The following is an 85,814-nucleotide window of genomic DNA, read 5'->3' on the forward strand; positions in this document are numbered from 1 at the left end:
TCCGCCCCGCCCCGCCGCTTCCTTCCGTCCGCGGCGCAAGGAGATATATTACGCGCACCCCCTCCCGCGGTCAAGGGGGAATCGCGTCTTTTTCCCGGGAGGGGGCGCCTCGGAGGGCTACATTCCCCATATGACCTGGGGCGACGCGCTTCTATTGCCCTTCGGGCCGTGTTCACATTCCCTCCATAAGTCCAGGAAGGGCGCTGGTAGACAGTGCGGGGCATCTCGACGCGCGAGGACGGGGGCCGACCAAATGTTCCCGAGCCCGACTAGCCAAGCGAGCCCGGTCCCTGGGCACTCCGAACAACTGTCGGGCAGAATCATTCGAAGCGAAATCCGCCGAAGGGGTCGACGCATCACTATATATAGTAGCGTTATGCCACTCAGAGATATTTCCCGCTTCATAGTGGCACCCTTACTATTAGAAGAGGCCGAGCGCTTCTCGAGCACTCGGCCTCTTGAATGGATGAGGCGATCGCCTATGGCATTCGCCCCGTGGTTCTCTTCCCTCTCGGCTCTACTCAGACTCAGCGAGCGCTTCGCCCATCTGCTCCGGCGTGAGGACGGCGCCCTCGCTGGAGAACTTCGCAAGGATTGCCTTCATCGCAGCAAGGTCGACCAGACGCTCCGCGTGCGACGTCATATTGCGCACCTTCACCTTGCCCTCGGAGAGCTCATCGGGACCAAGGATGGCGACCATCGATGCGTTCAGTTTGTCGGCAAGCTTGAACTGACTTTTCAGGCTGCGCTTCTGATGGTCCATATCGGCAGACTGCCCCGCATCGCGGAACGCCTGCACAAGGGAAAACGCCTCAGCGTGAACCGAGTCGTCAACGCATGCGACGAACAGGTCGCAATGTTGAGCGCGGGGGAACTCCACGCCCGTTGCCTGCAGTGCAAGCGCACAGCGCTCGTATCCAAGCGCGAACCCAAGACCCGGCGTCGGGCGTCCGCCCACTTCCTCGACGAGCTTGTCGTAGCGGCCACCGCCGCCGATCGCGTTCTGGCTTCCCATGCCGTTGTCCACCTGGACCTCGAACACGGTGCGCGTGTAATAGTCCAGGCCGCGCACCAACTTATAGTCCTCCTCGTAGGCGACGCCAGCAGCATCAAGATAGGCCTTCACCGCTTCGTAATGCTCACGGCAGTCCGGGCAGAGATGGTCGGAGATCTTCGGAGCGTTCTCCATCACATGAGCGCAAGCCTCGTTCTTGCAGTCGAATGCGCGCAGCGGATTGATCTCAGCGCGCGTCATGCACGTCTCGCACAGTTCATCGGCATGCTCGTTCATGTAGGAGCGGACGAGCTCGCGATAGGCGGGACGGCACTTCTCGCACCCCATCGAGTTGATGAGCAGGCGCATCGATTCGCGCGGGATGCCGATTGTCTCGTAGAAGCGCATGAGCATGATGATGGCCTCAGCGTCGATCGTCGGCTCCTCGGCGCCCAGGCACTCCACGCCCACCTGGTTAAACTGGCGCTGACGTCCCTTTTGCGGACGCTCCGCGCGAAACATAGGGCCCGCGTACATCAATTTCGCGGGCGCACCGCCCTGGGGAACGAGGTCATGCTGGGCCACCGCGCGCACGACGCCTGCCGTGCCTTCGGGACGAAGCGACAGGCGGCTTTTGCTCTTGATGGTGCCACCGTCGATGAGGCGCTTCAGGTTCTCGCCCGACACGGCGGTGAACATCTCCTTGGACACCACGTCGGTCGCTTCGCCGATGCCGCGGACGAACAGGTCGGTCTGCTCGAATATCGGGGTTTCGATGGGCACGTACCCGTAACGGGCGAAAACGGAGAATGCCGTCTCCTTAAAATGCAGCCAAAACGCCGCCTCGTCAGGTAGAAAGTCCCTCGTGCCTTCAGCAGCCTGCATTGCCATTGCGCCCACCTTTTCCTTCGTTTAGCTTGATTGCGATTTGCATTGTAACGTAAATGAAGCGCGGGCTCCGATTGCCCGCGCTTCAACATATTCCATCGGAGAGTGGCGACCACGCTGGAATCGGTCGCCGCCCGCCACTTACTTGAAGTACTCCACACCGCCTTCGATGAGCGGCTGATACGTGAAGTCCGGGATATTGCGATAGAGCCCGGCGCCCGAACGCTCAGTGTGGCCCATCTTGCCGAGAACGCGACCATCGGGACTCGTGATGCCCTCGATGGACAACACGCTGCCGTTGGGATTGACCGAAAGGTCCATCGACGGCTTGCCCTCCGCATCGACGTACTGCGTCGCCACCTGGCCGTTCGCGATGAGCTTCTCGATCAGCTCGGGGCTTGCCACAAAGCGACCCTCACCATGGCTGATGGCAACGGTGTGAGTGTCCCCCACCTTGCACTCGGAAAGCCACGGGGAAAGCGACGACGCCACGCGCGTGCGGACGAGGCGGCTTTGATGGCGGCCGATCGTGTTGAAGGTAAGCGTCGGGCATTCATCGGTCATGGGAACGATGTCGCCATAAGGCACAAGGCCGAGCTTGACGAGCGCCTGAAAACCGTTGCAGATGCCGAGCATGAGGCCGTCGCGGTTCTGCAGCAGGTCGCGCACCGCCTCGGTCACCTCGGGAGCGCGGAAGAACGCCGTGATGAACTTCGCCGAGCCGTCGGGCTCGTCGCCGCCGGAGAAGCCGCCGGGAATCATGACGATCTGGCTTTCGCGGATGGCGGCAGCGAGGGCGGCGATGCTCTCGGCGACCGCATCGGGCGTAAGGTTGTTCACAATGAGCGTGGTCGGCAGGGCGCCGGCGCGCTCAAACGCGTGCGCCGTGTCGTACTCGCAGTTCGTCCCCGGGAACACGGGGATGATGACGCGCGGCTTCGCAATCGAGCCGCTGTACACGAGCGGCAACTTGTCGTCGCAGGTGATGGGCGCAACGTCGGTGGCGCTGGATTCCGACTGGGCAGCAGCGCTACGATACGGGAACACCGACTCGATCGCGCCTTCCCACCTATCCTGCAAGCGAGCCAAATCGACCGCCTCGCCCGCAACCGAGAGCACGTAGTCCTCGGTCGTCGTGCCGAGAAGGGCAACGTCGAGGCACTCGGTCGCCTCGGGAAGCACCGCATCGTCGGAGAGTTCGACGATGAAGCTGCCGTATGCGGGGGTGAAGAGCGCATCGGCGTCGGCGTCTTCGAACGCCACACCGATTCCGTTGCCGACGCACATCTTGAACAGCGACTCCGCCGCGCAACCGTAACCAGGCGTCGACACGGCAAGGGCTGCACCTTCGCCGATAAGGCCCTCGACCGCGGCGATCGCCGCAAGCTCGTCCTCGGCAGCGGGCGCCACATCATCGGCGTCGTAACAGCGCGGAGCGATGAGCGCGACCCTGTGGCCAGCACCCTTGAACTCAGGGCTCGTCACGCGATCGACCTTGCCGACCGCAGTGGCGAAGGACACGAGCGTCGGGGGAACATCGAGGTCCTCGAACGAGCCCGACATGGAGTCTTTTCCTCCGATCGAGCCCAGCCCCAGATCGAGCTGCGCCTGAAGCGCACCGAGAACAGCAGCCGCGGGCTTGCCCCAGCGAGCAGGCTCGTTGCGCAGACGCTCGAAGTATTCCTGGAACGTAAGGTACATGTCCTCGCGCTTGAAGCCCGTGGCCACCAGGCGCGAAACGCTCTCGACGACGGCAATGTAGGAGCCGACGAACTGATTCTTCTCGGTGAGATAGGGGTTGAAGCCCCACGCCATGCCGGAGCACGTCGTGGTCTCGCCGTCGACCGGCAGCTTCGCCACCATGGCGAGCGCGGGCGTGAGCTGGTATTTTCCACCGAACGGCATGAGCACGGTAGCCGCGCCGATCGTGGAATCGAAGCGCTCGGAGAGACCCTTGTTGGAGCAGACGTTCAAGTCGCTCACGAGCGATTCCATGCGCTCGGCGAACGTGTCGCCCGCCCAGGTGCGCTTATAGGCGCCGCCCGCCTCGATGTGAACGTCCTGATGCTTCGGGGCACCGTTCGATGCCAAAAACTCGCGGCTCACGTCGACGATGGCCTCGTCGTTCCAGAAGATGCGCACGCGCGGCTCGGCGACGACCTCGGCGATCACCGTAGCTTCGAGGTTCTCCTCCTTGGCATACCCGAGGAACTCTTCCACATCAGCGGCGGCGATGGCGCAAGCCATGCGCTCCTGACTCTCCGAGATGGCGAGCTCAGTGCCGTCAAGGCCGTCGTATTTCTTCGGGACCTTATTGAGATTGATGCTCAGGCCGTCGGCGATCTCGCCCAGGGCAACCGACACGCCACCCGCGCCGAAGTCGTTGCAGCGCTTGATGAGGCGGCAGGCCTCGCCGCGGCGGAACAGCCTTTGAAGCTTTCGCTCGACGGGGGCGTTGCCCTTCTGCACCTCGGCACCGCAATGCTCGAGGCTTTCCAGGTTGTGCGCCTTCGACGACCCGGTTGCGCCGCCGATGCCATCGCGGCCGGTGCGCCCGCCTAAAAGAACGATGACGTCGCCCGGCTCGGGCTTCTCGCGACGTACATGATCGGCCGGGGTCGCCGCGACGACGGCACCGATCTCCATGCGCTTGGCGACGTAGCCCGGATGATATAACTCGTGGACAGAGCCTGTGGCCAGGCCGATTTGGTTGCCGTAGGACGAGTAGCCGGCGGCAGCCGTCGTCACGAGTTTGCGCTGCGGAAGCTTACCTTCAAGCGTTTCCGACACGGGAACCGTGGGGTCGCCCGCGCCGGTGACGCGCATGGCCTGGTACACGTAGCTGCGTCCCGAAAGCGGGTCGCGGATAGCGCCTCCCAGGCACGTGGCCGCGCCGCCGAACGGCTCGATTTCGGTGGGATGGTTGTGCGTCTCGTTCTTGAAGAGGTAGAGCCAATCCTCGTCCTTGCCGTCGACGTCGACCGTGCACTTCACCGTGCAGGCGTTGATCTCCTCGGACTCGTCGAGACCGGTCAGGATGCCTTGGGATTTCAGCCACTTCGCGCCGATGGTGCCCATGTCCATAAGGCAGATGGGCTTCTCATCGCGACCGAGCTCATGGCGCAGCTCAAGGTAGCGCTCGTAGGTCTCGCGCACCTGCTCGTCGTCGATCACGACGTTGGTGAGCTCGGTGCCGAACGTGGTATGGCGGCAGTGATCCGACCAGTAGGTGTCGATCATCTTGATTTCGGTGATGGTCGGACAGCGCTTCTCGCCCGCGAAATATTGCTGGCAAAACGCGATGTCCGCAAGGTCCATCGCCAAACCGCGCTCCTCGATGAACTGGGAAAGACCTGCCTCGTCCAAATCGAGGAAACCCTCGATGACCTCGACGGGCTTGGGCGTCGGGTGGGCGATCTGGAGCGTTTCGCGCGCAACGAGGCACGCCTCGCGCGTCTCGACCGGGTTGATGACGTAGTGCTTCACCGCAGCGAGCGCATCGTCAGTGCACTCGCCCTCGATGACGTAGACCTGCGTGAAGGCGACGTCGGGACGCTCACCCTGGCTGATGAACTGGATGCACTGCGACGCGGAGTCGGCGCGCTGGTCGAACTGGCCGGGCAGCGCTTCGACGGCGAACACGTGCACATTGGCGGGAGCTGCGGCGATTCCGGAGATGTCCGCCCCCTCCGCGGCGAGCTGCTTGGCGGTCTTGTCCGAGAACTCGACGCCCGCAACGGGAAACTTGCGCGAGGCGTCGTCGACCTGCGGCTCGGAGAACACCGTGGGGATGCAGCGCTCGAAAAGCTCCTCGTCGATACCCTCGACGTCGTAGCAGTTGATCAGGCGCAGGCGAGCTGTCTTCGCAAGCCCCTCGGGGACGGCGGTGTGCAGCTCGGCGAGCAGCTGTTGCGCTTCGACATCGAAGCCAGGCTTCTTCTCCACGTATACACGCGAAACCATGATGATCCTTTCCAGGGTGGCAGGCGATTACTTGTCGGCAGGCTTTGCAGCAGAAGCGGCATCGGCGGGTTTCGCAGCTTCGGCGGCGTCGACCTTCTTGCGGCCGAACAGGCCGCGCTTAGGCTTGATCTGCTCCTCGGCAACCTCCGCAGCGGCCTCTTCCTTCTGCTTTTCCGCCTCGCGCTCGGCTGCGCGCTTCGCCTTCTCGGCGCGTCGGCTTTCCTTGGTGTTCTGGGATTCCATTTCCATCTGGTACTTGCGGCGACACTTGCGGATCTTCGAGAAGTCGAGGTAGAACGCAAGGATGATGAGCACGTAGGACAAACCGAGCGTGACGTAGCTGATCCACGCAGGCTCCCACGAGCGGGCGAACCACGACAGCGCGACCATGATCACCGCGGCGATCAGGACGACCCACCAAAGGCGGCGCAGGCGCTTGTATTCCGCCGTGGGCGGATTGTAGTACTTGCGGTCGAGCTCGTTTTGCTTGGCGCGCTCGGCCTTGCGGCGAGCCTTCTGCTCCGCTTTTCTCTCCTGAGGGGTCTTCGTCGAGGACTGGATATGCACCGAGGAGGCAGCTTTCGACTTCGGCTTCGCCGAGGCCGCACTCTTGCGCGTCGTACCCTTAGGTCCCTCGTCCTGGTAGCGGTCGTTCATGTAGTTACGTTGTGACATGCGATGGTTCTTTCTCGTGGACACTTATTTCAAAAGCGGGAAGGCCCCTTAAGGCAGCGCGCTCGGCCGGGAATGCCCGCCTGCCGGCGCGGACCGGGGAGGCTCCCTATGCGAACGGGAACTTCTCGCCCGTGATCTTCTCGTAAGCCTCGATGTACTTCTCGCTCGTGCGCTTGATGACGTCCTCGGGAAGACGGGGCGGCTTGGTGCCGGACTCCTTGTCCCAATGGGCGGTGAGCCAATCGCGGACGTACTGCTTGTCGAAGCTCGACTGGCTTTTACCGGGCTCGTATTCGTCGCCTGGCCAGAAGCGCGAGGAGTCGGGGGTGAGGACTTCGTCGGCCAAGATGAGGCGACCGTCGACGCGGCCGAACTCGAACTTGGTGTCGGCGATGATGATGCCGTGGTCGGCTGCGTGGTCGCGCGCGGCGGTGTACACCTTGATGGCCGCATCGCGCAGCTCGGCCGCCGCCTCGTCGCCGATGATCTCGGCGCAGCGCTCGAAGCTGATGTTCTCGTCATGGTCGCCGATTTCGGCCTTGGTGGAAGGCGTGAAGATGGGCGTCTCGAGCTTGGAGGAGTTCACAAGGCCGCCGGGCAGCTCGATGCCGCAGACCGTGCCCTGCGCCTGGTACTCCTTAAGGCCGCTGCCCGCGAGGTACCCGCGCACGATGCACTCGATGGGATACATGTCGGCCTTCTTGACCAGCATGAACCGCCCTTCCAGCGCATCAGCATAGGGCTTGAAGCGCTCCGGCAGGTCGGCAACGTCGGCGGAGATGAGATGGTTCTCGATCACACCGTCGAGCAGTTTGAACCAGAAGCACGAAAGCTGCGTAAGCACCTGGCCCTTATGGGGAATCTCGTCCTCGAGAATGTAGTCGAACGCGGAGATGCGATCGGAAGCGACGACCAGAAGACGGTCGCCCAGATCGTAGAGGTCGCGAACTTTGCCTTGCGCATCGGGTTCGATGTCGATCACGCTCATGATTTCAGGTCCTTTCAAAACCTCGTTGCGAATATGCGGCGTACGAGCAAGTGCCCCGTGCGCCGACAAGCGATAATGAGTCGCGACCCATTATCGCGCACTGCCTTACTTTTTGCGATTGGAAGCGGATTTTCCTTCGGCCGAGCGTTGCTGGCGGGCGCCCGAGAGCAACTGCTGGCGGTGCTGCTGCTTTTGCTGCTGGCGCTGCCTTTGCTGCTCGCGCTTGTCGTTGGTGCGCGTGCGCTGCTCGTCGTAGAGGGGGAAATGGAGCGTGAAGCAGGCGCCTTTGCCCTTCTCGCCCTCGACCTGCACCCAACCGCCGTGGCGATCGACGATCTCCTTCACGACCGCAAGCCCGATACCTAAGCCGCCACTCGCGCGGTTACGCCCGGCGTCCGCCCTCCAGAAGCGCGAGAAGACCATCTTCGCCTCCTCGGGGGAAAGCCCGATGCCGGTATCGCGCACGGCGATCGAGGCCATGATGTCGCCCTTCGACACAGTGACCGACACATGCCCGCCTTCGGGGGTGTAGCGCACCGCGTTCGAGATGAGGTTGGCTGTGGCCTGGCGAATCATGTCGGGATCGCCCACGACGAGCACGCCTTTCTCGGCGCGGTACTCGAACGTGAGCCCCGAGTCGGCAACGAACGCCTCGTGCGTGGAGACGATGCTCTGGATGAGCTCGCCCACATCGACCACTTCCTCTTTCATGGGGGTGGCGCGGTTTTCCAGGCGGGAGAGCTTCAAGAGCGCATCAACCAGGCGACTTAAGCGCTGCACCTCGGAGTTCACGGTCTCGAGGCGCTCGGCATCGGCCTCGAACACGCCGTCGACCATCGCCTCGACGGTGGACTGGATGGCCATAAGCGGCGTGCGCAACTCGTGGGCGACGTCGGTTGTGAGACGGCGCTCCAGCTCGCGGTCCTTCTCGACCGACTCCGCCATCTCGTCGAAGGTCTCGCCCAGACGGGCGATCTCGTCCTCGCCGTGAAGATCGGTGCGCGCTGAGAGGTCGCCTTCCTTGATGGCGCGGGCCGTCTTCGTCATGCGGTTGATGGGGGCCACCAGATTGCGCGCGAACAAAAAGCCGATGCACGACGCGAGCACGATGGCCACGAGCGACGCGAAGAGCATAGCCTGGTAGGAATTCTCGCGGAACTCCTGGTCGGGGCCGCGCATAAGCGTATCCGACCCGTAGACCCAGATGCGTACGGAGCCGACGACCTTGTCGTCGACCACGATCTTGGCGAGCGCGACCTTCGAGGCGTCCTTCGGCTCGAAGGAGCTCGTGGCGTTCGGGATGCCGTTGATGCGGTTCGAGGAATCGAAGACGGTGACGTCGTTCTCGTCGACGACCTTGATGGCGATGCCCGGCGTAACCTCGAGCGCGGCCTCGACGGGCATGAGTGCCGCAGAGCTCTTGATGGTGAGCGCGCTGTCGGCCTCCATGCGCTCCTCGATGCGGCTGGCGGTCGTCTCCGCGAGGGTCTCCATGTTGGACGCGGTGTAGGTTTGGAAATGCTGCTCCCACACAAACGAGATGACGCCGATGGCGACAAGACCGGTCATCGCGGCGATGAGCGCGAACGCCAAGGTGACGCGCGCGGTGTAGGAAAGGCTCGTCCAGCCGAACTTGCGGCGGCGCTCCTTTCGCGCGAGCTTTCCCTGATGGGGCTCGCCCGTTGAAGCCCGCTCCTCGGAAGAGTCGGGCATGACGCGAATGCGGGCAGCCCCGCCGCCCGCATTCGCAGAGGGGCTCGACGTCTCTTCGGACGCCGAGCCGTTATGTGCTCGGTTCGTTTCGCTCACGGGTCACCCGCAGGCTATTTGCCGGATTTCGTGGGATCCTCGAAGCGATACCCCACGCCGTGGACAGTGTGCAGCCACTTCGGGTTGCGCGGATTGTCGCCGATCTTCGCGCGCAGGTTCTTCACGTGCGAGTCGATGGTGCGCTCGTAGCCCTCGAAGTCGTAACCGAGCACCTTTTCCACCAGCTCCATGCGAGAGTACACGCGGCCCGGATAACGGGAAAGCGTGGTGAGCAGCTTGAACTCGGAGGCCGTGAGGTCGACTTCCTCGCCCTTCACGAGAACCTTGTGACCGGAAACGTCGATCGTGAGGTCGCCGAACTCGAGCACTTCGCGCTGCGGCTCGGAGTCGGCGTGCACGCGGCGGAGCAGGGCGCGCACGCGCGCGACGAGCTCGCGGGGGCTGAAGGGCTTCACCAGGTAATCGTCGGCGCCCAGCTCAAGCCCGATGATGCGGTCTTCCACCTCGCCCTTCGCAGTGAGCATGATGATGGGCACATCGGAGTTGTCGCGGATGGCGCGGCAGACGCGCTCGCCGGGAACGCGTGGGAGCATAAGGTCGAGAACGACCAGGTCGAAATGATGCTTCTGGAATTCCTCAAGCGCCTCCTGGCCGTCGCCCACGGCGGTTACCCAGTAGTTTTCGCGCTCGAGATAAGCAGCGACCGCATCGCGGATCGCCTTTTCGTCTTCTACAAGAAGAATGCGTCGGGTTTCGTTGTTCATTGACGTCTCCTAACATGGGATTTTCCTGCGCGCATGGTTCATGCACGAGGCCGGCGGAGCGCGCAAGGCTTAAAGCCCACGGCGGACCGTCAGATTCGTCTTTGGGTTTATTGTAGCAATTGGGCGTATTCTCGCGCGAGGCGTAGGCGAAATGACACAATTACCACCATGCCAACGAAAAGACCCACTCCAGGAAAAAACAGCGCGCACGCGCAAAGAAGCCCTCGCCAAAGCACGCGGCGGGGCACTTCTGCGAGCTATCGCCCGCGTGCGGCGCATGCAACGCACGCGCCGACGGTCCGCGTCGCCGAAGGGCGCTCAGAGCAGGGCATCAAGGTTCCCGCCCCAGGCGGTGGGCAGGTCCTCCTCACCCGACGGCACTTCCTTTACGGCGCGATCGGCATCGGAGCCCTTGCCGTTGTCGGCGGGGGCATCGGCGTGGGAGTAAACGCCGCCTCGAAGGCGAACGAGCCCACCTTCAACACGCTGACCGTCTCTAAGGACGCCGTCACGTCGTGCTCCGCCGCGACGCCGGGCGACTTCACCGAAATCGAGGATTCAAGCACCGCGCTCGGGCTTTCAGGAACCTACGAGCTCCCCTACGGAACGCTCGTCTGGGCAAGCGACGATTCCCTCGCGGCGTGCCTCGTGCCCACCGACGGCTCGAAGCCACTTACGAAGGTGGTGTTGCTCTCCCTTTCGTCGGGCAACCAGACCACGGCGATTTCCCAGGCGAAAGGCCAAGAAGAAGGCTTCGAGATCTACGACGTGCGCGCGTGCGCGACCGGCATCGTGTGGACCGAGGCAAACATCCTCGACGGCACCTGGCGCATCTACAGCGCAGCGCTTTCGAATGGGGAACTCGGGACGGCGGCGCTGGCTGAAGAAGGCAGCGCCGATTGGGAGACCCCGACGCTCGCCGCATCGAGCGGATACGCCTTCTGGCAGGTTCTCCCTAAGAAGAACGGATCGGCGAGCAAGGAAGCGTCACGCCTGATGAGAGCACGTTTCGGCTCGAGCGACACCGAGGAGGCCTACACCTCGAAAGGCCGTATGTGCACACCGCCCTATGCGACGGGCGACTCCGTCGTCATCACCCCGCGCGCCGCGGCATCCTCGTCTCGCTACCAGCTCACGCGCATCGACGCGCAATCCGCAAGCGTGGTCGACTCCCTCGTGCTTCCCTCTTCGATGAAGCCACTCGAGGCGGGTTACGGCGACACGGGGTTCATGTTCTCGTTCGAAGCAATCTACAATTTCGGCGAAGGCATCGCCAACCTGGGAACATACATTCCCGCAAGCACCGTGCAGCCCGACACCGACGCGCAGGGCAACGCCTCGTACAGCCTGGTTCCGTGGTTCCGTCATGGCGTGACCCCCACCGCCCCGCCCGCATGGTGCGGTGGGTGGATCATCGCGAAGGACTCGTACAACGTGTGCGGGTTCAGCCCCGAGAGCAAGCAGTATTTCATGCTGGAGGTGAAGTCGGGCGCGCCGAGCTTCGGCGACTACCTGGCGTCGACCGGCTCGGTCAAGCGAGTCGTCACGTACTCGAACATCGACAACACCACGCTTCAGGGCGAATCGCAGCAGTACTGCTGCGTGCGCGTCTGGGAACCGGCTTAGCAGCCCTCCAGCCGCGCACGAGACCGGCATCCGCTGGGCGCTCAGACTACGAAGCCATCGCCCGCCTCCCAAGCCCTCACGCAAGGCGGGCATCGCAACCTTCACTTGGAGCCTGACTTCGCACGAGGCGACAATCCGCAAACCTACGACCCTGCAGCCCGACCTCGCGGAGCGGCAATCAACTCTACCGAAGCAGCAGCGATGAAGTTCGGGTCCTTGCTGTACAAAAACGACGATAAGTTATGAAGAAACAGTGAAGATAAGCGTTTTCGAGCTTCACTTATCCCGAAAACGTCCCAATCTATACACTTTCAAAACGAGTTATTCCCCATTTTCTTTAATTATGGGGTGCGGTACATATTTACTTCATAACTTATCGTCGTTTTTGTACAGGGGTGGCTCACCGAGGGCGTTAAAGACAAGATAAGGCCCTGAAACCCGAGCGGGCTTCAGGGCCTCGAAAAGCAGACGACGAAGAAAACCCGCCGCAAGGCGATCCCCGAGCCGAGACTCAAGCAGCCAGAATCCCAAACTCAAACGAGGGGCTTAGACCCGACCCTCGACTCAGGCTCCGAACCAAAACCCAGGCACCGAACCGGAACCCGAGCTCAAACCAAGCACGAGCCCTCAAGTCGAAGCAGTTAGAACTCCAGACCTTCGAGGCGCTTGAAGACCTCGTCTTTGCGCGTGAGGAAATCCCACGGATCGAAGATCTCGTCGAGCGTTTCCTTCGTAAGCTTCGCCTCGGGGTCGGCCTCCAGGCGCTCGCGATACGTCGGTCCCTCGACGGCGTTCTGGATATCCTCCCACACCTTCATGGCGTTGCGCTGCACGATGACGTACGCCTCTTCGCGCGTGATGCCCGTCTGCACGAGCGCGAGCAGCACCTTCGAGGAGAAGATGAGCCCGCGGGTGCGCCACAGGTTGTGCTCCATCTTGTCGGGGTAGGTCTGCAAGCCGTCCAAGATCCACTGCATCTTGCCGAACATGTAATCGAGCGCCGTGAAGGAGTCGGCCAGCGCGACGCGCTCGGTGCCGGAGTGGGAAATATCACGCTCGTACCAAAGCGCCACGTTGTCAAGCGCCACCTGGTCGTTCGCCTTCACCACGCGCGCGAGGCCGCAAACGCGCTCGGCGGTGATGGGGTTGCGCTTGTGGGGCATCGCCGACGAGCCCTTCTGGCCCTTCTTGAACGGCTCCTCCGCCTCGATCACGTCGGACTGCTGAAGCAGGCGCACCTGCATCGCGATCGACTCGAGCGTCGCCGCGGCGCATGCGAGCGCGCACATGACCTGCGCGTGGCGGTCGCGCGCGAGCACCTGGGTCGAAAGCGGGTCAGGCGTAAGTCCCAGTTTCTCGCATACGTACTGCTCGACGAAGGGGTCGATAGAAGAATACGTGCCCACCGCGCCCGAGATGGCGCCCGTCGCGGCAACTTCGCGTGCCTGCTCGAGACGCGTCTGAGCGCGCTTCAGAGCCCAAGCCCAGCTGCCGAACTTCATGCCGAAGGTCATCGGCTCGGCATGGATGCCGTGAGTGCGGCCCACGCACAGCGTGTTCTGGAACTCGAAGGCGCGGCGCTTGCACGTCTCACCAAGCTGCTTCACGTCGGCCAAGATGATGTCGATCGCCTGGGTGATCTGGTAGGAAAGCGCCGTGTCTCCCAGGTCGCTGCTGGTCATGCCGTAGTGCACCCAGCGCGAGGGCTTCTCCTCGCCCTCCGGCACATCGGCATCGATGTACTCGGCCATGTTGGTGGTGAAGGCGATGACGTCGTGGTTGGTGACCTTCTCGATCTCGTCGATGCGCTCGACGGTGAAGTCGGCATGGTCGCGAATCCACTTCGCCTCCTCTTTCGTAATGCCGGCTTTCCCCAGCTCAGCCTGCGCCTCGCACGCCAGGATCTCGATTTCCTTCCAAATGGAGAACTTGTTTTGAAGCTCCCAGATTGCGCCCATCTCAGGACGCGTGTAGCGGTTGATCATTGCGCTTGCTCGCCTTTCCCGTGTCGATCGTTCCCGTTTTGCTTGTCGCTAGCATACTATACGCCCGCGCGCGCCGGCTAAAGCCCCTTGAACAAAGCGCGTACGCGGTCGAGCGCTTCGGTGTCGGCGACGACGACCGCCTTGTCCCCGGGGTGCAGCACGGTGTCGTGGCGCACCACCTCGACGTCGTCGGCGGTGTCGACGGCAACGATCAGACTGCCGTCGGGCATGGGGATGTCGCGCGCGAGCACGCCGTCGGCGTTCGAGTGGTAGCGCATGCGCGGCACCGTGACCTCGGAAAGCGCAACGTTGCCGTGCGTGAGCGAGGACACGACGCTCACCGAGCCCATAAGCGCTTCCTCTTCGATCATGTTCGCGATGAGCGTGGTGGAAGAGACGCTCTCGATGCCGACCTCGTGGAAGATGCGCATGTTCTTCGGGCTGTTCACGCGCGCGATGCATCGGGGCACGCTGAACACGCGCTGCGCGATCTCGCACGACACGAGGTTGCTGTCGTCCTGGCCGGTCGTGGCGACGAACACGTCGGCGTGGCGGATGCCTGCGTCCTCTTGGAATTTCGAGTCGCAGCCGTCGCCGTGGATGATGAGGTAGCGGCCCGTGAGCTCCACCGACAGACGGTCGGCGGTGCGTCGGTTCTGCTCGATGACGGCGACTTCGTTGCCGCTCTTCAGAAGCACGTTCGCAAGATAGGCGCCGATCTTTCCGCCGCCGTTGATCACTACATACATGAATGCCCTTTCGCGGAAGAGGCGCGGCGCCCGCAAGGCACGGCGTGCGATGCGGACAGACGAGCCCCTACTCCTGGATGTATTTGCTGAACAGGGGGATAAGCTCGTGGCGCACGCACGCGAGCACCGAATCCCCCTGGTAGAGAACGCTTTCCTTGTTGGGAATGGAACTCGCCGACCCATCACCGCGCTCGAAAGCGATGATGCGGATGTCGTGATCGCGCTCGAGCTCGCCCACGCGGATCGTGCGCTTCCCCTCGCGGGAGCTCAGATCGAGGGAGAATCGCAGCACCTCGAATTCCCCGAAGGTGTCGATATGCGCGCCGTGGCCCGACACCACCTTCGAGAACACGTCCTCGGCGACGAGCGATGTGCCGCACACGTAGTCGATGCCAAGCTGCATGTAGGCGCGCTCGTGGTCGGGGTTGTACAGGCGCGCGATCACATGGGGAACGCCGAACAGACGGCTTGCGACCTCCGCGACCATGAGGTTCGTGTTGTCGAGCTGCGTGACGGCCGCGACGACATCGCAGTCGTCCACACCCGCCTTCACGAGGGTGTCCTCGTCGAAGCCGACGCCCTGCAGCGTGGAGCCGTTGAAGTTGCGGCCGAGGTTCGCGAATGCGTCGGCGCTCCTGTCGATCACGCAGACGTTGCTCCCGTTGTCGGAAAGCATGTTGGCGAGCTGTGAGCCCACGCGCCCGCACCCTACCACAATGACATTGCTCATAAATCGCCTTTCGCCGCGACGCCGTTTAGGTGCTTAGCATAGCGCATGCGGAAAAGAAAAGGCCGGACTCGCGCCCGGCCTTCAACCTTACGTTAGATTTTCGACATTTCCCGAAGCGTGTCATGGAACCAGTTGTCGTAGTTCGGCGGACAATACTTCTGGGCGTTCGAGTAGCTGATGGTGTAGCCATACCCCTTCGCAAGGCCTGCGACATGGGCGTTGATGGCTTCTTCCCACGAGCTCCAACCAGTAGAGCCCCAGCCCCACGCGTTGTGCAGCAGGAAGCAGTTCGTGCCCTTGGTGGACTCGGTGTTGGAAATAGCCGGCGACCAGCGAGGGTCGACGCCGTTTTCCCATGCAGCGGTGGCGAAGGTTTCGCCTTGGCCGGCAAGCGGAGAACCCGCAAGGTAATTGTTGATGCGGTTTGTCCACTCGGAGATGAAGGCGTCCTTGCCGCAGCTCCAATCCACTTCGGTGAGCTGGGACATCGCAGAAGAGGCATCAGTGGTGCGCGCCTTGGCGAGCGCCTGCTCGGCAGCCTGGATGCGAGCCTGCTCCTCGGCGAGAGCAGCTTGCTCGGCGGCGATGCGCTCGGCTTCCTTCTCGGCCTCGACGGCCTGAACACCTTGGGTGATGTCGCGCGATGCGGGCTGCGACAAGACGCTGCCGACCGATGCGTCGGACACGTTGGAGACAAGCACCTCGGCAGCAGGCGCCGAAGAGGCCGTGCCACCGAACGGAGACGACGAGCCGCCTGCCGCGGCAAGGCCGTAGCCGAAGCAGCCGACCGCCACGACGGAGGCGCACCCGATCGCGGCGATTTTCGCGACCAAACCCGTCTTCTTCATATTATTTCGACGTGTTACCACGCAGTGTCAACCTTTCTCGAACAGCACGAGAACTAACCGCCGAAGCGGTGACAGCGTATTGAATTGTGGGTGGGATTGCTGCCAAGAGAAGAACTTATGCTGTTGTTTGCAAGGCAAGATTTTACCTTATGCGAGGGTTTCAACGCAAAAACTTGTGAAGAACGCTCCACTGTTTGTTCGATATTACGCAGCAGATTCTTTATCGTCCCTGGTAGTTATTATTTTCAATTTTGGATTGAACAAGAACGAATTTCACACTCAGCGGAACGAGCACGGCGGTTTCGGGGGCAAATGGCCGACCCCCACATAGGTTTGCCGCTCGCTTTCGGAAGACGGCGCGGCGCAATCGATGGGCCCGAATTTCTCGGAGGACGCCGACTCGGGACGGACGTCGAACACGTCCCCGGAAACCGACGATTTCGGCAAGACGAAGATGAGCGCCACATAGGCCACGGCGAGAAGGCCGCCCGTGAGCAACGTGCCCGCGACGACGAGGATGCGCACGACGATCGGGTCGATGCCGAAGTAACGCGCAACGCCCGCGCACACGCCTCCGAGCCGCGCGTTCGCATCTCGCGTGAGCTTCCTTCCGACCACGGTGCCGTCCCTTTCGTCCTAGTGCGTCTTTTCCTACTGGCCTTCCCCCTCTTCGGCGACGTCGGCCCCACCGGCCAGACGCTCCACGCGAATGGTGGAAATGCGCGAACGGCGCATACGCTCGATCTTGAACGAATAACCGCCCACCGTGAACTCATCGCCCATCTCCGGCACGAAATCGAGCGTGTCGATCAGCCAGCCGGCGATGGTCTCGTAGTCCTCCGACTCGGAGGCCGGCCAGCCGAGCGCCGCCGCGTCCTCGACCGGGAAGCGTCCATCGACGCGCCATACGCCGTCGGAGAGCTTGGTGATTTCCTTGCCCTCCATGTCGTACTCGTCGACGATTTCGCCTACGATTTCCTCGATGATGTCCTCAACGGTAATTAAACCATCGGTCCCACCGTATTCGTCCACCACGATGGCCATCTGTTGCCGATTCGTTTGCATTTCCTTGAGCAGCGGGAAGATGTCCTTGGTCTCGGGGACGAACAGGGGCTCGAAAGCGTACTTCGCGGCAAGGTCGTCCTCGCGGCCGTCGATGAGCGGCCCAACGAGATTTTTGTAATGCACGATGCCGATGATGTGGTCGGCGTCCTCGTGGAAGATGGGAAGGCGCGAGTAGCCCGTGCCGTGCATGCGCTCGACCGCCGTGCGCACCGTCTCGGTGTCCTCGACCATAATCATGTCGACGCGTGGCTGCATGATTTCATGTACCGACATGTCGCCCAAGTCGATGATGTCGTGGATCATGCGCTTCTCGTCGTCGGCGAGCTCATCGTTATCGGCGACGATGTCTTTGATTTCCTCCTCGGAGACCGTTTGCTTCTTCGCCGATCCGAAACGTGAGAAGAAGCCGGTCAGGCCCTTCTGCTCCTCGTCGCTCATCGTAATCATCCACTCCTCGCGCTCTTAGGGGACGTCAACCCCGAAAATCCATCCGCTGCGCCCGCGACAGTGCGGACGCGCACCTCGCCGCTACATCACATACAGCGCCACGGCCAGAAACTGCAGCACGCTCGCCGCTACGACCATCACGTGGAACACCGAATGCATGTAGGGAATCTTCTTCAACACGTAGAATACGCAGCCGACCGTATAGACCAGACCGCCCGCGACCAGGAGCGCAAGACCCTCCATGGGAAGGTTCGCCACGAGAGCCGGCAGATACGCAACGACGCACCACCCCAGAAGAAGGTAGAGCAACGCCGAGATCCAGCGCGGGCGAAATACCCAGAACGCCTCGCAGGCAATGCCCGCAAGCGCTACGGCCCACACGAACACAGCCAGGTAGATTCCCCCGTCGTTTCCAAGCGTGACCAGGCAAAACGGCGTATACGTTCCCGCGATAAACAGGTAGATCCCACTGTGGTCGAGCACCTTGAACACACGCTTGGCGCGGTCTACCGCAATAGCGTGGTACAGCGTCGACATGAGGTATTCCACCAGCATGGTGATGGTGTAGACGAGCGCCGCCGCAAGCTTCACGCCGCCGCCTGCGCGCACCGCGATCACCACGAGAATGGGGATCGCCGCAATGGAAAGAAGCGCGCCGATGCCGTGCGTCACGGAGTTGGCGATTTCCTCGCCGAGCGTGTACTCGCGCACGTTGCGGCGGGCGCGGTCGGCGTTCGCAGACGTGTTGGCGGGCTCGTTTCTATGCTCGCGCGCCTCGGAAAGGGTGCGCGGCTTGAACTGGGAAGGGGTCCACGCCCGAGGCGCGGAGGGACGATCTTGCGCGCACGAAGGCGACGCGGCGGGCAGAGGGGCGTCTTTGCGGGCGGCAGGCCCAGGCGCTGAAGGGTCAGGCGCCGAACTTCGGCCGCCTTTCGAATCGGATGTCGCATGTGTGTCCATACATTTCACTCTATCACATTTCCCCCAGGGACAAGCCACGCCAGCCATGCGGCAGCATCTTCTTCACATGCGTCGATCAGCCTGGTCGAGGTGCCCTGCAAACCCGCAGCTGTCCACGCGGTGACAGTCGCCACCTTCGCACGGCGCTGGAAGGGGTTCGACTTCGAGAAGCCGAACTGGATCTTCTCGCGAGGCAGGCAAACCGAAACTGTGCCGAGGCCGCCGTTTCTCACCTGCATAAAGCGCCTGTTGAACGAAAACCACGACGAGCGCGCCCAAAGCACCGCGCTCACGGCGGCGAGCACCTCGGCAACCGCACACGCAACGTAGCCTAAAAGCGCGATCCGGTCGAACCAGAAGAGTTCCCCCGCCGACATGAAATCGTCGCCATAAGCGCTTACGCCGAACATCACGCCCACGTGGAGAAGAGCAAGAGCCACGGCGCACCAAAGCCCCCATCCTTGGATGACCGTGCGCCTGACCAGCGCACGGCGAAGAGCCACCTTAGGAACGCGACGGCGCTCGGTCGGCATGTCGGCGAACTCGGGAATGAGCCCCGCGACGATCTCGGGCACGCGATCGACCTTCACGAAGGGATGCACGACGAGCGCACCCTCGGAAAGGGAGTCCTCCATGCCACCCGACCCGCTCGACGCGTCCACCTTCCCGAGCGACAGCTCGCAGAAGCCGAAGATGCGTCTGACGAAAGTCTGCTTCACGATAACCGACTGCACGCGATCAACCGACACACCGTGGAACCTGTGCTGGAGAAGGCCGCGCTCGACCTCAATGCGGTCGCCGCGGCGGCGCGCCTTGAAGCCTCCGAAGGAGATGCAGGTGCCGAGCGCCGACATCACCCACACGAACAGGGACAACGCGATGAAGCCGACAGCGATAAGGGCGATGATGCTATTGCCGAAAAGCGCGAGGCCCGCGTCGGCGAGCACTTCCGCGACGGCTCCGCCCGCCTCGCCCACCATCTGCGAGACGAAATCGGCGACCTGCGAGAACACGCCGATGATGCCGACGACGACGAGAATCAGCGTCGTGCTGTTCGAAAGCCCGGTGAGAATGAGCTCGCTGTTGGTTATGCCGTACTGGAAGGAGATGTGCCCCGTGTCGACCTCGCTCCCGGCGAATACGCCGCGCACGTCGTCCCACACCTCAGCGGGCGCATCGAGCACGTTGCCGAAGCTGCTCGGGGCGTCGGCTTCCCGAAAAGGCGCCCCGACGGCCGCCGACTTGCGAGCGAACAGGTCGGCCCGCAGCGCCTCCGCGTCGGCCTTGCGCAAAAACGGCACCGACACAGCCTTGTTCGACGCGCCGCCCGCCGTGTCGATCTGCACCGTGCACACGCCGAACACGCGCTGGAGAAGCGAGGCTGTCTGGTCGACCGACTGGATGCGCCGGTAGGGCACATGCACACGCTTTTTGTTGAAGATGCCCGAATAGAAGCTGAATTCCTCGTCGCCGAACTCGTACCAGATGTGCTTGTAGGACACGAGGCGGTAGATGAGGCTCGTGGCGAGCGAAACGACCACCGTGCCAAGGAAAAGCAGGACGATGACAATCGTCGCAAACCCGCCGTTCACGAACTGCCCGAGGCTGTCGGGGTTGAACAACTCGGGGATGATCTGGGGAAGCGCGCCGACAAGAAGCGCCGCGAACACCGCAGCGGCACCCTGAAGACCGCCAAGCCAGATGTAGCTGGAATGGACCGCGTGCCTCTCGCGATTCCCACGCATCCCGCGCCTCTCGCGATTCTCGCGGTTTTGGACCCCGTCCATCACATGTCCTCGCGCGCGATGCGGGCAAGCTCGGCCGCGCGGTCACGCACCTGGTCGGCGACGTCGTTCGCAAGCCCGGGAATTACGTGCTCGCCAGCGGCCGTGGCGACGGTGACGCTCGAGAGACCGAAGGCGCGTAGAATCGGCCCCTGGCGTGCGTCGGTGTTCTGGACGCGGATGAAGGGGATGATGTAGCGCTTGCGCCAGATAATTCCCTTGGCGATGTCGAGGTAGTCGTCGTGAAGCTCGTAGCGCCAGCGAACGTAGCGGATGGGCGGCAGCACGACGAGGAACGCCACAAGCAGCACCGCAGCAATGGCCGAGAGCACGGCGATGAGGGCGAACGCCCAAGGCGCCGGTTCGACTGCGGCGCAAATGGCGAAGGGGACAGCGCAGCAGAGGTAGCCGAGCACGATCCAGATGGTGTCGTTTACCCGCCACACATTCTTCACCCGAGGATCGAGCTTGCTTTGAGGGGTCCCGTTCATGAGGAAAGCCTTTCTCGAACGCGCCCGCGATGCGAACGCTTCACCATGATAGCAAGTGTCGGCAAACTTTTTGTAAAGCGAACGAGAAAGCCCAACGCCGCCAAGAGTGATGTCGCCATCGAACCTGTTCACGGCATCGATGGCATTTGTCGCCTTTTTGCAGAAGGCCGCATGCGCCAGCCAAATTGTGTACGATGGAAAGGCTGAATCGATTGCGCAGCAGAAAAGAGGGAATCATGAAATACCAGGAGCTGCAAGACGAAGTGAAGGCCGCGCTGAAAGCGCACGACAAGCCGCGCGTGTCCATCCTGCGCCAGGTGCACGGCGAGGTGAAGAACATCGAGGTGAACGAGCGCCGCGAGATCACGGACGCCGACGTCGACGCCATGCTCAAGCGCGTGATCAAGCAGACGAAGGAGACGCTTGAAGGCTCCATCAAGGCGGGGAACAACCAGGAGCGCACCGACCTTCTCGCCGCGCAGGTGGAAATTCTTGAGTCGTATCTTCCCAAGCAGGTTTCGGGCGACGAGCTTATCGCGCTCATCGAGAAGACGCTCACCGAGACCGGTGCCACCTCGAAGAAGGAGATGGGGAAGGTGATGGGCGCGCTCACGAAGGCGACCGGCGGAAACTTCGACAAGGCCGCGGCCGCGGCCGAGCTCGGCAAGCGTCTCGCCTAGCACAGGACCCACGCGACCCGCTGCGACGTTTTGGAGACAGCGCCCGACCGTTTCGATGCCCGCAAGGACTTCAAAGCGGTCGGGCGCTTTTTTGCGGGCAATCGGCTTGCGTTGTGCGAGATGACGGGCTGAACCGTTGTACGTGGGACAACAAAAAACGCCCGCAGGCGTTTCGTTTCGAGGAGAGGAGGCCGGTGAGGGCGAGGGGGGGGTAGGCCCTCACCGGCTTGTGATGGATGGCCAGACGAGAGGAGCCTCCACCACCGGGTCAGCATTAAGAAGTGTGCTGGTCAGCGGGTTCGTTTTCTTGAGAGAGAGGGGGGGTTCGAACCCTCGCTGCTGACATTTGTTATCTTAGGTTAACCTTGCTGGCGCGTCAACAGGGTTAACCATGGTTTACAATTCCTCCACAAATGTCTTGCAAGTTGGTGGGAGAATCCGCCACCACCGCAAGCGGCCTCGCCAGAAGATTGCCCGCATGAAGGAAAAACTGTGCAAAGTCAACGCGCTTTCATCGACAGCCGCGTGAGGGCAGCAAGTGAGAAGCAAATGACAGGCAAATGAAAAGTTGCGGCTAACTTTTCACGAATCCGCAGGTTATCGCATTGCTGAGGCAAAATCAAACCCGCGATAAGCTTTCCCCGCGGCCAGAAAAGCAAGTGACGAGCAAGTGAAAAACACGCAGGGAAGACACACGTTGTCGTTTATGCCCATTGAGGAATGTATCTCATATATCTCGGCGACGTCGACGGATCGACGGGCTTAATCAGCCCTTGTTCAACGCATGTTTTAAGCAACCGGGAAATCTGCGCCGAGTTGGAGTCTTTCAATCCGAAGCGCTCGCGAAGAGACTGATTACTCGCATAATCACGCGCCGCATAGCGCACGCACACATGCCAATAGCATGCGTCCCGCTTTTCCTCGATAGTTAAATCTTTAAAGGGACGCCGACCATAAAGCACCACCCTCGTGCTGTCGCCGTACAGCTCAATGCGCGGAGCAGGAAGATGGAGCAGCTCGCACGAATAGATGATTTTATCCCAACCCGTCCCCGCCTCCTCGCATATGCCCATACGCCGCATAACGCCCGCAAGATGCTCATTGCGCGAGCACGGCGGGTCATTCACGATTCGAGATACGTCAACCAAAGGCTGACCTGGGTTGGTGAATTCAATACGCCCGTCGAAAACCTCGACCATGGGTCCCGCGCCGCCAACCTGGAAGTCCTGATGGATCAGCGAGTTCCCCATAAGCTCGCGTAAGGCTATTTGAGGATACTCCCCTTCCGTTCTTCTTACCGCACCTTCGATGCGCTCTTCAGAAGGCAGAAGCGCCATAAGATAACGAAAAGCATCTTCGAACGACTGGGCATAGCCAGATGAAAGCGTCTCTTCTTTTTGCATGAGAATTCGAGAGGAACCATCGTAGCGGATCACCCGCAGCGCCTTCCTGGCAACGGGAGGAAACGCCGACATATCGCGCGCGATGGTTAAGGCACCTAAGTTCGTAATCGCATAGGAACCATCCACGTCTTTCGCAACGAAACGATCGACCTCGAGGGCGTGTAGCGCAGATTCCGTCTGAGCGGGCATCGGCTCGTCAAGTTTCTCGTAATAAAGGGGAATATCAAGAAGCGACACAACCTCGTCAAGCGTCAAGCGATCGAGCGCCACTTGCGTCTCAAACGCCGCCCGCCCAACCTTCGCCCATAGCTCCGATTCTCGACGAGAACCTGGAACGAGCTTCTGGGTACTGCTCCCCGTTCGAATGTAGGCTTCGTTTTTAAATCGAGCAATCTGGTACGCAGCGGGCATTATCTTCGCGACAACGACGTGCTTCCCGAACGCTTCCCCTTCCTCGAATTCGAAATGCACGTTGCTGCTCAACATGCTCCGAAGCCAAATCTCCAGATCTTGGTTGCCGTGTTTTTGCCTACGCGGATAAAAGGACGTGCCCACGACCTCGTGCGATTTATCGGTAACTCCCCATACCTTGTAGGCGAATCGGACGTCATGTAACGTCGCCGAATTGGCCAGAGCGCAAATGTCCTTCCCCTCTTTCTCGAACTCGACGAAGTTCTCTTTGAATTCGAGGTATTCGGTTTCTTCGGGATATGCGCTTAGCTCTTGAATGAGCAGTTTCATATCTTTCACGGCGAGCTCCTTGCTTCCTTAGGTTTTCATTATAAAGAAAAGCAAGTGACGAGCAAGTGAGAAGCAAATGACAGGCAAATGAAAAGTTGCGGCTAACTTTTCACGAATCCGCAGCTTATCGAGCTGTTGGGGCAGAATCAACCCCGCAAAAGGCCTTCCCTGCGGCCAGAAAAGCAAGTGACGAGCAAGAGAAAAGCTAGTGAGAATCCGCCCAAGCAACAAGTCCCGTAGGGCACTTTCTCACGCGCCATTTCGTGCAAACGGAGTCCTCCCCGAACGCAAGAAGGCCGGGCACTTTCGCGTCCGGCCTTCCCGTTGAATCATAAGAAAACGTGCTATCTGAGCGCCTTGCCCATGTCGGCTACCATGCACTCGACCGCTCCGCAGCCGGAACAGCCATGGCAGCTTCCACATCCGCTTCGAGGGCTATCGCTATCCCCGCAGTGGTCGTGGCAATCGCACAGGCCGCGCGTCGCAATGCGGCGCACCGCCAGCACAGCAAGCACGGCGATGACGAGCGCGACGACGATCGTCGACGGCGTCCAAACCAAACCCATCATAGGTGCGCCTCCTTTCTTGCGGTTTGATATCGGGGACGCGCCCGAAAACGCATCCCCGAAAGTTACTCTCAGTATACTTTACGCCGCTTCATTCTCGGTTTCAAGCTTGCGAGCAACCTTTTCGTCCTTCTTGTCGTAATTCGGCATCGGACGGAAGATTTGGAAGAGCATGAGCGCCGCGATGATGATGGCAACCACGGTCCAGATACCGAAGCTCACTTCTCCCAAGGCCAGGCCAACGAACTGGTAGAGCATGCATCCCACGCACCAGGCAAAACCGCACATGTAGCCGATGGTGATCCAGAACCACTTAGCCGAGCGCTGCTGCTGGCGAATGGTGCCCATTGCCGCGAAGCACGGCGCGCACAGCAGGTTGAAGGCGCAGAAGGCGACGATCGCAGCGGTCGATCCGCTAAGCATCTGGGCAAAGCCGTACCACAGCTGCGGGTCCGCCTCGCCGAAGTCGCCGAGCTGGGTGATGATGCCGACGGTCGCGACGACGTTTTCCTTCGCAACGAGGCCGGTGACGGCAGTTGCAGTGGCCTGCCAGTTCGCGAAGCCGAGCGGCGCGAAGATCCAGGCCAGCAGGTTACCAAGGCCCGCCATGAGGCTGTACTCCATGTAGTCGGGCGCCTCGGAATCAAGCAGGCCGAAGCCTTCGCCCGCATCGCCGAAGTTCATGAGGAACCAGATGACGATCGTGGACAGGAAGATGATGGTACCTGCTTTGATGATGTAGCCCTTCACGCGCTCCCACATCGAGAGCAGGATGTTCTTCACGCCCGGCATGTGGTACTGCGGAAGCTCCATGATAAACGGCGTGGTCTCGCCGGCGAAGAGCTTGGTCTTTTTCAGCATGATGCCGGAGAGGATGATCGCAATGACGCCCATGAAGTAGAACATCGGGGCGACATACCAGGTGGCGTCGGAATTGCCGGACGCGATCGCGCCGAACACGAGGGCGATGATCGGCATCTTCGCGCCGCAGGGGATCATGGTGGTGGTCATGATCGTCATGCGGCGATCCTTCTCGTTCTCGATCGTCTTGGTTGCCATGACGGCGGGCACGCCGCAGCCGGAGGCGATGAGCATCGGGATGAAGGATTTGCCAGACAGGCCGAACTTGCGGAAGATGCGGTCCATGATGAACGCGACGCGGGACATGTAGCCGCACAGCTCCAGGAAGCCAAGGAGCAAGAAGAGGATGACCATCTGCGGAATGAAGCCGATAACGGCGCCAACACCTGCGACGATGCCGTCCATGACGAGCGACTGGAGCCACGGGGCGACTTCGGCTGCCTCAAGGGCATTGCCAATGATAGCACCAAGACCCGGGATCCACAGGCCCCAAGAACCATCGGAGGGGTCGGGCTCTTCGACTTCGAGAGCAGCCCGGTAATCGGCGAAGGTGATCGCCTGCTCCTCGACCTCGCCGTCGTCGCCTTCGACCTCCATCGTGGCAACAGCGTGCTTGGCCTGGGCCTCTTCGTCGAACGCCGCAATCGTTGCCTGAGCATCGTCGTACTCGGCAACGGCGTCTTCGTACTCGGCCATAGCGTCGGCGTCGGTGGCGTCTTCGGGAGCCTCGGGCTCGGCCAAAACCAGCGCGTCGATCACTTCTTGGGAGTCATCGGAGGGAAGGCCGGACACCTCGTCCTCGCCGAGGATGTTCTCGACGTAGGCGGTAATCTGCGCCTGGGCGTCTTCGTACTCGGCCGTGGCCTCGTCGAACGCCTCGCCGCCGGTGTAGAGCCAGCCGTCGCCGGAGATGCCGTCGTTGGCCCAGTCGGTCACAACGCCGCCGCCGACAGAGACGGCCAGCCAGTACACGAAGAACATGATGACGATGAAGATCGGCAGGCCGAGGAATCGGTTCGTGACGACGCGGTCGATCTTCTGGGTGGTGGACATGCCCTTGGTCGACTTCTTCACCGTGTCGTCGACGACGCTGGCGATCTCATCGTAGCGGGCAGAGGTCACGATAGACTCTGCGTCATCGTCGAGCTCGGCCTCAAGCGCGTCACGGATGGCGTCGACCGTTTTCTTGTCGGCGTCCGTCAGCTTGAGCTGGGAAATCGTGCGCTCCTCGCCCTCGAGCACCTTGATGGCGAACCAACGGGCCGTCGCGGAGGAAACCCGCGAGCCGAGAACGTCAATAATCTTCGCGAGCGCCGTCTCGATCTCGTCGGAGAAGCGGATCTGCGGCGCAGCGGGAACGCCCTTCTTGCCGAGCTCGATCGCAGTCTTCACAAGCTCGTCCATGCCGCGGCCCTTGAGCGCCGAGGTGGGAACAATCGGGCATCCAAGCTCGCGAGAGAGCTTGTCGACGTCGATCTTGTCGCCGTTCTTCTCGACGAGGTCCATCATGTTGAGGGCGATGACCACAGGCAGGCCCAACTCGAGGATCTGCGTGGTCAAATACAGGTTGCGCTCCAGGTTGGTCGCGTCGATCAGGTTGATGACGACGTCCGGGTCGCCATCGAGAAGATAGTCGCGCGCGACGATTTCTTCGGGCGAATACGGCGAGAGCGAATAGATGCCGGGAAGGTCGGTAACCGTGACGTCCTTGTCCTTGGTGTACTTGCCTTCCTTCTTTTCAACAGTAACGCCAGGCCAGTTGCCAACATATTGGTTGGCGCCGGTCAGGTCGTTGAACATGGTCGTCTTGCCGCAGTTCGGGTTGCCGGCAAGCGCAATGCGAATTCCCATGATCTACCTTTCCAAAATCAACGATGCTTACCTTTGCTGCTTCGCCGAAACGGCGGCACCCTGAAGGGTCGGTGCGGTCGCTTCGATAAGTTAGATGACACTAACCGCCAAGCAAAGAAAAAGGCCTGCAAAGGCCCTGCTCGAACTAAAGAACGAGCACACTTTCGGCTTCGCTCTTGCGCAGCGAAAGCTCATAGCCGCGAACGGTGACCTCGATAGGATCGCCGAGCGGCGCCACCTTGCGAACGAAAACCTCGACGCCCTTGGTGATGCCCATGTCCATGATGTGGCGCTTGAGGGCACCTTCGCCCACAAGGCGGCGCACCGTGGCGGTCTCGCCGATGGCGACATCGCGCAGCGTCTTGTCCTGACCTGCTTCTGCCATAGCTTCTCCTCCTTTTCCTTCCTGTCTCAAAAGTCGTCCTGTCGCCGCAGCTTTCCGCGCAGTTGCGGAAACGGACGCAATGCGCCCTTTGCTGTGGCTTTAGCTTTTCACGGGGCTGCCGCACTCCCCTTTGCGGAAAGTGCGCCCGCCCACGAAAACTAACGGGTGATGATGCGCTGCGCGACCTGCTTGTTCAGTGCGACCTGCGCACCTTTGACCTCGACGATGAAGTTGCCCGCCTGCTCGGAGACGACCTTCACTTCAGCGCCGGCGACAAAGCCAAGATTCTCGAGATGATGGAGCACATCGCCCTTTTCGCGAACCTTGACGACGGTGCCCGTCTCGCCCGTCTTCATAAAGGTGAGCGGCATCTGCGCCATGGAAGGTCCCGCAACGGTTGCGGTGCTCATGCCTTTGTCCATCGCCATTGCTTCCTGCATCATAGCTACCTCGTCTTTCTTTGCTAACCGCGGTTAACATCTAGCTATCATATGCCATCTCTGGCTCGATTTGGAAGCCTTGGTGAACTTTTTTGTTTCCTTCGGCTAATCTCCATAATTCGCCGTGGTTAATTTTTCGTTACGAAACGCCTTAGAGCCAGACGCCAAAGCGAAGGTTGCGATAATGGTTGAATTGCAAAAATTGCGGATAATTTCCCTTTAAGATGTTTTCGCAGATAGTATAGTAAGCATGACTTATCTGAACGCGGAAGGTTGCAATATGAAAGACAGCTTCGCCCCGGCTGCAGGCGTAAACGAGAACTTCTATTCCGACACGCGCGGCCTCGTGAGCGACCCCGTCCCCTTCACAAAGGCGGTCATTGACGGCCTGGCCCATGGAGGCGGCCTCTACGTCCCTGCCCACGTGCCGGCACTTTCGATCGACGAGATTTGCAGCTTGGCGGGAATGCCCTACTCCAAGCGCGCCGCCACGGTTTACCGCGCCTTCGGCGTCGACCTGCCGACCGAGCGCATCGAAGCGCTTATGGAAAGCGCCTACGGCGACCAGTTCGACGACGAGCGCATCTGCCCGATCACCTCGCTCGATGAGAACACCCACGTGCTCGAGCTGTGGCATGGCCCCACGAGCGCGTTCAAGGACATGGCACTGCAATGCCTGCCCCGCTTCTTCTCCGCGAGCGCCGAGGTGCTTCGCGAACGCGGGGAACTCGACCACGACTTCCTCATCCTGGTGGCAACTTCGGGCGACACGGGCAAGGCCGCGCTCGAAGGCTTCAAGAACGCCGAGCACGTGCGCATCGGCGTGCTGTTCCCCGATGGCGGCGTGAGCGACATTCAGCGCAAGCAGATGGTCACGACCACCGGCGACAACGTGCAGGTCTGGGGCGTGCGCGGCAACTTCGACGACTGCCAGACCGGCGTGAAGAACGTCTTCGGCGACGAGGCGTACGCCGAGAAGCTGCTCTCTGAGCACAACGTGACCTTATCGAGCGCGAACTCCATCAACTGGGGGCGCCTCATGCCCCAGATCGTGTACTACATCTCGAGCTACGCCGAGCTGGTTGCCAAGGGCAAGGTCGAAGCTGGCAAGCCGATCGACGTCTGCGTCCCCACGGGCAATTTCGGGAACATCCTCGCCGCATGGTACGCCAAGCGCATGGGCACCCCGATCGAAATGCTCTTCTGCGCGAGCAACGAGAACCGCGTGCTCACCGACTTCATCAACACCGGCACCTACGACATCTCCGAGCGCGACTTTGCACTGACGCCGTCGCCGTCGATGGACATCCTGGTGTCCTCCAACCTGGAGCGCCAGCTGTTCGAGCTTTCCGGGCGCAACGCCGAGGCGGTTCGCAGCTGGATGTCCGACCTGCGCGAGAAGAAATGCTTCCGCGTGGATGCCGACACCTTCGCGGCCGTGCGCGCCGAGTTCGCGGCCGACTCCGTCGACAATGAGACCTGCCTTTCCACCATCAAGGAGGTCTTCGACGCCAACGGCTATCTCATCGACCCGCACACCGCGGTCGCCTACAAGGTCGCCGAGCAGCTGCGCGGCGAAAACCCCGTGCTCATCGCGAGCACGGCCCATTGGGCGAAGTTCGGCGACAACGTGTATCGCGCGCTTCACGGCATGGCGCCCGGAGAGCCGCTTCCCGAAGAGGCTGCTGCGCTTTCGGGATGCCAGCTCAACGAGCTGATCGCCGACGAGACCGGGCAGCACAACGTGCCCGCCAACCTGGCATCCCTCGACGCGGCGCACGTGCGCTTCGAAGAGGTTATCGATAACTCGACCGAGGACATCGAGCACGCAGCAGCGGCTTTTCTCGGCAAGACAAACTAACAATCAGGAAACCACAGGCAAACAGAAAACCGTCGAAAAAGGGGAACCCATGAGCAAGCTTACCAACCTCACTCCATCCATCAGGCTTTCCATCAAGAACCCGGACTCCGAGAGCGGATCGGTGTTCGGCCGCGGCATCGCCGATTTGTGCCTCGGCGTGCGTGAGAAGGGCTCGCTGAACGCCGCCGCGAAGAGCATCGGCATGGCGTACAGCAAGGCCTGGCGCATCATCAAGGAAACCGAAGCAGCCTTGGAAATCCAGCTGCTCAATCGCGATGGCGCCCACGGGAGCAGCCTTACCGATGAGGGTAACAAGCTTCTCGACTCCTATCTTGAAATCGCCAAGCGCGTTCAGGAAGCAGCCGAGAAGGAATTCCACCGTCTCGTCGACTAGGCATCGGCGGCTCTCGTCCGCCCAGCTGGGGCGCATCCCGCAAAATCGACGGCAACCCGCACGCCCGCGGCGCCTTCCGGCACCGCGATATGGAGTACGAGGTCCCGCGTAGCCGATTTCGCATCCGCTTTGCTTTCTTGGCGCACGTCCACAGGGCGTGCGTCTTTCTTTTTCTCCTCGGCTTCGACCGAATCGCGGGCTTTTCCCGAGCAATCCGACGGCTCCTCCGGTTCGAACACACCCCCATGCGCCTCTTCGGCATCGGGGGAATCGAATCGATGCAGGCATCCGTAGCAAGTATCCATATCGTCGAACACCCGCGCCTTGCACACAGGGCACACTTTCATCTTGTTGGTCCTTTCCGCTCTCTTTGCGCCGCATAGGCAACAAGCCCCACGCGGTCCCCTTCCGAAAACCATGCCCCGCATTCGGCAAAGCGCTCAATAGTCGCCACCGCACGAGGACATCGCAGACGCCTCATCGGACCCACTGCGCGATACGATTCGAGCACGACGCCGCAGCGATCGACGAACGCGATGTCGAGCTTTCGAACCATGCCGACGGTATGCACGTCGTTGCACGGCATGAGAATCAAAGGCTCGCTGCACCTGCGCCGCAAAAGCAGCCCGCGCGCCCTCGACGGGCCGTCCGTCGCCACCATGAGCCGCGACCAGGCGCGATCGCCCGACCTCAATCCTCGCTTATCGCGCACTGCACGACCACGCTTGAGCCCTCCCCCATAGGTACGCACGACACCATCGCCCACAGGCACACGCCCCCTTCCTTCACAAAGACCGAGCACCCCTCGATGCCCGTTTCCGATTCAACCCAACCTTTGCGCGCAAGCTCGCCCTCTATCTGCGAGAACTCGCTTTCCGCCGAATGTACGCACGAGAATCCGACGACCCCGCCCCCGCCTGAAACCCGCACCGACTTAGCCCCGCCGAGCGAGAAGAGCTCTTTCTCGAACCATGAGGGCACCGCCTCGATTCCCGTTTGCTCGCCCGCGAGCGACACCGCAGCATCGCCGTCGCTCGAATCAGGGCCGCCCCCGAGCGCGATTTTCGCCTGGTCTCCCGCGTCTTCAGCCCAAAGCGCGCGGCCCATCTTCGTCGCCGCACCCGCGACTTCGAGCCCGTCGTCGATCGCCATCGCGAGCACGATGACGACCGCGATCGAAAGCAAGGCGGCAAGCGCCCGATGCCCCTGCCCCATCAGAACAGCACCCCCGGCTTGTAGACATCCACCACCAACTCCGTCGAATGCTCCAACTGCGGAAGCGACACGCCGAAAACGGAGGACTTCAAGCCCATGCCGAAAAGCGTCGGAGTGAAGCGAAGGGTCGCACGGAAGCGCTTCTGCCCGAACGACTCGCTCGCCACCGAAACGCTTGCCTCCAGGTAGTCCTTGTCCGCAATGTCCATTCCCTCCTCGATCGCGCCAAGTGCAGCGGCGCAGCTTTGGTTCGAGTCCTCGCCATATGCCGGAGACGTCGCGAACACGCGCACCGCATTACGGGCAAGCCTGTCGAATGCGGCGCACTCCGAGAAGAAGAGCATCGCGTTCATCGCGATCACCGCAATAGCGACGAGCACCGGGATCATCACGGCGAGCTCGACGGTCATCTGCCCGCGCTCGTCGCGCGAGCAGCCGAACCTTTCTTTTTGCAGCCCGCCCATCAGTGCCACACCCTCGTGCCGGTAACGCTCGCAACAACCCCGCGGAGCGCATCCGCCGCCGCGCTCACCAACCCTCCCGTCGCCTGCCTCACCGAATCGGGTAGCGTGATGGTTATGGGAACCGAACCACCGCCAAGCGGAAACTCTACTTGGACGATCTCGATTGCGCCGTCCGCACCCTCAAGGGCTCGAAGCGCTTCGTCTTCTACCTTCCCGACAAGAGAGTCAAACAAGCTTGCCGACGAGCCCGAAGTCGAGAGCACCCCATTGCGAATCACCTGATAGTTGGCAGAAAACGTACCCGAATCAGACGCGGCAACGTACCCCGTGCTCACAAGAACGGGTTTGAGCGCATCCAGTTTCGCGGGCGCAAACCCCGCCGCTTCGACGATGCTCGCAAGCTTGTCTGCCGCCCATATGCCCAAACCGCTTGCGCTTGCGAGCGGCAACGAATCGAGCGAATGGCGAATCGCGTTGTCGATTGCTTCTTGCCCATCGCAGTAAGCGCGAAGGGCGCGCGACCACACGTCGAGTGCAAACCTTGCAGCACCAACAGCCGCTCCTCCGTCTTCGGCCAGGCTGTCGAGGAGCGAGGAGACGACCGTGCGCCCCTCTTCGCTGTCCTCCTCGAGCAACGTTGCACCGGAAACGGCGGCTCTCGTCCCGAGCGAGGACGAACCCTCAACAAACGAGCTCGCGAAGCCAGTATCCGCAGGCGCCGCAACGAGGTTCACAACCATCGAGATGGCCCCCTTGTATCCAGGAGGCTTCGCATCGATGCGCATTCCTCCAATTTCAGAGAGCGCCTCCTTGCACTTTTCGAGCAGGCCGCCGGCTTTGCCCTTCACCTCCTTCGCCGTTTCATCCTGCTTTTCGCGAGCTGCCGTGTAATCCGCTGCAGCTCGTGCCACGGCGCCGTAGTGGTACTCGAAGCCGTTCGAGATGGAGCTCGATGCGGCGGCTACCCTCCCAAGGCTCGAGGCGGTGAAGCGGCAGACGTCGCACACGGGGTAGTTTTCTGCCTCCATCTGGGCGATCGAAGCCGTGCCCATACTAGGAGACGCATTCGGGCAACCTTCCCACGCATGAAGCGTCGTCGCACCCGATGAGTCCTTCCCAAGCGGGAACACCAGGTCCGTATAGAGCCTTGTGGCCTTCATCTCCGCCGTATTCTTAGGGAGCAAAGGGAAGAAGGCGTCGAAGGAATCTCCCGTGTCGAGCACGAACCCGCGCGACACCTCGGCAAGCGCGAAGCGGTAGAACACCTTGCGCAAGGCGGACTCGGCCTGCTCCTCTGTCGCCGAAGACTGGGGAGCCTCGTCTTCAAGGCGCGCCGAGTAATAGGCCTTCGCACGATCGAGGGCGACGGAGAACGACCACGCATCAACCGAGCGGAACAGCGGATTCGATGTTGGGGAAATGTTCGAAAGGGCCTCGGCGCGCTCGTACATGCAATACGCAGGCGCATCGCCGCAATCGCGCTTGAAGCCTTCCTCCTTTGTCGAGAAGGCCTCTTTTGCAGCCTCTTCCGCCTCTTCAGAAGCTTGTTTGAGCGACTCGGTGTCCTCGGACACAGCGTCAGCGGCATCGGAGAGCGCCTTCGACGACCCCACCTCGATCCGCTCCCCCTCTGCGGGGACGAGCATCGCTATACCGAGATAGCTCGCAGCCATGACACCGCCCGAGTTTGAGCTCGCCGTCGCATACGCGCTCGCCGCCGCAAGAAACGGCAGGGCCTCCTGGAGGGCATTGAGCCCCGACGCGGCACGCTCGGCGAAGGCGTTCCTCGACTGAAGCACCTTCGTCCCCAGGTTCACCAGCTCGATCCCCAGATCTGCTGCAGGTGGAGCGCAGAGCGCAACGACGCCCAAGCCGAACATCGCGGCGCTCGTCAGCGAAAGGGAGAGCACGACGGCGTCGCACACGCGAACGGCGATCATGAACTCTGCAACCTCGCCCTCCGCCGCAAGAACGCACGCGTCGGCGACGTCCTGTATGTCCGCAGAGGCCGAAGAGACCCGATACACCTGGGCCGCCGAGAACACGAGGGACAACGTGACCAAGAGGGCAATCGCCATGCCAAGCGTCGAGAATCCCCCATCGTCATCCCAGAAGGCACCGCGCCCGCCCTTGAGCCTAAGCCTCATCAACCCACGCTCCAATCCATTCAGAGGGCGACCTTCCCGCCGCAGCATCAGCCACCCAAGTCGGCTGCACAGGCGCCGACGCCTCGACGGATACTTCGAAGTCCTCGCCATCGTTGACTACCCCCAAAAGACGGGCCCCCACCCCGATAAGCGGCAGCGGCCTTGCCTTCGTCGCAATGCGCACGCGAACCGTATCGCTCGCTTCGCCGCCCTCAAGCTCCACCTCCCACGTGCAACCTCCCTGGTGAACGTGAAAGCAATCCTGCTCAGGCACCGCGCCCAGCCGCCTGAGCGCGAACGCCCTGCACACCCCCGAAGGGTCCCCCTCAGGAGTCGTCGCAAGCAGACGACAGGTTTCCGCGGCGGCGTGCTGCATGACGATGCGGTCGTAGAGCAAGATGCCCGGCTGCACGAGCAGTATCACCAACGCCAGCGCGACAGGAAGCGCAAACGCCGCCTCCACGGTTGCCTGACCAGCATCTTCGCGAAATACCTTGCAAACTAGAACGCGAACACGTCCGCCACCGACCCTAAAGCCGCGAGCTGCAGGTGATGGGAAGCCGACATGAGCGCATGCTCCACGAACAGCCCTTCCCCCATCGCCTTGGCAAGCATGCCCAGCGCCATAATTGCGCACAGCACGCCGACGAGCACGACAGCGTATTCCACCGTGCCCTGCCCCCGCTCCGATCGCATCTTGTCGGCGAGGGGCGCGAGGTCGGCCCTCGCCCTCGGGGCCGTCACAGCCCGTTGATACCGTTTGCGATCGCATCCCAAAGCTCCTGGATTTTCGGCCGGAACAAGGTTATGGCGACTATCGCGATCACGACGAGCACGCCGACGAGAATCGCGTACTCGGTCGTCCCCTGCCCCTTCTCGCAGGCAAGCTTCGCCTTCGCCGCGCACCATGCGCCTATCGCACGTTGGCCGATTTCGGCGCGCACCCTTCTCATGAACATCATCCTGCATCCACCTTTCCTTTCTAAAACCCGCCGACCAGCTCAAGCAGCATCGGCCCTAACACCAAGATGAGCATCGCGGGGAGCATGAGCGTCCCCGTCAGGACCATCATCTTTACCGGCGCCTTCGCGACCTGCTCCTGCTTGAGCGCGCGATACGACGCCCTCGCTTCGCGCGCCGTCGCCTCAAGCCCCTCAGCAAGCGAGGAGCCGTAGCGCAAAGATCGGATCACGGACTCGATCGCCCGCGCGAAAAGCGCCGAATCGTAGGTTTCGGCGACACCGCGAAGCGCGTCGTCCCGGCGAGCCAGCCCTAAAGCCCATTGCTGATGAGCGGATGCCAAGGAGCGGGAAAGCAGCGTGTCGAAATGGTCCAGATACACGTCAAGGCTCCTATCGAACGACAAGCCGCTCCTCAAACCGAGCGAGACCACCTCGAGCATTTCGGGAAGATGCCGCTCAAGCTCTTCTGCCCGCGCCTTCCTTCTTTTCTCAAGCGCCCTTTTCGGGGCCGACCAGCCCCACAGCCCGCCCGCCGCCGCAAGCAGAACGGCAAGCTCCGAGGAAAGCGAACACCCGAGAAGAGCACCTGCGGCGGCTGCGTAGAGCGTCAAGCGAAGCCGCGCGTCACAAAACCCAGCGATCGATGCTGACGAGGCCAACCCCGCCTGTCGAATTACCTGGGCAAGGGCCTCTTCCCGTCGTGGGGAAACCGGGCGGGCAGACCGCTTCTTCGCAACGCGGCTTCGCGCCTCGACAAATGAGATCACCCCGTCCGAGATGCCCTTGCCCTCGCGAGAGGCAGCCGTCCCTTCCCCCGAGAGGGAAGCACGGCGCCTCGCTGCGGCTCGGCTTTTCTCGCGCGCTCGAACGGCCTCGACAGACGCGACGAGCCCCGCGCCGAAAGCCCCGACACCCGCAAGCACCGCGACGACACCGCTTTCCGCAACCATCACTCCACCTCGACTTTCAACATATGGCGCACGGACACGATGCCCGCGACTTGCATGGCAACGGCGATGCACAGAAGCGCCATCCCCGCGAAGCTCGAGAAGAAAGGGCCGAGGAAGTCTTCGCTCACCAGCGAGAACAACGCGACAAGGACAATCGGCATCACGCTGACGATGCGGGCCGAAAGCTTTGCCTGGGCGGTCTGGACGCGAAGCGAGCGTGTGAGCTCGAGCTCGCCCTCGACAGTCTCCCGCGCGGCGTCGAGCACGCGCTCCATGCTCCCCCCCGTTTGATGCTGCACGTCGAGCGCAACGGAAACGAAGGCGAGCTCGGGGACCGAGTTCCTCCCCTGGAAAACCGAGAGCGCCTCGCGCGTGCTGCCGCCCGTCTCGAGAAGGTGAGCTGCGCGCTGGAACAGTACCCCAACAGAGCCTTTCGTAGCAGCCCCGACCTGCTGCATCGTCTGGAGAAGCGACTGCCCCGACCGAAAGCACACCGCCATCGAGCGCAATGCGTCGGGAACGGCCTCGCGCATACGCTCGCGCCGCTTGTCCTCCGAGCTCTTCGCGCAAACCGCGCACGCCGCCGCAACGCAGAAGGCGAGGGCCACGCCGCATATCGGAGCTGCGGTGAGCGCAGCTCCGCCCACTCCGACGACGAGCATCGCGACGAGGACGAGCGACAGCACCGATTCCTCGGTTGCCGCAAACCCCCGCCCCTCTGCGGCAGCAAGAACGTTCTCGCCCGTCGCGCGCACCTTCGCGCTCCTTAGCGCAAGCCGCGCAGCAGGACGCATGATTCCCACCCCGTTGCGAACAAGCCACGAGAACCAACCCGATTTGCCCCTTTCGGACCCGATCGAGTATGCGGCGGCACGTGGCCTTTTGCCGAGCACTCCCAAAATGGCATGCATCAAGAAGAGAGCACAGCCAAACGCCGCCAAAACCGCTACAGAGCGCAAAGCGAGGCTTCCCTCCATGAGCACACCTCCTCGTCGGTTGCAATTCTCCTCTTCACCAAGTCACCCACCCACTCAGGCGCAGCGAGCCATGTGCCCTCCTCGCCGCAGATATCCCGCCGGTATATCGGCTCGACTGCGCAGCCCCTGCCGCCCTCTCCTGGGGAAATGACCGCAATTTGGGACACCATTCGCGAGCCATCGGCACCGCGGGCCGTCTGGACGATAAGGTCGAAAGCGCTCGCAACCTGCGACTCGATGACGTCGACGGGCAAATCGGCAACGAAGCGCACCATGGTCACCAAGCGAGAAATCGCCTCCTTCGGGGAGTTCGCATGAAGCGTTGTAAGCGACCCTTCATGCCCCGTGTTCATGGCGGAAAGCATGTCGAGCGCCTCGCCGCCGCGGCATTCGCCCACGATGATGCGGTCGGGGCGCATGCGCAGCGCGTTCGCGACCAGATCGCGGATAGTGACTTCCCCCACCCCTTCCGCATTGCGCGGACGAGCCTCTAAGCGCACGACATGAGGATGTTCCAAAAAGCGCAGCTCGGCGGAGTCTTCTATCGTGATAATCCTCTCATCAGGGGGAACATGGCAAGAAAGGGCATTAAGCAGCGTCGTCTTGCCACTTCCCGTTCCGCCGGAAACAGCGATGCTCTTGCGAGCTCGAACAGCCCAGATGAGCAAGCGCCGCACGCTCCGCTCCACAGAGCCGCTCTCCACCATGTCCTGCAAGGTGATGACCCTCGAGGAGAATGTTCGGATCGTGAGCATCGGGCCATCGAGCGCAAGAGGAGGCACGATGGCGTTCACGCGATGCCCCTGCGCAAGGCGGGCGTTCACCATAGGCGACGACTCGTCGATTCGCCTGCCGAGCGGGCCGATGATGCGGTCGATGAGCATCCTCACCTCGTCATCGCTTGCAAAGCAAAACTCGCTTCGATGCAAGACGCCTTCGCGCTCGTAGAACAGGGAGCGCGAACCGTTCACCATGATCTCGGTTATCGACTCGTCGGCAAGAAACGCCTCGAGAGGCCCGAAGCCCAGCATGGAATCAATCAGAGTGTCGGCGAGCGCTTCCTGCTCCGCAAGGCCAGTATCGAAGCGGCCGCTTCCCTCGAACGCTGCCCGGCAAACCGCTCGGATCTCGTTGCGCGCCCGCTCGGGATTGCCCTTGGCAAGCGAGGCGATATCGTCAGCGGGAAGCTGCTCGCGAACCCGCCCCTTCAACCACTCGAGCATTTCATCGCGAGTCGCCCGAGAAACGGCAGGAGTTTCATTTCCCGCCGCCCGAACGCGATCGAGGAGCGTCATGGGAGCACCCCCTCTCGGCGAGCACGTCTGAAGGAGAATAGCCCGCGCGATAGCGCCTCGGATTCTTCGGATGAAGCCAATGAGCCCGCAGCCTCCCCGGCCACCTCGCCCATAAGCTCCCTCACGCTTAGCGCGAAGGGATTGCGCGAGGAAACCAAATCGTAAGCAAGCCCTGTACCGAGCGCCTGCTCGACTTCCACTCCGCCATCTTTAAGTTCGGCAGCATGCGCACCCTGCATCGCGCACGACACATCGATTGACGAGAACAGCGAACGCTTCGAGCAGCGATTTGCGACGAATAGGAAGGGTCTTGCCGCAATTCCGCAACGAGCGCACAGCTCGACCGCATGCTTGCATGCCCGAAGAGACGATGCCCTCTGATCGACGAGGAACAGCGCCCGAGAAGATCGCTCGAGAAGCACCGCATGCTGCTCTCCCCAGTTTGCGCCCGTGTTTGCAACGATCGCGTCGAAGTGAGCCATTGCCGAATCGAGCAGCGCAGGCAATTCGTGCACTATCGTTTCGGATTGCTCGAGCCTTCTCGGTGCAGCGATAAGGCAGAGCCCTTGCTCGTCGCGCGGCAAATCGGACAGGGGAACAGCGCCGGAAAGCACCTCGTCAATCCCGTAAGCACGCTTGGCCCCGAGCAGTTCGCGCATATCCCCGAATTGGAAGTCGCAATCGAGAAGCAGCGTCTTGATTCCCGCCGAAGCTAACGTCGCCGCCGCAACCGCAGATACCGCACTCTTACCCGCGCCGCCGCTTCCACTGACGACGGTAATCAGAGTAGCTCGCTTTTCACCTGATGAAACGACAGGTTTTGGCAAAACCGAGCCCGTGCAGGGAACCGCGCAGGGACCAGTCTCCCTTTTGGAATCGCGCGAGCCCGAAGCTAGCGCACGGACCTGCCGCTTGCGCGCCGCATAACGTTCAGCAAGCACCTGGTGAGTCATTGTCTCATCTATTCCCGCCGCCTTCGTCCGACTATGAAGCGAGCCGGACGGCTGCGAACAGAGCATCGACACGCGACGCCTTGGATTGTCGCGCTTCACCGCCGCAGCCAAGTTAATCGGCTCGACGTCGGGGCAAGAGACCACCCATATTTCCTCAATCGAGGCGCTTTTCGCGGCCAAGTCCCGCGCTTCCCGAGCCGTCGTACGAACCGCAAGCCATGGCTGCTCGAGCAGATTCTCCTCCCGAAGGCCGATAAGCTCGGGGTGACGTGCGCTCTCCTCGTCGGCGCACAACAAAACCTTAGCGTTCATGGGAAGCCCCTTCTCCAGAGTCGAGGTCGGAAGCAGGCGCCGGCAAGGCGCCCTCAGCCTGTGATGCGTCAGCAGCCGCGGACCGATCGTCAGGTTGCGAAACCTGAGACGAACCCGAATCAAACGCCACATCCGACCTCCGTTGGACACTCGACCCTTTCTGACCCTCGTTCGCATCGAGAGACATCGACACCGTCGGCTCGGGAACGTCTTCGCCAGGAAGGGTGAAATACAGCTCCGATCCCTGCGCAACCGATACGATTTCCTGAACATTCGCAGGGTCGAGCGCAAGCGTTACCCATGAAACGGAATCGGCCCCCGATTTCGACGAAGAGCTCGCATTCGTTGCAAGCACCAAAACGCTATGGGCGATGAGCGTCGTTCCCGCCGAGCCCGTCGCGTACACGTCGACGAACATACCTGGGCGAAGCGCGCCCCCGACCGTTTGCACATCGCGCGCAGGAACGCTGACGGCGGTCAGCTCGCCGGGAACCTCGATGGAAGATGACGACTCCTCGAACCGCCTTGAGGTCAGCACCTCGCCTTTCAGCACCGTTGAGGTCACCTGCTTGCCAAGGACGTCGCCATCCTGCGTAAGGGGGTCTTCGGGCAGAAGCGCCGTGACCCACATCCGCTTCTCGAAAGAAGAGGCATCGACCACTTCGCCAGCTGCGATGTCCCTTTTCGCCACACACACCTCGACTTGCTCGCCGCCAAAACGCTCGAGCGCCTCGGCGCGCGCCGCATCGACCTGCGCACCCGCATCCTGCAGGTACATAAACACGCAGACGGCGCATAACACGCCGCATGCGATGCCGATGATCCACGATTTCGTTCGTCTCATGAGTCCTCCGCTCATCCAAGTGAAGGACATGCTAGCGAGCGATTCAGGCACAACTCGAGCAAATAGCTTCTCGAAAACCCACGCCTTATCCGCAGGGATTAGTCAGCTTTTCCGAAAATGCGCGCAAAAACCTGGCAGTAAGTCCCTGAATACGCGCCATTTCTCGGCAGAAACGAGACGCGAAATCGAAAAAACCTTGCAGAAACCCGGCAGGAACCTGGCACGACGTCGACGGAAAACAGGCAGGCCCGACGAGCCGTCAAGACGCGAACAATCCTCCGCCGAAAGAAAAAACGGGCCACGGAAAACCCGTGACCCGTCGAATACCTGGTGGTCGCTGAGGGATTTGAACCCCCGACCCAGTGCTTGTAAGGCACTTGCGCTCCCGCTGCGCCAAGCGACCATGATTGCACGAATGCGCCTCAGTATTGTCCCACACCTTCCTAGCGAGCGCAATATGGTGTGAACCCGAAGTGCTCTTGGAGCGCCGCCGAGACCGCAGCATCGTCTTCGAGCGGAGTCTTCTCGCTCACGCCGGATTCGCGCACGTTCAACACCCCGCGGCCGATGCTTTTGAAGCCGGAAGCCGTGCGGATATTCGCCATCACGGTATCGCGGAACACGGTCCCAGGCTGTGAACAGGCCAAACTCAACGCTGCAAAATCAATATCCTCGACAGCGGCAAGGCAGAACTCAAGCTCAGTCTGGCGCCTCGACGGACCCTCGTCGCCATACAGGTCGCGCTTCGCCTGCGAAATCCGGTCGATGGCCCACCAGTGCTCGTCGATACGGCGCGGAATGTACACCTCGCCGCGAACCGTCTGCTCACGCTCGTCGCAGATGACAAGCGAGCCCGCGGGAAGCGGTCCGCCGAACCCGACGTCGACTGAAAGCAGCTCCCCGTCGAGGGAAACAAGTGTGCCCCGGTGGTTGATCGGCATGCGCCCTTCCCTGCCGCGGACAGCTCGGCTGAGGCAGGGACGCACCTCGAAGCCCACCGAACGAAGCAGCAGCTCGAACATCTTGTTCAGCTCGAAGCAAAATCCACCATGCCGATCGACAACGATCTTTTGATAGAGGTCGCCCATCTCAAGAGAGGGCGCTTCCCCAAGCGCAACCAAATCGGCGGTTTCGAACGGGACGCTGCACTGATGCGCATACACCAGGCCGTCGAGCGTCTCTCTCGTCACCGGGGCGTCGCCTTCCCATCCGATTCTCGTCAAGTACGCCGAAGTCATAACGTCGTTGAGCATCTCCATCGCCATAGAGGGCCTCCTCCGCAAATCGCCGCGTTTCCCATCGGTTCCATATTACTAGAGCAAGCCGCATATATCAGCTACACTCCAATTGAGTGTTGACTTGCCCTTGTTGCAGCGTATCTTGCATAGCAGGAACGCGTATTGCCGAGCCGAAGGGGGACGCCATGGGATCCTACGAACGCGAACAGCAGATGATTGCCGACAAGACAGCCTCGCGAGGAGAAACCGCGCGACGGTATTTCGCGGAGCTCGATTCCCAGCTCAACGAGGAGACGTCGCATCTCTCCCATCGACCCGACTACTCGAAAACGCTCTTCGCTCCCGAAAACGACGACATCTACCGCGAGTTCTGTTCCTTCGTCGACCTTCCCGAGCCACGCCATTTCGACGATATCGAAGACCCGATCTCCGTCGATGGGCGCACTGCCGCCGACGTTTACTTCGCCATGAAATCGAAGAACGACCGCATCGTCGCCATCGACGGCGCGGCCGTCTATAACATGCTCGTGAAACTTCGCACGCAGCCCGAGATCGCCAACAAGGTGCTCAACTTCCGTCCCACCTGCTACCAGGGAGGATGCGGCTCAAAGGACGCTGGCTTCGACCTGGGGTATTACGACTAGGAAGGCACCCGAGCAAGCCGCACACCCGGTGGAAAACAGGCTCGCCTGCGAAGGGCGCGAGGTAGCTCACCCGCGCAAGGCTAGCTTTGCGCCCGTTCCATAACAAAGCCGCGCGATTCGTCCCATAATTCCCGCACCGCCCAAACGAACCCCCGCGCACCGCATACTGAAACGAAAGCACACGCCACCCTACCCGAGGAGTTCGCATGCAAACCAGCAATGCGCTTTTGCTCGATATCGTGGGCGCCTCCCGAACTCGATTCGTCATTCCCCCTTATCAGCGGGCGTATTCGTGGAAGCGCCGCCAATGCGAAGAGCTCTGGCTCGACATTTTCCGCGCCGCACGGTCCGCCTCGCAGCACTTCGTGGGAACGCTTCTCTACGCCCCCGAGAAAAGCGACGAGAACGGCAACGACCGTTTCTCCATCGTGGACGGCCAGCAGCGCACGACGACCATCTCGCTTATCCTGGTCGCGCTCGTTCGCCACCTGAGAAACACGGGCACCACCCTCGCCCATACTACGGCAGGCGAAATCGAGGCGCGCTACCTTTTACTCGACGGCGACTCGAACCTCCCTGGCAAGCTCGTGCTTTCCCGAGGAGACCGCACCTCCTACTTCGACGCGCTGCACGGGGCCGCTCCCGATGCGATCGCCTCGGAGTCCATCGCGCACAACCTCGCGTTCTTCAGCGAGAAAATGGCCGAGCCCGATTTCGACGCCGAAGCGCTCTGGCAGGGGCTCAACCTGCTTTCCGTCATCTTCGCCGAAGTCGAGAAAACGGAGAGCGCACAGCCGATCTTCGAGAGTTTGAACTCCAAAGGTGCACCTCTTACCACCGCTGACCTGGTACGAAACTATCTTCTGCTTGCCGAAACGCACACGCAGCAAACCTATCTCTACGACACGTATTGGAGCATCATCGAGAGCCTGTTCGTGCCCGACCCTGGTTCTCTTCGGCTCGATAACGCGATCCAAGGATGGCTTTCGATTAGGTTCCGAAAGGTTCGTGCGCACGGGCCCGGCGAGGTGTACAGCATCTTCAAGCGCTACGTCGAGGACGACTACACCGGCACGACCGAGGACCTTTTGCGGGAGCTGCGCAACTTCTGCTTCGTCTGGGCGGAAAACTACCGCTACCACGCGGTGAAGAAGTTCCGCACCATGGATTGGGCTGTTAACGGCGCACCCACATTGACCAGCGGGTTCACCCGCCAGAAAGCCCACAACGAAGCATATGCGCAACGCGTGCGCGCCGAGATGCGCAACACAGACGCGACGCTTTAGGAGAGATGGCATGAAAACGACGCAGCGCACCTTCCTCGATTACCTCGGGGCACCGCACACGCACTTCATCATTCCCGTCTACCAGCGCGTCTACACCTGGAGCGACAAGCAATGCGCGACGCTCTGGCGCGACTGCGCGCATGCGGGCGAGACGCAAAGCGAGCACTTCATCGGGACGGTGCTCTATTCGCCCGACCCGGAGCTCACAAGCGCGCAGACCCAAGCAATCGACATCATCGACGGGCAGCAGCGCACGGCAACGATTTCGCTGCTCATCGCCGCGTTGGCCGACTATCTGGAAGAACAGGGAATGACCCTCGAAGACGGAACCGACGCAGCCGAGCTTCGCACGCGGTTCCTCTTTGCGGACGAGCGCAATCCCGAGGAAGCTTCGCGCAAGGAGAAGCTGACCCTCTCGCGGCTCGACAGGGAGACCATGACCGCGGTGCTCAACCACACCGAGCCTCCCGAGGAGGACGACCTGTCGAAAAACGTCGTCTCCAACTACCAGCGCTTCAAAAGCTACCTGCAAGCCGAATCCGATGCGGAAACGATATGGCGAGGCCTCAAGCAACTGACCATCATCGCCGCCGAGGTCGAGGAAAGCGACCATCCCCAAACGGTGTTCGAGAGCCTGAACTCGAAGGGAATGCCGCTCACCACAGCGGACCTTGCGAGGAACCTCTTGTTCTCCGACGTCGAGTACGAGGAGCAGGAGCGGCTCTACGATCATTACTGGAAACCCATCGAGAACCTGTTCGCGGATGACGATGACGACGCCACGAGCATGAACGCCGCGTTGCGCGGATGGCTCGCCGTGAAGGCGCCGCGCCTGCGCAGCAGGGCGAGCGACGATGTCTACGACGCGCTCAAAGCGTTCTTGCAAACCGAGAACCACGCAGATACCGAATCGTTGCTGCGTGGATTCAAGGGCTTTTGCGAAACGTTCCGCGCCCGCTCCCAGTCGAAGGGAGCGCGAACCGCCGATATGCACACGACCTGGGGAATCGGCGGAAGAACAAAGGGGCTGCCCGTCGATCGAAGTCTCTTCGGGGAATGATCGCGCCAGCTTGCGGGCAGCATCGTGTCCGCAAGCAAACGCCCCGGCTGATGCCGCGGGTCCCGCCGAGAACCCCCGCCCACGCTACGCCGGGTCGGCGGAGTTCAGCCTGATGGCGCACGCCTGGAGCTCGTCGACCAGCTCCATCGTGAGAGGCTCCGCAAGCTCTTCGCCCGCCTCCAGCTCGGCGTCGAGCGCAAAGCAGCGCCTTACGAACGCCTCGTTTTCGGCATCGAACATCTTAAGCTCGCGCGCGGCGCGAAAGCCGTCTTCCACATCGGTCGACTTCGCGATGCGCCACAACAGCAGCGTCACCAGCCGAACCGACCCACGAAACCGCTTGTCAACAGGCACTTCAGCCATTGTTCCCCCTTTTTATGCGAAGGCGCCTGCCAAGCCGCAGCGGCCCGGCAGGCGCCTCACTCCCTCTGCAAGGCACGACGCCTAGCCGCAAAGTTTAGCGCTTCTTGCGAACGTAGAGAGACACGGCCGTGAACTTCACGTTTTCGTCTCCTGCCACCTTCGGCACGGTATGCCCCGCCTTGTAACCGCGATCTGCCTCAACCTCGAAGGACTCTTCGACAGAGGGCGTCTCGAAACCCGCAGCTTCAAGCCATGCGACGTTTTCCTGCTCGGTTCGCGCCGCCTGCACGCTGTTGCCGATGGAGCGAGCCTCATCCACGACCGAGTCGGTGCGCGGCCGGTCCGCGAAGATTGTTTCCAAAATCAGCAGTCCGCCCGGTTTCAGGACGCGGCCAAATTCCCGTATTGCCTGCTCCTGATCGTAGAAAAGCGTAATCACGTTATTCACGTAGATTGCATCGTAGACAGATGACCCAAGGCCTGCGCCGATCAGGTCTTCGGGGAAGGCGACGCGGAACTCCATGTTGTTGTGTGAAAGCCCGCTCTCGTGCCACGCGCGGCTCATGCCGTCTTTCGCCTCTTCGACATACGACGGGCTCCAATCGATGCCCATCACCTCGCCGCTATCGCCGACCAGGGAGCTGAGCTTGTATACGCCGCGCCCGCGCCTGCAGCATATGTCGAGCACCTTCTTGCCTTTGAGCTCCTCGCGCGGCAAGAGCATCTTGCACACGCTTGCGAAACCGTACTCGAACTGCTTCCCGCCATAGTGCCTTGCAAGCGCACCCGCAGGAATCTCCGCCGGCGTGCCCTGCGAGCCCCGTGCGCTCGCGGAGGCCGCAGAGGAAGGGGCGGAAGTCGCCGCGCCGCTATCGACCGCGCCGCCCGCAGGTGTTGAGACAGGCACCGCCGCGCCTCGCGAGCCCGCCGTCGCACCTGGCTCGCCCTTCGGCTTCGAGCCGACGCGCATCCCGACCGCGCCGGGCTCGCCCACCTCGCGCTCTTCTGCCAGCGAGGCGTCGATCTCGGCAAGCTTGCTCACCCGCTCGGTAAGTCCCATGCGGGCCGCGTCGACCTGAAGCTCCTGGTTGTGCTCGTAGTACTTCTCGTTCCCGTAATGGGAGATGAAGCGCGTAGTCGGCTTGCGCGTGGTGAGCTCGGCAAGAAACACGAGCATCTCGCGGCTGCTGAGCGTCTCGTCGATGAAGTCGAACGCGTTGCCCATGCGCTCGTCCGCCATAGCTACCAAAGGCGAAATCTTCGAGACCTCAGCTTTGTACGCACGCTCGATGGCATGGAACGCAACATCGCCCTCGGTCGCCTTCTCGAGCATACACCGCGCCGCAAAGCCCTTCAGCAAGTCGATGACCAGGCGCTCCTCACGAACGAACTTCCGCGAGGCGGTGCCAGACTCGATCTTTCTCGCCAGTTTGCGCTCTCGCTCGGCAATGCGGGGAGCGAGCTCCTCGTCAACGCTCGCACCTGCAAGGAACCCGGGCTTCGTCTCGCGCAGCAAGTCGCGAAGCGCCACAACGACGCCCTCCTGATCGAGAGCCTTCGAGCAATCCGCCGACAGCGTGTCGATCATCAGGCCCAGAAGCGCAATGCGCTCGTCGAAGGGCGCCGCTTTCGCGCGATCTTTGATGGACGGCGTCGCAGTACCGGAAAGAATCGACCCCACCTGATAATCGGAGCGATACTTCTCGAACAGCGAGTAGTACACGGTGAACTGGTCGGCAATTTCGTCGTCGCGCAGGAACTGCACGAACAAGTCGCGGTTCACCGGCTTGCCCATCTGCTCGTACAGCGAGATGACCTTGGCCAAATCCTCCCAGCCGCGAGCCGTCACGAACGACTTGCCGCCGCCCGGCCGCGACTCGACCTTGTAGAAGCAGTCCTTCTTCGCCTCGAGAAACGTGGTCACGGCGGGGTGGAGGCCCGCTTCGGAAGCGTAGGTCTTCCACGCGCCGTAGTCGGGCTCGACGTCGATTTCGCGCAAACGGTCAAGCGTCACGATGTCGAACTCGTGCACCGAGCGATTATACTCGGGCGGGTTGCCCGCGCACACGATGACCCATCCTTCAGGCACCCTATGTTTACCGAACGTCTTGAACTGCAGGAACTGGAGCATCGAGGGGTACAGCGTCTCCGAAACGCAGTTGATCTCGTCGAGGAACAGGATGCCCTCGCGCAACCCCGTGCGTTCCATGTAATCGTAAATCGCCGCGATGATCTCCGACATCGTGTACTCGGATGTATCGAATTCCTTCCCCTCGAATTCCCGATGCTCGATATGCGGAAGGCCGAGCGCGCTCTGGCGCGTATGATGCGTCATGGAGTACGACACGATGCCGATGCCCAGCTCGCGGGCGACCTGCTCCATGATTGCGGTCTTGCCGATTCCCGGCGCACCCACCAAGAAAATCGGTCGCTGGTGCACGGAGGCAATCGAGAGCAGCCCCGCGTCATCCCTCTTCAAGTATGCCTCAACAGTGTCTTTCACCTGCTGTTTCGCCGAGACGATATTCATAGTGTCCGTCCTTTCACGCGCCCGCGGTTAGCGGATGCCTTGGCTTTTGAACCGATTGATGCCCGCCTCGTCGATGACGACCTTCATCGCCCAGGGCGGCACTGGCGGAAGGTCGCGCCCCTCTTCGTCCATGAATACGAACGCTGTGTCGTAATCGGGCGGCTTTTCGGGAAAGCTCCCCAGACCGTCCGTGAAATAGATAAGCCCCTTCATCTCGGCCAACTCGCCGCGATCGCGCAGCGTCTCGACATAGTCGAACACTGGACGGAAGTCAGTCCCGCCGAACCCCCTGATGACGAAGTCCTCCATGAGCTTGTCGATCTCGCCGATATCGGTGATCCGCATATCGGACTGCACGCGCGCGTCGCATTGCACGATATGCACGTTGACCTCGGTCGTATAGGTTTCCGACTCCTTCAGGATGTCGAACGTGTGCTGGATGAATCGGCGGACCAGATCGCCCCGCACCGACCCCGACGTGTCGATCGCGATGACGAACTCGCGCACCCGATCGGTCTCCTTGTACTCGAGCGGCTCGACAAGGGGCATGTTCCCGTAGAGCTCCATGCCGTAGGTGTAGTAGATGTAGTCGAATTCGTCCTGGTTGAGCAGCATTTCCTCGTTCATCGTCATGAACTTGCGCAGAAACTCCGTGTAGTCGTACACCTTGCGGTTCGCCACCGACAGATGCTGCATCAGGCTGTCCGATTCGCGGCCCCATTCCTTCGAGAAGGTCTCGAGGTTCATCTCGATTTCCTTCGAGATTTCCTCCCATTCCCGCTCAGCCTCGTCGTCCTCGGAATGATCGCGTTCCTCATCCTCGCTGGTCAGCGGAACGGGCTCGGCGTTTTCACCTTCTCCATCCTCAGCATCATCGGTATCGTCCGCCGCATCTTCCGCCTGTTCGGTTTGCGAATCGTCCCTTTTATCGTCCGCGTCGGTTGGCTCGTCGGCACCGCCAGCAGATTCAAGCTCCATGTCGTCGGACTCGGGTGCTTCGCCGGAATCGCGCTCGCTCACCTCTTCCGGCTTCTGAGCCTCACGGCGTTCAGCAGGCGAATCCTCGTCAGCATTCGACGGCCATGCCGAATGATCGTCCCTCTCGAACAGGGCAACCCAATCGTTGAGCGTCGAGCGGCCCATCCCCAGGTACTGCTGCCCGGAAGGCGCGAGAACCATACCCTTCACCAGCGCATATACCTTATTGGGAAGAAGGCTTCCCGTGAGCATCTTTATCCTGTCGAGCGCTTCTGTTCGCTCGGCATCTTGCGGGGAGGGAAATCTCCCCGCGCACATGTCAAGCGCCACGCTTTCGGCGATGATATCGCACGTCAGGTTCCAAGCCTGGCGATTTCGGTGGTCCTTGTCGAACGGATGGCGGAAGATGCAGTGCATCACCATATGCAGGTAGTCGCGAATGAGCTCGTCGAAGCCCTCCTCGAACCGCGCGATCACACGCGGCGGATCGAACGCCACACGGCGCGCATCAGTGGTCAGCGGATACCGCGCCCCCGCACGAATCGGCAGGTTTTCCATGCGCCAAAGGGCCATGTCCAGGAAACGGAACTTCAGCATGAGCTGAACGCGACATTCGTCGAGGATGTCCCGAGCGAGCTCGTCTTCGCGCGCGCGTCGCGCAAGCTTCGTGTCAGCTATCGTCTCATGCTCCGACATGTCGCCCCCCTACAAATCGAAGTCCATCAACTGGCTGCCGAAGAATCGGCGCTTCACTTCAAGAAGGTATCCTGTCATCGCGGCATCCTGCACATCACCCGCGCGCTCTACCACGATATCGATATTATCTTTTGTGAGATAGCCCAAATCAAGCATGTCATCTACGACCTGCCGATCGTCATGACGCGCCGCCTGCACGATGATGTCGACGAGGTTGCTCCTCATCACGCGATCGCACATGCTCCTGTTCGAAGGCGTCATGAGAACAGGGTCTTTCAGCCGCGCGATGATCATCTTGCTCTGGTCGTATAGACCTATGCCGCCGTCTACCATCGCGTCATAGCTCGAGCCGCTCACTATCGAGCCGTCGTAATGGTCGAGAATCGCCTCGACGCTCACATGATCGGGGACGCTGAATGCAAGCTCAATCTGCTTGACGCTTCGGTCAATCTCGGGAAAGCGCACGTCGAAGCTGGTATGACCCTCAATCGGCTCTTCAAGGTCAATGTGGATCAGCTCGATAAAGCACTGGAAGGCAAGGCCGCGCATTCCCACCAGCTTGATACGGTCGGAAAGGTAGAGCTCGCGAATGTTCCTGTCGCCGTTGAAAGCGTAGGGCGCGATGGCGACAACCTCCTCGGGGATTCTCACGCATTCCCGAGAATCGGTGTTCACTACGACGCGGGCGTGGCCATTGCTCCATTTCTCGAGCAGCATGCCGCCCTTCTCCTCGTAGCGCGCATTGCCCTGCGCCACCGTTATCTCGCGAAGCGTCGGCTGGCGTTTCCCGTTGTGCGCGTTGTAAGTGACGAGCGCGTTCTCCTCGATTTTCTCGAGCGACGCGGGAATGTGAATCGATTCGAGCGCCGTGTCCATGAGCGCCTCAGCGCCCATCTCGGCAACGCCCTCCGGGATAACGACGCGCCGCAGCGCTCGGCAGCCCTTGCATGCGGCGGCACCGATAACGCGAACACCTTCGGGCAGCACCACCTCTTCGAGCGCCGCATGGTTGAGCAGCGCCCCCGAGGCTACCTCCGTCGTCCCCCTCGCAGCCTCAAATCGCTTCGCCTCGCCATCGAACAGGCACAACAGCTTCATGCCGTCGCCTTGAAGCTCATAAAGAGCGCCAGATTTATCGAGCACGAGCCGCTCGGAACCAGGCTCCATTGTAAACGTCGCACCCTCGCCCGCGTAAACCAGCTTCGTCCGCACAGCGATGGGGTAGCCGATTTCAACAATGCTGTTCGGAATCCTTAAGGTTGATATACCCGAATTGCTGAACGCATCCGCTCCGATGACCTGCAGCTTCTCGTTGAGCGAGACACCCTCAAGGGAGGCGCAGGCAAAGAATGCGCGCTCCCCGATTTCCCTCAAAGCAGAAGGCGCCTCGAAAGTTCGCACCCCAGTGCGAGCGAAAGCGTAGGGGCCTATTACTTCAACGCTGTTCGGCAAGTCGACCTTCGCAAGCTCGTCAAAGGAGCTGAACGCCTTCCGAGCAATCGTCGTACACGAGGGCGCAACGGCGTACGAAAACAGGGGGCACGCAAGCGCCACGAGCGTTTCGCCGTCTTTCGAATAGATTGCAACCCCGTCGGTTTGCAGCCAAGGATTTTCAGGGTCGATCGATATTCCAATCAGCCGACTCTTCTGGAACGTTCCCGGTTCAACGCGGGAAAGCGCCGCGCCGAACTCAACATACTCAAGGTGAGGGATATCGAAGAGGCTCGGACCGACCTCTTCCAAAAGCCCCGGCATGCGCAATCTCGAAAGAGAAGGGCATCCACGAAACCAGTCGGACTCGAAAGTCGCAAGGTTACACGGCAGCACAACGCATTCCAAACGCTTGCAGAAGCGGAAAGCGCAGCCCCCGACAAACTTCACTTCATCTGGTACGACGATCGACGTCACGTCTTCCAGACCTGAGCAGGCATCGGGTGCCAGCGAGCGAACCGGCAAACCCTCGATCGCATCGGGAACAACCAGCTCTCCCGCCGCACGAATACAACGATCGATGCGAACCGACGATTCCGACAGCACGACGTATTCCCAATCGGTTCCAGCTTCATCAATGAAATGACAAAGCTCAGAAGTGCATGCATCCTGAATCGCCTGCGCTCGCAGAGCAGCCTCGCGGCGCTCACGAATTCGCGCCTCCGTCGAGATGACCTGCTCCCTTGTCGCCTTTCCGTCGTTGAGCGGCATAGGGGTAAAGCCTCCAAAGCTCACATCGAGCTTGCTAACATCGAGCGACTTGTTACGATTCACCTGAGCCTTAGCGTAGGCGATATGAGGAATCCCTAATAGACCGTCTGCCATTCTCGCACCTCAAAGCAACTATCAACTAACGAACGCAATACGTCGCAAGGGGCAATCCAAGAATAACCCCCGTCCAATCCCATTGCATTCCCCAGAATAGACAAAACGGCCCGACGCGAGGGTGTCGGGCCGTTTTCGTAAAATGCGATTACTTTCGGGGAACGCCAGCAGGGTCGACCGGGCGACGAGAGGAAATCTCATCGCCAAACGTGATGCAATAGCGCATACCCTTGAGGGTTACGTACAAGCAGGCAATCTCATGCTTCCCGCCCTTGTTGAATACCTCGTAGGTCAGCATCTCGCGATCAATCATCGGTTGATAGATTTCGCTATCGACAACCTTCTCAAGCAACATGTTCGTCGCCTCGCGGCCAAGCTCGTCCTGCTTCAGAGCGATGTTGTACAGAATATCTTCTTGAGCTTCCGTAAGACGCCCGAGCTCTTCAACTTCAGCGCGAATTTCCTCTTCATTCGTCATAGCCATATCGAAAGCAATCCTCCTTGAGTAGGTAGCGCGAAAACGCATAACTCTGCTGATGGAAGTATCTTAGCATTGGAAAATCGCCATTTGAGCAGGTCGAAGCTAGTGGAACAGTATGGCTGAAATCGTTTCATCCGCATTTTCGGGACAAAAAAAGAACCCCTTCTTACGAAGAGGTTCTTAAGCGAGCTTAAATCAGGCCCCTAGAAAAACATCCCCTGGAGGGAACTAGATGCCGTTGTAGCCCTTCGAAGGATCGGAGTCGCCAACGCCATTAGCGGTGTCGCCAGCTTCATTGCCGGTACGCTTCGTAGAGGTGTATCCACCCCAAGCGCGAGCAATGAACTTGTCCTTCACGAAGAAGATCTGAGCCTTCATGAGGTCAGCCTGAGCAATGCCGTGCTCAGCGAGGACTTCGTCCTTGCTCTTGCCAGCCTCGAGGCCTGCGTTCAGCTCAGCAGCTGCAGCAGCAGCGTCGAGCTCAAAAAATTCATCGCGGGTCATGTTATCCCTCCTTATTGGTCTATCACACGATGCCGTGGTCGCCAGTCGCCTAGCGACCACAGACATCTTAACACACTAAAGAGTTACAGCTGGAAGAGAACCATCGGACGATCGAACTCTGCCATCTTGGCGATCATGTCCTCGAGGGTACCGTAGTACATCGAAGCGGACTCGTCGACCTGCACCGCGAGCGGACGCTGGCCGGCCTTGTCGCCATTGGTTCCCCAATGCTCGGAGAAGATGGACGTCGGGCAAGGAATGTAGAACCACTCCCAAGCGTCGCCGTCATTACCTTCGCCCTTCTTGAAGGGACCAACCTGAACTTCCTTGATACCGAACTGTTCGAGAGGAAGGCCAAGCTCTTCTTTGCAGCCGATCTCGGCGGCATGGTTACCGGAGTAGTACGTGTAGTCTACGAGCAGTGCGTACTTCTGATCTGCCATTTATGCCACTTCCTTTCTTAGTCGTCGGAGTTCAGGCTATGGACGCGGCGGATGTTGCACATAACACCCTTGTACGGAGCGCCAAAGCCAAGCTTACCAATGTTCTGATGCGGCACGAGGCTGTTGAAGTTGGACTTCCAAACGCCGAACAGGTTGGGCTCTTCGCCGTCCTGCTCAGGGAACCACCAGCCGTGAGCGCAGTTGAGGATACCAGGCTTCATGACCGGCGTGATCTCAGCCTTGAAGCGAGCCTCGCCGAACATGTTGTAAACCTCAATCCAGTCACCGTCGGTCACATCGTACTCTGCAGCGGTCTCCGGATTGATCTGGCACCACGGCCACGGATCGATCTGGCGCAGGGACGGAACCTGACGATGCTCAGAATGGAAGGAGCTGTAGCGACGGGAACCAGAGGTGGTGATCAGAGGATACTGACCAGCCAAGTCGGGCTTGCTGATCGGGCTGTAGTTCGGCTCCTCGTAGTACGGCAGCGGATCCTCGCCCCAGGATTCGTAAAGAATCGAGTAGGCTTCGATCTGGCCGGTAATGGTGTTGAAGCCGGGAGCACCGTCGAAGCGGAGCATGCCCTTCGCGTACTTCTCGTACTCGAAGCCATGAGCACCAGGCTGATAAAGGCCGAGCTCCTGGAAAGTCTTCCAGTCGAAGCCGAGCTCCTTGAGCTGATCGCTGAAGAAGTCTTCGACTGCCTGCTGAAGAGCAGCGAGGTCAAGCGACTTGCCGTCTGCAGGCTTGTACCACGGCCACCACTCGGGGTTGAGGCGCTGACCGAACATGAGGCAGATCTCGATGTCGGACTTGCACTCGCCAACCGTGAGAGCCTTGTTCATGGGGCCCATGAACACGGTGTTGCGGCCATAGTGGGTGAGGACGATGCCATCATGCTCAGCCCAGGTGGACATGGGCAGGAAGTAGTCACCGAGAGCCATGGAAGTCGGCGTCTGGGTGAGGTCCTGGATGACGACGAACTCGAGCTTCTGGAGAGCCTTGTGCCAACGCTTCGGCTGAGCGGAGCAGGTCGGCGTCAGGAAGTTGGAGCTGTTGAACCAGCCCATCTTCAGAGCGTACGGCTGATCCGTCTCCATGGTGTTCAGGGTCTCGTCAGGCTGGGTGGTAGCCATGCCGGTGGACAGGCCAGGCCACTGCGCAGCACCGATACGCTTCGACCAAACTTCGTCGGTCATAGCGCCGCGCTGCTCCATGCGCCACTTGCCGAGAAGTGCCGACGGAGGACCAAGGGTAAGTCCGCCAGGACGGTCGATAGAACCGCACATAGCAGCCAAGATGATGAAGGACTGGGACAGCTGAACGCCGTTCTTGTTCTGGTCGAATGCCAGACCCCAAGCCCAACCGATAGGACGCTCGGTGCCGATGATGTGAGCGACGCGCTTGATTTCCTCAGCGTCGACCGTGGTGATCTCGGCGACCTTGTCCACAGGATACTCAGCAGCGCGAGCCTTCAGCTCGTCAACGCCGTAGATCCAGTTCTCAACGAACTCATGATCGTACTCATCGTTCTCGAAGAGGAGGTTGATGAGGCCGAGTGCGAGAGCCGTGTCGGTCTGCGGGCGAACCTGCAGGTTGATGTTGCCATCATGAGCGCCGACCCAAGTGATGCGGGGGTCAACGGAGATGATGTGCGTGCCAAGCTTCATCATGTCGACGAGGCAGTGGCCGAAGAAACCGTCGCCGTTGGAGGGCAGCGGCTCCTTGCCCCAAACCACAACCCACTTGGACAGCGTGTAACGCGGGTCATGATAAGAACCGGGCAGGTGACCAGCGTAGTCGAGCTCAGGATAGCCTGCGCCGAGCACGTAGTCAGAGATGGAGCAACGAGGACCGTAGCAGGACCAGCCGGACTGCGTGTAGCAGCAGTTGGGGGACTGCAGAACGGAGAACGTCAGCGCGTAGTAGTAGATGCAAGCCTCACGACCCGTACCACCGAAGCAAACGATGGACTCGGGGCCGTAGGTGTTCTGGAAGTAACGGACCTTCTCGCAGATCGTGTCCATTGCCTCGTCCCAAGTGGTGCGCTCCCACTTGTCCTTGCCGCGATCTTCGAACGCGCGCTTCATCGGGTAGATGACGCGATTCGGAGAATGGGTGTACTCACGAAGAGCAAGGTTCATGGCGTTAACACGACCAGTGGTGATCGGGTTATCGTCGTCGCCTTCGACACGGATGAGCTGGTCGCCCTTCGTAACGACCTTGACACCGTATCCAACCGGGTGAGATCCCGGAGGAGACCAAGTGTTGCTACGAGTGACTACGGTACCGTCTTCAAGCTCGGTACGCCACTGCTTACCATATGCCATAGTCTTCTTCCTTCCTTTTCCCTCGCCAATTTCTTTCTCCACATTTACCAAGCGGGGTCGCTTGGAAGCCGCTGTCTTGCTTCCTTGCGTCACCGCCTCAAGGCACGTTTCATATTAGAGACATTACGGGGCTTGGAATCGAATCAGCGGGTTGTTTTTGGGTAGTTCAACCTCATCCTGTTAGGTTGATTTTCGTAATCCAACCCTCTATTTCCCCTGGTCATAAAAAATTCCGCGAACGGCATGCCCATTTTTCAACTTTTTGGCATTTCACGTCCCTCCCCTGAAATCGGGTAGGAAAAGGCGCGGAATCACGCGCTGCATGACACCATCCATTGGTACAATAAGAAGCGGTATTCATGCTGTCTGATACCAATTACGTATGAAGATATCCACGTCACGTCCCGGGCCTGATTCACGGCCCGGTTTTTTGGGGAGGAACGCACTATGGCCACTCAGCAATTCACCCTTACTTCTTACGATCCTGTCTACGCGATCGCCGAGGAAGTCCGCATTCCGGAGGACACGATCCGCGAGACCGCTGTCCGCTGGCTTGAGATCAACATCTGCAAGGAGGGCGAGAAGGCGAAGCTGACCGACGGCTGGGTCAACGCCCACTGCGAAGATTTCAAGTCGGTCGACGAGCTTTTGATTTTCATCCGCTACAACATGTACCGCGACAATCGCGAGGTTCAGGAGCTTGCCGACCAGGATGCTATCTGCAAGGAACTCTCCAAGCGCCTCGTCGAGGAACTTCCCGCCGATCTCGTGGAGAACTCCCTCTATGCGTCGACGATGCGCATGGAAGAGATGATCAGCCGCCAGGGCATGACGAAGGAAGAGTTCTGCGAGCAGCGCGGCATCACGCCCGAGCAGCTCGACACTGACGTTCGCGAGCGCACCATCCAGAGCCTGAAGGAGGATTCCGCTCTGGCTGCATACGCCGACCATGCCAATTACACGCTCGAGGCCGAGGACTTCTACGCCATCATTCCAGGCGACTCCATTCAGGACAAGGCTTACAAGCGCCGTCAGATCGAGCTCGATGGACGACTTCCCCAAATGGAGGAATACGCCCGCAAGACCAAGGCGCTGAAGGAAATCATGGAGAACGCCATGATCAAGCGCAAGGCAACCGACACCGAGTGGCTGCGCTACGGCGACACGAGCAAGGACGTGCTGAACGCGAACAAGCAGTTCCCCGAGAACTTCGTCACGCTGTAAGCGCCCCTGCATCACCTAACATGCGAAAGCCGCTGCAAAGCTGCAGCGGCTTTTCTTTCGCCTGAGCGAGGCTCTGTTTGGCTCGTATAGGCACAGCAAGGCCCCCGCATCTGCGAGGGCCTTTTGTTTCACTTGAAATGGATGTGTTGCTTCGGCGATGCGCTATCGGTAGGACTCGCCCTGGTCGCCGCCGAGGAGCTTCGACTGCTCCTTCATATGCTGGCGCTTCTCGTGTTCCGAGATGAAATTCTCAGGAGCCGCCTCGACGCTCTTGATCTCTACCTCGAAGGTGAGGTCCTTGCCTGCGAGCGGGTGGTTCAAGTCGAACTTGGCGTTGCCGCCCTCAATCTCGATGACGGTGCCGAGCGTCGGTTCACCCTCGTCGTTGGCCATCCACAAGCGAGAGCCCACTTTGATGTCGCGCTTGGGAATCTGGTGCGTCGGGATGACGACGACGTAATCATCGAGGTACTCGCCGTACGCCTCGTACTGGTCGACGGTGAACGTTTTCTTCTCGCCTTCGATGCCTTCCATGGCGAGGATTTCCTTCTCGAAACCGTCGATCGCCATGTCCATGCCTGTCTGGAAAACCATGGGGTTTTCCTCGGTAGCATAGCCGAAAACGGTACCATCTTCCAACTTGCCCGTGTACACGAGCGTTACGGTAGATCCAAGATCCATGTTTATCTCCCTTTTCCGGCGCCCGGCCAAGGTGCCGCAGCGCGCCTGAGCGTTTCTATGCTGGCTTAAGCCTCTTCGTCGACTACGGTCACTTCTGCGGTCTGTACAAGCCAGCGAGAAGCCTTCGAATGGCGGCAGACCTTGCGAAGCTCGGCCATGCGGTTCGCCTTTTCCCACTTCTCGCGCGTTGCGATGGCGTCGTCTTCCTGGGCAAGTTCCTTCTCGATGTCTTCCTCGGTGACGTCGATGCCCTTCTCGGCGATGAGGGCCTCGAGGGCGCAATCGATACGGGCGCGGCGAATTGCCTCTTGCGTCACGTTCTCCTTGATCTCATCGGCCTTGCCGTTGTTGTTGAGGAGCCATTCCTGCAAAGAGGTGCCCTGCTTCTCGAAGCTCTGCATCATCTCGCGGCCGACGTCCTGGCGAATGAAGTCCACATAGTATTGCGGAACGTCGCCCACAAGGCGATTAGCGAGCGCGTCAACCGCACGCTGCACCATAAGGCCCGGGAGCTCGGCTTCTTTATGTTGATTGATCTGGTGGCGCATCTGCTTGCGCATATCCTCGGCGTCCATGCAGCCCACCTTAGCCGCGAGCTCATCACCGATCTCGGGAACGATCTTGCGGCGGAATTCCTGAATCTCGACGTTGGCATGCAGCTGGCCATCACCGAACTGCGTGTTGCCCTCCTCGTCTTTCGCCTCGAAATCGAATTCGAGAGTATCGCCGAGCTTGCTGCCGACAAGATGCTCGTCAAAGGACGCGGGCATGGAACCAGAACCCAACTCGATCATGCGCGTCGCATAGCGAAGGCCGTTCACGGCGTTGCCGTCTTGCGTAACCGTCACGGCCGCCGAGACAACATCGCCCATTTCTGCAACGTGTTCAGGGTCGTCGATCTTTTCAAAGGAATGGTAGACATCCTGGAGATGCTTGAGCTGGCGCTCGACTTCCGCATCGGTAGCCTCGTCGGGCGGCATCTCGATGGAAACGCCGTCGTAGCTCGAAAGCTTCATCTGCGGCACCACGGCGCCGGAGACGGTGAACGTGAACGGCTGGCCCTCGACGACGTCGTTATCAACGTTGAAATCCGGTTCCCCTACGAAGATCACGTCTGCGTCGTCAAGTGCCTTGAAAGCGTTCTCGTTGATGAGCATCTCGGCGACGCCGCCCATGGCGTTCTTATGGCCGCCAACGTTCTGCTCGAGAACCGCGCGAGGGGCCTTGCCCTTGCGGAACCCGGGAATATCACGCTGGGCGATCTCGGCGAAGAACTTGTCTGCCGCTTCCTTCACCTCGTCGGCAGACGCAACCAGCGTGAGAACTAGCTCCTGCTTGTCCCCATCGTCTTCGCGAACTCTGTCTTTAACCTGCACAGCTCCTCCTTTATGCCGGCAATGATTTCTGCGTTGCTGAATTTACGCTGTTCCTGCAGTTCATTGTACCTTAGAGGGCATTTCAGGGAATAAAAAAGACTGGTCCAGATGCTTTCTGGACCAGTCTTCGAAAAATCGTACTACAACTTTTACGTTGCGGAACGAGCGGCTTCTTACATGCCAGGAGCCTTGGGAGCGCCAGGGGCAGCCGGGGCACCAGGAGCAGCCGGAGCGCCGGGAGCGCCAGGGGCAGCCGGGGCACCAGGAGCGCCGGGGGCAGCAGCCGTCAGATCACCTTTGCAGAAGGGGCAGTTCTTGAGAACCATGCCGCCCATAGCCTGGATGGCCTTGCCGCAGTGCGGGCACTTGCTCGGGCCAGCCGATGCGTCTGCAGGACGAAAACACATAACAATCCTCCTTTGTAGCTTCCCAAAGAATCAGCTTCATACCGAGCCTTCGGGCATCCTTTTTTCAAAACGCCATCCCCGCCGGATAGACGCTTCGATTACCTTCCGCTTTGTCCGAACGTAGCCATCGGCTGCTCTGGACCTTCCCAATCCGTAAATTGAGCAGTCTCCAACTAAGCTCTGTTATCAAAGCATCTTTAGTTTATAGGTCGAGCAGGGAAATGCATCATCACAATGGGATGTCTTTATATTTTCACCATCATCCTTCGAGGTTGAATTTCCTCGTCTTATCTGGGAAAACGTATAGGACATAATCCACTATATGGGGCATTCCTATGATAAAATCGAAAAGCAAGAATAACGGTAGCTTTTAAAGCTAAATCTATGAGATTGCCGACCCCTAAAGCGGCGAAATCACGTCTTGCACTATACTTTTAGTAACATTTTCGGCACTACCGAAGGAGCTCTATGCCCAAGTTCAACAAGATGTACTTCCCCGTCGACGCTATCGCGAAACACGAGGATTTCGATGTTTGGTATAGCGACGGAGAACGAGCTTTGCGCTTCGAGGGCCCTTGGGAGAAAGAGTCCGACCGCATCGCGATGATCGGGCGCATGGGCGGCCAAATCGGCCAAATCAGGCCCGACAACAAGGCACTCAACTACTATCTGCGCCACGATCGCTTCGAATACGAGTTCCAAACCCGCGTCATCAAGGAGCACTATTATGTCGAGGGCATGCTGTGGGATATCCACGGCAGCGTGAGCAAACCGCCGGTCGACTTCTTTCAGATCAAAAAGAAGAAAAACGAAGTCCACGTTCGCAAGACGCTGTTCAAGGACCACGGCGAGTGCTTCGAGGTAACCGCTCGCGACACGGCGACGCTGCGCATTGCCGTCGAGGCTACGGTGGCCATGTGCATCAAAGAGGAGTACAAGGGCTTGAGCGACCCTGATGAAGACGAGCGCGGCGGAAAGAAACGCGGTACCTTCGGCAAGTTCTTCGACTTCATCCAGCCCAAGGGCGTTCCCTACGAGAAGCTCTACGATGAGGAGGGCAATCCTCTCGGCTAGTAACTGCCGCTTTAGCTGGGCAAAAGCCAAGCAGCAACCCAAAACTAGAGATATAAGGAAGGCCTCGGGCATCGTGACCCGAGGCCTTCCTTATATCCTCCAAGCGCTTCTTCGGGAGCAGGTGGAACCTGACAGCGACACTCTAACGCCCGGAGGCTGTTAATGTCGCCCCTGCCCTGCCCGCACAACAAAAGAACCCCCGCCGAAGCGGGGGTTCTCGATGCAACCGAATGGGTTACTTTTCAAGCTTGCGCTATTCCGCGAAGTAAGCCTTGCGATGCGGGGTAGCGAAGATGAAGAAGTAGACGAACGGAAGCAGAACACCGACTGCCATGAGGGGCAGAGCGATCGGGAGCTTCGACCAACCGGTGATGGCCAGCGGGCACACGATGCAGGTGATGAACAGGAACGCGATCACGACGAGCATGATGATGAAGTTCGTCATGCCGGTGTCGGAAGCATCGGTCTTGCCGTCGCCAGCGAGCTCGTCCATGGACTTACCGCCGGTTTCCTTAACGAACAGGAGGCAGCAGATGAAGCCGAGAACGAACGGAACGATGAGGACGAGAACGACCGACGACCAGTTGGTAGCGCCTTCAGCGGTCTGGAACATAGCCATACCAGCGATGCCGCCGAGGACGATCGAGGAGGCGGAGCCGCCGAAGCGGGCAAACGCCTGGCACCACGAAACGCCGGTGTTGCGGATTGCGGTCGGGTAAGACTCAGGCATCAGCGGCTGAACAGCGGTGATGGCGTAGTTCAGAGCGAAGCCGAAGAGAAGCATGAGGGCAATCGACAGACCGAAGTTGTTCGGGACAACGAACACGGAGCAGATGACGATTGCGACGATGCAGAAGATCCAGGAGAACGCCAGGTTGCGCTTACGGCCGATGCGGTCAGCGACGAAGCCGACGCAGCAGTTGGAGGCGATAGCAGCAACGTTGTTCCAGGTCTGGAGAGCAACAGCCTCAGACGGGGTGTAGCCAATGCCCTTGAACCAGGTGGGCAGCCATGCGTTCATGCCGTACACGCAGAACTGGCCAACGAAGTAAGCGGTCCAGATAGCAGCGGTCGGGACGATGAACTTCTTGGAGAACAGGATGTTCGGGGAGGTCTTGGCAGGCTTCGGCGGAACGACGAGGAGCTTCGGGTCGAAGTGGGTCTCTTCCTGGCCAGCGGAGCGCTGCAGATGGTTGAGAGCCTTGCAAGCCTCTTCCATGCGACCGGCGTTGGCGAACCAGTGCGGGGTCTCATGCATGAAGAAGTGAAGCACGATTCCGTAGATGATGGGCAGAGCGCCGATCAGGTAGCAGAGGCGCCAGTTGGCATACATGGTGGCAGAGGAACCATCAGCGTTGAGGTAGGTGACTTCGTTGGTGAAGCCGCCCAGGATCGGGGTTGCGGTGTTGCAGATCGGGTTGCCGATAACGCCAGCGAGAACCCAGCCAGCAACCATGCCCGCCATGCCGATCGTCACGAAGACGCCGCGCTGCTTGGACGGAATCGTCTCAGAGAACACGGTGGTGACGATGGGGATGCAGGAGCCGACGCCGAAGCCGGCGATCAGGCGGAATGCTGCGAAGAACACGAGGTCGTTCGCGAAAGCCTGGGGCAGGGTGAACAGACCATAGAAGATAACAGCGATGGTCAGCATCTTCTTACGGCCGATCTTGTCGGACAGGATGCCGCCGACTGCGCCGCCGAGAACCATGCCGAGCAGTCCCCACGTGGTGAGCGAGCCCATGAGAGCACCCGGGTTCGGGTTGTCGGGCCAGAACGTATGTGCAACGAACAGGTTGGTGGTGTTAACGACCATGAAGTCGTAACCATCGAAAATCATAGCGAAGATCATGAGGAAGAACATAAGCCACGTGTGGCCGTTAACTCCCAAATGGTCTACAACCTCTGAAACGGTGAATTCCTTACCGTTCATTAGTCCCTCCTTTAAGTGAGAAGCTTGAGTATCCCGACTCAAGCGGAGCGGCTTTGCCTATATCCCTTAGGCGGACCGCCATGCAATTACTCCCCATTTGCACTAACGGCAAGAACATGGTGCGAAGGACATGCCCCAGAATTCAGATTCCGCAACTACGGGTAGTGACTCTTCAATACCGGCCATTGCAGAAGCTTCGGCGCCCTCTCGCATCCACTGCGAGAAACCGTGTGTGCGCATCCCCCTTTCTGACTTCTCTTTCAAATTGCCAATCTATCCCCTGCGGCCAGCGGTATAAAAACGCCGGCGAACAGACAAGCGGTACTTTACGTAAGGCAAACGGTATGAGCGTCAAACCATGAGGTTATTTTTGTGAATATCACATCAACCTCACGGGTTGATATTTCGACATCCACACATAAATCTGTCCACTTTTGCCCTCATCAAATCGCAATTGCCTGTCCCTTCCCTAAAATGGGCACTGTGTTGTTTTTGTTGCATTCTGCGCACGAAATTGAGCAAAGATTGCGCGCATTCGATAGCATTACCTAGCTTCAGTAGGGTAATATAGCTGCGTACGCAGTATCGAACGTTTAGGTTGAGAATTACCGCGCAAAAGAAGATAATCACGAAGCTCGCAAACGCATCATTTAGGGGAACAACTTATGGCTTCGACTTTTCCGCATGTCACTATTACGGTCGCAGGCAAGGAAAACGGCGCTGACGCCTCGGGTGAACTTAATACGCTTTCACTCGGGTACGGCTTCCATCAGGCATGGATTTACTCCGCCATGTTCAGCGCTGGCGTATTCTTTGGGACCGACAAGCCCTTCACCATGCTTTTCGACGGAGCATATTCCTGCTCGCTCATTGTTCTCGTAATCTCGATGCTTTTCTTCGGCATCGCACTTCTGGCCCTTGGCGTTACCAATCAGATGTTCTTGCGCTTCTACGTGTCGAAGCGAGCGCTCGGGCTTTCCGCATCGCTCACCTGTTTGGGCACCTACGCCTCGTTCCTCGTTCCTGTCGGCGGGCCCCTCGGCACCCTCGCCCTGCTCTTCGCCGGCTTGGCAACGGGCATCGGATCGAGTCTTATGGTCGTGCTGTGGGGCACAGCGTTCGCACGCTATGAATTCAGCACCATCATCCTGAACACGGCCGTCTCAGTTGCCATCGGTATCGGCCTTTATATGGTTCTCACCCACTTGATGCCGCCCTTCTGCTCGGGCATCATCACCGGCATCCTCCCCATAGCCGAGGTCTTCATCCTCTGGCGTCTGACGCCGATTCCCTACTATCGTCGTCGCGAGATTCCGATTTTCCATCCGTTGACGGTTAAGCCCGCGCAGTTCCTTGTCCGCATGCTTATCCCGACAGCGATCTTCGGTTTCGCGCTCGGCGTCCTGCGCACCGTTGCGAGCAACATCGTGCTTCCTGCCGCCGACTTAACGATGCTCCTCGTCATGGGCGCCGCAGCCTGTTTGGGCATGTTCATCACCATCGCAACGATTTTCATTTCGAAGAACGAGGGGCATTGGGACCTCATCTTCCGGACGCTTTTGCCGTTTATCGCCCTCGCAGCGATTTCCCTGCCGTTCCTTAACTCCCCGAGCTCGCTTCTCGCGTGCCTCGCGCTCATCGCGGGATACATGTGTTTTGAAGCGCTCATGTGGATATTCTTCGCCGACCTGGCGCAGGAGTTCCGCCTTTCGCCCATTTTCGTGTTCGGCACGGGACGAGGCACGCTTGCGCTTACCTCTCTTTTCGGAACACTCTTCGCCATGACACCAATCGGCGACGCCAGCTCCATGATCACGGGAGCCGATTACGGCTCCGGGGCTCTACTCGTTCTGTTTGCGCTCATCCTCGGATACGTGCTGTCCCCTCGCCAGCGCGAAGTGAAGGCGATTGTCGCCGCCCCAACTGAAGGAGTAAACGTTGACCAGGGAACGGAAGCCCTGAAAAAGCACATCGCCGCGCTGGACGAGAGAGACGCCACTGCAGAGAAGGCGCCCGCTCCCGAATCCGAAGAACCTCAGGAGACACCGCAGGATGCCGAGGAGGGTCGCCGCGCGAAGGGCCGCTTCCATGCCCAATGCGAGGCAATTGCCGACCGCTACCTTCTCTCGCGGCGCGAGACCGAGGTTATGTTCCTTCTTGCGAAGGGCCATAACGCGGCGTTCATTCAAGACCAGCTTTGCATCTCTAAGAGCACAGCGAAGACGCATATCAACCATATCTATCGCAAACTCGATATCCATACGCAGCAGGAGCTTCTCAGCATGGTTGAGGCAGCCAAACGCGAAGCGTACGACTCCGAGAACAATCCTCCGCGCCGCTAGCACGTAAGTTGGCGCTCGAAAGATGACGGCAGAGGATTCCGCTAAAACCTATCGCTTCGGAATCGACGCGGGGTCGAAGACCGTGAAAGTCGTGATCGTCGACGAAGACGGCACCGTGGTGAACTCGATTTACCGCCGCCATCTTTCAAACATTCGCGAGACGCTTGTCGATATTCTGCACAACCTGACCTGGCGTTATGGCGATCTTTCCGGCAAGGCAACCGTCACCGGCTCGGCGGGCATCGCGCTCGCCGAGATGCTTAAGCTCCCGTTTGTGCAGGAAGTTCTAGCAACCGAGCGCGCCGTGCGGGAACTCTACCCCGACGCCGACGCCGTCATCGAGCTTGGCGGCGAGGACGCGAAGGTGATCTACCTCTCGGGCAACCCCGAACAGCGGATGAACGCGACCTGCGCTGGCGGGACAGGCGGGTTCATCGACTCGATTGCCTTCATGCTCGGCGTGCGCACAAGCGATATGAGCCGACTTGCGGGCGGGGCGTCGCGTATCTACCCGATTGCATCGCGATGCGCCGTGTTCGCGCAAACCGACGTACGACCGCTTCTGAACGCCGGCGCCAAGAAGAGCGACATCGCAGCAAGCGCCCTTGAGGCCGTCGTGCGGCAAACGATTACCGGGCTCGCATGCGGACGACCCATCGAAGGGAAGGTCATCTTCCTCGGAGGGCCGTTACAATTCATTCCTGACCTGGTCAGACGCTTTCAAATTGGCCTTGGACTGAAACGCGGAGAGGGCATTAGACCGCGCTGGGCCCACATCTTCACCGCCCATGGCGCCGCACTGTATGCAGGGGAGCCGCCAGAAAGCAAGCCCACATCGCTTGGGCAACTCGAAGAGCGCATACGACAAGCGGATGCGCCGGAAGACGACTTGACGCGGCTTGGACCCCTGTTCGCAACCGACGAGGAACGCGAGGCGTTCAAGGAGCACCATGCACGGGTTGATTTCCCTCGAAAGAGGCTCTTCGATTGCAGGGGTCCGCTTTACTTAGGGATAGACTCAGGATCGACCACGGTGAAGATGGCCGTCATAGACGATGCGGGCAATCTTGTTTATTCCTGCTATACGCCGGTGCAGGGCGATGCGCTTGCCACCGCGACCGAGGAGCTGCTCGATTTCGACAGATCGCTCCCCCACGTCTACGGCACGGACGAAACGACCGCCTGGGTCGCACACGCCACGGCGACGGGATATGGTGAGGACCTGTTGTGCGCGGCGCTCGGTATTGATTCAGGCATCGTGGAGACGACGGCGCACGCCCGCGCGGCAATGGAGCTCGTGCCCGACGCGACGTTCGTGCTCGATATCGGCGGGCAGGATATGAAGGCGCTCTGGATTAAGAATGGCATGGTGTCGAACGCTATCCTCAACGAAGCGTGCTCGAGCGGATGCGGATCGTTCATCGAGGGAACCGCGCATTCGCTGCGCTTGAGCCCCCATGCGTTCAACGATGCCGCACTTACCTCCGAGCACCCTGTTGACCTGGGGACGAAGTGCACGGTGTTCATGTCTTCCCGCGTCAAGCACGCCCAGAAGATCGGAGCGAGCGTCAACGATTTAGCAGCAGGCATCGCGTATTCGGTTGTGAAGAACGCCCTGTTCCGCATCATCGGCGCCGAAAGAATCGACACGCTGGGGCCTCAGATAGTCGTGCAGGGCGGGGCGTTCAAGTCCGACGCCGCGCTGCGCGCATTCGAGAAGGTTTGTGGCGTGGAGGCCATCCGCCCCGAGACCGCCCATCTTATGGGAGCGATCGGTGCGGCGCTGATCGCGCGCGAGCGAGCCTGTGATGCGGCGAGGAGCACCGACGGCGGCTTGGACGCAGCGCCGCAAAGCACGATGATTTCCGCGCGCGAGCTTGAGTCGCTGTCCGTCGATCGCTTCTCGTCCCGATGCCCGGGGTGCTCGAACGCGTGCCTTCTCGCCATTGCCGATTTCGGGCATGGCAGGCGTTTCATCAGCGGAAACAAATGTAATAACGCGAATGACTTCGAGTTTTCGCGAAACGAGAAACCCAAAGCCCGCGCCGCGGAGGCGGCCGCGATTGAAGATCGCGAGCCGACCCCCCGCCCCCACCAGGCCCCGAACGCGATCGCCGTCGAGCAGCGTCTGCTGCAGTCGGTTGGGGGCGCAGCGCAAGCTGGACTTCGGGGGGCATGCTCGGTCGGAATCATGAACTGTTTCGAAACCTACGAATACACCCCGTTTTGGCGGACGTTGTTTGCAGAGCTTGGTTTCAGCGTCATCATGCCCGACGATGCTCGTGGAGCCTCGCTCGAGCAAGCGGCGCTCGCAACCGTCCCCGCCGAAGGTGCGTGCTTTCCCGCAAAGATTGCGCATATGAGAGCATTTGACCTGATGAACGCAGGTGCGGACGTCATTTTCATGCCCCGCTTCAACCGTATCGGGCGCTGTGCGGTGTCGTGCGAATACGCCGATGCGCTCACAGACGCCGTACCCGCGTTTGAACAAGGGAAGGTGCGACTCTCGCGCCCCCACCTTTCATCGTTCAAAGTGGCGCGCATTGTAAAGGACGAGGATGACCTGTCGACGCTCTTTTCCGAGGTAGCCAGCTTCTGTCCTGACGGCGCGCCGCTTTCGCGAGAAGAGTTCGACCACGCCCTCGAAAAGGCGCTCGCATCGCAAAGGGAATTCTTCGATGCGGTCGCCCGGGCAAATGAAAAGGTGATCGACTGGCTTGCCAAAGACGCACGGCGGCACGCCATCGTGGTTGCCGGGCGCCCTTACCACACCGACCCTCGCCTTATGAGGGGAATCGATACGATGCTTACGAAGTTGGGGTTCGCCATCCTGTGCCCCACGAGCTCGGACGCGTGGGCGACGCGTCGGCCGCACGATCCGCATTGCCCGCCGTGGAAACCGGGCAAGCACCTTGCGCGCCTCGCTCGATTCGCCGCCGAGAATACGCAGGTCGACCTTGTGTGCCTGCAATCGTTCGGCTGCGGCTACGACGCACTGAGCCTTGAAGACGCGCGCGACATCCTCGAAGCGGCAGGGAAGCCCTTCACCGCGCTGAAGATCGACGACCTTTCGGACAAGGCCCACCTCAATATTCGGCTTCGCACGCTGGCCGAGGGGATCGAGTCGATGAGCCGCCGCGGGAAAAGCGGACAAGGATTGCTCGCTGCGAGCCCAAGAAAGCGCGAACGCACGATCGGCCACCCAGCTACCAGCGCCCTGGCCGCAACATCGCATGTCGAGAAGGAGCGTGCCGCAGTCGAAGGCTTCGCCGGAAACGTAGAGGCCCCCGAAGCTTCGGGCCGCGAGTTCGATCGTATTCCGAACGTCATGAACAAGGGACTATCCGCCATCGATGCGCAGGTTGCGCAACGCCAGATGCCGGGCGACGTCTGCTTTACCGCAGCGGCTCTCATCGCACGCACTCTGCGAATAGTTGAAGAGAATCCTCAGGTCAAAGCATTACGTATCCCGTTGGTCTGCAACCGCTGCCTGCTCGATGGGCTCGCCCATACGATTTGGCGGCTCAACGGCAGCTGCCCGGAAATCATAGAGGAAGAGCGCTGGCCGCAACCCATCGAAGAACCCGCCGCGCCCAAGGGGAAAGACACTAGACGAGTTCTCGTCGGCATTGTTGGCAATCCGCTTCTCTGCTTCGACGCCTTCATGAACGATTCCATCTTGAAGCTGCTGGAACGCTTGGGGTGCAACGTTGCGATGCCCGACCCCGACAAGCTCTTCTGCGAAGATGTTCGCTATCTCGACCAGCTGGACGAGTTCTCGCGCAAGGGAGTCGATTGCGTGATCTACCTGCAGAGCTTCGGCTGCATGAAAGCGCATGTGCACGCACGCGGCTTCGCCCACGAATTCGCGCGGCGATACCCCGATATGCCGATCACCGTCATCGACTACGACCCCGAATCATCAGCGCTGAACAGGGAAAATCGCATTCGTCTCGCCGTGGAGGCCGCTCTGCGAGCGAAGAAGGAAAGATAGGCACCAACATAACAATGCCGCGCCTGGCAAACCCGAGCCTGCCGCAAGCACCCGGCAAATTGCGCACGCGAGGTACGCAGGGAGCTTATGGTGGGAAGGCGGGCGCCGAGCGCGGCCTTGAAAGCGGCCCACTTTACGAGCCGCCCATCCGAATAACTAGTTGACGCAGTGGACCTTTTTGCCCGTTTCCAGGTAATCCATAACTTCGCGCACGGCCATTTCTGCACAGTTTTCCTCAGCCTCTGCGGTCGATGCACCCAGGTGAGGAAGGACAAGCGCGCCCTCCATCGTCATGACCTCGGGCGTCGCAAAGTCCGTCACGTAACGGCGAACCTTGCCCGACGCAAGTCCCGCGCGCATAGCATCATTGTCGATCAGGGTGTCACGCGAGAAGTTCAGAAACGCCGCGCCCTCCTTCATGGCCGCAATTTCGTCCGCACCGATCATGCCCTTCGTCTTCGGCGTTGCCGGGACATGGATCGTGATGTAGTCGCAGCTCGCACACAGGTCGAGCAGGTCGTCGGTGAAGCGGAGGTTCGGGGAGATGGCAGCTGCGCGCTCGGCATCGAGGAACGGGTCGTAGCCGACCGTCTTCATCCCCAGAGCCTCAGCTGCGGGGATGACGAGGCGCCCGATGGCGCCAAGGCCGATCACCCCGAGCGTCTTCCCCATGATTTCGGTGCCGGCAAACTGCTTCTTCGCCTTCTCGGCGCTCTTCGCGATGTTCTCGTCGTCCGCGTTGTGGCGGCACCATGCGGCGCCCCCCACGACATCGCGCGCAGCCATGAACAGGGCACACAGCACGAGCTCCTTCACCGCGTTCGCGTTCGCGCCTGGCGTATTGAACACGGGAATCCCGCGCTCGGCAAGCGCGTCGAGCGGGATGTTGTTCACGCCCGCGCCCGCGCGCGCGACCGCCTTCAAGTTGTCGGAGAATTCCATCTCGTGCATGTTCGCACTGCGCACGAGGATGACGTCGGCCTCCGACACGTCGTCGGTCAGCTCATAGTCGGACGACAGGAGCGCCAGCCCTTTTTGCGAGATGTTGTTCAAGCAGTGCACTTTGTACATGGAATCCCCTTTCTATTGGTAGGTTTACCGCACAGGATAACGCGGCGGATGCACAATGCGCGGGGAAAATACTGTAGGCGGCTAAAGTGGCGCCTGTTAAGACGCGCTGGCCGCCGAAAGCGGGAAATGAGCAGTTGGCGGTGGTAGTGAGCGAAAGCCCCGGCGCCAGCAGCCGCAAGCGGCTTGGGATCGCATGGGCGAGGGGTCTGGCGCCTGCGGGCCGGCAGCCGCGAGCGCGCTAGAAGCTGATGCCAACCGTCATATGCATCATGTAGAAGGAGAAACGCATCACGAAGATGCCCGCGAGCACGAGCAGCGCCGCAACCGAGGCGCGCGAAACCGAGATGGTCATCTCGTCGGGAGACGCCTTCCCCTCCCGCGACACTGAGGGTCTGAACAGCGACAACGCGTCGACAGCGATTCCCGCCGCAGCGAATGTGGCGAAGATGCAGACGAGCAGCGCGTAATGCGGCACCAAATCGCCAGCGGACGCGACGGCGTTCTCGGCCGGCAACACGATCACCCCCTGAAGGGCATACACGACAAGGCATGCCGCCAGCGCAACGACCGCAAGCACGAGCATGAGCCGCCCAAAGCGGTTCCCGCGCGATTTCCACCGCGCCGCCCGTAAGCCCACGATGGCGAGGACCGGCCCGCCGAGCAGCGCGTTCGTCCACAGGCTCAACGGGGAAAACGGCGTGTCCCACGTGACGATGGTGCTCGCGGAGTACGCAAAGGCGATGGCCGTGATGCACGCGATGGCGCTTGCGCACGCCCCGACGGCGAGCAGGCGCTGGAGCAGCCGGCGGGGCTTCACGGCGAACGAGTAGAGCCAGTACACGCCAGAAAACGCGAGGAATATGACAGCGCTGAACACCTCGTTGGAAAGCGGGCTTCTCCCCACCCCCATGAACACGTAGAGCGCGTTCGCTGGGTTCCCCAGATGCGTGGCCGACGCGACAAGCCCCACCAGTGACACGATGAGCGGTATGCAGAGCGCCTTGTCGATGCGGCGATGGGCGTCGTCGGAGAGCCTTCCGCGAATGATAGGGAGCGACATAAGCGCATACGCCACCGCACCCGAGGGTGCAAGCGTCGTGAAAAGCACGAGTGTGATTTCGCTGAACGCGGTGGCGAATCCCGTCGACATGGTGATTCCTTACTTGTAGAAGCGCGGAAGCTTTACGGAAAGCCCGCGGAAATCCTGGATGCCGAGAAGCGTGGAGCGCGTGAGCTCGGCAAGGCCGCGGTAGAAGGGATGGCGGGCGGCAGAGGCAAGTTCCTCCAGGTAATGCGGCGCCCACGTGAGAAGATGGTTGCACAGGTAGTCATCGAGCGCCTCGGGTTGCGTGCGACAAAGGTGGGACATGAGAGCCAGCATGAGCCCGATGTGATCCTCGGGGGTTTTCTCGTCGGTCGCCCGCGCGACGCCATGCTCGCGCATCCACGCGCGCAACGCAAGCGTCGCCTCACCGAACACGACGCACTCGCGATCGGTGTAGACCGACCCCCACGGCGGAGCCACGAGGTGCCCTGGCCCTACGAAAAGGGCTCGATACTCCCAAACGAGGTCGTCGGTGACGCTTTCCGCCAAGCCTTCGACCATTTCCCGAAGAGCAGGGGCGGACGAAGCCGTCTCGGCGAAAGGCCACTCGCGCGCAGCCGCGCCGGCATCGAGCGCCGCGAAGGCGGAAAAGGACGCCTGAGCACCGCCCGTCTTCGGGTCTTCCAGGAAAAACGGCGCGAGCGTGTCGCCTACAAAAGCAATCGCGTCGAGCATCTCGTCAAACTGTTCGGCCATAGCGAACCCCCTCTTATCCTGTCGCCTGAATATAGCACAAGCTCCGCTACTGGGAAGGTGGTAGCGGAGCTTGCTCATTTTGAGCCGCAGGGGCGGGTCAAAATCGCTGAGAAGGCGTTATCCGAAGTAGATGCCCACCGACATCTGGATTGCGTAGAACGCCATGCGGGCCAAGAAGATGCCCACCAAAGCCGCGATGACAGCCGCTGCAGCAAGGCCGGTTGCAGCTTCCTTCTTCACGAAGACGAAGACGAACGCTGCGGCGACCACGATAAGCACCAAGCCGACAACAGCGGGAAGGAGAGCACCGGAGACCAGCTCAGAGCCTGAAACGAGCGCATTCTGCATACCGGAGGCCATGGCAAGCTGACCAACCAGGCCCACGATGGCGAGCACCGCGCCCACAACGGCAAGCCCGATGATGGCAGACTTGAAGGACCCCTTGCACGCATCGGCCCACGCGCTCGCACTTGCAAGCACGAGCGCCGCAGTGGCAGCACCGCCGACGAGCGCGAAGCCGAGCATCTGCACGGGAACGAGCGGCGTGTCCCAAGTTGCGATGGTGCTCATGACGTACGCCAAGCCGGTGAAGATGGCGAAGATGACGGCCAGCACAGCCACGACGGCAGCGAAGCCCTTACGCGCAGAACCGCAAAGCTTGCCCGTGTTCGCAACGATCACGTACACGATGGTGACAATCGCGAACACACAGCCCGCGATGATCTCGTTCGACATCGGGGAACCCGCGCCAAAAAACACCGAGGGGGCGTTCATCGGGCTGGCCAGATGGAAGAACGCGCAGATGAAGCCAACAATCACGATCGCGAGCGGGATGATGGTGCCGCGATCGATCTTCTTTAGCTGCTCGTCCGAGAAACTCGTGGTGAAGAAAGCGCACGCAAGGGCGATGAATGCGCCCGCACCCAGCGGCGCCAGCGTGGTGAAAAGCGCCAAAGGCAGCTCAGCAACGGAAAACTGCATGCTACATCACCTCCAGGGGATTAGCTACCAGACCGGCGACGTTTTTAGCGCGCGCGGCGGCAGGGCATTCTTTCACGACAATGTTCGGGTGGGTATAGCTCGCGTCGGGCAAAGGAGGCACAGAGTCGACACCGTCGTACTTCTTGCGAATATCCTCGATAGGACCAAAGTCGAGGGCTCGAAGCGGGCAGGCATCCACGCAGATGGGGTTCTTCCCCTCCGCCACGCGTTCCGCGCAGCCGTTGCATTTCACGCTGTGGCCCTTTTCGCGATCGACCTTCGGAGCGTTATAGGGGCACGCCATGTGGCAGTAGCCGCAACCGATGCACTTGCGCTCGTCGACCGAGACCAGACCCGTGCTCGCATCCTTGTGCATCGCAGTGGTCGGGCACACCTTCACGCAAGCGGGGTCGTCGCAATGCTGGCAGCCCAGCGACACGTGGTAGACAAAGCAATCCTGCGTGTAGGTGCCGTCAGATTGCATCTGCCAGTCGCCGCCTTCGCAGTCGTACACATGTCGATACGCGAAATCGACGCCCAAATCCTTGTAATCCTTGCAGGCTATCTCGCACGTGCGGCATCCGGTGCAGCGCGTGCTGTCGAAATAAAATCCGTACTGCGTCATTCTCATCTACCCCCTTACGCCTTCGAAACCTGAACGATCATCGAGTGAGCAGTTCCGTTGCCCTTCGCAAGGGGCGACGGTTTGTAGGCGGTCAACGTGTTCACGCATCCGCCCGTGTCGATCTTGTCGCCGAACATGTCCGCCTTGTGCCACGCGCCTTGCGGGATGCCGACAGTGCCGGGGACGATGCGCGGGGTGACCTTCGCCTCGATGCGAATTTCGCCAACGGGGCTCTTAACGGCAAGCATGTCGCCGTCCATGATGTTGCGCGGCTCCGCGTCAGCGGGGTTGATCCACAGCTGCTGGCGCGCAACCTTCTCGAGCTCCTCGATGAAACCGAACGAGCTATGGGTGCGGCTCTTGTGGTGGAATCCCGAGCAGTAGAGCGGGAACTCGCTGGTCACGCTTCCGTAGCCATGGAAGCCTTCAGAAAAGACCGGAATCGGATTGATGACTTCATCCTCGGCGAGTTCCCAAGTATCGTTCAGGTTCGCAAGCGTTTCCGAGTAGATCTCGATCTTGCCCGACGGCGTCGCCAGGGGGTGCTCATCCGGGTCGTCGCGGAAGCTCTTAAGGCCGATCGCCGGCTCGAGCGCACGCTTATAGACGCCCTGCTCCTTAATCTGCTCCCAGCTCGGCATCTTGTCGTCAGCTTGGGCACCCTTCTTGTACAGGTACTCGACCCAGTCGTCGTGCGTGCGACCCTCGGTGAACTCTTCCCGAAGCCCGAAGCGCTCGGCGATGTCGGCGCACACATCGTAGTTGCTGCGGCACTCTCCCGGCGGCTCTTGCGCTGGGGTTCCGACAACGACAGCGGTGTAATACTCGGAGTAGCCCTGCGTCTGCAAGTTCATCTGCTCGGAGCGCATCGCGTCGGGCAGAAGCAGGTCGGCATACTTCGCAGAGTCGGTCATGACGGTATCCCACACCAAGATGAACTCGCACTTGCTCTCATCGGAGAGGATCTCGTGGGTGTAGTTGATGTCGCCATGCTGGTTTGTCAGGCAGTTCCCCGCGTAGTTCCAGATGAATTTAAGGTCGCTGCCGAGTTTTTCAGCGCCCATAATTCCAGCGTTCGTCGCGGTCATCTTGTGGCCATGGTCGATCGCGTTGACCCACTGGTACACGGGGAGCGTCGTCTTGATCGGATTCGTGAAGGGAATACTGCCCACCAGATAGGTCGGGGGCTCCGCTTCGCGCTGGCCGGTGTTGGTTCCGGGCAGGCCGATTTTCCCGATTAGAATAGGAAGCATGCAGATAGCACGCGTGGTGTCCTCGCCGTTGGTATGGCGCTGAGATCCCCATCCCTGGCAGATGAACGGGGCTTTTGCCGAGGCAATCATGTCGGCAAGTTCGCGGATCTTGCTTGCCGGAATCTGGGTAATCGGCGCCGCCCATTCGGGAGTCTTCTCGACTTTGTCGTAACCGGTGCCCATGATGTAGTCCTTGTAGGACTTGTTCTGGCCCTTTGCAGACTCGGGCATCGTATCGTCATCGTAGCCGACGCAGTACTTGTCGAGGAATTCCTTGTCGATCTTGTCGCCCTTAATCCACTCGTACGCGATGGCCGACGCGAGAGCAGCGTCGGTGCCTGGGCGAATGGGGAGCCACTCGTCGGGATGGCCCGAAGAGGATTCGTTCAGGCGGAAGTCGATGTTGACGATTTTCCCGCCACGGCCGAGAACGGCTTCGCGCATGAGGGCGTAGTCCCAAACGGCGTTCGCGCCACCCATACGCGTCTCAGCAGGACTGTTGCCGAACATGACCACGAGGTCGGAATGCGACTCGGCCTCGGAGAAGGAGCTTGCGTTCACATTGTCATACGGACTGAACTTGGTTGCCTTCTTCCCCAACGTTTTGTGGAGGCCTGTTTTCGGGTCGGCGATGTTGCTCGCGCTGCCGTACATGTAGGGCATAACTGCCTGAAGCATATGGGTGGAGTAGTCGTAACCCTGGTTCACGTAGCCGCCGAGCAGGGACATGAGGCGCTGGATAGGCACGCGACCCGTCGCGCTGTACATTCCCGTTGCGTAGTTGATATAGATTGCCTCGTTGCCGTATTTGTCGATGGTCGTTTTCAGCTTCTCCACGATGATGTCGATGGCCTCGTCCCAGCTGATTCGCTCGAACTTGCCCTCACCGCGCTTGCCGACTCGCTTCATGGGGTACATCAGGCGATCGGGGCTGTTCAGCCAGCGGCGCATGGCACGACCTCTCAGGCAGGCGCGAGCCTGCAGGTCCGTGCTCCCGAGGTTGTCGGTTTCCATGTACTGGATTTTGCCGTCCTTGGAGTGCCACTGGAAGATGCAGTTTCCACCGCAGTTCACGTTGCACTGAGACCAGTGGATCTCATCGGGCGCCTCGGCGAAAGCCGGCGTTGTCGGCTCGAACAGAGAGCCCGTCGCCGCGGTTCCGCCGACGGCCGCCAGGGCACCGAGGGCACCCGCAGTCTTGACGAACGTGCGACGGTTTACGTTCATGTTTGGCATTTCATTCTCCCTTCCTATCGCTTCCCCTGAGAAAGAGCGAGCCGCGCGCTCGCTTCGTGTCGCGGGCGTGGCTCCCGCCCCACTCCCGCACGCGTCCTCTCGTTCTCTCGCTGTAAAGTCTCGTCATAAGAACGCGCCTCGACACGGAACACAATATCTTCTTTCGCCGCCCCTCGTGTCACATAAAACGTGCGAATTGTAAATTATCGCAGGTCACGCGCTTGCATGTGACTGCACTATGTGACAACTTCGTCTCATGTAAGAATAGTTTTGCAGCCATTGCGGCCCGATGTTTCCGTCGCGATTGCTATACTGAAGCAACTCGCAGCGCCATCGACATACGTCCCTGCACCAGAATGACAACAGCGGAGTGACCCGAGGAGGAACGTGGCCAGAACCGCGTTGACATATCTTGCACGCCCGAACGTGGCCTCGCTGGGATATGCGCTCTTCCTGGCGATCAATGCCGCGGGTGTTTGGGGCGGCGTGTTCCCGTTCCTTCCCTTGGATTTCCAAACGCCGGAAATCATCTTCTGGTTCTTCCTCGCCCAGTCGCTCGTGTTCTCGCTGTGCTACTTCGCGAGTGCCGTGGGCGTGTACTTCCTGCCAGGGCCGACGCGCCGGTTTCTCGTGAAGCTTGCCTGCATCCCCTACCTTCTGGGGTGGTGCTGCCTTATCGCCGCGATTTACTTCGACCGAGCCTCACTTCCGCTCGTCGTCGTTGGTGGTGCGTTTTTGGGACTCGGGTCGGCCGGCTTCTACATGCTGTGGCAGCGCCTGTTCGCAAGCTCTGACTCCGACCGCGGAAACCTCGACCTCATCCGAGGAACGGCGTACGGCGCCATCATGTACTTCGGGCTCTACGCTATTCCCCATGCGGTGACCGCGTTTCTCATCCCGTTGATCTTCATGCCGTTGTTCGGCCTGGCCATCGTGTTGAAAAGCCGCGAGATAAACCTTGACCAGCCGATGTTCGAAGACGTGCCGCACGAGAACGCGGCGGTGTATCGCGCCGTGATTCGCGACTACTGGCGGAGCGCCCTCTGCGTCGGCGCCATCGGCTTCTGCACCGGCATCATGCGCGCGCTCGCAATCGGCGAGCCCCAAGTCGGGTCGCTCGTGAACATGCTTTCGATGGCCGCTTCGTTCGTCGGCGCCATCACCATGCTCGCGCTGTGGAAGGTGAAGAGCGTGCGGTTCAACGTCGTCGGGCTCTACCGTGTGGCGTTCCCCTTCGTGATCACGTCGTTTCTGCTTCTGCCCTTCTCATCGCTTGAATACGCCCGATGGCAGGCCGCGATCCTCTACGCGGTCTACAGCGTGGTCATCATGCTCATGATGATCCAATGCGCTCAGGCCTCGCGCGACCGCGGCATCAACCCGGTCTTTATCTACGGCTTCTTCGGCGGCATCGTGTATACCTTGCATGACGTGGGGTTTCTTGCGGGTACCTTCTCCGATCAAGTGCGCATTTTGGGCATCGACCCTTTGGCAACGACCGCGCTCATGTCGCTGTACCTTCTGGGGTTCATGTTCTTCATCGGCCAAGGTGGCTTCAGGCGGGTCCTTCGACACGACCCGTCCGCCGAGAACATCGAGCTTATCATGCTCGACGGTCGCCCTCCCACGCGCGTGACGAGGAGCACCGCCAGCCAATTGCCTGCAGAAGGCGAGCACGAAACCGGCGCTGCGAGCGCACTTGAGGGCGATTTCCCTGCCGAGCCTCCGACCGACTTCCCAGAGAAGCCCGCGACCGTGGCTGAACCCATGCGCAACGAGAGGGAAGTGGACGGGCGAGACAGCGGTCAACCTGATGGAAGGAGGCGTAGCGGCAGCCCCGCTTTGCAGGCAGACGCCCCGCGCGGACGCGGCAGGCACAATTTCGAAGGCGACTTCGAGCTGACCGACCGCCTCTCCAAGCAGGCGCAGGTCCTTCGCGAGCAATACCGCCTGAGCGCGCGCGAGACGGAGGTCATGGAGTACATCGCACGCGGGTACACCGTCGCGCGCACCGCCGAGGAGCTCATCGTGTCGGAAAACACCATCCGCACGCACAGCAAGCGCATCTACGCGAAACTCGACGTGCACAAGAAGCAGGAGCTCATCGACATGCTCAAGGCCGTCGAACTATAAGCGCGCGCAGCTTTCCCAAAGTCGCCGTTTGCAGCCGTCTTCAGCAGCCAGCCGCACCTACCCCGTGACGTCACCCGATTGGTCGAGCGGGATCGGCTCGCCCACATACGTCGAGGGCACATCAAAGAGCGCCTTGAAGAAATCCTTCGTGCGCGCAGGAATCTCACGCACATCGTACCAGGTCTGCTTGCCGTAGCTGCGATAGTCGCTCGCCACGCCGATCGCATCGACTCCCAGGGCGTGCGCCGAGTAAAGCGCGCGGTAGAGATGGTAGGTCTGCGTGGCGACCACAACACGCGAGCAGCCGAACACATTTTTCGCGCGATACATACTCTCGTAGGTGGAAAAACCCGCGTGGTCGCAGAAGATGTCCTCGGAAGGCACGCCTTGCGAAATCGCATAGTGCTTCATTGCCGCGCACTCGTTGTAGTGCTCGGTGCTGTTGTCGCCCGACATGATGATCTTGGGCGCGGCCCCCGCCTTGTAGAGCGCGATGCCGCAATCGAGGCGGTCCTGCAGAATCGTCGACGGCGTGCCATCGGCGAACACCGACGCGCCGAGCACGACGATCGCATCGGCCTGATAACCCGAGGCCTCGTCGACGCTCACGATATCGTCTTTCGTCGTGAGGACCACCAGCGCATTCGTCGCGCCGACGACGATCGCCACGGCGGCAATGCAGGTGCACAGTATTTTCAACAACGCCTTAATCATGCAGCTATCACTTCGATGCCTTCCAAACTGCGAGAGGACAAAGAAGGGTCGGCAGCTGAAACTGCCGACCCCCGATTTCCCATTCGATCCGCCGCCTAGCAAGTGATCAGCGGAGCTTGTCAACGAAACGATTGTAACGCGACAATCCTCTTTTGAGGTTTATTTCGCGACGATGTTCACCAAACGTCCCTTGACGACGACGACCTTCTTCACGTCCTTGCCCTCGATGGCCTGGGAGACAGCTTCGAGCGCCTGGGCCTTCACGTCTTCCTCCGCGGCGTCGGCAGCGACCGTAATCTTCGCCTTCACCTTGCCGTTCACCTGCACCGCGAGCTCCACCTCGTCGGCCTTCGCCTTCTCGGGGTCGAACTCAGGCCACGGCTCGACGTGCACGCTGCCCTCATGGCCGAGCACCGTGTGCCACAGCTCCTCGGACCAATGCGGGCAGATCGGCGAGAGCAGCTTCACGAGCACCTCGGCGATATCGGCCGAAAGTGCCTTGAACTCGGCGTTTGCCGCGCGCTCCTCGGCGGATGCCGCATGCAGGAAATCGCCCGTCGCGTTCGCGAGCTCCATGATGGCAGCGATAGCGGTGTTGAAGTTGTTGCGGTCGAAGTCCTCGACCACCTTGCCGCACACGCGATGACGCTCGCGCACGAGCACCTTCGCGGCTTCAGCGGCGGTCAGCTTGCCGCCTTCCTGGTAGAGCGTGTCTTCCCCCGCGACGCCGGCCAAGTCGCCGACCATGCGCCACACGCGGTTCAGGAACTTGTACATGCCCGCAAGGCCGTCCTCGTTCCACTGCAGCTCCTTGTCGGGCGGGGCCATGAACAGGATGTACGCACGCACGGCATCGGCGCCGTAACCTGCGATCATGTCCTCGGGCGAAATCACGTTGCCCTTCGACTTACTCATGACGTCGCCGTGCTCGTCGAGCACCATGCCCTGGCACAGCAGGTTCTTGAAAGGCTCGTCGAAGTCGACCATGCCCATATCGCGCAGCACCTTCGTGAAGAAGCGGCTGTAGAGCAGATGCAGAATCGCGTGCTCGATGCCGCCGATATACTGGTCGACGGGCATCCAGCGGTTCGCCTTCTCGGGGGCGAAGGGCAACTCGGTGTTGTGCGGATCGGTGTAGCGCAGGTAATACCAGCTCGAGCACGTGAACGTGTCCATCGTGTCCGTCTCGCGGCGCGCAGGGCCACCGCACTTCGGGCACGTGCATTTCGCGAACTCCTCATGCGTGGCGAGCGTCTCACCTGCGGAAAGATCGATATCCTTCGGGAGCGTGACGGGCAGGTCCTCTTCGGGAACCGGCACGAGTCCGCACGTGTCGCAGTAGATGGCGGGAATGGGGTTTCCCCAGTAACGCTGGCGGGAGATGAGCCAGTCGCGCAGGCGGAACTGCACCGATTTTTTCCCCTTGCCCGCGGCCTCCAAGTCGCCGATGATCGCGTCGACGGCGGGCGAATGCTTGCCGCCGACCATGCCGGTGTACTTGCCAGACTGCACGAGCTTACCCTCGGCCTCGTAGGATTTCTCCCAGTCGACCGTGGTGACGACGCGATTCTGCTCGTCTTTGAGCTGCGGATAGAGCGCATCGTCCTCGCCCAAGATGATGGGGATGATGGGCAGGTCGTACTTGCGGGCGAACTCGAAGTCGCGCTGGTCGCCGCACGGGACGGCCATGACCGCGCCGGTGCCATAGTCGGCCACGATGTAGTCGGCGACCCACACGGGGACCTTCTCGCCGTTCACGGGGTTCACGACGTAGCGGCCGGTGAACGCGCCGTGCTTCTCGCGGTCGCCCTGGGCGCGCTCGACGGCGCTCACCTTGGAGGCAGCCTCCACGAGCGCCATGACCTCGGCCTCGTATTCGGTGCCGGCGACGAGCTCGGGCACAAGCTTGCTCTCGGGAGCGAGCAGGAAGAAGCTGCATCCGAAGAGCGTGTCGGGACGCGTCGTGAACACGGTGATCGTCTGGCCATCGTCTTTGCCCTCGGCGGGAAGAAGCTCGAAGTCGACCTCGGCGCCTTCCGAACGACCGATCCAGTTGGACTGCATCTGCTTCACGCGCTCGGGCCAGCCGTCGAGCTGGTCGAGGTCATCGAGCAGCTCCTGCGCGTAGTCGGTGATCTTGAAGTACCACTGCGTGAGGTCGCGCTTCTCGACAGCGCCGTGGCAGCGCCAGCATTCACCTTCCGTGACCTGCTCGTTTGCGAGAACAGTCTTGCAGTTGGGGCACCAGTTCACCGGGGACTCGCGGCGCTCGACAAGCCCGCGCTTCCAGAACTGCAGGAAGATCCACTGGCCCCAACGATAGTACTCGGGGTCGCACGCAACGACCGTGCGGTCCCAATCGTAGGACAGGCCCATGCGCTTGAAGGACGCCTTCTGCGTCTCGATGTTCGCATACGTCCATTTTGCGGGGTGGCTGTGGTGCTTGATGGCGGCGTTCTCGGCCGGCAGACCAAAAGCGTCCCAGCCCATGGGATGAAGCACGTCGAAGCCGCGCATCTTCGAGTAGCGGGCGATCACGTCGCCGATCGTGTAGTTGCGCACGTGCCCCATGTGGATGTCGCCTGAAGGATAGGGGAACATCTCGAGCACATACTTTTTGGGCTTCGACTCGTCTTCTCGAACGGTATTCAGACCTGATTCGTCCCACGCCTTCTGCCAACGCGGTTCGATCTCATGCGGGTTGTAAGCTTTCATGGTTGCTGCCTTCTCGTTTTCATTCTCGCTGGGTAAAAACGCGACTATATATTGTAGCGCATCCAGAGCGCTCGCCGGCTACGTTTGCGCCGCTAGGTCGACCATTACCGACATGCGGAACCCACCCTTGGAGCGTTCGAGGGAAACCGCCCCGTCGTAGCGCTGCACGATTGTATCGATGACGGACAGTCCCCAACCGTGCTCAGCGAGGGAGCCGCCGCTCGTCTGCTCTTCGGCGAACCGGATTCTGTCGAGAATTCCGCGGCGCGTCATCTCGCGACCCTCGTCCCCTTCCGACGCCGACTTGCTGTTGCGCATATCGAGCACAAGGTACGAGCCTTTGACGGAAGCCCTGAAAACCACGAAGCGCTTGCCGCGATCAACATCTTCACAGGCGTTGAGCGCGTTGTCGAGCATATTCGACACGAGGGCGCACAGCTCGGAGTTGGAAATCGACAGCTCGGCAGGAACCTTCAGCGAGCACTCCATGTTAACGCCCTTCGCCTTGAACTCCCGCATCTTGAGCGACATCAGCGCATCGAGGGCGACATGGTCGCACACGCGCAGCGATTTCCTGCTCGCAAGCACGATGATCTCGTCCACGCGCTGTCCACTTGAAGCGACTTCTCCTCGGGAAAGCTGCGCATCGAGCTCGTGGAGCTGCTCGGCGATCTTCCTGCGGATGTCGCGCGCCTCGTTTTCCACGGAGACAAGCCCACGAGCGCCCATGCGTTCGGCGTCGATCTGAGCCTCGAGCAGGCGTGCCTTTTCTCTGAGGGCGTCCGCGTACTCGGCCTTCCCCAGCGCTGTGAACAGCAGCGAATCGAGCGGGATACAGGCCACACCCAGCGCAAACGTCAAGAAAAGCATCGTCGGCTCTAGGTGGAGAAGCATCGTCGACGCCGCGATTCCCGCCACGCAGACGATCTGGCTTGCGGGGAACAGCATGCAGGACAACAGGTAGCGAGGCGACGCGCGGGTCAGTCGGCGGCACAGGATGGCGGCCTTCACCGTCATCGCGACCAGCACGGCGACGGTAAGCGAAAGGGATATCACGAAGAGCACGTCCATAGCCTTCACCTGACCCTACGCCCTATCGCTCGACAATGCAGCGGGTTCGCAAAGCGGCGATGCGGCAGAAAGGGCGGCCTTGGAGCGAAGGACCACCGAGGCATCTCGGGCGTCCATGCTCTCGATTTCCCCTAGAAGGTCGCGAACATGCTCGCGGGCAGCGTCGAATTCCCCACGCGAGGCGAGCATCTCGATAATCTGCAGATGATTGCGCAGGTCATGGCGGAGTTGAGCGGAATTCTCGAGAAGGGTGGAAAGATCGTCGAACAACTGCAACTCATCGTTGAGCTGATGCTCGAGGGCCTCGATGCGCAGAGCTTCGAACCGTTCGAGCACGAAATCGTCGATTGCACGGAACAGGGCGAGGTCGGACACGAGAAAGAAGACGCCCATGAGCAGGACACTCACAACAAGCAGCGGACTCCACACGGCGGCCGTCCCTATCCCGATGAGCGCAATCAGCAAGAAGGGAACTTGGAGCAGGGGAAACCATATAAAATACTTCGTTCCCCCACCAGTATACCGCTTCACCTCGGGGGTCAACCATTGGCTTTGAGCGCGACGAAGCATCACGAACAGTACATCGAGCAGAATCAGATGGAGGCCGGACGCCACCGCATAGCTGGCAAGTCGCATGTATTTCTCCTGGTAGCTGAAAGGATCGTCGACAACGAGCATCCAAAGGAGAAGGCATGCAAGGTAAGCGATGATAGCAGCGACGATCGACGATGCGACGACAATCGCGCGATGCAATGGACGATCGCGTGCGAAAAGCGCAGGGGCCGCGCAGAGCAGTATCTGCACCATAGCGAAAAAAGGCATGCTAAACCGCGACGAGAGGGGGTCAACCACTAAAGCGAAGACCGAATATGCGGTCATGAAGAGAGCTGGGCGCGGAATATCCAGAAGTCGAGTCATCGCGTAGCCGTACAAGATCTGAATCGGTACAGCCCCTACTAATTCGACGATAATGTTTTCCCAGGTCATGCCAAATGCCAGAACCTCCATTTTGCTATGCTCGCGCTTTCAGGTAATCGAGCAGCGCCTCTTTCACCTCGTGGCGCCGTTTCTGGCTCATAGGAACGCGCGAGCCGGATTTCGCAAGAATGTCGTCTTTGCCGATTTCCACAATGTCGGCAAGATTCACCACGAAGCTCTTATGGCACCGCACGAATCCTTCGGGCAGCATGGCCTGAGCATCTGCGAGCGAGCAGTACACTTCCATAACACCGCCGTCGGTGTGCAACCGCAGCTTGCGGCGCTCGCTTTCCAGATACTCGATGCGGTCGGCGTCGACTACGATCGTCCGACCGCGCACATTGAATGTGAGCGCGCAGGGGAACGATTTCGGGGGGACATCGGCACGCGCGCCCTGACTCACCTGTTCGGTCTGCCCATCCTGCACATTTTGACCCGCAAGATTCTCCTGCGCCTTTTTCAGGGCGTCGTCGAGGGCGCTTTGCCTGATGGGCTTAACCAGGAAATACACGTGTTGCGTTTCATAGACGGGCGTACAGTACTCGATGTAACCAGTTGCGTAGATGACCTGGGTTTTCGAGCCCGCCGGAAACAGGTCACGCACCATGGAGATGCCGTCTGCGGCGTCAGTCCCCAAGTTGATATCGGTGATGAGAATGTCGATTGCGCGGCCTTCGGAGACGAAGGACTCGAGTTCGGCGCGGGAAGCCATCTCGTGTATGATCAAACCCTCCGAGAAAGGCGAAGCCGCAACCCTGTCGATGAGCGCCGCCGCGCACTCTGCGTTGTCTTCGACTATGCAAACCGTGTAGGAAGGCATGTTTGCAAACCTACTTTCGCTCGCTTTCCCCTGAATGATATCGAGTATACCCGAAAGGTCCGAGTTTGGCGCGCCGCCGCGAGAAGCATGAGGGGGACAATTTGAGGGGCTCTTCGGCAACGCCCAGTCGCTCAAACAGTCCTCGCTGCGCTGCGGAACTCGCTTTGTGGACGCCGCCGAAGAGCCCTCGGTCGGGTCGCGAGATCAAGGCGCGGCCGCTTTCTGATACCATGAGTGCATACGCGTAAAGAGAGGCATCCCCATGAATTATCACATCGCATCGTTCAAGGCAGCTTACGGCACCTCGTCGCAGATTCCCGAGTCGACCCGCCCCGAAGTCTCGTTCGCCGGGCGCTCGAACGTGGGGAAATCATCCCTTTTGAACAAGCTCATGTACCGAAAGGGCCTGGCCAAGGTGTCGCAAACGCCAGGCAAGACCGCCACGATCAACTTCTACGACGTCGACGGCACCGATTTCGTCGACCTGCCCGGATACGGCTACGCAAAGGTAGCGAAGTCGGAGAAGGGCCGCTGGTCGGAGCTGATCGAGGGCTACTTCAACCAAGACCGACGCTTCGCCTTGGTTGTGTCGCTTGTCGACATCCGCCACGATCCCTCGGCGCTCGACATGCACATGGCGAAGTTCCTCTGGGAAAACGACTTTCCCTTCGCGATCGCCCTCACGAAAGCTGACAAGCTCTCGAAACAAGCGGCAGGGAAACAGGCGTCTGCTATCCGCAAGAAGCTCGATTTGCCGAAGGATATCCCCTTCGTGGTAACGTCTTCCTCAAACGGCACAGGCATCGATGAGCTGCGACGCCTGATCGATTCCTACGTCTCCGAAGCTTAGTCACCAAGGACACAACAAAGATTACGTGAGCGGACGACCGCGGAGGGTTGCCGCGCTTTTGGGAGGAAACGCCGCATGAAAATCCTGGTCATCACTGCGCAAAAGCCCGACAGCACCGGAAGCGGCGTCTACGTCGCCGAAACAGTGCGCGCATTTTCGTCGGCGGGACACGAAGTGACGCTCGTTGCCGGCATCGACATTTCCGACAACGTGACCCTCCCCGAGGGCGTCGCCTTCCATCCCGTGCGCTTCCGCACGCCCGAGCTACCCTTCCCCGTATGCGGCATGAGCGACCAGATGCCATACGAGGCGACACGCTATCGCGACATGACGCCCGAGATGTGCGAGTGGTTCAAACGCGCTTTCGACCAGGTGATTCGCGAAGCATGCGAGGAGAAGTTCCCCGACGTGGTGCTCTGTCACCACCTGTATCTGGCGTGCGGCGTCGCCGTGCGCTGTGTGCGCGAGGTTGCCGAGGCGCGGGGGTTCACGTGCCCGAACGTGCGCGGCATCTGCCATAGCACCGATTTGCGCCAGATGGGAAAGCACTCGCTCGAACGCGAGTTCATCGTCGAAGGCGTGCGCGCACTCGACTGCATCTTCGCGCTGCACGAACCGCAGAAGCGCGAGATTGCGGAGATGTACGGCGTACCCGAGAAGCGCGTGCGCGTTGTGGGCTCGGGATACAATGATGAGCTCTTCAACCCGACAGGCCGCACGCCTCACGTTGAGGGCACGCCCACCCGCTTCCTCTACGTCGGCAAGATTTGGCGGAAGAAGGGCGTGGAAAGCCTCATCCGCTGCGCAAAACTGTTGGAAACGGCACCGCCCGATATTACGTTCAACCTGATCGGAGGCTATAACGACGAGCGCGAATATGCCGAGCTGCGCGAGCAGGCCGATGCGTCGCCCTATCGATTCGCCTTCCCAGGAAAGGTCGACCAAAACCAGCTTGCCGGAATATATCGCAACTCCGACGTGTTCGTGCTGCCGTCGTTTTTCGAGGGCTTGCCGCTCGTGGTGATCGAGGCGCTCGCCTGCGGATGCAAAGCCGTGGTGACCGACCTGCCCGGCATCCGTCCGTGGATTTCCGCGAACATCCCCGCGGCGCCCGTGTGGTATGTCGAGCCCCCGCGCATGGAGAGCGTCGACGAGCCCGTAGCGGACGACCTGCCCGCTTTCGAGCAACGTTTGGCGAAAGCGCTCGACGCCGCTGCAGCGGCACCTGCGCCGAGTGCCGCCGATTTCGCAGGGATCGAGCGCGTGACCTGGGCAGGACTCGCGGAGAAGCTCATCGCGTAGCAGCGAGCCAAAACGCACCGTTTTCGTGTCATGGCATAAAGAAAGCGACCAGGAGGTCGCTTTCTTTATGCCTCAGCGGACCGCCGGCTCGCCGACAATCCGCCATCTTGTCAAGACCGCGTATCAGGCTCCCTCGCGGCAGCCTGTTCCGCCGATCAAAGGCCCGATGATGCTCGCTTACCTCATGTTGGAAGCGTAGGGAGCCTTGTCCTTCAGAAGGACGTCGTGCGCGCCGCCCTCGACGATGGACGTGGAGCTGATCACCGTGAGCTTGGCCTTGTCCTGGAACTCGGGGATAGTGAGCGCGCCGCAGTTGCACATGGTCGACTTGAT

General features: G+C 60.5%; 70 protein-coding genes, 1 tRNA gene and 1 pseudogene. 14 read left to right on the forward strand and 58 right to left on the reverse strand.

Annotated features, from left to right (window positions below; translation table 11 throughout):
• Nucleotides 1–517 precede the first annotated feature (517 nt).
• The 6 genes from hisS to Q0I65_RS05025 all read right to left on the reverse strand — a co-directional run bounded on the left by hisS (nucleotide 518) and on the right by Q0I65_RS05025 (nucleotide 10,042).
• Nucleotides 518–1,885, reverse strand: a complete 1,368-nt coding sequence (gene hisS / locus Q0I65_RS05000) for a histidine--tRNA ligase (RefSeq protein ID WP_296060645.1) — start codon at nucleotides 1,883–1,885, stop codon at nucleotides 518–520.
• Between the two features lie 138 nt (nucleotides 1,886–2,023).
• Entirely contained in the window at nucleotides 2,024–5,845 is a 3,822-nt protein-coding gene (locus tag Q0I65_RS05005; RefSeq protein ID WP_296060646.1) for a phosphoribosylformylglycinamidine synthase, read from the reverse strand.
• A 27-nt stretch (nucleotides 5,846–5,872) separates the two neighbouring features.
• Nucleotides 5,873–6,520 carry a hypothetical protein gene (locus Q0I65_RS05010; protein WP_296060649.1) on the reverse strand — a complete coding sequence of 216 codons (648 nt, stop codon included), beginning with the start codon at nucleotides 6,518–6,520 and terminating at the stop codon, nucleotides 5,873–5,875.
• Between the two features lie 106 nt (nucleotides 6,521–6,626).
• A complete protein-coding gene (locus Q0I65_RS05015) occupies nucleotides 6,627–7,508 on the reverse strand; it encodes a phosphoribosylaminoimidazolesuccinocarboxamide synthase (protein WP_277012202.1) in 882 nt (293 codons plus the stop codon).
• Between the two features lie 105 nt (nucleotides 7,509–7,613).
• On the reverse strand, nucleotides 7,614–9,317 hold the full coding sequence (locus Q0I65_RS05020; RefSeq protein ID WP_366513225.1) for a HAMP domain-containing sensor histidine kinase: 1,704 nt from the start codon (nucleotides 9,315–9,317) through the stop codon (nucleotides 7,614–7,616).
• A 14-nt stretch (nucleotides 9,318–9,331) separates the two neighbouring features.
• Entirely contained in the window at nucleotides 9,332–10,042 is a 711-nt protein-coding gene (locus Q0I65_RS05025) for a response regulator transcription factor (protein WP_158048812.1), read from the reverse strand.
• 168 nt (nucleotides 10,043–10,210) lie between these two features.
• On the opposite strand from Q0I65_RS05025, the gene Q0I65_RS05030 reads away from it, so the two are divergent.
• The gene (locus tag Q0I65_RS05030) at nucleotides 10,211–11,668 is read left to right on the forward strand and encodes a Tat pathway signal protein (RefSeq protein ID WP_296060658.1); all 1,458 of its coding nucleotides are present in this window, start codon (nucleotides 10,211–10,213) and stop codon (nucleotides 11,666–11,668) included.
• A 641-nt stretch (nucleotides 11,669–12,309) separates the two neighbouring features.
• On the opposite strand, the gene purB is transcribed toward Q0I65_RS05030, so the two are convergent.
• The 9 genes from purB to Q0I65_RS05075 form a co-directional block, all read right to left on the reverse strand.
• A complete protein-coding gene (purB, locus tag Q0I65_RS05035) occupies nucleotides 12,310–13,653 on the reverse strand; it encodes an adenylosuccinate lyase (RefSeq protein ID WP_296060660.1) in 1,344 nt (447 codons plus the stop codon).
• A 77-nt stretch (nucleotides 13,654–13,730) separates the two neighbouring features.
• Nucleotides 13,731–14,402, reverse strand: coding sequence for a TrkA family potassium uptake protein (locus Q0I65_RS05040; RefSeq protein WP_158048817.1), 672 nt, complete (start codon nucleotides 14,400–14,402; stop codon nucleotides 13,731–13,733).
• A 67-nt stretch (nucleotides 14,403–14,469) separates the two neighbouring features.
• Complete coding sequence (locus tag Q0I65_RS05045; protein WP_296060667.1) at nucleotides 14,470–15,132, reverse strand: TrkA family potassium uptake protein; 663 nt, start codon at nucleotides 15,130–15,132, stop codon at nucleotides 14,470–14,472.
• Nucleotides 15,133–15,224: 92 nt separating this feature from the next.
• Nucleotides 15,225–16,001 (reverse strand): CMP-2-keto-3-deoxyoctulosonic acid synthetase, encoded by a 777-nt coding sequence (locus Q0I65_RS05050; protein WP_296060669.1) that lies wholly within the window; start codon nucleotides 15,999–16,001, stop codon nucleotides 15,225–15,227.
• A 258-nt stretch (nucleotides 16,002–16,259) separates the two neighbouring features.
• Nucleotides 16,260–16,598: a PspC domain-containing protein gene (locus Q0I65_RS05055; protein ID WP_296060674.1), complete on the reverse strand. Its 339-nt coding sequence runs from the start codon at nucleotides 16,596–16,598 to the stop codon at nucleotides 16,260–16,262.
• A gap of 33 nt (nucleotides 16,599–16,631) precedes the next feature.
• Nucleotides 16,632–17,492, reverse strand: a complete 861-nt coding sequence (locus Q0I65_RS05060; RefSeq protein WP_296060676.1) for a hemolysin family protein — start codon at nucleotides 17,490–17,492, stop codon at nucleotides 16,632–16,634.
• Between the two features lie 81 nt (nucleotides 17,493–17,573).
• Nucleotides 17,574–18,452, reverse strand: a complete 879-nt coding sequence (locus Q0I65_RS05065; RefSeq protein WP_366513227.1) for a hemolysin III family protein — start codon at nucleotides 18,450–18,452, stop codon at nucleotides 17,574–17,576.
• 5 nt (nucleotides 18,453–18,457) lie between these two features.
• Complete coding sequence (locus tag Q0I65_RS05070) at nucleotides 18,458–20,197, reverse strand: PH domain-containing protein (protein WP_296060679.1); 1,740 nt, start codon at nucleotides 20,195–20,197, stop codon at nucleotides 18,458–18,460.
• Between the two features lie 41 nt (nucleotides 20,198–20,238).
• On the reverse strand, nucleotides 20,239–20,727 hold the full coding sequence (locus Q0I65_RS05075) for a PH domain-containing protein (RefSeq protein WP_296060683.1): 489 nt from the start codon (nucleotides 20,725–20,727) through the stop codon (nucleotides 20,239–20,241).
• Nucleotides 20,728–20,963: 236 nt separating this feature from the next.
• On the opposite strand from Q0I65_RS05075, the gene Q0I65_RS05080 reads away from it, so the two are divergent.
• Nucleotides 20,964–21,407 (forward strand): GatB/YqeY domain-containing protein, encoded by a 444-nt coding sequence (locus Q0I65_RS05080; RefSeq protein WP_276997365.1) that lies wholly within the window; start codon nucleotides 20,964–20,966, stop codon nucleotides 21,405–21,407.
• A gap of 704 nt (nucleotides 21,408–22,111) precedes the next feature.
• Here the strand turns inward: Q0I65_RS05080 and Q0I65_RS05085 are convergent.
• From Q0I65_RS05085 to Q0I65_RS05105, 5 genes are all read right to left on the reverse strand, one after another.
• On the reverse strand, nucleotides 22,112–23,551 hold the full coding sequence (locus tag Q0I65_RS05085) for an ATP-binding protein (RefSeq protein WP_296060812.1): 1,440 nt from the start codon (nucleotides 23,549–23,551) through the stop codon (nucleotides 22,112–22,114).
• A gap of 344 nt (nucleotides 23,552–23,895) precedes the next feature.
• Nucleotides 23,896–24,120: a hypothetical protein gene (locus Q0I65_RS05090; RefSeq protein ID WP_276997368.1), complete on the reverse strand. Its 225-nt coding sequence runs from the start codon at nucleotides 24,118–24,120 to the stop codon at nucleotides 23,896–23,898.
• Between the two features lie 78 nt (nucleotides 24,121–24,198).
• Nucleotides 24,199–26,829, reverse strand: coding sequence for a ferrous iron transporter B (locus tag Q0I65_RS05095; protein WP_296060693.1), 2,631 nt, complete (start codon nucleotides 26,827–26,829; stop codon nucleotides 24,199–24,201).
• Nucleotides 26,830–26,974: 145 nt separating this feature from the next.
• Complete coding sequence (locus tag Q0I65_RS05100) at nucleotides 26,975–27,214, reverse strand: FeoA family protein (protein WP_158048828.1); 240 nt, start codon at nucleotides 27,212–27,214, stop codon at nucleotides 26,975–26,977.
• A 158-nt stretch (nucleotides 27,215–27,372) separates the two neighbouring features.
• Nucleotides 27,373–27,657 carry a FeoA family protein gene (locus tag Q0I65_RS05105; protein WP_277012178.1) on the reverse strand — a complete coding sequence of 95 codons (285 nt, stop codon included), beginning with the start codon at nucleotides 27,655–27,657 and terminating at the stop codon, nucleotides 27,373–27,375.
• Nucleotides 27,658–27,934: 277 nt separating this feature from the next.
• Here Q0I65_RS05105 and thrC point away from each other — a divergent pair, with 277 nt between their 5' ends.
• The gene (thrC, locus tag Q0I65_RS05110) at nucleotides 27,935–29,515 is read left to right on the forward strand and encodes a threonine synthase (protein WP_296060699.1); all 1,581 of its coding nucleotides are present in this window, start codon (nucleotides 27,935–27,937) and stop codon (nucleotides 29,513–29,515) included.
• Nucleotides 29,516–29,564: 49 nt separating this feature from the next.
• Nucleotides 29,565–29,909 (forward strand): LysR family transcriptional regulator, encoded by a 345-nt coding sequence (locus tag Q0I65_RS05115; RefSeq protein ID WP_276997833.1) that lies wholly within the window; start codon nucleotides 29,565–29,567, stop codon nucleotides 29,907–29,909.
• Here Q0I65_RS05115 and Q0I65_RS05120 read toward each other — a convergent pair.
• From Q0I65_RS05120 to Q0I65_RS05185, 14 genes are all read right to left on the reverse strand, one after another.
• Nucleotides 29,906–30,256 (reverse strand): hypothetical protein, encoded by a 351-nt coding sequence (locus Q0I65_RS05120; protein ID WP_296060702.1) that lies wholly within the window; start codon nucleotides 30,254–30,256, stop codon nucleotides 29,906–29,908. The two genes, Q0I65_RS05115 and Q0I65_RS05120, sit on opposite strands and share 4 nt — an antisense overlap.
• Before the next feature lie 343 nt (nucleotides 30,257–30,599).
• A complete protein-coding gene (locus Q0I65_RS05125; protein ID WP_296060704.1) occupies nucleotides 30,600–31,124 on the reverse strand; it encodes a hypothetical protein in 525 nt (174 codons plus the stop codon).
• Nucleotides 31,124–31,588, reverse strand: coding sequence for a hypothetical protein (locus Q0I65_RS05130; protein WP_296060705.1), 465 nt, complete (start codon nucleotides 31,586–31,588; stop codon nucleotides 31,124–31,126). The genes Q0I65_RS05125 and Q0I65_RS05130 overlap by 1 nt, the downstream gene beginning before the upstream one ends.
• Entirely contained in the window at nucleotides 31,588–33,735 is a 2,148-nt protein-coding gene (locus Q0I65_RS05135) for a molybdenum cofactor biosynthesis enzyme (RefSeq protein ID WP_296060709.1), read from the reverse strand. Before Q0I65_RS05135 ends, Q0I65_RS05130 begins: the two co-directional genes overlap by 1 nt.
• Entirely contained in the window at nucleotides 33,725–34,198 is a 474-nt protein-coding gene (locus tag Q0I65_RS05140; protein ID WP_296060712.1) for a TadE family protein, read from the reverse strand. The genes Q0I65_RS05135 and Q0I65_RS05140 overlap by 11 nt, the downstream gene beginning before the upstream one ends.
• 38 nt (nucleotides 34,199–34,236) lie before the next feature.
• Complete coding sequence (locus tag Q0I65_RS05145) at nucleotides 34,237–34,479, reverse strand: hypothetical protein (protein ID WP_296060714.1); 243 nt, start codon at nucleotides 34,477–34,479, stop codon at nucleotides 34,237–34,239.
• Nucleotides 34,476–34,697 carry a hypothetical protein gene (locus tag Q0I65_RS05150; protein WP_296060717.1) on the reverse strand — a complete coding sequence of 74 codons (222 nt, stop codon included), beginning with the start codon at nucleotides 34,695–34,697 and terminating at the stop codon, nucleotides 34,476–34,478. Before Q0I65_RS05150 ends, Q0I65_RS05145 begins: the two co-directional genes overlap by 4 nt.
• Nucleotides 34,698–34,717: 20 nt before the next feature.
• Nucleotides 34,718–35,647, reverse strand: coding sequence for a type II secretion system F family protein (locus Q0I65_RS05155; RefSeq protein ID WP_296060720.1), 930 nt, complete (start codon nucleotides 35,645–35,647; stop codon nucleotides 34,718–34,720).
• A complete protein-coding gene (locus Q0I65_RS05160; RefSeq protein WP_296060723.1) occupies nucleotides 35,647–36,624 on the reverse strand; it encodes a type II secretion system F family protein in 978 nt (325 codons plus the stop codon). The genes Q0I65_RS05155 and Q0I65_RS05160 overlap by 1 nt, the downstream gene beginning before the upstream one ends.
• Nucleotides 36,594–37,835 carry a CpaF family protein gene (locus Q0I65_RS05165; protein WP_366513228.1) on the reverse strand — a complete coding sequence of 414 codons (1,242 nt, stop codon included), beginning with the start codon at nucleotides 37,833–37,835 and terminating at the stop codon, nucleotides 36,594–36,596. The genes Q0I65_RS05160 and Q0I65_RS05165 overlap by 31 nt, the downstream gene beginning before the upstream one ends.
• A gap of 80 nt (nucleotides 37,836–37,915) precedes the next feature.
• A complete protein-coding gene (locus Q0I65_RS05170; RefSeq protein ID WP_296060728.1) occupies nucleotides 37,916–39,184 on the reverse strand; it encodes a P-loop NTPase in 1,269 nt (422 codons plus the stop codon).
• Nucleotides 39,174–40,028, reverse strand: a complete 855-nt coding sequence (gene cpaB, locus Q0I65_RS05175) for a Flp pilus assembly protein CpaB (RefSeq protein WP_296060731.1) — start codon at nucleotides 40,026–40,028, stop codon at nucleotides 39,174–39,176. The genes Q0I65_RS05170 and cpaB overlap by 11 nt, the downstream gene beginning before the upstream one ends.
• Before the next feature lie 328 nt (nucleotides 40,029–40,356).
• Nucleotides 40,357–40,431 (reverse strand) — tRNA-Val (locus Q0I65_RS05180).
• A gap of 40 nt (nucleotides 40,432–40,471) precedes the next feature.
• Nucleotides 40,472–41,293: an arylamine N-acetyltransferase gene (locus tag Q0I65_RS05185; protein ID WP_296060733.1), complete on the reverse strand. Its 822-nt coding sequence runs from the start codon at nucleotides 41,291–41,293 to the stop codon at nucleotides 40,472–40,474.
• 158 nt (nucleotides 41,294–41,451) lie between these two features.
• On the opposite strand from Q0I65_RS05185, the gene Q0I65_RS05190 reads away from it, so the two are divergent.
• The 3 genes from Q0I65_RS05190 to Q0I65_RS05200 all read left to right on the forward strand — a co-directional run bounded on the left by Q0I65_RS05190 (nucleotide 41,452) and on the right by Q0I65_RS05200 (nucleotide 44,256).
• Nucleotides 41,452–41,910 carry a hypothetical protein gene (locus Q0I65_RS05190; RefSeq protein ID WP_296060736.1) on the forward strand — a complete coding sequence of 153 codons (459 nt, stop codon included), beginning with the start codon at nucleotides 41,452–41,454 and terminating at the stop codon, nucleotides 41,908–41,910.
• Nucleotides 41,911–42,116: 206 nt separating this feature from the next.
• The gene (locus Q0I65_RS05195; protein ID WP_296060739.1) at nucleotides 42,117–43,196 is read left to right on the forward strand and encodes a DUF262 domain-containing protein; all 1,080 of its coding nucleotides are present in this window, start codon (nucleotides 42,117–42,119) and stop codon (nucleotides 43,194–43,196) included.
• Nucleotides 43,197–43,206: 10 nt separating this feature from the next.
• The gene (locus Q0I65_RS05200) at nucleotides 43,207–44,256 is read left to right on the forward strand and encodes a DUF262 domain-containing protein (protein WP_296060742.1); all 1,050 of its coding nucleotides are present in this window, start codon (nucleotides 43,207–43,209) and stop codon (nucleotides 44,254–44,256) included.
• Between the two features lie 84 nt (nucleotides 44,257–44,340).
• On the opposite strand, the gene Q0I65_RS05205 is transcribed toward Q0I65_RS05200, so the two are convergent.
• The 8 genes from Q0I65_RS05205 to Q0I65_RS05240 form a co-directional block, all read right to left on the reverse strand.
• Nucleotides 44,341–44,619: a hypothetical protein gene (locus Q0I65_RS05205; RefSeq protein ID WP_296060745.1), complete on the reverse strand. Its 279-nt coding sequence runs from the start codon at nucleotides 44,617–44,619 to the stop codon at nucleotides 44,341–44,343.
• A 94-nt stretch (nucleotides 44,620–44,713) separates the two neighbouring features.
• Nucleotides 44,714–47,149 (reverse strand): methyltransferase domain-containing protein, encoded by a 2,436-nt coding sequence (locus tag Q0I65_RS05210; protein WP_296060748.1) that lies wholly within the window; start codon nucleotides 47,147–47,149, stop codon nucleotides 44,714–44,716.
• A gap of 27 nt (nucleotides 47,150–47,176) precedes the next feature.
• Entirely contained in the window at nucleotides 47,177–48,823 is a 1,647-nt protein-coding gene (locus tag Q0I65_RS05215; protein WP_296060750.1) for a VWA-like domain-containing protein, read from the reverse strand.
• Between the two features lie 9 nt (nucleotides 48,824–48,832).
• Nucleotides 48,833–51,139 (reverse strand): leucine-rich repeat domain-containing protein, encoded by a 2,307-nt coding sequence (locus Q0I65_RS05220; RefSeq protein ID WP_296060753.1) that lies wholly within the window; start codon nucleotides 51,137–51,139, stop codon nucleotides 48,833–48,835.
• A gap of 148 nt (nucleotides 51,140–51,287) precedes the next feature.
• Complete coding sequence (locus Q0I65_RS05225) at nucleotides 51,288–51,623, reverse strand: hypothetical protein (protein ID WP_277013509.1); 336 nt, start codon at nucleotides 51,621–51,623, stop codon at nucleotides 51,288–51,290.
• Between the two features lie 225 nt (nucleotides 51,624–51,848).
• Nucleotides 51,849–52,124 carry a hypothetical protein gene (locus tag Q0I65_RS05230; RefSeq protein ID WP_277013511.1) on the reverse strand — a complete coding sequence of 92 codons (276 nt, stop codon included), beginning with the start codon at nucleotides 52,122–52,124 and terminating at the stop codon, nucleotides 51,849–51,851.
• 83 nt (nucleotides 52,125–52,207) lie between these two features.
• Nucleotides 52,208–52,567 carry an oxidoreductase gene (locus Q0I65_RS05235; RefSeq protein WP_296060763.1) on the reverse strand — a complete coding sequence of 120 codons (360 nt, stop codon included), beginning with the start codon at nucleotides 52,565–52,567 and terminating at the stop codon, nucleotides 52,208–52,210.
• A 17-nt stretch (nucleotides 52,568–52,584) separates the two neighbouring features.
• Entirely contained in the window at nucleotides 52,585–54,900 is a 2,316-nt protein-coding gene (locus tag Q0I65_RS05240; RefSeq protein ID WP_296060766.1) for a molybdopterin-dependent oxidoreductase, read from the reverse strand.
• 447 nt (nucleotides 54,901–55,347) lie between these two features.
• On the opposite strand from Q0I65_RS05240, the gene Q0I65_RS05245 reads away from it, so the two are divergent.
• On the forward strand, nucleotides 55,348–56,124 hold the full coding sequence (locus Q0I65_RS05245; protein ID WP_296060767.1) for a hypothetical protein: 777 nt from the start codon (nucleotides 55,348–55,350) through the stop codon (nucleotides 56,122–56,124).
• Between the two features lie 162 nt (nucleotides 56,125–56,286).
• On the opposite strand, the gene Q0I65_RS05250 is transcribed toward Q0I65_RS05245, so the two are convergent.
• The 3 genes from Q0I65_RS05250 to Q0I65_RS05260 all read right to left on the reverse strand — a co-directional run bounded on the left by Q0I65_RS05250 (nucleotide 56,287) and on the right by Q0I65_RS05260 (nucleotide 58,588).
• The gene (locus tag Q0I65_RS05250; protein WP_296060770.1) at nucleotides 56,287–56,805 is read right to left on the reverse strand and encodes an FKBP-type peptidyl-prolyl cis-trans isomerase; all 519 of its coding nucleotides are present in this window, start codon (nucleotides 56,803–56,805) and stop codon (nucleotides 56,287–56,289) included.
• Between the two features lie 65 nt (nucleotides 56,806–56,870).
• The gene (gene tig, locus Q0I65_RS05255) at nucleotides 56,871–58,181 is read right to left on the reverse strand and encodes a trigger factor (protein WP_296060772.1); all 1,311 of its coding nucleotides are present in this window, start codon (nucleotides 58,179–58,181) and stop codon (nucleotides 56,871–56,873) included.
• A 173-nt stretch (nucleotides 58,182–58,354) separates the two neighbouring features.
• Entirely contained in the window at nucleotides 58,355–58,588 is a 234-nt protein-coding gene (locus Q0I65_RS05260; RefSeq protein WP_296060775.1) for a hypothetical protein, read from the reverse strand.
• A gap of 468 nt (nucleotides 58,589–59,056) precedes the next feature.
• Between Q0I65_RS05260 and Q0I65_RS05265 the strand changes: the two genes are divergently transcribed.
• On the forward strand, nucleotides 59,057–59,662 hold the full coding sequence (locus Q0I65_RS05265; RefSeq protein ID WP_296060776.1) for a hypothetical protein: 606 nt from the start codon (nucleotides 59,057–59,059) through the stop codon (nucleotides 59,660–59,662).
• 253 nt (nucleotides 59,663–59,915) lie between these two features.
• On the opposite strand, the gene Q0I65_RS05270 is transcribed toward Q0I65_RS05265, so the two are convergent.
• Complete coding sequence (locus Q0I65_RS05270; protein ID WP_296060778.1) at nucleotides 59,916–61,595, reverse strand: MFS transporter; 1,680 nt, start codon at nucleotides 61,593–61,595, stop codon at nucleotides 59,916–59,918.
• Nucleotides 61,596–62,260: 665 nt separating this feature from the next.
• Between Q0I65_RS05270 and Q0I65_RS05275 the strand changes: the two genes are divergently transcribed.
• Nucleotides 62,261–63,937, forward strand: a complete 1,677-nt coding sequence (locus Q0I65_RS05275; RefSeq protein WP_296060781.1) for a LuxR C-terminal-related transcriptional regulator — start codon at nucleotides 62,261–62,263, stop codon at nucleotides 63,935–63,937.
• Between the two features lie 22 nt (nucleotides 63,938–63,959).
• Entirely contained in the window at nucleotides 63,960–67,931 is a 3,972-nt protein-coding gene (locus Q0I65_RS05280) for an acyl-CoA dehydratase activase (protein WP_296060784.1), read from the forward strand.
• A 156-nt stretch (nucleotides 67,932–68,087) separates the two neighbouring features.
• On the opposite strand, the gene Q0I65_RS05285 is transcribed toward Q0I65_RS05280, so the two are convergent.
• From Q0I65_RS05285 to Q0I65_RS05310, 6 genes are all read right to left on the reverse strand, one after another.
• The gene (locus Q0I65_RS05285) at nucleotides 68,088–69,002 is read right to left on the reverse strand and encodes a 3-phosphoglycerate dehydrogenase (RefSeq protein ID WP_296060787.1); all 915 of its coding nucleotides are present in this window, start codon (nucleotides 69,000–69,002) and stop codon (nucleotides 68,088–68,090) included.
• Nucleotides 69,003–69,240: 238 nt separating this feature from the next.
• Nucleotides 69,241–70,152 (reverse strand): DmsC/YnfH family molybdoenzyme membrane anchor subunit, encoded by a 912-nt coding sequence (locus tag Q0I65_RS05290; protein ID WP_296060790.1) that lies wholly within the window; start codon nucleotides 70,150–70,152, stop codon nucleotides 69,241–69,243.
• A 9-nt stretch (nucleotides 70,153–70,161) separates the two neighbouring features.
• Nucleotides 70,162–70,803: a Tat proofreading chaperone DmsD gene (dmsD, locus tag Q0I65_RS05295; protein ID WP_296060792.1), complete on the reverse strand. Its 642-nt coding sequence runs from the start codon at nucleotides 70,801–70,803 to the stop codon at nucleotides 70,162–70,164.
• A gap of 117 nt (nucleotides 70,804–70,920) precedes the next feature.
• Nucleotides 70,921–71,784 (reverse strand): DmsC/YnfH family molybdoenzyme membrane anchor subunit, encoded by an 864-nt coding sequence (locus Q0I65_RS05300; RefSeq protein ID WP_296060795.1) that lies wholly within the window; start codon nucleotides 71,782–71,784, stop codon nucleotides 70,921–70,923.
• 1 nt (nucleotide 71,785) lies between these two features.
• Complete coding sequence (locus tag Q0I65_RS05305) at nucleotides 71,786–72,409, reverse strand: DMSO/selenate family reductase complex B subunit (RefSeq protein WP_296060814.1); 624 nt, start codon at nucleotides 72,407–72,409, stop codon at nucleotides 71,786–71,788.
• A 14-nt stretch (nucleotides 72,410–72,423) separates the two neighbouring features.
• The gene (locus Q0I65_RS05310; RefSeq protein WP_296060816.1) at nucleotides 72,424–74,889 is read right to left on the reverse strand and encodes a molybdopterin-dependent oxidoreductase; all 2,466 of its coding nucleotides are present in this window, start codon (nucleotides 74,887–74,889) and stop codon (nucleotides 72,424–72,426) included.
• Nucleotides 74,890–75,300: 411 nt separating this feature from the next.
• Here Q0I65_RS05310 and Q0I65_RS05315 point away from each other — a divergent pair, with 411 nt between their 5' ends.
• The gene (locus tag Q0I65_RS05315) at nucleotides 75,301–77,031 is read left to right on the forward strand and encodes a LuxR family transcriptional regulator (protein WP_296060797.1); all 1,731 of its coding nucleotides are present in this window, start codon (nucleotides 75,301–75,303) and stop codon (nucleotides 77,029–77,031) included.
• 57 nt (nucleotides 77,032–77,088) lie between these two features.
• Here Q0I65_RS05315 and Q0I65_RS05320 read toward each other — a convergent pair whose 3' ends face one another.
• The 5 genes from Q0I65_RS05320 to Q0I65_RS05340 form a co-directional block, all read right to left on the reverse strand.
• Nucleotides 77,089–77,745 (reverse strand): ElyC/SanA/YdcF family protein, encoded by a 657-nt coding sequence (locus tag Q0I65_RS05320; protein WP_296060800.1) that lies wholly within the window; start codon nucleotides 77,743–77,745, stop codon nucleotides 77,089–77,091.
• Nucleotides 77,746–77,904: 159 nt separating this feature from the next.
• The gene (leuS, locus tag Q0I65_RS05325; RefSeq protein ID WP_296060802.1) at nucleotides 77,905–80,460 is read right to left on the reverse strand and encodes a leucine--tRNA ligase; all 2,556 of its coding nucleotides are present in this window, start codon (nucleotides 80,458–80,460) and stop codon (nucleotides 77,905–77,907) included.
• Nucleotides 80,461–80,538: 78 nt separating this feature from the next.
• Complete coding sequence (locus Q0I65_RS05330) at nucleotides 80,539–81,531, reverse strand: ATP-binding protein (RefSeq protein ID WP_296060818.1); 993 nt, start codon at nucleotides 81,529–81,531, stop codon at nucleotides 80,539–80,541.
• A 15-nt stretch (nucleotides 81,532–81,546) separates the two neighbouring features.
• Nucleotides 81,547–82,353, reverse strand: coding sequence for a hypothetical protein (locus Q0I65_RS05335; protein ID WP_296060804.1), 807 nt, complete (start codon nucleotides 82,351–82,353; stop codon nucleotides 81,547–81,549).
• A 190-nt stretch (nucleotides 82,354–82,543) separates the two neighbouring features.
• Nucleotides 82,544–83,329 carry a LytTR family DNA-binding domain-containing protein gene (locus Q0I65_RS05340; protein ID WP_296060806.1) on the reverse strand — a complete coding sequence of 262 codons (786 nt, stop codon included), beginning with the start codon at nucleotides 83,327–83,329 and terminating at the stop codon, nucleotides 82,544–82,546.
• A 262-nt stretch (nucleotides 83,330–83,591) separates the two neighbouring features.
• Between Q0I65_RS05340 and yihA the strand changes: the two genes are divergently transcribed.
• Nucleotides 83,592–84,179 carry a ribosome biogenesis GTP-binding protein YihA/YsxC gene (yihA, locus tag Q0I65_RS05345; protein WP_296060808.1) on the forward strand — a complete coding sequence of 196 codons (588 nt, stop codon included), beginning with the start codon at nucleotides 83,592–83,594 and terminating at the stop codon, nucleotides 84,177–84,179.
• Between the two features lie 75 nt (nucleotides 84,180–84,254).
• Nucleotides 84,255–85,481 carry a glycosyltransferase family 4 protein gene (locus Q0I65_RS05350; protein ID WP_296060809.1) on the forward strand — a complete coding sequence of 409 codons (1,227 nt, stop codon included), beginning with the start codon at nucleotides 84,255–84,257 and terminating at the stop codon, nucleotides 85,479–85,481.
• Nucleotides 85,482–85,658: 177 nt separating this feature from the next.
• Here the strand turns inward: Q0I65_RS05350 and Q0I65_RS05355 are convergent.
• Nucleotides 85,659–85,814, reverse strand: a pseudogene (locus Q0I65_RS05355) (IMP dehydrogenase); the annotation flags it as partial.

The sequence above is a fragment of the uncultured Ellagibacter sp. genome (assembly GCF_934643285.1).
Classification (GTDB): domain Bacteria; phylum Actinomycetota; class Coriobacteriia; order Coriobacteriales; family Eggerthellaceae; genus Ellagibacter.

What these genes read in the sequence shown, in the direction of transcription:
- hisS (WP_296060645.1), bottom strand. Translation starts at nt 1,885, where the DNA reads ATGGCAATGCAGGCTGCTGAAGGCACGAGGGACTTTCTACCTGACGAG.
- Q0I65_RS05075 (WP_296060683.1), bottom strand. Translation starts at nt 20,727, where the DNA reads ATGAACGGGACCCCTCAAAGCAAGCTCGATCCTCGGGTGAAGAATGTG.
- Q0I65_RS05225 (WP_277013509.1), bottom strand. Translation starts at nt 51,623, where the DNA reads ATGGCTATGACGAATGAAGAGGAAATTCGCGCTGAAGTTGAAGAGCTC.
- Q0I65_RS05120 (WP_296060702.1), bottom strand. Translation starts at nt 30,256, where the DNA reads ATGAAAGTGTGCCCTGTGTGCAAGGCGCGGGTGTTCGACGATATGGAT.
- Q0I65_RS05250 (WP_296060770.1), bottom strand. Translation starts at nt 56,805, where the DNA reads ATGGATCTTGGATCTACCGTAACGCTCGTGTACACGGGCAAGTTGGAA.
- Q0I65_RS05350 (WP_296060809.1), top strand. Translation starts at nt 84,255, where the DNA reads ATGAAAATCCTGGTCATCACTGCGCAAAAGCCCGACAGCACCGGAAGC.
- Q0I65_RS05270 (WP_296060778.1), bottom strand. Translation starts at nt 61,595, where the DNA reads ATGAACGGTAAGGAATTCACCGTTTCAGAGGTTGTAGACCATTTGGGA.
- Q0I65_RS05260 (WP_296060775.1), bottom strand. Translation starts at nt 58,588, where the DNA reads ATGTGTTTTCGTCCTGCAGACGCATCGGCTGGCCCGAGCAAGTGCCCG.
- Q0I65_RS05070 (WP_296060679.1), bottom strand. Translation starts at nt 20,197, where the DNA reads ATGCGTGGGAATCGCGAGAGGCACGCGGTCCATTCCAGCTACATCTGG.
- Q0I65_RS05215 (WP_296060750.1), bottom strand. Translation starts at nt 48,823, where the DNA reads ATGTCGGAGCATGAGACGATAGCTGACACGAAGCTTGCGCGACGCGCG.
- Q0I65_RS05190 (WP_296060736.1), top strand. Translation starts at nt 41,452, where the DNA reads ATGGGATCCTACGAACGCGAACAGCAGATGATTGCCGACAAGACAGCC.
- Q0I65_RS05150 (WP_296060717.1), bottom strand. Translation starts at nt 34,697, where the DNA reads ATGATGTTCATGAGAAGGGTGCGCGCCGAAATCGGCCAACGTGCGATA.
- Q0I65_RS05280 (WP_296060784.1), top strand. Translation starts at nt 63,960, where the DNA reads ATGACGGCAGAGGATTCCGCTAAAACCTATCGCTTCGGAATCGACGCG.
- Q0I65_RS05115 (WP_276997833.1), top strand. Translation starts at nt 29,565, where the DNA reads ATGAGCAAGCTTACCAACCTCACTCCATCCATCAGGCTTTCCATCAAG.
- Q0I65_RS05025 (WP_158048812.1), bottom strand. Translation starts at nt 10,042, where the DNA reads ATGAACAACGAAACCCGACGCATTCTTCTTGTAGAAGACGAAAAGGCG.
- Q0I65_RS05310 (WP_296060816.1), bottom strand. Translation starts at nt 74,889, where the DNA reads ATGAACGTAAACCGTCGCACGTTCGTCAAGACTGCGGGTGCCCTCGGT.
- Q0I65_RS05265 (WP_296060776.1), top strand. Translation starts at nt 59,057, where the DNA reads ATGCCCAAGTTCAACAAGATGTACTTCCCCGTCGACGCTATCGCGAAA.
- Q0I65_RS05065 (WP_366513227.1), bottom strand. Translation starts at nt 18,452, where the DNA reads ATGGACACACATGCGACATCCGATTCGAAAGGCGGCCGAAGTTCGGCG.
- Q0I65_RS05030 (WP_296060658.1), top strand. Translation starts at nt 10,211, where the DNA reads ATGCCAACGAAAAGACCCACTCCAGGAAAAAACAGCGCGCACGCGCAA.
- Q0I65_RS05135 (WP_296060709.1), bottom strand. Translation starts at nt 33,735, where the DNA reads ATGAGGCTTAGGCTCAAGGGCGGGCGCGGTGCCTTCTGGGATGACGAT.
- purB (WP_296060660.1), bottom strand. Translation starts at nt 13,653, where the DNA reads ATGATCAACCGCTACACGCGTCCTGAGATGGGCGCAATCTGGGAGCTT.
- leuS (WP_296060802.1), bottom strand. Translation starts at nt 80,460, where the DNA reads ATGAAAGCTTACAACCCGCATGAGATCGAACCGCGTTGGCAGAAGGCG.
- Q0I65_RS05275 (WP_296060781.1), top strand. Translation starts at nt 62,261, where the DNA reads ATGGCTTCGACTTTTCCGCATGTCACTATTACGGTCGCAGGCAAGGAA.
- Q0I65_RS05155 (WP_296060720.1), bottom strand. Translation starts at nt 35,647, where the DNA reads ATGGTTGCGGAAAGCGGTGTCGTCGCGGTGCTTGCGGGTGTCGGGGCT.
- cpaB (WP_296060731.1), bottom strand. Translation starts at nt 40,028, where the DNA reads ATGAGACGAACGAAATCGTGGATCATCGGCATCGCATGCGGCGTGTTA.
- Q0I65_RS05195 (WP_296060739.1), top strand. Translation starts at nt 42,117, where the DNA reads ATGCAAACCAGCAATGCGCTTTTGCTCGATATCGTGGGCGCCTCCCGA.
- Q0I65_RS05090 (WP_276997368.1), bottom strand. Translation starts at nt 24,120, where the DNA reads ATGATGGGTTTGGTTTGGACGCCGTCGACGATCGTCGTCGCGCTCGTC.
- Q0I65_RS05300 (WP_296060795.1), bottom strand. Translation starts at nt 71,784, where the DNA reads ATGCAGTTTTCCGTTGCTGAGCTGCCTTTGGCGCTTTTCACCACGCTG.
- Q0I65_RS05080 (WP_276997365.1), top strand. Translation starts at nt 20,964, where the DNA reads ATGAAATACCAGGAGCTGCAAGACGAAGTGAAGGCCGCGCTGAAAGCG.
- Q0I65_RS05335 (WP_296060804.1), bottom strand. Translation starts at nt 82,353, where the DNA reads ATGCCTTTTTTCGCTATGGTGCAGATACTGCTCTGCGCGGCCCCTGCG.
- Q0I65_RS05010 (WP_296060649.1), bottom strand. Translation starts at nt 6,520, where the DNA reads ATGTCACAACGTAACTACATGAACGACCGCTACCAGGACGAGGGACCT.
- Q0I65_RS05340 (WP_296060806.1), bottom strand. Translation starts at nt 83,329, where the DNA reads ATGCCTTCCTACACGGTTTGCATAGTCGAAGACAACGCAGAGTGCGCG.
- Q0I65_RS05235 (WP_296060763.1), bottom strand. Translation starts at nt 52,567, where the DNA reads ATGGCAGATCAGAAGTACGCACTGCTCGTAGACTACACGTACTACTCC.
- Q0I65_RS05245 (WP_296060767.1), top strand. Translation starts at nt 55,348, where the DNA reads ATGGCCACTCAGCAATTCACCCTTACTTCTTACGATCCTGTCTACGCG.
- Q0I65_RS05105 (WP_277012178.1), bottom strand. Translation starts at nt 27,657, where the DNA reads ATGATGCAGGAAGCAATGGCGATGGACAAAGGCATGAGCACCGCAACC.
- Q0I65_RS05200 (WP_296060742.1), top strand. Translation starts at nt 43,207, where the DNA reads ATGAAAACGACGCAGCGCACCTTCCTCGATTACCTCGGGGCACCGCAC.
- Q0I65_RS05220 (WP_296060753.1), bottom strand. Translation starts at nt 51,139, where the DNA reads ATGGCAGACGGTCTATTAGGGATTCCTCATATCGCCTACGCTAAGGCT.
- thrC (WP_296060699.1), top strand. Translation starts at nt 27,935, where the DNA reads ATGAAAGACAGCTTCGCCCCGGCTGCAGGCGTAAACGAGAACTTCTAT.
- Q0I65_RS05060 (WP_296060676.1), bottom strand. Translation starts at nt 17,492, where the DNA reads ATGATTACGATGAGCGACGAGGAGCAGAAGGGCCTGACCGGCTTCTTC.
- Q0I65_RS05170 (WP_296060728.1), bottom strand. Translation starts at nt 39,184, where the DNA reads ATGAACGCTAAGGTTTTGTTGTGCGCCGACGAGGAGAGCGCACGTCAC.
- Q0I65_RS05040 (WP_158048817.1), bottom strand. Translation starts at nt 14,402, where the DNA reads ATGTATGTAGTGATCAACGGCGGCGGAAAGATCGGCGCCTATCTTGCG.
- Q0I65_RS05240 (WP_296060766.1), bottom strand. Translation starts at nt 54,900, where the DNA reads ATGGCATATGGTAAGCAGTGGCGTACCGAGCTTGAAGACGGTACCGTA.
- Q0I65_RS05320 (WP_296060800.1), bottom strand. Translation starts at nt 77,745, where the DNA reads ATGATTAAGGCGTTGTTGAAAATACTGTGCACCTGCATTGCCGCCGTG.
- Q0I65_RS05125 (WP_296060704.1), bottom strand. Translation starts at nt 31,124, where the DNA reads ATGGGGCAGGGGCATCGGGCGCTTGCCGCCTTGCTTTCGATCGCGGTC.
- Q0I65_RS05285 (WP_296060787.1), bottom strand. Translation starts at nt 69,002, where the DNA reads ATGTACAAAGTGCACTGCTTGAACAACATCTCGCAAAAAGGGCTGGCG.
- Q0I65_RS05015 (WP_277012202.1), bottom strand. Translation starts at nt 7,508, where the DNA reads ATGAGCGTGATCGACATCGAACCCGATGCGCAAGGCAAAGTTCGCGAC.
- Q0I65_RS05205 (WP_296060745.1), bottom strand. Translation starts at nt 44,619, where the DNA reads ATGGCTGAAGTGCCTGTTGACAAGCGGTTTCGTGGGTCGGTTCGGCTG.
- Q0I65_RS05305 (WP_296060814.1), bottom strand. Translation starts at nt 72,409, where the DNA reads ATGACGCAGTACGGATTTTATTTCGACAGCACGCGCTGCACCGGATGC.
- Q0I65_RS05100 (WP_158048828.1), bottom strand. Translation starts at nt 27,214, where the DNA reads ATGGCAGAAGCAGGTCAGGACAAGACGCTGCGCGATGTCGCCATCGGC.
- Q0I65_RS05085 (WP_296060812.1), bottom strand. Translation starts at nt 23,551, where the DNA reads ATGAAACTGCTCATTCAAGAGCTAAGCGCATATCCCGAAGAAACCGAA.
- Q0I65_RS05160 (WP_296060723.1), bottom strand. Translation starts at nt 36,624, where the DNA reads ATGGAGGGAAGCCTCGCTTTGCGCTCTGTAGCGGTTTTGGCGGCGTTT.
- Q0I65_RS05045 (WP_296060667.1), bottom strand. Translation starts at nt 15,132, where the DNA reads ATGAGCAATGTCATTGTGGTAGGGTGCGGGCGCGTGGGCTCACAGCTC.
- dmsD (WP_296060792.1), bottom strand. Translation starts at nt 70,803, where the DNA reads ATGGCCGAACAGTTTGACGAGATGCTCGACGCGATTGCTTTTGTAGGC.
- Q0I65_RS05130 (WP_296060705.1), bottom strand. Translation starts at nt 31,588, where the DNA reads ATGGGCGGGCTGCAAAAAGAAAGGTTCGGCTGCTCGCGCGACGAGCGC.
- Q0I65_RS05290 (WP_296060790.1), bottom strand. Translation starts at nt 70,152, where the DNA reads ATGTCGACGGGATTCGCCACCGCGTTCAGCGAAATCACACTCGTGCTT.
- Q0I65_RS05095 (WP_296060693.1), bottom strand. Translation starts at nt 26,829, where the DNA reads ATGGGAATTCGCATTGCGCTTGCCGGCAACCCGAACTGCGGCAAGACG.
- Q0I65_RS05330 (WP_296060818.1), bottom strand. Translation starts at nt 81,531, where the DNA reads ATGGACGTGCTCTTCGTGATATCCCTTTCGCTTACCGTCGCCGTGCTG.
- Q0I65_RS05210 (WP_296060748.1), bottom strand. Translation starts at nt 47,149, where the DNA reads ATGAATATCGTCTCGGCGAAACAGCAGGTGAAAGACACTGTTGAGGCA.
- Q0I65_RS05230 (WP_277013511.1), bottom strand. Translation starts at nt 52,124, where the DNA reads ATGACCCGCGATGAATTTTTTGAGCTCGACGCTGCTGCTGCAGCTGCT.
- Q0I65_RS05185 (WP_296060733.1), bottom strand. Translation starts at nt 41,293, where the DNA reads ATGGCGATGGAGATGCTCAACGACGTTATGACTTCGGCGTACTTGACG.
- Q0I65_RS05005 (WP_296060646.1), bottom strand. Translation starts at nt 5,845, where the DNA reads ATGGTTTCGCGTGTATACGTGGAGAAGAAGCCTGGCTTCGATGTCGAA.
- yihA (WP_296060808.1), top strand. Translation starts at nt 83,592, where the DNA reads ATGAATTATCACATCGCATCGTTCAAGGCAGCTTACGGCACCTCGTCG.